The following is a 115343-nucleotide window of genomic DNA, read 5'->3' as shown; positions in this document are numbered from 1 at the left end:
CGCCATCGGGCAGCCATCGCTTGGCTCGATCTCGCTGCAGACATGCTGCCGCACCGCCGCAAGGCAGCTGTGAGCCCATAATGACCGATGCTGCATCTTGCACAAAGAGCAGCGAAGCACCGAATACAGACATTGGTCCCGGAAAAGCCGACCCTAAGCTGTAGCTGACCGATGCTTGATTTCGCCGCGGCGTGGCTTACCAGACAGATTTTGGCTGCGATGCAGAAAGCACTCCGCAACCAGTTCGTCGAGCGACAGGTGCTTATACAATCTCACCCGTGTCCAACCGAGCCAGCCAATCCGTCGCGTCATCAACTATTTTTTTTCGTTGGCCTACGTCGCGCTTGTCCCAACTCCGATAAATAACGGCCATCCTCGGATTGTTTAGAAATCGGTCCCGATGGCGTTCGATGAAGTGCCAGTAGAGAAGATTGAAAGGGCAAGCCCGCGCGCCCGTCTTGGTCCTAACGTCATACTGGCAGCCCGTACAATAGTCGGACATCTTGGAAATGTAGTTGCCCGATGAAACATACGGCTTGGATGCGACCAACCCGTCGTCTGCGTACTGGCTCATCCCAATAGTGTTGGGCGCTTCGACCCATTCGAACGCATCGACATATACGGAAAGATACCATTCGTGCACCTCCCCGGGATCAAGGCCGGCAAGCAGGGCAAAATTGCCAATAACCATCAGTCTTTGGATGTGGTGCGCGTAGCCGTGTTCCCGGGTCTGCCCCACAACCTCGTCAACACAGTGCATGTGTGTTTCGCTCCCCCAGAAGAAAGCAGGAAGCGGACGACTGTGGTCGAGCATATTTCGGGACGTGTAGTCCGGGCCTTCGAAAAAGTAGATGCCCCGCACATATTCGCGCCATCCAATTATCTGCCTGATGAATCCTTCGGCCGCATTCAGAGGTGCCTTACCTGCACGCCAGGCCGCCTCGGCCCGCAGGCAAACTTCCATTGGAAGCAAAAGACCAAGGTTGAGATATGGCGAGATGACCGCATGCCAAAGCCACGGGTCGCCCATGACCATGGCGTCCTGATAGTCACCAAATGACGGAAGAGTATGGGATATGAAGTGGTCCAGAACCTCAAGTGCCTGTTCCCGATCCGTCGCGAACTCGAAGGGGTGCAATTGCCCGAAATTCCCTGCGAAACGATCCTTGACGAGGTCAAGCACCTCGGCAACAACAGCGTCGGGTGGAAAACCAGGCGGTTTAGGAGGGCGGGCGTCTTCTGGTGCAGGCTTGCGGTTCTGGTTGTCATAGTTCCATTTGCCACCGGCTGGTGCGTTTCCGTCCATCAGCAATCCTGTCTTGCGGCGGACATCCCGATAGAACCACTCCATTCGAAGGTGCTTGCGGCCTTTTGCCCAGTCGGCGAAATCCTTGGGCGAAGTGACAAAGCGGTCATCGGGTAGCTGGCGCATGACGAGTGGCAGATCGTTCAGCGCGGCGATCAGCCGCCATTCTCCGGGCGTCGTGGCGATAACTTCCTCGACAGCAAACTCCGAAGCACGGCGGACAAGCTCTCCGGGAATTGAGCCTGTGTTGGCCTCATCGTCGAGCCTGCTATAGGCGACTGTCCAGCCGTCTTCTCTCAGGGCCATCGCAAATCTGCGCATCGCGGCCAGAACCAGCGCGATTTTCTTGGGATGATGCGGGACGTACGTGGCCTCGGTCATGACTTCGGCCATGATAACCACGTCACGTTCTTTATCAGCCATTCGCAGCGAAGAGATGTCAGTGCTGAGTTGATCACCAAGCACCAGGATGAGACGCGGCTTCACCATGGGACGGGTTTCCCCGCCCAATCGAAAAAGCCACCGTTGTCGGCTGGAGTCAGCTGATCAAGAACCGCAACAAGGTTTGCGGCCGCCTCGTTTGGCGTCACTTTTGCATGCCCAGAGTAAGCCTTGGAGAAGGGCGTCTCTACGGTGCCCGGATGCAAAGACACTACAATGGCCTGTTTGCGCTTTCTCGAGATCTCGATAGCCGCCGTGCGCACGATCTGATTGGCTGCAGCCTTGGACGCGCGGTAGCTGTACCACCCCCCAAGGTGGTTATCACCGATCGTCCCGACACGGGCAGTGAGAACTCCCACCACGCATTGTGCGTCTTGCGGCAAAAGCCGAGGCAGGTGTTTCAAAACCAACGCAGGGCCAATGGCATTCACCGCCAAGACGCGCGCTAAGTTTTCTGCGTCAATCTCTGCAAGCGACTTCTCGGGGCGTGCGCCCTCTGGGGCCAGAATTCCGCTGGCAATCAAGACCGTGTCGAAAGGTCCTCGCAACACGCTCATGGCCCTCTCGACGCTGGTGGGATCAGTTAGATCCAATCCGTCGCCTGCGCGCGACAGCCGCGTCACCTCGGAACCATATGTTGCGAGAGCCGCGGAAAGCGCCGTGCCAATCCCACCAGAGGCCCCTATGACAAGTGCGCGGCGCGTCATCCCGACCTCACCTTGCGCGACCTGCGACAGCGCTCGGAACAATACCGTACGTCGCTCCATGATCGTGGCCATTTCCCAATCCACGAAAACGGCCGACAACTCACCGGACAGGTTTTGAATGGCAACTCGCTTGCCCGCACGGACCTATACCCCTTATGGCTGAACCCCGAGTGACTTACGGGTTCGCTTAATTTCAATTGTTACGACCCAAACCCCGATCAAGATCAAAAACAAGCTCGAACAAGAGTGTTTTTGAACCATCTGCGGGCGGCCTTCGTATTTAAGACAATCAAGAAAGCGCGTAGAGATGACCGAACCAAAACCCATCATCATCTGGTTTCGAAAGGACTTCAGGCTTGCCGATCACAAGGCGCTTTGTGAAGCCAGCAGAAGCGGGCGCCCGATCATTCCAGTGGTTGTTCTGGATGAGGTTACAGAAACTTTCGGAGCGGCCCCCAAATGGCGCCTGGCCCAAGCGATTGAGCACTTTAACGATCGGCTAAAGGCGGTTGGATCAAGGCTGATCTTGCGTCGCGGAACCTTCGCAGACGAACTGCTTGCCCTGGCACAGGAAACCGGTGCGGGGGACATCTGGTGGACGCGGGCCTATGATCCTGACGCGATTATGCGTGACACCAAGGTCAAATCAAGCCTGAAAGAAGCGGGGATTGGAGCCGAAAGCTGGCCCGGCCACCTTTTGTTCGAACCCTGGGCCGTGACGACCAAGCAGGGCGGATTCTTCAAGGTCTACAGCCCGATGTGGCGTGCCGTAAAAGACCTGGATGTCGCGCCGCCCGACCCCGCGCCACTACGCCTTATGGCGCCCCAGAAGTGGCCGGACTCTGATCGACTTTCGGGCTGGGCGCTCGACAAGAGTATGGATCGGGGGGCAAAGGTCTTGGCCCGACATGCAAACGTTGGCGAATCCGCAGCCCATGCACGCCTTGCCAACTTCCTGAGCGGGTCAATCGGTGCCTACAAGGAGCGTCGCGACTACCCGGCGCAAAACGCAACCTCCCGCCTGTCTGAAAATTTGGCCTGGGGTGAGATCGGCCCGCGTACGGTCTGGCATGCTGGACTGCATGCGCATCTGGAAGGTCAAAGAGGGGCAGAGCATTTCCTGAAAGAACTGGTATGGCGCGAATTTTCATATCATCTGGCCTTTCACACCCCCGAGATCACTCACAAGAACTGGAGATCGGAATGGGACGCCTTCCCCTGGTCGGACCATGAGGACGAAGAAGTTCTGCGATGGAAACAGGGGCGGACGGGTGTTCCCCTCGTCGATGCAGCCATGCGGGAGATGTACGTCACCGGCCACATGCACAATCGCGGCCGCATGATTGTTGGATCCTATCTCACCAAACACATGCTCAAGCATTGGCGTATTGGACAGAAGTGGTTCGAAGAATGCCTGATTGACTGGGACCCCGCGGCGAATGCGATGGGATGGCAATGGGTTGCGGGGAGCGGCCCGGATGCCGCGCCCTATTTCCGCATTTTCAACCCGGAAACACAGGCCCAGAAATTCGACGCCGAGCAGACGTACATTCAAAGATTTGTCGCCGAACGCGCGCCGGACCCCGGTCCAGAGGCTTTGGCGTTTTTCGACGCCTGCCCGCGTGCGTGGGGGCTGTCGCCGGATGATCCTTACCCGACCCCGATCGTTGGACTTGCCGAAGGGCGGCAGCGGGCTCTTGCAGCTTATGAAGCCCGTTGATCCTAGCAACAGGCCACGCGTTCAATTCAGTTTCTCGATGATGAAATGAGAGCAAAATGCAGAAAACAAAAGAACACGTCGTTGTGAGGCCTATAACAGCTCAGGGCAGCACGGGAGATGCTGTGCCCAGCATCTACTATGATGGCTCCTGCCCTCTTTGCACCGCCGAGATCAATCACTATGCGTCCAGGATTGGCAGGAGCAAACTGCAACTGGTCGATGTTTCGATGGAAGGTGCCGACCTGAAGTCCGACCTTGGGGTCGAAGACGCCATGAGCCGGTTTCATGTTCGCAAACCGGACGGGGAACTTGTTTCCGGGGCAAAAGCCTTTGTTGAAGTCTGGCGGTTGGCGCCGGGTTGGACATGGGCTGCCCGATTGGCAAGTATCCCAGGTGTGCTGCCCATAATGGAGGTGTCGTATAGGGGTTTTCTTGTGGTCCGCCCGGCAATCTCGGCGCTTGCCACGGTCCTTGGCGTTCAAGCCGCAAATCCACAACCGACACGATGCAGGAAAACAGGCGATTTGGACGTTTAAAAAGACGCCAACAACCAGGTTGGCGCACCCATTCCGGTTTGAAACCGCATTAAGAGGACTGCCTTTATGTTGAAACTAGAAGCAAACTGGGAGTTTGTCGCTGATACCGTCATGGGCGGTGTTTCAAACGGGCAAATTGCCACGCAGGTTGTGGATGGACGCAGCGCGACACGACTGACTGGCATGGTTTCACTGGAAAACAACGGCGGCTTCATTCAGATGGCAACGGACCTGAAGCAGGACGGTTCAGCTCTGGTTGCAAGCAACTGGGACGGCATCGAGATTGATATCTGCGGTAACGACGAGATTTACGATCTTCGCATTCGAACAGATGACTTGGACCGGCCATGGCACTCGTTTCGCGCACCATTCCGTGCGACAGCACAATGGACAATTGTGCAATTCCCTTTTGCGGTCTTTGAACCTCATAGGACAGACCAAGGTTTTGACCCCGCTAAATTGCGCCGAATTGGCATCGTTGCCGTGGGCCGCGTTTTTCAAGCCGACATCGCAGTTTCGGGTGTCAGGTTGTTTTAGCCGACGATCGGCCTTGGTCTTCGGCATATCCTTTTTCGACGTCTCGCTCGTGTGAACACCATCGCTTGGGAGGTCGCAGCAGCCGCGCCGCCTTGCATTCATCTCGTCCGTTTCGGGGCCGCTTGGATCAAGAAACGCGACACCCTTTTCGACGTTGGGCTGACAATCTGACCATTGCCCGCAATTCAGCGTTCATTTCTTCTCAAACATGATGATCGCTTCGCCGATGCGAACGCCAAATCGGGAAACATAGGCCCGGTTCAAAACCCGGCCGTCTGTCAACAACCACATCCAATCATCGAAATCGACCCGCATCGTTCCTTTTCGAACCGGCAGGTCGATGCGATAGGTCCAGTTGAACGTGTCACCGTTTTCTCGGCCTGTAGCGATCGCCAAGACACCGGGGGCTGTGCCTTTCCAGGTGTCCTCGCCGGTTTTTTCAAGCGTCCAGATGCGCTGCTCGGTGTCCCCATCGTCATAGGTGAAATCTTCGACCAACTGCAGGGGACGACCGTCCCAGGCACCCAAGATTTGGACGTCAAACCGTCGTTGGACATTGCCGAACACTGAGCTTCCCCCAATGAAGTGGTCCGCCCCTATGATTAGGAAAGCGGAGGACCTGAGATGGCCATTAAGAGACCCAAGCCTGAAGAGATTGTCGTGAAGCTGCGGCAGGTTGAAGTTCTGATGGGGCAAGGCATGCCCCGGATAGATGCGATCAGACAGATCGGTGTGACTGAACAAACCTATTATCGCTGGAAGAAGAAGTACGGCGGAATGGGCACAGAACAACTCAAGCAACTGAAGCGGCTCCAAAAGGAGAATGAACGCCTGCGCCGGGCAGTATCGGATCTGACACTGGACAAATTGATCCTGTCGGAGGCCGCAAAGGGAAATTTCTGAGCCCCTCGCGCCGCCGCGCCTGCATCGACCTTGTGCGTAGCCAGATGAACGTTTCCGAACGTCGCGTTTGTCGCGTCTTGGGTCAACACCGATCCACGCAACGGCGATTACCACAGGGGCGTGCCGATGAAGACCGCCTGGTCGCAGACATGATCGAGCTGACACGCCAGTACGGCCGATATGGCTACCGTCGGATTGCGGCCTTGCTAAGAGATGCAGGTTGGCAAGTGAACGATAAGCGTGTCGAACGCCTATGGCGGCGAGAGGGGCTTAAAGTGCCAATGAAACAACCAAAGAAGGGGAGGCTCTGGCTCAACGGCGGATCCTGTGTCCGCCTGCGCCCCGAGTATCGAAACCACGTCTGGTCGTATGACTTCGTGCATCACCGGACAGACGACGGCAGGGCTTTCAGGACGCTCAACATTCTGGACGAATACAGCCGGGAATGCCTCGCGATCCGGGTGAAGCGAAAGCTGAACTCGACCGAGGTCATTGACGCTCTGACGGACCTGTTCATTCTGCGCGGTGTTCCTGCCTACATCAGGTCGGACAATGGCCCAGAGTTCATCGCCGAGGCCGTCAGGGGCTGGATCAAAGCCGTCGGGGCGAAGACCGCATATATCGAACCCGGATCGCCCTGGGAGAACGGATACTGCGAAAGCTTCAACGGGCGAATGCGGGACGAATTGCTCAACGGTGAAATCTTCTACTCGTTACGAGAAGCCCAAATCATCATCGAAAGCTGGAGGAAACACTACAACACCAAACGACCCCACAGTGCCCTGGGCTACCGCCCACCTGCGCCAGAGGCCATCGTCCCGATGGACCAAAGGCCAACTATGCACTAACTTTCAAATTGGACCACTTCGGTGGGGCTGTTCATGAGCTCAATGAGGATGTAGAATTACATGCCGTTCTGCAAAGCTGAGATGAAATTGACCAAGAATACCAAGGCTCGTTTTGGGGGGATCCTTGGGGCTGATCGAGGTCTTCACAGTTAGGTGTGGTGTTTTATGTGGTATGCTTTCAGAACTTCCTTTTTTTCACCTTTATTGGTAGCGATTTACGCGATTTCGCTGGCGGACTTCGTCTCCGCCATTACATCTAGGTTGTTGATTATTTGGTGGCCAAAGTGCGCCTCGCACTTTGTTGCGTGATGCGTACTTATTCACTTCTCTCACGTGTTTCGTAAACCCAGGTTCAAATTGGTCGGATAAGCAGCGTTTCAGCAGGTTTCGTGGGCATGGGCCCCTGCACGCTTGGTCACCTCTTCATTGCACCCTGTGTCCGGAAGAATTTTGGGTGGACTTCAACGCCCGGTGCGAGCCCCCCCCGCAGCCACGCGCCAAACCATCGGCCATCCTGGTAGCCGGCCGCCCCCCTTCAAATCCCTGAAAATGCAAGGTTACGCAATTTATGCGCGCGATGTTGTTTTGGTATAAGGTGGTTTCAGGCGGCACGTTTGCAGCATTAATAAACGCCATAGACGCGACTTTGCCGTGAACACTCCGACCACGGGAAACGACTGTACTTTCTCTTTGACCACAACAAAGCACGACCAATTTTTTGAGGGTAGAGATTATGAAACACATTTTTGGAAGACTCCCATTTTTAGCTTTCGCAAGCGCGCTGATTTTGGCCAGTTGTGACAGCGGTGACGTGATGAGCTGGGAGCCTGAAACGGCCTCAGAAAAGCAACTCAGAGAAAGCCGTGAAGCGTTGCAACGCACTGTTGGTGAGGGCGCGCTGCTTGGCGCCGCCGCCGGTTTTGCCATCGGGACAGCAATTGACGGCTCAGAAGGCGGTTTTCGCGGCGCTCAAATCGGGCTGCTGGCAGGCGTAACAGCGGGAACATATGTGAAGTCAAAGCAGCAAAAATTCTCCCAACAAGAGCGTCTTCTTACAGAAGTCATTTCGGACCTGCAGCGCACCAATGCCAGAATGGAAGACAGTCTTCGGGCGATGCGGGCTGCCCTGAAAGAAAAGCAAAGCCGCCCTCAGCCTGACGCAACACGAGACGCCCGTGTGTCCAGCGAAGCGGCAGCAACATTGAAAGTGGGGGAAAACTACAATGATCTCTTTTCCGAAACCCGCTCCATATTGACTTCACAAGGCTATCAGACGGCCTCCATGGACCGCGACATGGCCACTTTAAGCAAGCGAATTTCAGAGATGCGCTCGGTGGCCGAAGCCCTGGCGGTAGATCTCTAGTCAACGTCTCAGTTAGAGAGCTGCGCCAATTCGAGGCTCAGGGATTTTGCTTCCGCGATTGTGCGCTGCAAGTCGGAAAGTTTGGCATCCGAGTTTTGCGCTGGCGACGCATAAGAAATCACGCGATTGACCTTGGTTGACATCTGCCTACTCACACCCTGCGTTGTAGCCAATTGGGTCTTGAGTTTGGATTGCTGATACGACAGATCAGCCTCCGCAGCATTGATCTGTCGTGAGAGATCTGCGTTGCGCGCCTGCTCAGCCGTAGCCTGAGCTTCAAGGCTATCAACACGCGCCTGGTAGGAACCAGAGGTTATACCCGCAACGCCAGACACAAAACCGCCATCAGCTGGGTCATCGGATGTGACACAAGCAGACAAAAGGCACACAGGGAGGGTGGTCAAGAATGCGGAGGACAGACGAATTTTAAGCATCGGTTCACTCTTTCTGTTTGGGGAGAAAATCGGTGAGCCAGGACATGCTGCCCACCTCGGAGATCCTTGAACTATGCACATGTTTCAAAAACTGGCCGGTGTCGGCCATCGCCCTTTGATTAACGTTGAGCGCGCCGCGGGTGCCCCCGCTCAGGTTAAGCAGCGCAAGCGTCGCGTCTTCGGGCACAAACAGGACGGACTGATCCAAAAGACTGCGGTAATAATCACGGCTGCCATCCAACCGCCCCAACACAGTGTCACGCGCATCTTTGATGGCGGCCACATCCCGGCGCGCCTGTGTCAATTCGGCCAGATAGTCATCATTGCCTGCTGCGATGGTCTCAAAGTCGCTTAATGCATCTTCGGCGATGATCAAAGTGCGTTCCACACCATTCAGGGCAACAAGGTCCGTGCGCATCCGTTGTGCTGTGGTTGAAGCCAGCATCATCGACAACCGTGTCGCATCATCAATCATTGTCTCAAAACTTACATCACCTGTCGCACTCGCCGTCGATTGATACCTCTCAAATGCGGCGCCTAGCTCTGCTTTTCCTAGGGTCTCTTTGGACATTTTGGTCGGTACAAATCCAAGCATTTTTAAAGCTGCAACGGCCGTATCGGGATTGTCACCCACAATTTCCAACGATGTTTGAGAGGCGGGCTTTGCCGCCGAGCCATCTCCATAAGACAGTATCGATTGGGCAATATCGGCATAGGTGCCATTTGGATACGCCGCTAGATATCCTTGGACAGCTTCAAAACTCCCGTCACGCACCACCACTTGCCAGCGCTGCATGTCTGCAACAACCGGGTCATTGAGACCGGAGGCTGCGCCAGCTTTAGACAAGGCAAGCTCACTTAATAGAGCCTCTTCAACCCAAGGCACTTGCTTGCCCGCCGTCTTCATCACGACCTGTTGTCTGACCCGTCCGATCAAAAGGCGCACATCCAGATTTGGTGTGTCAATGTGATCCAACAGGGCTGACGTAAACACGCTGTTCCGGCCTGAACCGTCAAACGCCACGTTGCCCGGATCCGTGGAATACACAAACATGAGCCCTGCCCCACCCGAAGTGCGCGCCAAACCTGTCTGTTCAATCTCCGCAATGTCAAACGGCGCATCACGGCACGCATCTACAAAGATCAATCCGGTTTTGGGGCGTGCACGCTCCAAAGCCTTGCGAATTTCGGTGAGCGTGACGGAGCTGCTCAAAAGGGTCCGCGTGTTGGCCACTGAAAACTCGCGTCCGATGAGGTAGTTTTCGCCGGTATACTGAACTCCATGGCCGGCGAAAAAGAACATCGCGACTTCGGCACCTTTGGCGTCTGCACTAAACTGGGCCAACTTGGTGAGCATCTGCGATCGGGTTCCGTCGCGTAAAACGGAAACCTGAAACCCCAAGGCGGACAGCGCGGTTTCCAAATCTATCACATCGTTGATTGGATTGGCGAGGGACAGCGCCGGGGTGTCAAAATTCCCATTGCCAATCAACAGAGCAACCCTGTCTGCAGCCAAAGCTGCAAAGGTCAAAACTGGCCAAATTATTGCCGCCATCAGAAACGCGGCGACGGTGCGCTTTCCGAATTTGTTACGGCTCCGTGGGCGTGACGTCCTCGTGGCGTACAACCGCATCATCCTCCCCTCACGCTAACCGTGTCAGCACCATTCTGGTGGTCAAATTTGTGCGCTGACACGCAAGTTAAAATTGGTATCCAAAATTGACATTGACCTTCTTGTATCCGTGGTTGCCAATCGAGTAGGTAATCCCAAGTCGTGCGGCATCCCAGGTCAACCCGTTCTGTGACCGTTCCGTGCCAAGCGAAATGGCAAAATCAGTATAGTTATCAATATAGACATCATCACCGAAAATCTGGGTGTTGACGATAGACGCTTCCCAAGTGGTTGGTTGATCAAACAGTCGCCACGTTGTGCGCCCTGACGCCGACAGGCCGTTTCGAGCAACCGTGTTCTGCAAATCGTAGTCTGGGCTTTTCTCACCGCTGCCGGGGCTGCCGGTCGTCGAAATATAGCTGAGCATGTTGCCGAGATTAAAGTCCAACCCCAATGCGTTGAACCGGAACGACGACGTCAGTGACCCGGAATACATATAGGCGAATGCCCCAAAATCATCTGATCCCACACCGCCGACTCGCAAGCTTGGGGTCAATGACCAATTGTCCAAAACGGGAATACGCAACCCGCCGCCAAGGGACGCCGAATAAGATTGTGATCCGCCAATGTCGACATAGGTCAATGGCATTTCCAAAACCACGGCCCAGCGTGGATCCGCCAAGGGTTTGACATAAGAAATCGGCAACTCAATAACCGTGCCGTCAGCCCCATCAACCGAAAACCGCCCTAAGCGTGCCGCCAATCCAGGTATGCCGCCAGCGGACTCTTCAACCGTGTTGTCATCGTTCACTTTGACGCTGCCACTGCCGCCAAACCCCGACCCAAGCCCAAAGTCACTGGAAATCATATTTGCTTGCAAAGAAGTCGGATTACCGGCGACAGGGTCCGTTGCGGTGGTTTGAACCAAGAGTTCGCCAATCCGTGTTAGAATACCGTCTTGGTTGCTGACCAAGTAGTCATCCAGTGCATCCTCACTCAACTCGCGGGTCTGTTCGGAAAAGGTCTGACTGATATCCAGATCTGGAATGGAGAACCGCAAAGTTGACCCGGAATCAGGATAAACTAGGGAGTAGTCGACCCCGCGAAAATCTCCTAACACCGTGGCTGTCGACGTCGTTGTATAATTGGGATTCAATCCGGCGATGCCTGCAGAGGTGGTGGTTTGATCCACAAAATCCAAGGCGTTTGTGAAAGCTGTTTCTGTTGTGGTTCCGTTGCTCGTCACCGTTACATTAAACAATGGCTCTGCGGTTCCAAGCCCGGGTTGGGACACCACAGCAATCACTGTCGTCGCCATAAAAGCGACCTTCGAATGGGTAAAAAACTCGCTGAAGTTCAAAATAACCTCCCACAAAAAAACGCATTAAACTATCACAACGCCTGAAAATTTTCACCTCCCGGTAAGCTGTCAGGCCAGCAACTCACTTTTGATCGTACCAAGCACATCATGTTTCAGGGTCGCGCATCAATGATCCGATAGGCCACGCCCAAGATGTCCTCCGAACGTTGCGCCATCACGTCCCCAAGAGCCTCAGCCACCGAAGCCACGCTCTCCTCTGTCGGGCGCCTGATATCAAACAGCGGCGCTGTTGAAAGGATAGCAATGACTTCGGATTTCCCGTAGTCGCCTTCGGTCACTTTGATTGCCAATTTTTTCGGATCTTGCGCGAGAATGGAAACGGGCCAAAGCACCCGAATGCGACGAATGCCAGCGACCACGTCTCCCAAGGCATCAACTTGGTTTTCGGTGTCATATACATTTGGCAAGACGTGAAAAACCTTGCCCGTGTTGTCGACGACCATCACCCAGAGGGATGCATTGGCAATGCTTTCTGGCATTTGAATGTCGACGACGGGGTTGTCACCGGTTGAAAAGATGCCGGTTAGGGAATCTTCGCCAGTGTCCCCTTGCCCAAGCCGAACAGAAACGGTTTGGGCCGCAACCTGCGGGAGGACTGCACGAATGGCGCAAAGGTCATCATTTAGGACGCGGGTTTCCACCTTGAGCTGCCGGTCGCCGATCAATGGTTCAAGGCGAGTCTGGATGGCCAAAGCGTCCTCGACATTGGCGACATCACCCACAATGGTGACATCGTCAAAGAGCGCAAAAGTAGCGTCCTTGTCCCGCGTCAAGGAGAGCGCGCCACAGGTCGCCACACCTGCCAATTCTGGAGTCAGGGTTTGCGCAGCCAACGTAACCGGACCGGCCACGAGATCAGTTTCGACAGACATGTTGTTGGATTGCGCCTGTGTTGCAAAAGCGTCGGCAACTTCAGCCCGCACGCTGCTGCTGGAAGCCACGCCAGTCACCTGTGCGGACATGTCTGTTACGGAGATTTGCCACGCCTCAAGCCCGGATGCGGCCTTCACCAGTTCCGACACCCCCAAGGCCCAACTTGGAGAGGGCATGCCTTGGGCCAGTATCACACCACCTTCCGCCGGAGACATGCCTGTCACATCGCGGAACGCTCCTCGCAAAAGGTCCGCAGTAGCCTCATCTGGAGCATGCGTCTTGATCACCGCATTACCATTTGGATCATTTGCGGCCAGGAATTCATAAGGGCTCGCAAGTGGTAGCTTTGGCGCAAAGACGTCAAAGTTCCAGAGCAGAGCAGCCGCCAGTCCCACCCCAAAGGTTGTTGCCACGAAAATCAGTTTCCAACGCGATTTTCTACTGTTTTTAAGGTCTTCCGCCTGTTGGTTAGGGCGCAACTTTCCGTCCAGCCATGTGATAGCTTCTGTGGCATTTGCCGGGCGCTTTTCCATGTCTGGATTGGTTGTCCAGTCAATCAGCTCTTTCAGGGGATCAGGCACACCATCCGTGTCCAGCGGTTTGGCTTTTTGACGGACTATTTCTGCCGGCATCGTGCTGAAGTCCGGCACTAAGCCGCGCCACGCGGCAAGAAGCGTTGCCCCCAGACCATAAATATCTGTTTGAAATCCAACGCGCCCTTCGAGCTGTTCAGGCGCCGCATATTCATATTTTCCGGCAAATCCGTTGCCGACAATCGTGCGCGCGCCCGTCGCCGTATCCTTGGCAATTCCAAAGTCGATAATGGTGGCTTGTTCAGGTGATTCATTGGCCAGAATGATGTTGTCAGGTGACAAGTCGCGATGGATGATGCCCTCGGCATGGGTTGCGTCCAATCCCTGCAAGACACGGTGCGCGACAATCAGCAAATCACGCGCCGCCACACGTTTCTCTGTCATGATGCTGTTGAGAGACGGGCCTTCAATATAGTCCATAACCAGAAAAACATGGCCGTCATCAGACTTAGAAACCTCGATGTATCGTACCACGGCATCATGTCGAATCGACCGCATCTGGTCTTCGCGTTTCATCAATTCTACATAATCGTCATTGCCGGAAAACTGCGCGTTTAGCGCCTTTATCGCCACCTCTCGGTTGTTGATCTGATTACACGCCAGGTACGCCTCTCCGGTTCCGCCACGCCCAAGAACACCCTTAATTTCATAGGTGTTGTTCAGTATCTGGCCAACTTTAAAAATATCCGTGGGCAGCGGCGTCTTCATGGAAAGCTCCTATCAAGGGCGCAGTATTTCAAAGGTGTCGATTCAAATGCGAAACGGGGCTAATATGCTCAGTATACCTGAATTTTATTTTTTCATCGCTGTTCGTCGTCATCCTTTTTTTTCGGAGGACTTTGATATGTCCCCACGTGGATCGCAGGATTCCATCAAACGCAAAGAGCTTGTAGGCAAGCTCAATCCAACTTGCCTGAAAGCCTTTTCAGAAGCCGCTCAAGCCGCCAAACGCCGTGGCAATCCCTATGTAGAGCTTGTGCATTTTGTCACCGGACTGGCCGACGTCGAAGGGTCAGATTTCGCATTACTGCTGGAAGCGGCAGAGGTAGATCGCCACACATTTGACGGCGACGTACTGCGCGCCACGGATGCGCTTCGCCACGGAGCCGGGTCTGTTGAAGAGTTCTCCGACCACATCTTCCGCGCCATTCAGGAAGCCTGGCAATTTGGCTCGCTCGAGTTTGGCGACGACACTGTGCGCTCCGCTTATGTCCTTCTCGGAGCCCTGCAGGTTCCGGTTTTGGAAGGCCTGCTGTTCAAGATCAGCCTTGAGTTTGACAAACTTGATGCAAGCGCAATGGCTGCGCAACTTGGCGACCTATTGATTGACTCAATTGAGGCCCCTGCCACCCTGGCTGACAGTCAGGCACCAGCGGGTAAGAAAGCACCGGGTGGCAAATCCGCTCTGGCGCAATTTGCCACCAATCTGACCGCCCTCGCACGTGACGGCAAAATGGATCCCGTGGTGGGCCGCGACCCAGAAATTCGTCAAATTGTCGACATCCTGATGCGCCGCAAGCAAAACAACCCGATCCTGACCGGGGAAGCGGGCGTCGGCAAAACCGCTGTGGTTGAGGGGTTTGCCCAGCGCCTTGCACGTGGCGACGTGCCACCCCAGTTGCGCAATGTCGATCTTCAGATGCTTGACATTGGCCTGATGCAAGCAGGCGCTTCGGTCAAAGGCGAGTTCGAAAAACGCCTGAAGGCGGTGATTGACGAAGTGCAGGGTTCCGACACGCCCATCATACTTTTCATCGACGAAGCTCACACTCTCATTGGCGCGGGCGGCGCTGCGGGCACTGGCGATGCGGCCAACCTGCTCAAACCCGCCTTGGCACGCGGCGAGCTGCGCACCATCGCCGCCACCACCTGGGCGGAGTACAAACAACACATCGAACCAGATCCGGCCCTGACCCGCCGCTTTCAAGTGGTGAAAGTGGAAGAGCCCGACGAGGACAAGGCGGTTTTGATGTGTCGCGGCATCGCTGGCGTTCTGGAGAAACACCACCAAGTCGAACTGCTGGATGAAGCCATCGAAGCGGCTGTAAAAATGTCTCACCGTTATATCCCGTCCCGGCAATTGCCAGATAAGGCGATCTCGCTCTTGGATACAGCCTGCGCGCGGGTCGCGGTCAGCCAACACGCCACGCCCGCGGAGGTGGAAGACATTCAACGCCGCCTCGCAGCTTTGGAGATCGAAGAAGGCATCATTGAGCGCGAAGAAGCGATTGGCATCGACGTGGGTGAGCGCAAGGCAGATGTAGAAGCATCACTGGAAGCGGCCGAGGGGGAACTTGACGCAGCCACAGTCCGTTGGGACGCGGAGAAGGACATGGTGGCCGAAATCCTGGATCTGCGCGCGCAATTGCGGGGGGCCGGCGCAGCGGTGGATGACACCGGCGAAGTCGGTGATGCGGATCCCGCCGAGCTGGACCCTGAGGCATCAACTGAAGATGCCGCTTCAGAGGACGAACAAGGGACCGTGGAACCGCCACGACCTTTTGACCGCGAAGAAACCTTGGCCACTCTGCGCACGCGCATGACAGCCCTGACAGATGCACAGGGAGAAACCCCTCTTATTCTGCCAGCCGTCGACAAACAGGCTGTGGCAAGTGTGGTTCAGGATTGGACCGGCATTCCTATGGGCCGGATGATGGCCAGCCAGACAGAACGCGCGCTATCTTTGGCGGAAGATCTCGCCAAGCGCGTGGTGGGTCAGGATCATGCGATGGAGATGATTGCCAACCGGATTCAGACCTCCGCTGCGGGCCTTAAGCCGCCCGAGAAACCCGTTGGGGTGTTTATGCTGTGCGGACCTTCAGGGGTCGGGAAGACCGAAACGGCATTGGCGCTGGCCGAACTGATGTATGGCGGCGAAGACAACATCATCTCCATCAACATGTCAGAGTTCCAAGAAGCCCATACGGTTTCTACCCTGAAAGGTGCCCCGCCCGGCTATGTTGGCTACGGCAAAGGCGGCATCCTGACCGAAGCGGTGCGCCGCCGCCCCTATTCCGTGGTGCTGTTGGATGAAGTCGAAAAAGCGCATTCGGATGTGCATGAAATCTTCTTTCAGGTCTTTGACAAAGGCATGATGGATGACAGTGAAGGGCGTCGTATTGATTTCAAGAACACCCTGATCCTGCTGACCTCCAATGTTGGCTCAGACGAGATCATGGCCATGACGGAAAGCGGCACGCAACCTGCCGACATGGACGAACTTAATCAGTCTTTGCGCGCACCGCTGCTCAAGGTCTTTCCCGCCGCCTTATTGGGGCGGGTTGTCACCATTCCCTACTACCCACTGTCGGACTCGATGATCGAGGCTATCGCTGGTTTCAAACTCAAGTCCATCGCCAAACGGCTGGGCGAAGGATATGGGGCGGACCTTGTGATCGGCGAAGGAGCCATGGATGTGATCAAAGCCCGTGCCACCGAAATCGAAAGTGGCGGACGCATGATCGACGCCATCCTGACCAACACGCTGATGCCTGAACTGAGCCGCCGCATCCTCAACCACAATCTCGAGGGTAAGGACCTGAGCAGAGTCACGGTCACCGGCGGAGAAGACGGTTTTTCTTATCACTTTGAGTGACCTCAGGAGCGGACAGGGATGAAGGTCTACAACCGCCACGGCTATTTACACCAGCACACCATGGGTATGGATGTGGCCGGGCGGGAGTATTTCTCACTGGTGATCAAAGGCACCTGGGCGTTTCCAGACACACCCGGTGCCGCCATGCGCCTGCTGCCCGAGTTAGACCAAACCCCGCTGGTGATGGCGGATCAACACACCGGAGAGCCGGGCTATTCCGCAACCCTGTGGGAAACCGATTTTGCGTTTCGTAAGCCAGCCTGTGATGTGGTCGTTCAGGGCGCCGCCTATGCCCCAAACGGACAGAAGGCAGAACGGGTTCAGGTGGGCATCCGCGTTGGGGAGTGGCACAAAACGCTGATGGTGGTGGGCCATCGCGAATGGCGGGTGGTCGGCCCGGCGGTTATGGCCACCGATCCCTATCCATTTAGCCGCTTGCCATTTTCCTATGATATGGCCTTTGGAGGCACCGATCAGCTCGATCCCGAAGTGAAGAGCCCGCATTCTTACGCCGCCAACCCTGTAGGACGCGGCTTTGCCACCCCCCGCAATCAGGACCGTCTGAGCGGCGCTCCACTGCCCCTGACGGAAGAGCCTGGCGTTGAAGTCACCTCACCTTATGAAGACTACCGGCCTATGGCGCTTGGGCCCATTTCCCGCGCTCGCGCCGATCGGTTGAAATGGGCGGGCACCTACGATCAGAAGTGGCAAGACGAGGTTTTTCCTTTTCTGCCGCGTGATTTTGACGAACGGTACTATCAGCAAGTTGGCGAAGATCAGCAGATCACGCCCCCCGCCACTGGCACGTCGATCACCACCCTCAATCTCACGCCTCAGGGTCGTGAGCAGTTCCAACTGCCGCAAACCGACCTCCCAGTGCGCCTGTTTCGGGAGTGGGAAGAGGCCTATTCAGGTGTGGTGCGTCCAGACACGCTGCTGTTTGACACCGAGGCGCGCCGTATGTCGATGGTTTGGCGTGTAGACGTGCCGATGAAACGCATCATCACCGAGATCACCGAGGCTTGGATTGGCACCCCAGCCAAAGGTCTTGAACGGGCCAAACGACAGGGCAAGGCGTATCACCCACGTGGGCGCCGCTTCCGCTTGCCGGGCGACACGCCTGCCCCTGCGGTGCCAGATGCGGAGGCCCCGTCATGAGTGCGCTCAAAGGACTTGGCCTTAATATCCTCTCGGCAGGCATGGTTACTGCTGTTGGCTTAAGCCGCGCAGCGTCCGCGGCCGCTTTACGCGGTGCAATTGACGGCTTTGCGGAAACCCAATTTGTCGTGCCCGGCGGCGACTGGTTATTGGGTGCCCCCGTGCCGCTGCCCAAAAACTGGATTGGAGAAAAACGTCTTGCCCACTTAGCCGCTGGCGCAGTGGTCGACGCGCTGGAGGAGCATGCTGCTGTCAAAGCCGACCTGGAGGTGATCTTTTGCCTGGCGGAAACCGATCGCCCCGGCCGTCCAGTGCGTGCCCCCGAAAGTTTTGCCCAAAAGGTTTTAAAATACGCGGGCTTATCATCGCAAACCAAATGCCAAGTGATCACTCACGGGCGACCTTCCGGCTTTGTGGCACTGGAACAGGCGCGACGGCTGCTGCGGGACGGCGAAAACACTCATGTCCTGATTGTCGGTGCAGATACTCTCCTGACGGGGCCAACGGTGGCGCATTACCTGCGCAAAAACCGCCTGTTGACGGCAGAAAATGCCAACGGCTTTGTCCCCGGTGAAGCTGCCGCCGCCATTCTCTGTGCCCCTGGAAACGCTGCGCATTTTGCCTTAACCGGGCTTGGCCTCACCCGGGAGAAGGCCTTTCTCTACAACGGATTGGACGAAGATGGCCTTGATCTGCCATTGCGTGCGGAGGGCATGACACAAGCCTATCGCGATGCATTGGAGATGTCCGCGCTCCAGGACTTTGGCCGTATAGATTTCCGCCTGTCTGACATCTCCGGCGAACATTATTTTTTCAAGCAAAGCGCACTCGCAATGCAGCGCACCATGCGCCTACACCGCGACCCGCAACCGATCTGGAGCCCGGCAGATTGCTTGGGCAACATTGGCGCCGCTTTTGTCCCTTTAATGGTGGCATGGGGGCTTGAAGCTTTTGAAAAAGGCTATGCTGACGGTCACCGTATCATGGTCGAAGGCTCGGGGGATGATGGCGCCTGTGGCACCGCAATCTTTCAAACACCGGACCGTAAGGACAGTCGTCAAAGGGATGCCGCATGACCGTTTTTGCCAACAGTTTAGAAGTCAGCTGTAAGGCACAGGCCAACAAGGTCATCGCCGCCACCCCTGACGTTTGCATGACCCCACCGGAAAACCCGGCCACCCCACCCGGCGTGCCCGTGCCGTATCCGAATTTTGGATCAGACGGAGACACCGACAAAGGCACTGGATCGGTCAAAATTGGCGGCAAAACCGTCAATCAAAAAAACTCCTCGTACTTCAGCAAGACCACCGGGGATGAGGCCGGTTGCGCCGCCAAAAAGGGCGTGATCAGCTCCAAAAACACCGGCAAAGCCTACTCTCAAGCCTATTCGATGAATGTAAAAGCGGAGGGCAAAAACGTCACTCGGTTTTCCGATATTCAAACCGACAACCATGGCTCGCCGCCCAACACGCCGCCATGGCCTAAGATTGGCAAACCCCATGTGCCGGGTGCGCCAGATCCTTGCGAAAGCGATAAAATTAAAATGGGCGAGGCCTGCGAAGGCGAGACGGACAAGGCCTCTGTTTGCGAAAAAGGCGGACTCGAAGACACTCCGGGAAAAATTGAAACCGGCGCAGGAAGCGACGCTTTGTTTACAGGCGAATACAGTGATGGAGGTACAAGGCACACCGGCTCCGGCTATGATGAAGGTACATTTCGAGACCGAGCCGGCTGGATGGAACGATGGGACAAAGCCCAAGCCAATGAGTGTCTTGCGGCTATGCGCTGCAAACTGGAACCCTACAACCACGGCAATTGCTGCTGCCCCGGCCAAACCGGCCACCATCTGGTAGATGCCGCAAGTTTCAATCAAACCGGACGTGGCGAGTCCGAGGATGGTGTCCAAGTTGCTGGATTGTCAAAACGCTACAACCCCAACAAAGCGCCGTGTATTTGCGCAGAGGGGCCCTCTGCCACCAAAGGCAGCCATGGTGCCTTGCATACCGAAACCAAGTCGTTCCTGATCAAGAAAACTGGAGCCGCCGGTTCGCCAACCCTCAAAAAAGTCCCGTTTGAAGGCGGTGTGGAGACAAAACATCGGTCTGTGGAGTATGGTGAGTTTCGCGATCAAGCCGTGCAATCGGTCGATGCTGTGTTTCCAAAATCCAAGTGCTCGCCCGCCTGTATCAAGGCGCAATTGGACGCCTACCACAAAGAGGAATTGGGGGTCACAGACGAGACACCTCTGCGCGCCGAGCTTTCGGGCAAAGCCCCAGAACAACTTAATGTGGCCAAGAAATACACCGAAACCAGACACGCGGCGATGACCGCAACAGCATAAAGGACGCGCCATGTATCCCCTGCTCGCAGACATGTCGGTCACGACTTCGAGCGTCGCGGATGACCAAGTTGCAGCTGTCACTGTTCAAGTCGATGAGCTAGCACGCAACCCCGAGGCTGCGCATGGCGCGGTCTATGCACTGGAAGAAAGTACAAGCACAGAATGGGGTTTTTATGAGCAAAACATCGTCAGCCTCGCTTTCTTGACACCCCCTCACAAAACCCTTCTGGCCTTTGGGGAATGGGGCGACGCATGGCTGTTCGATGGCGGACCGGGCGGGACGCACGAGACATTCACCGTGCCTCGAGGCCCCATGCGAGGGGTGCGCGCGGTCGGATCGCAGGGCGATGCTTTTGCCTGCGGTGCAGACACGCAGGTTTTCCATCGAAGTCCAACTGGCGAATGGCGCGACATCAGCCCCAGTGCAGACCTGCGCGAGGACAACCCGCAAGGCCATCTCGAAGCAATTGATGGCTATGGTTCTGATGAGCTTTACGCAGCAGGCCGTGCGGGGGTGATTTGGTGGTTTGATGGTGTCGACTGGACTGCGGTTCAATGCCCAACCAACCTCTCGTTTTACGCGATACACTGCGGGAGAGATGGGAAGGTCTATGCCGCCGGACAGGCTGGTATTCTGGCGATTGGTCGCTATGGTGCGTTTGAGCTTTTCACGCCCCCCGACCCTCTCAATGATATTTGGGGCGTCGCCACATGGCAGGGAACCGTTTATCTGGCGGGCTTTCGCGCACTTCTCACCTGGGATGGAGAGGCTTTCGACACCGTTGCGGACGCAATGGATCTCGCCAAAACCTTTTATGATCTGCACGTTTCGGACAGGGCTCTGTGGTCTTTCGGCATGAAGGACGCTTTGCGGTTTGACGGCAAAGACTGGACACGCGTTGACACCGTAACCGTGCGCTAGATTGTTACCAACTTAGCCGTCAAAAACTCCCGTACAGCCACCAAGTCCAGCTCGTGCACACGCATGTTGGCGGCTTCCGGCTGCAACATGCGTATCAGAAACAATTCCCCCGTTTCAGGAAACTCGTCATACCTCTCCTGCGCGATCCTTACCCCATGTTTTCCTGCGACGCGCATCGCATCCAGATGCGCCTCAAGCCGCTCGACCAATCGATCCAGCCGCTCTTCATCCATATCGGGGTTTTCATCCGGGTTCAGCAAATGCCAGTCATAGGTCACCCACAGGTGCGCCGCCTCTTCGGCATGTTGGCGCACAATGTCTTTTAGGATCGGAACTGCCATCAGTTGAGGTTCACCGAGGCACCCCGAATACGGTTTGACCCCGAAGCCTGACTCACCAGATGTTTGCCGCGAATTGTGATATGGCCATCCGCCTCCATCACAATTGCCGATTTCCCGACACGCAGCTCGATACGCTGCTCCGACGTCACCTTGAGCGTCTGACCATCGCTGATCACCTGCATCTCGGGAGCATCCGGCGTCTTTATTGGCTCCACAATGCGCCCCACGATCAAGGGCCGATCTCGTGCGCCGTCTTCAAAGAGCAGGGCGACCTCGCCGCCGGCATCATTGGGAGACAGTTGGCACAGGCTGCGCGCTGTTAGAGCCGCATCTGCCGGGTTTCCTGGAAACACCACCAGTGGTTTCCCATCCTCAAAGCCAAGCAACAACCCAATCACCACGCCATCCACATGCGTGTCTGCTTGCTCTTGTTGGGCCTTTGTCTGTGGGGGCTTCACGTCCAAAACGCGCAACTCCTTTCGCTGTCCATTCCGCGCCTAAATCTGTAGGATCGGACCTCACTCAAAACACTTCTCAAAATCAGCGTGATGGTAGCACAGTGACCAAGTTTGAGTCGATGCCCAGCACTCAACCGCCTCTGGCAAGGCCTTGTGGCGTTGTGCCTAGACTGTGGGATTTTACAAGAATCGTCCCACTGGATAGGCTTGTCTCGATTTCAGCCAAAGGAGCGATCCATTGCGAAAGACTCTTTTTCAAACACTCTCTTTGTTGCTTTCTCTCACACTAACCACGCCATCTCAGGCTCAGGCTCAGGCTCAGGCTCAGGCTCAGGCTCAGGAACCAACCACCGGGCAGCTTTCCGTGGAACTCAACAAATTGGAAGCTGGCGAAACCACCTGTCAGGCGTTTTTTCTGTTTCGTAACGAGGCAGGTGTGAGCTTTGAAGCATTAGAGCTGTCCTTTGCCATTCTGGACACCAATGGGATCATCAACCAATTGTTGACCGTTGACGCAGCACCGATTCCGGTGGCACGCACCACACTCAAGTTGTTCGAATTTCCTGATATTTCCTGCCCCCAAATTGGTGAACTGCTGCTGCATGACATTCCTGAATGCACGCCACAGAATGCCGAGCCGCGCGACTGCTATCCTTTGGTCACCCTTTCAAGCCGGGCCGCGGTGCCGCTGATCAAATGACCGCCATGTCTGATCTGGGCACCGCCTTGCCCGTGCTCCTGCTCCTAGGTTTGCTATCCGTGTTGTCGGTGGCAATTTTTCTGGCACGCCTGTTAAATTTGGGGCTGCGCACCAAGGGGAGCGATGCGCGGGCCAGCTGGCTGAACGTGCTGGAAGCAGGCACAATAAAATCCCCGCCAAAAGGCCAAAGCGCGGCGGACCACATCACCGAAACGGCGGCGAGCCGTCTGCAGCTTGGACAAAGCGGGCCTCATGTCGCCGATGCGCTGCACCCTTTGGCGCAGCGCGAAGTGACACGCCTTTTTACCGGCATTCGCCTGTTGGAACTGATTGGGATGGTTGCGCCCTTGCTTGGCCTTTTGGGCACCGTGCTTGGTATGATCCAGTCTTTTCGTTCTCTGGAGCTTGCCGAAGGCGCGGCAAACGCATCCATTCTCGCAGGCGGGATTTGGCAAGCGCTTTTGACCACAGCAGCGGGGCTGGTTGTCGCCATTCCTGCGCTTGCCGAGGCCGCTTGGCTCACGGCACGGGCCGAAGCAGAAACGCAGGAAATCGAGACCGTTTTGGCCGGGGTTCGCCTCGCGTCTAATCCCAAACCTGATCCAACGTCCTCTCCAAAGCCATCAAAATGACTCTCAGTCGCCCACAGACAGCGCGCGGACGCATCTCTCTGGTACCGTTGATTGACGTGCTGTTTATTCTGCTGGTCTATTTTATGGTGACCTCAGTTTACTTGGATCTCGACATGATCCCGGTGGCCCGCAAGACTGATTTTCCAGCCACAAGCCCGCAGGCGGGTGTCACAAATGAAGGCAGGCGCGTTCTTCTCCGGATCACCAGCGATGGTAACATGAACCTGCGTGGCCTGCGGCTTGACGACGCGAACCAGGCCAGCGCACTGTCCGCCTTGGCCTCAGAAGTGCCCCCGCCACAGGTCCTGATCTTGCCCTCAGGTGCCGCCCCGCTTTTTGCCTTGACCAATGCTCTGGATGCCTTGGCATTGGCAGGCTTAACCGATACCCGCGTTGTCCGGATTGAGAGCCGCCCATGACTCGCCTTTTGTCATGCCCATCCACCCGCCAACCCAGCCTGAGCCGCCCCCAGCACCGCACGCCATCCGAACCCATCATCGCTTTGATCGATGTTGTGTTTTTTCTGCTGGTATTCTTCATGCTGGTGGCGCGGCTGGATGCCTCTGCGCCCTTTGAGGTTGTCCCGCCCAATGCCGTGTCCGGACGTGACATGCCCGGTGGCGGGGTCACAATCTCCATTGCCCGCGATGGGCAAGTCGCGGTCAATGGCACCGCCTATGACGCCGAGGCATGGTTAGTGGTGACAAAACAAGCCGCCCAGCGCGATCAGGCAACACTCCTGCGCGTGAATGCCCACCGGGCAACGCCTCTGAGATTTGTTTTGCCGATCACCGAGGCGCTGGACGCGGCGGCTATTGGTGAGGTGGTTCTGGTGGTGACACCATGAGCTTGCGGATGGTCCTTGCCACTTTTGGTTCGCTTGTGCTGCACGGAGCGGCCGCCTCTTTGGGTGCGGCGCTTGTGGTGCCCACACCAGTCCCACAGCAAACCCTACCCGACAGCATGTTGAGCCTCACCTCCCTGACGGTGACACGGTCAGACGCCCGCCCAACAACACCTGACACCCAACACCTTCAGGCGGACGGATTATCCGCAGTTGTAGCTCCGGCACTCTCTTCCCGCGATGCTGTTCAGGCTTCACACGTCACCGCAAGGGCGTCGCTTACTTCACCCATCCTCAAAAGCGCGGCAACTCCCACGGCACGGCTCATGGAAACCAAAATCAATCCCGCCACACAAGACCCACTGGTCACCGTGCACGCCCGCATACCTGCGTTGTCGACTGACGCAGATCCCGCAAAGGCGGAGCCTCTCATCAGCCCACCAATTGTCGCAACCTCGCAGGCCGTCCCCAGCCAAATTGCGGCAGACCTGCAAGAACTCAAACTAAACACCGCAAAGCCTGCCTCGGTAACGATCCATTCTACAGCGCCTGCCAGCCCGCAATATTTAGCGCAAAGGCCTGCTGCGCCGCGTGTTAGCGCTGCCTTTGATTGGAATGGTGCGCCCTCTTTTGATGCCGCCAGCCTGGACACTGTCTCAGCCTTTCTGCGACCGGGTTCTTCCGCCGGTCAAAACATGCGCGACACACTTGCAGCAGCCCTCAAGGCGCCAAAATGTGCACGGGTGCAAAGCGCCTTTGATCCGGAATCCGGCACACTAGCGTTACGAGGGCACCTCCGCGACGAAGCACAACGCGCGCCGCTCTTGGCTTCCGTGTCAGAGCAACTTGGAGACAGTCTGCCGCTCAATGATCAATTGCTGATCTTGCCTGCGCCGCAGTGCACTATTTTGGCATTGCTTGACCAACTAGATTTGCCACAATCCGAAGAGCAATTCACCGATCAGATGTTGGTGGGGGACACTGCGCAGGTGCAAACCTATGACTTTGTTGCGGGGCAGCGTCTTATCATCGACCTTGAGGCACCGGATTACCCCGCCTTTGTTTACCTCGACTATTTTGACTCCAACGGGAACGTGATCCACTTGGTACCAAGCGCGCAACGTCCGCTCCAAGCTTACGACCCGGCCGCGTTGTTTTCGATCGGGCGTCCAGATCCTGACACCGGCGCGACACCCGCGTTAGTTTTGGAGATAGCGCCGCCATTTGGCCAGGATATTGCCGTCGCCTATGCCGCCAGCCATCCGCTTTACGTCGGGCTACGTCCGTTTATTGAACCGGCGGCCGCGTATTTGACATTTCTTCAGGATCGAATTTCACAGGTTCGCACCACCCATGCCGACTTTCGAGGCGAATGGGCCTACCTCTTTGTGGTTACACGTCAAAAGCGAAACTGACCCTGACACTGAACGCTTTGAAACGTCTTGAAAACTGCCGCGCTCAGCCAAACTTGCTCGAATCATAATCTTCTGTGATGCTGAATGGGTTTTTAAGACGATAAAAATTTTATATTTTGGAGAATGAGGCATGGATATTTCCAGCCTCCTCGGACCTCTAGAGGGGGACTCTCCGTCCGGTATTGAACTCAGAAATGAGAGTGAATTTCACTCTCTTGAGCGAATGGTGCAGCCCGCCGGACGTGAACATCGCCTGAACGACGACGGAACAATCAATCCAAAAACACCGGATGTTGATTGGACGGTTGTAGCAACGGACGCATCGGCGCTCGCCAAAAAGGGGCGGGACTTGCGCCTGCTCGTGATTTTTGTGCGGGCGTTGTACGCGCAGGATGGATTTGCTGGTCTGGTTTCCGGGCTTGGACTGCTCAGCGACACTTTGGATCAGCATTGGGCCACGCTCCATCCGGCGTTACGCGCGCGAGATGATCCAACGATGGCTTCCCTGCCCCGTGCCAATGCTTTGCGTCAACTTGAAAACGACAACAACGGGCTGTTGGGCGATTTGAAGTTTGATGTGGTGCTCAACCCACGTGGCATCGGAGCCATCATGGGTGATGATTTGGCCAAAGCATCGTTGAGCAACTACGACATGCTCAGTCGCGCGGCGGCTGGCCTCAACCAAAGCGAGAAAGACGCGCTGTCCGCCAGTCATGAGACCTTGGTCAATCGGGTCAATGCTGCCTGCCGACAATTTGCTGATCAGGACGCGGAGACCGCCGCAAAATTGGTGGCTGACATTGCCACCTGTGAAACCGCCACTGCCGCACTTGTCGCAACATTTGCCAATACCTCTGGTGTTCCAGATGGCACAGGTCTGAATCTTTCGGAACTTGCCGAGTATTTGGCACAGATCAAAACCACCCTAGAAAGCGCGATTGCCGTCATTGGCGACGGTTCAGCACAAGCCGAAGACGGCACATCCGCTGGCACGCCAGAACAGCTCAATGGGAGTGCCTCAATGGTACAATCAACAGCCGCCTCAGGCACCGAAGGGGGGGCGGTCAATTCCCGCGAAGACGTTGAAACCGCACTGGACCAGATTGTTGCATTTTATGAACGCACTGAACCGTCCAGCCCCATCCCCCATCTTGCCCGGCGCATGCGCCGAATGGTGGCGATGGATTTCCTGGAACTCATAGAAGAAATCGCCCCGTCGGGCCTCAAGGAATTTCGAAATATCGCGGGGGTCGAAGATCAACGCGCAAAATAGTATTACAAAGGAGGGCTTTTGAAGAATGAATACCAGTAAACAGAAGGTCATAGAGCGCAACCGGGCCCCGCGTGTCCAAATCGCCTATGATGTGGAACATTACGGCAGCCCAACCACCATTGAACTGCCGTTTGTTATGGGCGTTATGGCTGATCTGGCGGGGGCAAGCGAGACGTCCGAAGCGCAAAAGTCTGTCAACGACCGCGCCTTTGTGGAAACCGACGCCGGCCGGTTCGGCAAGTTCATGGAGGCGCTCTCACCTCGGGTCAAAACTCGGGTGCCGAACACGCTTCCCGTGGCCGAGGGCGAAGAGAAAGACGAAGAACTTTTTGTCGACCTCACCTTCAAGAATATGGGCGATTTTGCGCCTGACAAAGTTGCCGAACAGGTGCCCGCGCTTGCCGAGCTGCTCAAGATGCGCGGTCAGCTCGAAGAGCTGCTGAGCTACATGGACGGTAAAGTGGATGCGGAAAAACGCATCGCCCAACTTCTCAACAACGAGCCGCTGCTCCAGCAAGCTGCCGAAGCGGCAGTAGACGCTGAAAAAGGGGAGGGCTAAGTTATGGCTGACGAAGAACTCAAAGCAGGCGGTGGCGCCGCCGAAGCCGAAGCGCTTGATCTCGGTGAATTCAGCGACCTGCTCGAAAAGGATTTCCGCGTCAAAGACAAAGACGGCGAAAAGCTCAAAGAATTGGTGTCAAACCTCGCGGTTGCTGCACAGGAGCGGTCCGGCACCACAGCCATCTCCGGCAATGCGGTCAAATCGATCAAGTCTCTAATTGGAGGCATTGACCAGCTTCTTTCCGAGCAGATGAATGAGATTTTGCACGCTCCGGACGTTTCCAAAATGGAGGGTTCCTGGCGCGGTCTGCATTATCTGGTGAACAACACCGAGACGGATCAAAAGCTCAAAATCCGCGTGCTCAACATCAAAAAGGACGATCTGGCGGACCATCTGGAAGACTATGAAGGTCAGATGTGGGACCAGTCCCCGATTTTCAAAAAAATCTACTCAGACGAGTATTCGATGCTGGGGGGGGAGCCTTTTGGGGCCATCGTGGGCGACTACGAATTTAGCCACAAACCCAAGGATGTGGGCCTGCTGCGCAATATCTCAGGTATTGCTGCCTCCGCACATGCGCCCTTTATTGCGGCTGTGGCTCCACAGCTCTTTCGCATGGAAAGCTGGCAGGAATTGCCCAATCCGCAGGATCTTGAACAGATCGTGTCCAGTCCCGAGTACGCCAGTTGGCAGTCACTGCGCGAAAGCGAAGATGCGCGATATATCGGTCTAGCCATGCCCCGCGTTTTGGGACGGCTGCCTTATGGGGCGGAAACTGTGCCGGTCAAAGGCTTTGACTTCGAAGAAGTCATCGACGGCAAACACGACCACTACACCTGGATGAATGCGGCTTATGCCATGGGTGTGAACATCAACCGCAGCCACAAAATCTCCGGTTGGGGTACCCAGATCCGCGGCGTGGAATCCGGCGGTACAGTGATGAACCTGCCGGTGCACACTTTCCCGACGGATGATGGCTCTGTCGCGATGAAATGCCCAACCGAGATCGCGATTGACGACCGTCGCGAAGCGGAACTGGCCAAGTTGGGCATGATGCCGATCCTGCACCGCAAAAACACCGATGTGGCCGCCTTTATCGGGGCGCATAGCCTGCAGGATGACGAAGCGCGCGCCGGGCGCCTGGTGGACCCGGATGCGCAGGCCAACGAACGGCTCTCAGCCAATCTGCCCTACCTCTTCCCGGTCAGCCGCTTTGCCCATTACCTCAAGGCGATTGCCCGCGACAAAGTGGGCACGTTCAAGGAACGTGGCGATATGCAGATATGGCTCAGCGAGTGGATCAACCGCTATGTGCTGGCCAACCCGGCAATGGCGGATGATGCGGCCAAGGCCAAGCGTCCCTTGGCAGCGGCGGAAGTCGAAGTGGACAGCGTTGAGGGACGTCCAGGCTATTACAACGCCCGCTTCTTCCTACGCCCGCACTATCAACTCGAAGGCATCAACGCGTCTCTGCGCCTCGTATCGGAGTTGCCTTCTGTCAAATCCTGATTTTCGTAACCAGTAAATTGGAGAAATCAAAATGGCACTAACAGGTTACCTGAGTATCGAAGAGATTCCCGGCGAAAGCCAAAGGGTCGATCACGAAGACCAAATTGATGTTCATGACATTGCGTGGAACATCGAACAGGGCTCTGCGGCACAAGTTGGCAAAGGCCGGGCGCGTGCTCGCGCACAGGTCGACGCGCTTCTGATGAAAAAGTATCTGGACGCGTCTTCACCCTATCTGGCTTTGGCCTGTATGCAGGGCAAGTCCTTTGCCAAATGGGAACTTTTCCTTCGCAAAGATTCCGGTGACGCCCACATCGACTATCTGCACATCACCATGGAACATGTCACCATCTCCAAATTCGAGATGGTTGGTATCGGCGAAGATGAAGGTGGTCAGCTGGTCGAAGAGGTGCTGGGAGCCGTGTTTGAGAATGTGACCGTCAAATACACCGTGCAGGAAGAAGATCACTCTGCCGGGGATGAACACGAAATCACCTACGACATCGCAGCCGGGGTCTAGCTCTGACTCAGGACGTACGCAATGGTCGCTGATCACGACAGCCCTCCTGCAGCTCTGCAGGAGGCGGTGCAGCCCTCGCTGTGGGACAGGCTTATCGATGATTTGCCGGGCCTTTTGGCAGAAACCCAGGGGCTGCGCAAAGAGTTGTCTCGCGTGCTCAAGGGCGACGACGCGGCTGTTGATGCCCTGATCGCGGGAGAAGCTCGCGCCATTGCCGCACATCCAGATCTGGATGATGACAGCCGCGCTCTCGCGCACCGGTTATTGTCACGGCAGGCGGCGCTCAGACGGTTGCAGGACGGTGGTGTGGTGGTGACCCCCGAGGTGCTGCGTGAAGCCGTGCGGCGCGACATTGAAATGCTCTTTAATATTGAACGGTTGGAGGCCGATTATTTGTTCACCGAGAAAGAGGCACGTAATTACGACAGCCCATCGCATGTTCTGGAGGACTTTCCCGAGGTGCGCCGCTCCGTCGTGAATTATGGCGTACCGTCTTTCTCTGGCAAGCTTGGGAGTGATTTTGACACCGACCTTTTAGCCCGCGAGCTGCGCGAGGTGCTCACGGTTTTTGAACCCCGCTTGCGGCCTGACAGCCTGCGCGTGAAGGTCAAGGTGGGCGGCAAATCCGGTATGCGCATCGAGATTGACGGGTTGCTGATGATGTCGCCCGCACCTGAACGACTGCGCCTATCCACGGCCATTGATCTGGACAGCGGCCAGGCCACAACCGAACTGGAGGGCAACTGATGGATCAGGCCTTTCTGGAGTACTACGAAGAAGAATTGGGCCATATCCGGTCTCTGGCCAAGGAGTTTGCCACTTTGCACCCCAATGTGGCCGGCAATCTTTCCATCGATTCAGTGCCTTGCCCTGATCCCTATGTAGAACGCCTGCTCGAAGGTGTGGCGTATCTCTCGGCGCGCACTCGGCTTAAGGTGGATGGGGAAAGTTCGCGCTATGTGCGCAATCTTCTCGATGCGCTCTATCCCGATCTTGCCGGCCCGGCACCCGCAATGACGGTGGCGACAATCGAGCCCGGCCCTCAAGTGGATCGCATGGTCGATGGGCATGTGATGGCACGCGGCACGCGCTTCATCGCCTCGTTGCGCGAAGGATTGCAGACCCGCGCCACCTATACCAGCAGCCAAGCGGTGCATTTATGGCCCATCAAGATCGCTGACGCCGAGTTTTTGCAAGACCGTGGTGCGCTCGCGCAGGCAGGCGTTTCCGAGACTTTACTGCGCAATCATGAGGCAGGTATTCGAATCAACTTGGAACGCCGCGGTGCCGGAAGCCTCGCTGAACTCTCGCTGGATCAGCTGGACATCTACTATGGTGCCAGCGGCCGCGGTGGTGCATTGTTTGACGCATTCTTCGGCTTTGGCGGCCCCGTGTTGGCCCGACCCTCTGAAGCGAAAACCGCCCCCTTTATTGAGACGGCCAGCCCGCAAATGATCGGCATATCCGACGGTGAAGCGTTGCTGCCACGGGTCCGGTCTTCTTTCGAAGGCTACCGCCTGTTGCGGGAATACTTCCTGATGCCCGAGCGGTTCTATGCTGCGCGCCTGACGAACCTGGCTTCCGCCGTTCGCAAGACGTCAAAACGCAAGCTGGAGCTGATTGTTCTGCTGCGCCGATCCGATCCCTCACTGGCCGAGATCAAGGCTGGCGATTTCCACCTGTTTGCCACCCCCTTGGTCAACCTGTTTGAACATGAGTGCAATCTGGTGGATCTGAAAACCCACCGTTCCAGCCACATCGTACACGCCGACCGCACCCGCGCGTGGGACTATGAAATTTACCGATTGATGCGTGTAGAGGACGGCGAGGTCCAAGGTCCGCAAGCCCAAATCACCCCGTTGTTTTCCGTCGAACAACAAGCTGACAGCGGACATGTCTATGCCGCAGAGCGTCGCCCCCGTCGCCCCAACACCGACGAGCTCCGGCGCGGTCAGACACGCTCAAGTTACACCGGGGATGACCTCTATGTTTCCGTGGCTATACCGGCGCACCGAAAAGGCGTAAAACCGGTCCGCCGCGTGGATATTCGGGCGTTATGTACCAATCGCGACTTGCCTATTTTGGATGACACCCCCCGTCTGAGCGTCGAAACCGGCGATCCTGTGACCGGGGTTACACTGTTGCGCCCAATGCGGCGCCCCCGCCCCTCTCTGCGTGCATCCCTTCCCTCGGGTGTGGGCGGAGAGGAGCGCATGGATGATCTGACATGGCGATGGATTTCGCAACTCTCGCTGAACCACATCTCGCTCGCGGTGGATGAGGAAAATGCCGAACCCCTGCGCGCGCTCATTCAACTGTACGCAGGTCGCGGCGATCCCAAGCTGGCGCGCCACGGACAATCAATCACCCGGGTCACTTCAGAGCGGCTGATTGAACGCATCGCTCGCCCCGGCCCGATTTGTTTTGGCCACGGCACCGACATCACGCTGGAGGTCGATGACGGCGTGCTCTCCGGCGGATCCAGCCTGTTACTGTCGGCCTTGCTGGCCCAACTGTTTGCGCGCCACACCGGCATCAATTCCTTTGTGCGCACCCGCACGCGACTTTCCCAAAATCAGACGGAGGTGACATGGCCGATGACGCCAGGCAAACGCGCGCTGATTTAGACGTGCAGGCCAATAGAATAGGCCGCATGGACTTCTTCGAATTGTTACGGCAGCTCGAAACTGAAGCGGCACGTTTTGGGCGCGCCGGCGACGCCTCCAAAGAGCCCGCACGGCTAGGACAGTTGCCACGCATGAGCTTTGCCGCCAGCGACGTCGATGCGTTCGCTCCGGGATCGGAAACAGCGCCCCCCCGGATCGACACCAATGTGATTGGATTGATTGGCCCCGAGGGCCCGATGCCCCTGCACCTGACCCGGTGGATCATGGCCCGCATGTCCAATCGCTGGTTTGCTGGCGAAGGCGAAGGTGCCTCCGCGGACAAAGCCTTTCTTGATTTTATCAATATGCTGCAGCATCGGGTGATCGCGCTGTATTGGCGGGCTTGGGCGGATGCACGCGCCGACATCCATGTGGCCTTTGGTGATGGCGGTCGGGTCACCGCCCTGATGCGCTCACTTGCGGGACAAGGATTGCCCGGCACCGTCAGCCTCGATCATCATCTTGAAGGCGCAAAATTGCGGCATGCCACTTCGCTTGCACTGCAGGCCCGCAGCCCGGAGCGGCTCACTGCCTTTCTTGAAACGGTGGTCGGCGTGCCCGTTTCACTTGAGGAATTCACTGGCCGCTGGGTCGACATTCCAAAACATTTGCAATCGCGACTGGGACAGGCTCATGCTGGTCTCGGTACCGCTGCGGTCATGGGCGCCCGTTTCTTTGATCGGGCGGATCAGGCGGAAATCCGTCTAGGGCCACTCACGCAAGCGCAGTTCAAGCAGTTTCTTGAAAGTTCTGTGACTTGGGAACGTCTGCATCATGCGGTCCTGTTTGCTGCTGGGCGCGAAACCGTCTTTTCGCTGCGGCTTGTTTTGGCCGCAGGCGAAGTGCCGGCCGCTCAATTGGGGAACAGCCAACTTGGCCGCACCAGCTGGCTCGCGCCGGAGTCCACAAAGGGCGCCGAAGACCTCGCTTTCAGTGACCTCGCAGACCGCCCTGCCCCTGCCAACAGCGCATCAAGGAGATTGGCCGGATGATACTCAGGTTTGTTCTTGAAAACGCACCACACCCACAGCTGGTCTCCGAAAAAGAATTTGCTGGCGGTCGCCTCGTTATTGGCCGGGGCGCAGATGCCGATTGGCAAATTGATGACCCCGACCAATTTGTCTCGCGCAGCCATGCCATCATCACCGAGGAAAGCGGACGCATAATGGTCACCGACGCCTCCTCTGGCGGACTTTATGTCGACAATGCTGCCAATCCAGTGGGCGCTGGAAACTCCGTGCCCATTGACGCGGGCATGCGTCTGCGTTTGGGCGATTTTGTGCTGCGGCTCGAAGAGGTGACGGTGCGAAAAGCACAAGGAGAAACACCGCGTGGCCGCTCCGGGGCCGGCGTGTTTTCCTTTGAGTTCGGCTCTGAAGAAATCACCCCCGCGCCGAAGAAACGCCCGGACAGCCTGCCTGATCCCTTTGGCCTGCGAGAGGACAACCGCGACGAAGGTCAAGAACGAGAAGAGGCCCGCCCACCCAGACCTTTGGATCAAGACGACCCATTTGATCTCGATTTGCGCGGAGCCCTTCACGCGACATCGTCGACCCCAAGTGAAGACCCAAGCCACAACGAAGGATTTGGCAGCTACTTCAGCGACGCCCCCGTCGCCAAACCCGTCCCCTCCGCTGACACCGATTTCTGGCAGCCTGACGTTGCCTCCGACACAGGCCGCAACCGAACCCGTGGCGAGCCCCACAAAGGCACCGAGAGCCAACCTCCTCAGGCTGCCGCCCCACCGCTGTCAAGCGACCCTTTTGGTCTCAGCGGTGAAGCGGCGGCACAAAGCATACCACCGGTGCAGGAGCCAGAGCCTGTTCGGACCGTCACGCAGCCCTCCAGCCAAGAGTTGGAACAGTCACAATCTGCTTTGCCTGAAACCAGCCACCATCAGCCCACCGCAGCAAAAATACCTTCTGCTTCCACCGCAAATGACGCCGCACTGCGCGCCGCATTTTTTCGTGGCATGGGATTGGATCCTGCACATATGCCACCCGCGGACACCGAGGAGGAAATGGAACGCATCGGTCGTTGTCTACGTTTGTTGGTCGAGGGTGTCATGGCCCTCCTGCGCACCCGTGCAGAGGAGAAAAACCGCGTACGCGTGGCCCAAACCATCATCGCCAGCGCAAATGTGAACCCCCTCAAGTTCCTCGCCACAACAGAAGACGGATTGGCTGCTCTTCTTCAGCCACGCGGCGAAGGCTACCTTGCACCAGAAGACGCGGTGAACTGGGCGTTCCGCGATTTGAACGACCATCAGGTACGCACGTGGACAGCCCTGCAAACCGCGCTGCGCCGTATGATCGACAGTTTTGATCCGGACGAGATCGAGCGCGAGATGCAGGACGCTGGCCTGATGGAAAAACTGCTCGCCGGCGGCTCAAGTGCCAAGATGTGGCAGCTGTACGTGGAGCGCTATAGCGAAATTGCCCGCGCCGCAGAAGAGCGTTTCCTCGGCGAAGTTGGCGCGGATTTTAGAGACGCATATGAAAACCAAGGGAGATCGTGACATGAATTTTTCAAGACGCAGCTTTCTGGCCACCGGCACCGCCGGACTTGTTCTAACAGCCTGCATGGGCGGTGGCGCCGCCACCCTCACCGTTGCGGCTCAGGGCCAAGCGGGCATGAACCCCGGCCCCGATGGCAGCGACCGCCCGGTCACCATTTCGATCCTACAAATGTCAAGCTCCGGTAATTTTGACAGCGCAGATGCCTTTGCTCTGCAAAACCCGTCTGCCGCACTTGGCTCTGAACTGCTCAGGACCGATCAGATCACTCTCGCACCGGGCGGCTCGGGTGAGAAGGTAATCGCGATCCAGCCAGGCACAGCTGTGATTGGCGTGACCGGCGGCTTTCGGGACCCGACAGGTAAAACCGTGCGCACCAAAATCAACGCTCCGACAGGCAATCAAGGCGTTTTGATCAATGTCGGCCCCGGCGGCATCTCTTTGACTTCAGTGTAAAGGACACGTGAATGACTGACAGAAATAGGGTTGTCTGGTCCGAAGGCCTGTTCCTGCGCACCCAGCACTTTCAGCAACAAGATCGCCATACCGAGTGGTTGGTGCGGCGCGCGGTAGACGCCGCCCCCCTGCAATCCTCCGGTTTTGTGGCTTTACAATTGGATCCGGTGGCGGCCGAGGCCGGACAAATCGCCCTACTGCAAGCCGACGGCATTCTGCCAGATGGCACCTTTTTGTCAGCTCCCCACCACACCAGCCAGATCGCGCCAGTGCGCGTCAGTGCCGATACTGTTTCTGGCCTGGTGCACCTCGCACTGCCTGCCGAAGCGGCGGGCGCAAATGATATGGATCCGGCCCATGCAGAGCCCTCCGGTATGCGCTGGCGCGGCACTATGATTACGGCCCGAGACGCCGTGCGAAATGGCGCGGAACCGTCCGACATAGAAGTCGCTCGCACAGCGCCGCGCCTGATCCTTCCGGGAGAAGAAACCACCGGCTACACCACGTTGCCAATTGCCCGCATCGACGGTCTCACCGCCGAAGGAGCCGTAGCATTTGACCCGTTTTTTCTTGCCCCCGCTATTCGCATTGAGGCCGTAGACTGGTATTCTCAATTGCTCAAAGAGCTCGTCACTGGCTTGGATCGTGTGAGCGAAGCCCATGGCTCAATGGTGCTGGGCGGCTCTGGCGCCTCGATGGAAAACCTTCTCATTCTCGAAGCAGCCAATCGAGCCCGGCAGCGCCTTGCGCACTTGGCCGAGCAGAACAATGTCCACCCATCTCAGCTCTTCCTTGAGCTTTCAGGCATTGCCGGACAACTGGCCACTTATGCGGCCTCATCCCGCCGCCTTGGCGAGATCCCTCCCTATCAACACCTTGATCCACAGCCGGCTTTTACCGATCTGGCCGAAACCCTGCGGTCCTTTGTGTTGAGCCTTCAGCATGTGGAACCCAAAGCGCGGCCACTTAAAGTCAGCCGCCACTCCGACAACATCTGGACCGTGCGCATCGACAATCCAGCCTTGCTGAAGAAAAACCGCATTGTGCTGCGTATTGGCGGCGAAATTTCAGATGCGCTTTTGCGCAAAATCTTTGTAGATCAGGCCACGGTTGGTGCGGCGGATGACTTTGACAAACTGTGGACCTCAAAACTGACCGGTATCCCACTTAAGCCACTCAACAGCCAGCCGCGCGAAATCCCCTATGACGGCGAACGCCTCTGTCTTGAGCTTGACCGCACTTCAGAACACTTCGCAGCTCTGGCAGAAGCGCCTGGGTTTGTATTGGGGGTTGCTGGTCAGCTGGAGAAAGAACCTGAAATTGATTGTTACGCGGTGAACCGGTGATCTTATGAATGGTGATGATCCCTTTGGACTGGAAAACGACGCTGGCCGCACAAGGGTGCGACCCGTTCGGCGCAGCCCGCACCCCACCCCGGCGGCACAATCACAGTCGCGTGCAACCGGACCTGGCCTTGAGGCTCGGTTGCGCGACAGCCGCGCCAACGACAACCCTTTTGTCAAAGCCTACGCCCCGCTTCTGGGACTCGCGCCAGAACTGGAACGTGCCACCGCACCAGAAGCCCCGGACATGCTGCGCGGCCGCCTGCAAGACAATCTGACCTATGCGCGCGACAACGCAGTTTCTGCAGGCGTGCCGCTGACCCGGGCGGATCAGGGCGCTTGGTTTGTCGCCGCTCTACTGGACGATGTGGCGCTCAACACGCCCTGGGGAGTGAGCTCGGGTTGGCCACAAAACCCCTTGGTTGCAGCGCTTTATGGCAACGTCGATGCGGGAGAGCGGTTCTTTGACCTCGCCGAAGACCTGATACGATATCCGGAACGAGACCCCGAGTTGCTGGAGCTCGTGTTTCTCTGCCTTTCACTGGGGTTTCGCGGCAAGCATCGAGTCTCTGGCAGTGGCGACGCTGCATTATCCCAAATGCGCAGCCAATTGGCCCGCCTTCTGCGCGATCGCGAAGCAGAAGACGCCCTCCTTGCCCCACACTGGCAAGGGGTTGAGGCCGCTGACGAACCAAAACGATTTGTGGTGCCGCTTTGGTCCATCGCTCTGGTTGGAATTGCGGTGATAACCCTGATTTATGTTGGCCTTGGCATGCGTCTGTCCGCGAAAGGCGAACAGCTCTATACCTTGGCCTCAGTTCTGCCCCCGCCTGACCGCGCCGACATATTCCGACCGATCATCGAAACTGTCGAGGAACCGGTGCTGCCGGTTGCAGCAAACCCCGTGCTTCTTGAGCTGCTGCCACTCTTTGCTGAAGCCGCCCCTAAAGACACTGCACGCGCTTTGACCGGTCGCGAGGATATCGCTGTCGCAGTTATGGTTGTGCAGGCTACCAGCCCTGAAGTTTTCCGTTCCTCCAAGGCTGTTCTGAACCAGGAATACAACGAGCTTGTCACTACAATGGCCGCCGTCATCATCGAGTATCAGGAGGTTATTGGTCAGGTCCGCGTGGTTGGGCACACGGACAGTGTGCCTGTGCAGCGCAGCAACCCCTTCCAATCCAATCAAGGTCTAAGTGAGGCCCGCGCCAAAACGATTGCCGACATGCTGATCGCTGCTGGTGTGCCAGCGGAGCTGATCTCGTCCGAAGGCAAAGCAGCCGCCGACCCGATTGCGGACAACGCCACCAAAGAAGGCCGCGCCCGCAACCGGCGCGTCGAAATTATCTTGCAAAAGAAAGTCTGACAGCATGGGGTTTCTGAAAAAAATCTTGGGCATCCTGTTCTCCCGCACCCTCTGGACGCTCATTGGTATCACTCTGCTCTGTGTGCTGATCTGGTTCTACGGCCCATTGATCAGCTTTGGAGAAAGTGCTCCTCTGGCCTCTGACACCACACGCCTGATTGTAATTGGGCTGATTATCATCCTGTGGCTGGTCTCAATGCTGATCCGCCAATTGCGTGCCGCCCGCGCCAACCGCGCCTTTGTCGCCGAACTTGCCACCCCGGCTCCCGAAGCTGTCTCTGCACCAGGAGAAGAAAACATCGCGGAAGTGCAGGAAAAGTTTCAGGGTATTCTGGACCAACTCAAACGCTCCAAGCTTGGCGGTCGCAAATTCCTGCGCGACATGCCGTGGTACCTGATCATCGGCCCGCCTGGCACTGGTAAAACCACCGCGCTGCGTCAATCCGGCCTGCATTTCCCGATAGATCTTTCTGATGATCTCAAAGGCATTGGCGGCACCCGCAACTGCGACTGGTTTTTCACCGAAGACGCCGTGCTGATTGACACCGCCGGCCGCTATGTGCAGCAACAATCTGATCCGGATGCGGACGCCGCGGAATGGAAAGGCTTTTTGAACCTGCTCCAAAAGCACCGCGGCCGTCGGGCGCTCAATGGTGTCATTCTGACCTTGTCAGTGCTGGAGCTTTTTGGCGACGACGCCTCAATCCGGGAACACGGACGTGAAATCCGCAAGCGCCTGTCTGAGCTGCGCGAAGAGTTGGGCATGAACCTGCCTGTCTATCTGATGATCACGAAGACCGATCTGGTGCAGGGATTTGAAAGCTACTTCGGCGATCTTAACTCGCGGGAGCGCGAGCAGGTCTGGGGCGCGACGCTGGGCACCACGGAGCGGGTCGACACACTGACCGTGGAACGCGAGGCCACGGTATTGCAGGAAGCGCTAGAGGAACGTCTGCTGTCACGCATGTCCGACGATCTGGCATTGTCGGAGCGCGCCGAAGTTTTCCGTTTTCCCAGCCAGATGGAACAGGTTTCCAATCCACTCAAAGTTCTGATCGAGGCCGTGTTTGGCGAAAGCCGTTATGAAGACAGTCCTTGGCTGCGTGGGTTCTACTTCACCTCTGCCACCCAAGAAGGCTCCCCCATCGATCAGATGCTCGCGGGTATTGCTGGCTCTTTGGGTATGACACCGCCGCCACCTGAACGTCGCGCCCATGGAGAGAAACGCTCCTTCTTCCTGCGCAATATGCTGACCGATCTAATCTTCCCCGAGGCAGGCTTGGGTCAGTTTGATCCCCGTGCCGAGGAACGTCGCCGCTGGATCTGGCGCGGCACTTTGGCCGGCACTGCCCTCATAACGGTTTTGCTGGGGACGCTTTTTTTGTTTTCCTTCCTACGCTACCAAAGCGGGCTCAGAGATCAGGAACGCCAGTTGACCTCATTGTCGGCCCGCCTCTCCAACGTGGCCGCACGGCAGGCACCGACCGATCCACTGGACTTAAACCTCGCGCTTGAGGCCGCCAATGAGACCGCGCTGGCCACCACCAAAGTGGCCACAAGCCCTCTAACCGCCCTTGGGCCCACGGCGGAACCCGAACTCGCGCAACTCCAACGTATTTCCTACAGCCATACACTGCGAAACATCCTTGAACCACGTATGGTGGCGATGCTTGAAGCCACGATGTGGCGACACTCCCGTGACCCTGAGTTCCTTTTGGGCGCGCTTAAAAGCTATCAGATGCTCACTGGGCGCGCGCCTTACGATGTCGATTTTCTGGGTGTCTGGTGGCAAACCGTTTTGCCGGACTATGCCCCGATTGATCCCTTTCCCACGGATGAATCCGTGGATCATCAGCTCGCTGCGCTGGAACGTATGGCCGTCGAAGAAACCAAAATCGAAGCTGATCCTGCGTTGATTGCCACAGCGCTGGAGTCCATCTGCACCATTCCCTTGGCCGTGCGAGCCTATCGCGCACTGCGGGCGGAGCCCGCTCTGGCAGGCTTACCTGACTGGATTCCAGCCGAACAGACAGGCCCCAAAGGCACGCAAGTCTTTTCCCGTTTGTCGGAGAAAACACTGCGCGTCGGCCTACCCGGAGCGTTTACTTACAAGGGTTTTCACGAAGGTGTGCTACCGCTTCTTCCCGAAGTTGCCGCGCAGGCTTTACTTGATCGTGCGGTCTTCGCCGGCGGGTGCGCGGAAAGTGCCGAAGCCAACACCAACACGCTAGAGAAGGATATCCTCAAGCTTTACTATGACGACTACGTTGCGCAGTGGGACAGTTTTTTACGTGACGTACGCTTGACCCCAATCAGCGACCTCAATCAGGCGCGCGCCAATCTCAAAGATCTCTCCTCCGTCGATTCCTCGCTGAAACGCCTGTTGCTCTCTGTCGTGACTGAGACCCACCTGGCTTACATTGCACCCGAGGGCGACGGTGGCGAAGCTGCCAAAAAGGCGGGCCTCAGAGCCGCCTCCAAACTGGGTAAAATTGGCAAACTGGTGAAATCAAGCAGCAAGATCGCCCGCAAGTCTGGCGTGGGCAGCAACAGCGGAGGTCCTGAAGAACTGCCACCTGGAACACCGGTTTCCGATCACTTCGCCCCCATTCGAGGCACCGTGCAAGAGGTGGATGGCGTGCCACCATCACTGGACGACGCTGTAGTCGCCCTCTCCGCGCTTTCGAATGAACTACAAACTGTTGCTGCCAGTCCCGATCCGCAATCTGCTCTGCTGGCCCGTGGAGGGCTACCGCAACTGACCGGTGCAATTGCCAATGAAGCCGCTGCCCTGCCGGACCCGATTGATCAGTGGATCGCGGGGATCGCGGGGGATGCCATCAGCGTCACGCGGGACGCCGTCTTGGCGCAGTTAAATGCCCGTTGGCGGGCCGACGTGTTGCCGTTTTGCCAATCTGCTACGGCGGGCCGGTATCCGTTTGATCAATCCAGCGCAATTGACGTGAACACACTCGACTTCTCGCGCCTGTTTGGTCCCGGTGGTTTGATTGACAGCTTCACCAACGACAACCTTGGTGCCTACATCGACACAGCGGTGCGCCCGTGGCAATGGCGCGCCGATTTTGGTCTGGATGCCGAGTTGCTAAAACCGTTTGAAAATGCCCGTTCAATGCGCGATGCGCTTTTCCCCGGTGGTGCAGGCCCAGTGGTGGCCTTTGCATTGGAACCCAAAGACCTGAGCGGCAATGCCTCACGGGTAACCCTGAATGTGGATGGACAGGTTCTGAGTTACTTCAATGCCGCTACCCGCCCTATGCCGATGACCTGGCCGGGGCCGGATGGCACCAATATGATCACGCTGACGTTTGCGCCGGTGGATGGGTCTTCCGAGTTGATCACATCAGAGACTGGAAGCTGGGCGCTGCTGCGCTTGTTGCGCAAAGGCCGCCTGTCCAAAACCGCCCTCCCCGAAATCTTTGGACTGTCACTGGGCGTTAGTGGCTTCTCAGCACGCTATGATCTGCGGGCCAACTCTGTGGAGAACCCGTTTGATCTGCAACTTTTCTCCGGGTTTATCTGCCCACGTGGCTTTTGAATGGTGTCTGATCACGCGCCTGCTTACCAGGAAACCACCGGTTTTTTTGGCAAAGTGCCGGGAGCGGGAGATTTTGTCGCACGCGGCCTATCGCCAGGTGTACGCGGCGTGCTGGATCGCTTCTTGACCACCAAACTTGGCCAAGCAGCGCATCAGCCCGAGCGCTGGCCCAAAGGCGGTATTCGCGCGGCGATCACAGGACCATCCGGGCCGCTTCTATTGTGTGTTGTCCCGTCTCTGGATGCGCACAAACGCGCCTTTCCTGTGGCTGCCTGCGTGGCGCTTAACAAGGCAGACCAAACCGCTGCCGACGCTTGGGCTGAGGCCGTGATTGATCCGCTTTGGCATGAAGACCAGGTAGAAGCTCTCTATGAAGCTTTGCGAACGGCGCCAAAGCCCGCCTCCTCCGAAACACCCATTTCGGTCCCCACTCTCTGGCAGGACCAAACTGCGCCTCAAGACCCGGACCAAGCGATCAGAGAATTGTTCTGACCCTTCCGAGTTAGCGTATCAGTTCAGGTCGATCTTGCTGCCTTTGAGCGTAATGTTTCCGCTCGCTTTGCCAACAATCTTGCCACTGCCTTTTAGGCTGATGTCCTTGCCCTCCAACACGATTGTGCCGTCTTTCTTGAGCTGGAACTTGGCCTTGCCACAGGTCAGCGTGATCTCATCGCCTGCCTTGATTGAGATTTTCTTGCCAACCTCGATATTCAGGTTTTCCCCAACGGTGGCAGATTTGTCCTTACCCACCGCCTCCACCATATTTTCACCAACCTTAACATCTTGGTCTTTACCAATCTCGCTGGCTTGGGTCTTGCCGATCTTCTCCGTTTGATTGCCGCCGATTTCCCAACTGTCCGTTGATCCCACACTATGGCTCTGCGTCGACCCAACTGAGACCGAGCGTGTCGCGCCGATGGTGTTTGTCTGCGGCCCACCAACAGTGCGCGCCTCAGAGGCCCCCACAGTGTCAGCGCGGGCAACTGCGACAGTCACCGCCTGATTGGCGCCAACGGTTTGAGTGTGATTGGCGCCGATGGTTTCGGTTGAGTTGGACCCCACCAAAATTGTTTCGTTGGACCCAACTGTCAAGCTGCGATCCACGCCCACGGTTTCCGTGTCATTGTTGCCAATTCTGACCGTGCGATCGACACCAACCTTAGTGGTTTTGTTGTTGCCTACGGTCTCGTCGCGGTCATTCACAACATCCTGTTTGGCGTCGTGCCCCACGGTCTCGGCAAAATCATTGTCGACATTGCGGGTCTCGTTGTTCTTGATCCATTCGTTGTGGTCTTTTTGCGCTTGAAAATAGACCTCTTCATCACCCGCTTTGTCTTCAAAGCGCAATTCATTCCAGCCACCGCCGCCCAGCGAGGTATTGGACTTCCAGCCGGACTGCGTCGCATTGCCCGGCAGACCATAAGGCGGCATCTGCTCAGCGTTATAAACCCGCCCCGTAATGATTGGCCTGTCAGGGTTGCCATCCAGAAAATCCACAATGACTTCCTGGCCTATGCGCGGGATTTGAATGAAGCCCCAGCCAGATCCAGCCCATGCGGAGCTAACGCGGATGAAACACGTCGAATTCTCGTCGTGCTTGCCTTCTCGGTCCCAGTAAAACTGCACCTTCACCCGCGAGTATTCATCGGTGTAGATTTCTTCGCCCGCAGGACCAACCACGATCGCAGTCTGCGGCCCTTTCATTACTGGCCTTTGCGTAATCCGCTCTGGCCGGAACTCATTGTCGGATGGCACCAGCACATACCGTGCCTCAAAACCGCGATCCTGATCCATCTCTCCGCCCGCAATATATTGACCGTCCCAAATTTGATATTTGGCCTCAAGAATAAAAAACGGGATGTTCTCTGCCTCGCGTGCATGGTCAAAAAGCTTAAAGCGATGGCCAGAACAAGGCATACTGGCGGTCGAATGCGCAAAGGCCTGATGGCGCCGCGCCTGATCTTCAGCACGTCGTACTTTGGATAAATTGACACCGCCGCCTGCATCTTCGTAGGTGCCGGGATAGTCGTAGCGCTCATAGTCGGCCTGCGCGTGTTTGGGTGGCACAGTATCTGCCGACAACAAATCCGTCGAAGGCGTCTCGAAATTATAATCGTTCAGCGCATGTTTGGCAGTGACCACCATGTCTTCGCGCATCAGGGCGCTGATCACGCCGATACCTTCGGTGCCTGCCATCACGTTGGGTTCGAAGCGTAGCTCCGGTGCCTCAGGGCAATCCACGACCATGCTGTCTGCATCTGCAAAGATTAGCTTATGCGCGCCTTCTTCGAATTCAAAGAAATAGCAGATGCCTTCAAATTCCATCATCCGCTGCAGAAAATCCAGATCGCTCTCGCCAAACTGCACGCAGTATTCCCGCGTCTCGTAGCTGCCCGACAGTCGCAACTCGTAATCGCCAAAACCGTATTCACCAAGGATCTGCTCGATGATCTCCACAGCGGTTTTTTCCTGAAAAATACGGTTGTCCGAGGTTTTTGACAGCATCCACAGAAACGGCCTCAAGATCAGACGATAGGCAAACAAGGCATCGTCATCGTTTCCCTCAAATCGGAACTGATCGATGAGACCATGAAAATAGCGCCGCATGTCCGGGTCATCTTCGTTGGTGGTCACGTCTACCGTGACCGGCAACCCCAAAAGATCGTCCGACGCGATGTTGGGGTCGGTGCTAAAGGCCAAAACGTCAAACTGAAAACAGCGGCTGACACGATCCCGCCCGGTCATTTGGCCAAAGATCAAGGCCGGCTGCCCCTCAATCTCGGGCAACGGAGTGGTCAATCGAGCAATGCGGTCGATCGCCATCAGGCGCCTCCCCTCGTCAATTTGGTCACTAAAAGATCTTGATTCAAAATTCGTATACGCCCGATCATAAGCCAATATCGGCCTAATCCGAAATGGTTTCCTCTCAGCTCTGCGACATGCCTCACAAGGCCGGGGCGCAAGGAAACTCTAGAACCGCGCGCCGTGCCGATACCGGATTGATTTTATTTCGGAACGCGAGGCTCAAAAAAACGCGGCCTGACTCAGTGCGCAAATCCAGCAAAGCCCGCTGCCCCTCGTCTCGCAGACGCAGGCGAACACCGTCCACAAGGCGCAGCAGCCCCCACGGGCCGGGCTGCTGCAAACGCGCGGCATCTGCGCTGTCGCGAAAGCTCACTTCTACGCCGAACTCAGGTTGCGGCCCCGGCCACACCAACGTGACAGGCTCCCCCTGTGCCCGCACCGGCCGCGCCTCTCCGCCAATGGCAACCAGCGTTTGCCCCAATTCGGCCAGCGCACTGAGCGTGATCTCCTGGCGCAGCGCACCGCTTTCGTCAAACAGAGCCTCGGAAATCACCGCCGCGCGCTCCAGATAGGCCGCACTTTCTGGTGTGACCCCGGCAAATCGCGCCTCAGGTTTCCAACGCCATGGGCTCTGGTTGGTCTCGAGATACGGTCCCGCTACCCCGGCCAGAAATCCGGCCATCACACCTTGGGGGCCAAACATGGCAACCACGTCCGCCTGTTCCGCATCCGCGCCCGTGCCAAATGGATAGCGGCCCTTAATTGCCCGCTGACACAGCGGAAACACGTTGCGTTGCCAAGATCGAGTCAGCGCGTTGCCGCCCTCATCAGATGCATCCAGCATGCCTGATTGCACCAAGACATCTTCAGTCAGCTGCGCAACAATGGCAGGCGCCGCGTTGAGAGCTGCAATCGACCGCGCCCGATCCTGTACCGACATCAGACGCTGATTACCTTGTCTTTGGCTGCTGTCAGCCGCACCCAGCGCCACATTTAGTGAAGAAAACAGCCGCGCCATTTCAACCATGCGCCCTTGATCCAGATACTGAATGGTTGGACCAAAGGTGCGCGCCAGCGCCAATTGTTGCTCATGGCTGCGCCTCCGGTCGCCGCCACCTGCCTCAGCAAACACAGCGCGCAATACCTGACTGAGCGGGTTGTTGGCCTGACTAAGCGCGCCAGATACAATGATGGCGGTGTTGCGATCCGAAAACGGCCGCACCCGCAATTCGGCAAGCCAACTTTGCCAAACTGCTATGGTTTCCTTCTGCAACCGATTGGCCAGCAAATCGGGTGTTTGGTTGTTCTGCGTGAGCGCTTGACCGGTGACTTTTAGCCCAATGGCCCGTGCTTTCTGCACCGCCACGCCAATTCCGAAGTTGCGCGCGTGCTGCCACCCCTCGGCTGTGAAAATCCCGGAGATCGGATCGGAGACCGACTGCCCCGTGCGCCGCACCATAACGTTTGTCAGTTGCGGCACCGCACGTTCCGGATGCCAAGCAGGGAGCGCGGCGGTCTGCGGGGCCCGTTTAAGCTCCAACCACGCACGGTCTGGTTCTGCTACTTCGGCTGCAAACTCCCGAGCCTGATCCATCAGGACCGCATCTTTCGGCGCCAGTCCTTCAACGGGACCAGCCAAAGGTGCGATGTGCCGCGCCAACCCATCCAGCCCCAATTTGCTGCCGTGATCTCGCAACCACCCCGCCAACCACGGGGTTTGCCACTCATCATCGCCAGACAATATGACCCAAGCCCGCAGCGCATCATAAAGCGCCAAACCGTCACCTTCGGTGGCCACAACCGTTTCAATGGCTTCGGCAATTGCTGACGGCACTTGTCGGGTCACCACTGCCGTATACTCTTTTTGAGCATAGGTCTCACTGTCCAACACAGGTAGGCGCAACTTGCGCCTGAGAGGCGCGCGCTCAGCGGCCTTTTGCATTCGCTCCAACGCCGCCCGCATCTGGTCCAATCGTGTGACCAGCTCGCGTCCCGCCTGCGCTCGATCCAAGCCTAACTGAAGAACCTCATCGTCAAATCCGGCCCGCAAGTCCCTGTGAAATCGATATTCAATAAACGCTGAGTACCCTATCAATGCCACAGTCAGAAGCGCAGCAAATCCGGTAATTTTCCAGCCCCATCCGCCGGAAGCAGCCACTTTATGACCATGTCTGCGTTCCTGAGACAATGCGACCATCTGCTCCAAGAAGCCTGCCAATTCAACATAGTCCCCGCCTTGACGCGTGGCGGTATCTGCAAAGTCTCGGATCCGCGCCACTGTCATGTCGCGCCCCTCAAACAGTTGCCGATGCGCCAGAACTGACCACGCTCCCAGATCAATGTCAGGGGTTTCGCGCACGCGCCCGTCCATCAAAACTGCCAGCGCGTAGCGCGCCGGCTTGATTGCTGCGACCGGCACCCGCACTTGCGTCAACCGGTCCTCAAACCCGCCCAACTCTCTTTCAGCGTCAGTGACGAGGTCCCCTACCGGTTGCCGTGCACGACGCCCTACAGTGTCTATCCAGTCCAGAACTGGTCTGGCCGCGTGGTGAAACGCGCTCACAGTGTTGGCATTTTCCGGCCCAGCTTGCGCCATGGCTCAAAGTTTCCCCTCTGCCTGCCACAGCCGCAAGGTCTCCACGCCCACTTCAAAATGCATCGAGTCCTCACGGTTATAGGCCGCGCCCCAATACCAGCCTTCTTCATTGAAAAGCTCGGCGAGCAGGATCAAACCAAACTGCGTGCCTCCATCGCCAAACCCGTCCAGCCGACCTTCAAGTTTCAGGTCAATCGCCGTACCCCAACTGTGGTTTGAGACCGACCGCTTCGAGCCGCGCACCAGCCGCGCGCACAGGGCACCAGCCGTGCCCAAAGCCTCGTGCACCTCTGGTTCGGAAGTTGCCAACTTGGACATGATGCGCTCAAGAGACTCCAATGCAGGACGGATCATGGTCACTTTTATGGGTCCCACTTGTCGGGTCTCCATCAACGCCCGTAGTTTCTCCTGTGTCACCGGCGCGCAGTCTTGCGAATAACTGGAACGGGGATGGCCCAAAATTTCCAACATGATGCGGTTGCGTGGCTGGCTGATGCCTTGGTTGAACGCCATTTTGTCCAGGACCCCGACCTCGGTCATCCGTTCAATACTGGGACCAAAATTCTCATCCCCGCCCCCCGTTATGTCACCTGCAGACACTTCGAGCGGCATCGGTGCCACCCCGCCCCCTCGCGCAATTACCAATGCTTGCTCCTCTGCGAGCCGTCTTTGCTCTTCCTGCAAGTCCGTGATTTGCTTTTTCAGACCGTCAATCGCACGTTCCATCGCTGCGATATCAGCCTCGCTGCGTGACATGCGCATCTCCGCGGAGCCGTCCGCGGTTTCCAGCACTGCCCCCACCACGGCAAAAGCAATGGCCGCCACCAGCAGGCCAATGGCAATAATGATTGGGCCTATCAACGTGCCCTCACGCATCGCTTACGCCCTCTCCGCGAAAACAGAGACCACAGACACATTGTCCGCGGCCCCCGCTTCCAGGGAGGCCGTCAGAAGCGTAGTGCACAACATCTTCGGAGAGCCCGCTCGCGCCATATGGTCGGTAATTTCCTGATCACTCAGACACCCTGTCAGTCCATCCGAGCACAGCATCACTCGGTCACCCGGCACCAGAGGCACTGCAATGGTGTCTACCTGCAACTCCGCCACATGCCCCACGGCGCGGGTCACAACATGCCGTTCCGGATGGTTGTGCGTCTCTTCCGGTCCAATCAGGGCACGGTCCACCATATCCTGCACCACCGTGTGATCATGGGTCAAAAGACGCAACGCCCTCCCCCGCAACAGATAAGCCCGGCAATCACCAACCCAAGCGATAGTGGCTATGGCATTCTGAATCATCAGCGCCACAGCCGTTGCTCCCATACTGCCACGCGTGTGTGCTTCGTGATGAATCCGAGCATTTGCTGCCCGCAAGGCCCCCTGCAAGGCAGGTCCGGCCAAGGCGTCATCACTTACCTCCGACAATGCATCTATTACCATGTCGGAAGCCACATCGCCAAAACTGTAGCCCCCCATACCATCGGCAACGGCCCAAAGAACGCCGGTCGGGTCAGTCAAAATCGAGTCTTCGTTGCGCTCTCGGACCACCCCCACATGAGTCAACCCCGCACCAATAAACACCGGTTGGGCGGGCATCATTTGGGGGATAACAGTTGTGGCTTTACTCACATAACTCTCCCACTGGCGGTCAACGCCAAACCCCGGCTACGCGATTGCGCTGCTTTCAAACCACATCACGGCTCTGCGCCGGAGCGAGGGGCATAGTCAAAAATTGGCACTTCAAAAAAGGCTGAATTGAAAACAACGCCAGTATAGCCTAGCATAAATCATCCACAAAATCTTTTTCCAATGAGGCTCAGATGCCGAATTTTAGAACAAAACCCTTTGCTGTGATCCTTTCCATCGTCGCCTTGTCGTCCCCCCTGTCGGCGCAAGAGGACCTCAGCATCGATGAGCTGATGTCGCTTTTTGAGCGCCAGCGCGAAGTCTTCCAAGAGGCTGAAACCAACGGTATGGGCGCCACGCGCGGCCTGAAACTTGTCACTGTGGATGAGAGCGCGGCCAACACAACCGAGGCCGTCAATGTGTCCACTGAAACAGGTTCAGAAACCAGCTCCCAAGATGGCACACAAACCGGTGCTCAGGTGGTACAAGCCGCAAGCGACCCCAAAGCGCCGCTGGTATTTGGTCAGCTGGATCCAGAGCTTCAGGTCAACTTGCAAATCAAATTTGGCTTTGACTCAGCTGCGCTCTCCAGTGACGAGGCGCCCAAGCTTGAAAAGATGTGTCAGGTGCTTCAGCGCAGCAGTATCAATCTGGTACGGATCGTCGGACACACCGACACCTCCGGAACAGAGGAGTACAATGAACGCCTTTCGATCCTGCGCGCAAAAGAAGTGGCCCGTCACCTCGTGGACAACTGTGGCATCGACCCCGCGCGGCTCGAAACGCAAGGCATGGGCGAACGTTTCCCGTTCAACGCGGATGACACCCGCGCCGATGAAAACCGCCGCGTGGAGTTCCAGGCTCTCAGCTAGGCTGACACACCCGGGTCCCCCCGCCGATCAAAACAGATCCGGGCGTGTTGGACTTTTTGCCCAATAAATTCTTGCGACTGTCTCCAATTCGGACAGTCGGCTATTGGCTGGGGATTGCAGATTGGCCTCAGCGGCCATAGTTGCCAAAACACGCCGCGTTGCTGGACCAATCGCCCCATCTACGGCTACGTCCGCACCCATGTCCCGCAAAAGCAATTGCGTGGCCTTGGCCAAGTCTTGTGCTGAGTGCCCTTGCAACCCTTCCAGCGCCGCCGCGGCTGCTTTCTCGTTGGACAGGTGGCGTGCCTTTGCCAAACGGATCAAGGCAGCAGGCACATCCGCCGGCGCGCCTTCGCCTTTCAAAACCATGCGCGCCGCGTTCACACCGCCCCAGCCGTCGCCACGCGACAGGCCTTCATCGTACCACACAAGAGCATCTGCATTCCCTTGCCCAGGCACATCTCCGCGGCGGATCATGCGCGCCAAAGTAGACGGACCAAACGGATGCCCGCCATCACTGGCCTTCAGGTACCACCGATACGCCGCATCCAAATTTTTGTCGCCATTCAACCCATTGGCTTCGACATAGCCAAGATTGTAGTAGCCATAGATATCCTGACGCGCGGCGCTGGCTTGTAAATAGCGCAACCCCCGTTCCGGCAGGAAATGATCTGTATCTTTTTTCAGAAAGTAGATGCCCAACTCATTCATCGAATAGGTGTGGCCAAGCTCTGCCGCCCGGTCCATCAATTCAAATCCCATCTCACGCTCTATCGAATCTTGACCGTTGCGCAGGAAATGTAACCCCTTGGAGTGCATCGCAAACGGATCGCCCGCCTCAATACCTTTCTCGTACAGCGCCAAGGCACCTGCGGCGTTTTGGGGAATGCCGGTGGCTTGGTGATCGATCCTCTTGGATATCAAAAATCGCCCTGTACCATTCAAAGCCCGAATATGTCCCTGTGTGACGGCGGTTTGAAAACTCAGAAAACTCTTGTGCAGTTGCCCCGCTGCTTGCTGCGCCCGCCCCAGTTGGTATGAAAACCGGCCTTCATCAGGATCGGCTTCCACTGCCGCCTGACAAACCTCCAGCGCGTAGTCCACCTCTATCTCGTTTGGCAGCCGGTAAAACCCAACACTCCCCGGATCCAACGCATCACCTGCCGCCAGATCACAAGCATTGACCTCCATTTCCAACAGAACGGTGATCGGCACTTCAGCACCATTGGTCTGCACTGTCACCGAAAATTGATCTCGCAAAGACGCAGACCGCTCAGTGGCGCGCCGCTCGCTCAGCACCGGCCGATACATCAAACCGTCCGCGCGCACCGAGACCAAGCCGTCATTGGGCACAGTTGTAATAGAGATCGACGGCAGCGCAGATTGTCCCAACGCAACTGCCAGCGCTGGTCCCAAATCAATCTGCCGATCGTAGGACACCGGCAACGTCACCTCAGACGGAAAATCCTGCGCTGCGACCTGACGTGTGCTGCCGCCGCTGTCAGGAACCGGTACAACCACCTCCGAAGACATGACAACCGGTGCTTCAATTGTGCGCCCAAAATGAAAAGGCTGAACCAACGTTGAGCTTTCCCACGGGACTTGTTTGCCGTCGGTTGCGTTATAAACCGCCTTTCTAACCTGCGCGAAGACCGACAGGATATCACGCTCCGGCTCAGCACTCACCGCATTTACGATGGCCGCTGTATAGGGGCTATTTTCATTCCCATTGCCGTCAAATGCCACCATCCCTGGGGCTGTAGAAAAGGCAACCAGCGAGTTAAGCGGTGTTTGGAAAACGTCAAATCCGGATTTTGTCTCAAACAGACTGGCGTCCAAGTTTCCGGCCAAAACCTTGTCTGGAAACGGATTGTCGCGACACGCATCAATGATGGCCACATGCACTTTTCCCCGGGCCGAGAGCACTTCGATCACCCGATCCAGCGTGACAGACTCCACCGGCAAATCGTAAACCGATTCAAAAGCCACATCTGTCGGCAGCAAGTAATTGCGACGACCAATCTGAATGCCATGGCCCGCGTAGAAAAAAACAATCTCCGCCCCTTCCGTGACATTCAAAATCGAGGCACGCAGTAAGTCCTCGAACCCTTGCCGGTCGAGGTTGTAGCCGTCAAACACCGTGAACCCCAAGTCACGCAACATCGCTGAAAACCGCTCCGCGTCGCGCTTGGCGTTGGCCAGATCGTCGATACCGGCATAATCCTGGTTGCCGATCACCACTGCCAGCCGGGCTGGTTCGCTTTGCGCCACACCCCCTGTGGCAACAGCGGACAAATACGTGGCCAAGGCAAGCAGCGCCATTCTCTGTCTAATGGCCGGAATGCCTCCCATTGGCATTAGCCGGTCCACCCGCCGGGGCTGTCGGAGCCTCCGTCGTCGCCGGAGCTGCCTCCCCCGTCGTCGTCGTCGTCGCTGGAACCACCAGAGCTGCTCCCTCCGCTGACGCCGGAGCCTGAACTGCTGGAATTGCCCGAACCCGAGCTCGAATTCCCTGAAGAAGAACTGGGTGAACTGCCACTGGAAGAACTCGAGTTGCTCGAGGAATCAGACACTTCGCTGTGTGGGACCCGCACGCTTTCCACGTCTTCGTCTGGCGGCAAAATTTCGGTGCATCCCGCCAAAACAAGCACCGCTGCTGATGTTGATAGTAGAAAAACTCTCATCAAAAGTACCTCACCTACAAATTCAACCGAGCCTGTCAGAGCCACCAAATCAAAATGCGCCTCATGACCCTAAATACAGCGGGTACAAGGCAAACCCTGCAGACCTGTGAAGTAGACCACAGAAACCGGATTCTGTCTATTTTTCTTACGAAATAGGCCTTTTCCCCACTCAATCTCAACGACAATTGACGGGGCATTCTTAAGCCATTTTCGCCTACGAGGCGAATACCGCCAAAGGGGAAGCCACTGCGGAGGTCCGTCGTTTTGTGGGGCATGCCTGACGTTGTGGATGCGTTGCACTGACGGCTTGAAACAATAGGGCAACTGTCTGCAAGTTCGGCGCATCAGTGGCGCAAAACAACTTGTAGCCCTGGTATCAAATGCTCCGAGCCACCCAAAGGAGGAGAAGGCTCTTAGGTGGTCCGGAAGAATACATCAAAGAACGCAGATGCCTAAAGGCCAAGACCCGTGCGATTTGAAGTCGTTGAACACGGCTCATCCATATACTGAGCGGAACTTCCCCTAAATTCGTCGGCGCGATCATCGTGGGCATTTCAGCAGTCCACTTCAACAAGCACGTGATTGTTCCAGACGACCGTTGTTGGGCTGTTTTTTGTATGAGAAGGCTTCTTATTTGCCAGGTGCCAAAACACGCAACCGTCGTTGCCGAACTGAACTCAAATGCACTACATACCCCTTTTCCATGGAAAATTTGAAAAGGCGAATTCTTGGCATTCTCTGCCATCAAGAACCAGTTCCGCAATTTCGCGACATTCATCCCAATCTGGGTGTGAAAATACCTTGGTGCGCCTTCCGAACTCGTAAAACTACGTTTGCTCCTGTTCACCCTTGGCTTAGCCGCTGCCGAGACAACTTACTGGCCTCCCGCATGTGACGCGCAAACAGAGTGACATCGATTTCTGTCGCGATAAAAGTTGCTCCTAGGTGCCGGCAGTCCGATTGCAGCGATGCGTCCAATGTCAAAATTCCAGCGGCCTTCCCCGCAGCAACGATGCGGCGGATCGCATCCAACACTGTATTTTGAACCTCCGCTTGCCCGGGCTGCCCGATAAACCCCATATCCGCTGCCAAATCCGATGGTCCGACAAACACGCCGTCAATGCCGTCAACTGCGAGAATATCATCCAAAGCCGCCATACCTTTGCGGTTCTCCACCTGCGCCAACAAGCAAATCTCTTCTCGAGCGGTCGTCAAATAGTCACCGATTGCGGCAAAGTCAGAAGCCCGCGCCAAGGCCGACCCAACTCCGCGCACGCCATGGGGTGGATATGTAACTGCATCGACCAAGTCTTGCGCCTGCGCACCACTTTCCACCATGGGGATCAACAGCGTTTGCGCGCCCGCATCCAAAAGCTGCTTAATGATCCAGGGTTCGCCAATCGGCGGCCGCACCACGGCATGGCTGTCTCGTCCAGCGATAACCTGTAGCTGCGCCGTGATCGATCGCAAATCGTTGGGCGCATGCTCGCCATCAATCAACAGCCAGTCAAACCCCGATCCGGCGCTGATTTCCGCAATATAGGGATCGGCAAGCCCAAGCCAACAGCCCAGTTGCAACTCCCCTTTGGCGATGGCGGCTTTAAAAGGATTGTACGGTGCAGGCATGGAGTGTCCTTTAGGCGAAGGTGATGTCGACCGCCCCGAAGGCGCCGAAGTCTGCGTGGATTTCCGTGCCTGAGGGGCATTCGACCGGACGAATAAAGCTGCCGGACAGGATGATTTGGCCAGGTTCGATGATCTGCCCGTATTGCGCCATCCGACGTGCAAGCCAAACAACGCTCTCCACTGGGTCATTCAGCACGCCAGCACCAAGGCCCGTTTCCTCAACGTCGCCACTGCGGGACGTGATCGCGCCAACCCAGCGCAGATCAAAGGCGTCAACCGCGTGCCGCTGCGGACCCAACACCACACCGGCATTGGCCGCGTTGTCGCTGATTGTATCAAGCACTGAGCGCGTTTGGCCGGTCTCGGGGTCAGCCCTCAGGATGCGCGTGTCGAGGATCTCGATAGAGGGGGACACATAATCGGTCGCAGCAATCACTTCTTCGCGTGTGACATCCGCGCCACCGATACCAGCTTTCATCACAAAGGCAATTTCAGCTTCAATACGCGGTTGAATGAACCGCCCCTTTGGCACGGTTGCGCCGTGGGCAAACACCATATCGTCAAACAGGATGCCACTATCGGGAATGTCGATGTTGAGCGCATATTGCATGGCTTTGGACGTCAGGCCGATCTTCCAACCAACCACCGCCTGCCCTGCAGCCAGTTTCGCATGGTAAATCGCATTTTGGATGGCATAGGCATCGTCCATATCCATGTCAGGATGGCGTTTGCTCAACAGATCAATCTGTTGCCCTGTCTTCTCTGCCCGCAATAGATCCTCGGCAGCCGCCTTGTGGCATTCCGGCGTCATTGGGCTTCATCCTCGATGGTGTTTCGCAGGGTGCCGATGCCATTCACTTCGATCTCCACCACATCTCCAGGCTTCAGGAACTGCGGCGGATCAAGCCGCGCGCCTGATCCCGTTGGTGTGCCCGTGACAATGATGTCGCCAGGTTCAAGCGTCATGAAGGTCGAGATGTATTCAATTTCACGCCGGATCGGGTGCATCATGCGGGCCAAGACATCATCCTGGCGTACCTCCCCGTTCACGCGGGTGATGATACGGGCATCGTCCAACTGGGCGGCGTCGGTAAAGGGCACAAGCCACGGGCCGATGGCGCCAGACTTATCCCAATTTTTGCCTTGCGTGACGTTGAATTTTGCATGCCGGACCCAATCGCGAATGGTGCCTTCGTTGCAAAGCGTCAACGCTGCGATATGATCATAGGCATCGGCCTGTGCGATCCGGCGGCCGCCTTTGCCGATCACAATCGCCACTTCACCTTCGTAGTCCAATTGAGGGCTTTCCGGGGGGCGGATCAAAGGTTGATTGTGACCGGTGAAACCCGAAGCAAACCGCGGGAACAAAGACATGTATTTTGGCTGTTCTGAGCCATCTTTGTATTCGGCATTTCGATCAGGGAAATTGACCCCGACACAAAGGATTCGGCGCGCATTGGGCAGCACCATTTCATACGCAAAGTCCGTATGTGTAACAGCCTTACCTTCGGCTGCGGCTGCAAGCTCAGCCAAACCATCATTCTGAACCACATCCAAAAGCGTTGGCCACTGCGGAAAATCCCCGTTCAGGGCAATCATGCCTGTGTTGGTCACCGCTCCGTAAAAAGCGTTTCCATCGGCACAATACGTTGCGAACTTCATTTGATTTGCCCCCAAACATCTTGGATGACCGCACAAACAGCCATCACATCTTCTCGTGTTGTGTCGAACTGGCCAACCTGAACCCGAATGATCTTGCGGCCTTCAAAGGCCCCTTGAGTCAGATAGATGCGCCCATCGGCGTTAAGCGCGTCAACGAGGCGCTGCTGGGCCGCGTCATCACCCGGGCAGCGAAAGGAAAACAGGCTGAGGATCGGATCTGTAGCAATCTCAAACCCGTCCATCGCGCTGATCTTGCTACAAAGCTCTTCGGCCCAAGCGACATGGTTGCGAATGCGCTCTTGCAAACCTTCCAGTCCATAAGACCGGATCAGGAACCAGAGCTTCAACGCCCGAAAGCGTCGACCAAGCGGGATGGTCCATTCAGAATAGTTGGTCAGGGCGTCCCCGGTGGTTTTCAGATACTCCGGTTCAATTTTGAGCGTATCCAGTTGCGGCCCCGCATCCCGAAGAAATTGAACCGAGCAATCAAATTGAGCCCCCAGCCACTTGTGGGGATTAAAAACAATACTGTCAAAACCATCCACATCCTGCCAGAAATCGTCGCGAAATTCCGGGCAGATCATGGCAGACCCGGCCCAAGCGGCATCGAGATGGGTATAGAGATCATATTTCCGCGCTATTTTCAGAACTGGCCCCAAAGTATCAGACGCCCCGACGCCGGTTCCACCGGTAATAGCGATCACTCCGGCGGGTGTGTGACCTGCTGCAATATCGGCTTCAATTGCCGCCTCAAGCGCGCCGGTATCGATGCCATATCGCGCGCCACTACCGGAGATTTTGACGAGGTTTTCCTGTCCGATGCCCGACACCCAACAGGCGCGATCAATCGAGGAATGCACCTGATCGGAACAATAGATGCGCAAACTGCCTTTGCCATTCACCCCGTCCCGGTTGCCGCTAAACCCAGTGGCGCGCTCGCGCATGGTCAAGACCGCCGACAGCGTCGCAGATGATGCGCTGTCCTGAATGACGCCGGTATAGGGCTGCGGCAGCCCCAAGGCCTGACGCAACCAATCAATCATGACACCTTCAACCTCCGTGGCGGCAGGCGATGTCTGCCACAACATACATTGTGCTGCCATGGTGTTGACCAGCTGCTCAGCCAGCATGGACGGCGGCGCGGCATTTGCGGGAAAGTAAGCAAAAAAGCGTGGATGCTGCCAGTGGGTCATGCCCGGCATCACAATGTCTTCGAAATCCCTAAGGATGACCGACATGTCTTCCCCTTTGGTGGGGGGCTCATCGGCGAGCTGTGCTGAGATTTCACCCGGTTTGGTTTGCGCCCGCACCGGTCTGTCGCGCAAGGTTTTGTGATATTGCGCGCCCCAATCGGCGATGTGTTTGCTCCAATTTGCAAAGTCGTCCCAGTTCATGCGCCACTCCCTGGCGTTGGTGTTGGTTTTAGTACTTCGGATCGCTGCGCTATCTGTGTCGCTCTCACGCAATGCGATGATACAGCGGTCATGGCGCAATTATCGGGCTGGCATTCAAGTCGGACTCTTTGGTGTCGACGCCGACAAACGTTGTGCCATGTTTGAACCAACTTTCTGGTGCTGCCGCCCCCCAAAGGGTTTGGCGCTGCGGGTCTTTGAGGTCCCATTTGATTGGTTCAAGATCAGGGTCAACGGTCTGATAATCAGAGCAATAGATCTCAATTCGGTGACCGTCGGGATCCAATACATACAGGAAAAACGCATTCGAAATCCCGTGGCGTCCGGGACCACGTTCGATGTTGTCAACATAGCCGGTGGTCGACATCAGATCGAGCAGATCAATGATATTGAGCGGCGTCGGCACCCAAAATGCCACATGATGCATGCGGGGGCCGGTCCCGTTGGTGAAAGCCATGTCATGCACCCCACCTTTGCGGTGTAGCCAGGCCGCCCAAAGCCGTTTGCTGTCTTCGTCCTCGGTGTATTCCGTCACCCGGAACCCGAAGTCGGAATAAAACGCGGCGGAGGCATCCACGTCATGGCTGAAGCAGTTGAAGTGATCGATGCGCAAAGGTTTGACACCCCGGTAGAGCGCATACTTCTGATGGATCGGTTCAAGCCGGTCCATCTTGTGATAAAACTCCAGCGGAATGCCCATGTTGTCTGAGGTCAACAACGTCCTGCCTTGATACGGGCGCTCACTCCAAGAGGTTGGGCGTCCTTTGGCTTTGAAGTAGATCTCAGCGCGGTCCAGGTCGGCTTCGTCAAACGTCTTAAACCCCATCACCTCAACTGTACCGGGCTGATCCGATTTCTGCAGGATCACACAATGGTGACCGCGCTCTTCCATGGCGCGCAGATAGATGTGGCTTTCGCTCTCATCTGACACCTGTAGTCCTAGAATTTCGGTATAGAACTTTTTTGATGCATTCAGATCTTTGACGTTCAAACAGAGATGGCTCAGCCGGATTGTGTTAAAGTCCGGATAGAGGTTTGGGGCTGGAACGGGCATCGAGGCCTCCTATTGGACTGGAAAGATGACGTTGGTCTGGCCTGTGCCTGAGCTCGGGAAATACTCGGTTACAACTTCGCATTTCGCCTCGTATTGGTCCCAGCCCAGCGCACCATAGAGCATCGCCGTGTCGTGCATCGAGCCTTCGCCACAGCAGTACTCAGCGTATTCTGGCAGCATCTTGAGGAAAGTCGCGTGATCCCCCCGCTGCCACATATCCAGCACGTGCAAGTCCATTTGCCGATTGAATTCGGAGCTGATCGTAAAGGTGCCGTTGTTGGCGGCATAATCTTTGTTTGGCCAGATTTTGTGCGACAGTGAGCCAGACGCGACCAAGAGAACCTTGCTGTCAGATGCCTCAACCGCCGCGCGGATTGCCTCACCCACAACGCGGCTTTCATCGTGGCCATGTACCGTGCACCAGGCGGCCACCGACACAACCTTCATATCATGTGCACGCGACATAAACCGCATCGGCACTAGCGTACCATATTCCAATTCAAGCGAGTCGAGGTGGTGCGCCAAAGTATGGGCGCCACGATCAGACGCCTCTTTGGCAATTGCGTCCCCCAGTTCCGGATTACCCGCATAGTTATAAGGCATGTCCTGAATAAATTGCGGAAATTCGTTTGAGGTAAACAGGCCCTCAAACCGGCTGTTGGCGTTGATATGAAAGCCCGCATTGATCACCCAATGGGTGTCGCAAATGACAATTGTGTCGGCCCCAAGCTCTTTCGCGCGTCGGGCAATTTCAAAATGCCCGTCGATGGCCGGTTGGCGAGCCCCTTTGACCGGGCCCTCCTGTTCGCTCATTAGCATGGTCGGCACATGTGTGCACTTTGCAGCCAGAACAATCTCTCCCATCACAACGCTCCCAGCTTGGTGATTTTGTGTTGGCCAGTGGCAAAACCGATGTGCTTTTGCTCCATGTAGAAGTCAAACGACCAGTCACCGCCGTCCCGGCCGATGCCGCTGGCCTTGACCCCTCCAAAAGGCGTCGGCAAGTGGCGCACGTTTTCCGAATTCACCCAGATCATGCCCGCTTCGAGTTTGTCGGTGAACCTAAGCGCGCGGGTCAGGTCGTTGGTCCAAACGTATCCGGTCAGGCCATATGGAATGTCGTTGGCGATCTGCAAAGCCTCTTCTTCCGTCGAGAACGGGATTGACGTCAGTACCGGTCCAAAGATTTCCTCCTGTGCAATGCGCATTTGGTTGTTGGCCTGCGTGAAAAGCGTCGGACGTACAAAATAGCCTTCGTCCCCTACGGTGACACCACCGGCAGCAACTGTCGCGCCGTCTTCTTTGGCGATGTCAAAATAACTCGTGACTTTGTTGAAATGCTCTTCGGTCACCAACGGGCCGATTTCTGTGGCGGGATCAAGCGGGTGCCCTACCTTGATGTTGTTGACCCGTTTGATCAGCTTGGCCTCAAACGCATCGCGGATGGTGTCCTGCACCAGCAAGCGCGAGGATGACGTACAACGCTCACCGTTGATCGAATAAATCATAAAGATCGCTGCATCCAAGGCCCGATCCAGATCGGCGTCATCAAACACGATCACAGGATTTTTCCCACCAAGTTCTAGGTGATTACGCTTAAGCGTGTCCGCCCCCTGTTTGGTAATCAAGCTGCCCGTGCGGCTTTCACCGACAAATGCAATCGCCTTAATCTTAGGATTTTCGCACAGAGCCTTGCCCGCCTCTTCGCCAAACCCGTTCACCGTGTTCAAGACACCCGGCGGCAAACCTGCCTCTTCGGCGATTTCCACAAGCAGGCGCGCGGTCAGCGGCGAGGCCTCAGCGGGCTTATGCACAACAGTGCAACCCGCCGCCAAAGCTGGTGCAATCTTCCATGTTGAGAGCATGAAAGGCGTATTCCACGGAGTAATCACCCCCACCGGGCCAATTGGCACACGCGTGGTGATGTTCATCAAAGTTGGTGATTTTAAGTGCTGGCCATCACGCGCCTGCACAACCTGATCAGCAAAATACCTGAAGTTTTCTGCCCCGCGCAACGCCGCCTTGGACATAAATTTATACGCTTGTCCGGTGTCCCAGCACTCACAGAGCGCAATTTCCACCGCACGCGCCTCGATGCCTTCAGCGATGCGGATCAGAATTTTCTTGCGTGCCAAAGCTGGCATATCGCGCCAAGCGGCAAAAGCAGCGTGAGCCGCATCAGCAGCGGCATCAATGTCAACACCTGTCCCATGCGCGACGTCACAAATCAGGGTTTTGTCAACGGGTGACGTATTCTGAAACGTCCCTGCACTTCCCTTCACATCCTGACCCGCAATCCGGTTCTGAATACCTTCGGTACGAAAGCGTGACAGAAACCCGTCCAGCTTTGCAATATTGTCGTCGAGTATGCTCATGCTGAGGTCTCCAGATGGTCACGGACATTTCCGAATTTTGGTGAAAGATCGGCGTCGATGTCTCGCATCTCGGCTGAAAGTGCGATGGACTGGGTGGCCATGGCTGGCGCAACAAACTCTTTGAGCGCCGCAAAAATGCGCTCAACCGCAGCTTTTTTTACGTCTTCAGGCCGACCAGCCCGGAGCCGAATACTCAAGTCTAGAAACCCGTGTTTGGGGCTTCCGTCTGCCATTGCACAATAATCTACGCGCGTCGCTCGGACACGAATACCTGCTAGTGGGAAGGTCTCGATTTGCGCCGCCGTTGCGCGGATCACCTCACACAAAGCCGCCATATCCACGACCTCTTCGAGGTTGGCAGAATAGTCGATCTGAAAGTGTGGCATCCGCCCTCCCTTGGGTATTTAATTGTCATCGCAACTATTGCCTTGATAATTAATTTTGAGTTCGGTTGTCAACCGGCATATTGTGGTGCAAGTCACAGATATCGACACTTGTGAGGCTCAGACCATGAAACCGCTCCCGTCAACCGCGCGCTCTCTGCCCATCGCTCTTATTCGTGCCCGCGAAGGTGTCATGCTCCCGATACGGGAGATGCTTTCTGAAACCGGGATCACCGAACAACAGTGGCGCATCTTGCGCGTTCTTTCGGAGTATGGCCGCACCGACAGCAAAACGGTTGCAGACCGATCCAGCCTTCTGTTTTCCAGCCTGACTCGCATCGCGGCCACGTTAAGAGAGAAAGAGTTGGTCACCCAAATCCGCGACGAAGAAGACCGCCGCCGTCAGTTCCTTGAGATCACACCTGCTGGCCAGCAAATCATTGACAATCACGCGTCTCAATCCACCCAGATTGTTGCGGGTTTCAAAGACACGCTTGGCGAGGAAAACTACGAGACCCTGCTGGACCTCCTCGCCATGCTTGATCCTGGCGCCAAACCTAAATCCTGATCGTTCCGTCGGCGCACCAGCCATCAATCACCTCAAGCGCCTTGTCTGCAAATGCGCTGTCATTGATGTGGCATGCAAGGCGGTGTGTTTGAACGTTTGGTGGCAACGTAGTTTCAAGCTCATTCAGGAATGCTGCAAGCCCGTCGGGATTGTGCAGGTCCGCGCCTTCCCTGTCCCATTCTCCCAACCCATGTTCCGGTAAAAGCAGTGTGACTGGCCCTTTGGCCGTTTTCAACTGTTCCGAATGCGCACGCGCGACTGCTTTGGTTTCCTCCGCTTGCAGGACAATTGAGGTCAACAGACGGTTGTGTTCGTGGGCCATGTGACTATCCCACTTTTCCGCCAATGGCTGCCACCCCACCACATCCACCAGATCATAACAGCCCGGAGCCACAATCTGAGGGGTGCCGTTTTGGCCAGCGCCGGTCAGTCGATCCGCCCCAGCGGATAGGCTGGAGCCATTCACATGGTTGCCCAACTCCTGCGTGCAGAAATCAAACACACAGGCAAACGCGCCTTGTGCAGCAAGACATTCAAAGGCGCGACCTCCCATTCCGGTTGCGTGAAATACCGCCACTTCAAATCCCCGCGCTTCCAACGCCGGTATCAGAGGAATAACGTATTTCAGCGCCGATGTTCCCAGCGACGTCATCCCAATCAAAGGCTTATCCGGATCCGGCCGCTGCACGGCCCGCGCAGCTCCCAGCACAGCGCCTGCCGCCTGAGACAGCGAGGCTTTGCAGATTGAGTTCAATCCATAGAGTCCCCCCGCCCACAGGATCATCTGGGTGTCAGCAGCCAATCGTTCTGAAGGAATGAGTGGTGAAAACGCCACCGTAGACACGATGTACTTTGGCACGCCCAACGGCAGCGCCGCAGCCACATCAAGAGCAAGGTCCGTTCCCATTGTACCGCCAAGCACAATCATGCCGTCAAACTCGCCTTGCGCAAACAAACGCGTTGTCAACAGGCTCGCACCCTTCGCCATGATCTGCATGGCGTGGTTCTCATCTCCACTGTCGATGGCCTTCTGAATGGAGCTGCCGCCCTCTTCGGCAACGTCATGCTTTGAGTAATTGGTAGGTTTGGACGGGTCCCCTAAAACGGAAACATCCATTGTGACCACGTGGCCACCCTGTTGTTGAATCACGCCCGATAGAAAACTCAATTCGTCGTCTTTGGTGTCAAATGTACCGATAACCAGAATTGTTTTGATGGTCATAAGAGGCCCCTAAAGCTTGATCCAGGCGGTTTTCAGGTTCACGTATTTATCGATGGCGTGCAGCGACTTGTCAGACCCGTTGCCAGATTGGCCAACGCCCCCCAACGGCACCGTTCCGTCTGCCCCGCCGTAGGTGTTGATATGCATCACGCCTGTGCGCACGGACTTCACCATGCGGTGCGCTCGGCCCAGATTTGCTGTCCACGCGGCACCGGCAAGGCCGTAGACTGTGGAATTGGCCAACGCGACGGCTTCCTTTTCCGTTGCAAACGGTGTGACACCCAGAACCGGCCCAAACACCTCTTTCTGCGCCAATGTCGCCTTTTGCGTGACGCCGGTGACAATGGTCGGCGCCATATAATACCCGCCCGTGTCCTGCAAAATCCGCGCACCTCCGGTGACAATCTGCCCGCCTTCGGAAACCGCCGTTTCAACAAATCCAAGGTTCGCTTGTAGCTGCGTTTCCGAATTCACCGCGCCAATCTGCGTCTCCACCTTCAGCGGATCACCGACACGCATCGCATCCGCCGCTTTTGTGACAGCTGCCACAAACTCATCATGGATTGGCGCCTCAACCAAAAGGCGTGAGCCGGCCACACAGACCTGACCGGAGTTGCGGAAAATCCCCGCGGCGGTAACCTTCGCCGCCTCATCCAGATTGGGCGCATCAGCAAACACAATGTTCGGGGATTTCCCGCCAAGTTCCAGATAAACACGCTTCATGTTCGACCGCGCGGCATACTCCATCAACCGACGCCCTGTCGCGCCGGACCCTGTGAAGACCAGCACATCCACGTCCATCGAGAGACCAAGCGTTTCGCCAACAACACGCCCTTCGCCGGTCACGACATTCAGAACCCCCGGCGGTAACCCGGCTTCAAGGGCCAGCTCCGCCATCCGCAACAGCGAAAGTGACGCGGTTTCCGATGGCTTCAGCACAACCGAATTGCCCATGGCCAGTGCAGGTCCAAGCTTCCATGCCCCAATCATCAAAGGGAAATTCCACGGAATGATGGCCCCAACCACACCCACCGGCTCTTTGTGGATCATGCCCAAAATATCGCCGGGCGTCGGTGCGATCTCTCCGTAAATCTTGTCCAGCGCTTCGGCATAATACCGGATGGTGGCAGCAGCTGATCCCGGTTCTGCTTTGAGCGCCATACCAATTTCCGTGCCATTGTCGCGCACACCTAAAACGGTCAACTCAAGGGCGTTGGCCTCAATCAAGTCTGCCCATTTGAGAAGCACCTTTTTGCGTGCCGCCGGTGCCTGCCCTGCCCAGCGCCTGTCTTCAAACGCCGCACGCGCCGAGGCAATTGCGGCATTCATATCTTCCGCGGTCCCAGCTGCCACCGTTGTCAGAACCTGTCCATCAATCGGAGACACAACGTTCATAGTGTCGCCATCAGAGGCCGGCACAGCCTTGCCGTCAATCAGGTGGTGAAAGGCCGCGACCGGCTTTCCGCGCAGTGTATCGATCTGTGTCTGGTCCATTGTCCGGCTACCTCATCTGACTGTCGTGCATGTCGTGGTCTGTTTCGGGCTGGTGGGCCCGCCATTCCTTGATCAGCGTGCGCATGTGCAGCAGCAGGACCAGCACAATCATCCCGAAAATGATCGCTGCAATCGGTCGGTCGATCATATCCAGTGGCGTTTTCAAGCGCGGCATGGCCGAACGCAGTTTGACTTCCATAATGCCGCCCAGAACCATACCAAGGATGATTGGCACAATCGGTAGGTTCAATCGCTTGAGGATCAATCCCAACACGCCGAATCCCGCCGCGATCATGCAGTCCGACAGCGAATTACGCAGCGAATACACGCCCACAAACGACAGCAGCAGGATCATCACCCCAAGGAAACGGGTTGGCACGCGGATGATTTTGGTCAGCAGGTTTGTCGAGAACACCAGAAAGATCATAACAATCACGTTCAGCGCGATCAGCGCAAAATAGAGGCCATAGACCAAATCGATGTTGTTCTGAAACAGCTGCGGTCCGGGGATCACGTTGTGCACGTAAAACACCGACAACATCATCGCCGTCAGCGCCTCTCCCGGAATGCCCAGCGCAAGCAACGGGATCATCGCCGCTGCGGGCACCGCGTTGTTTGCCGCTTCCGATGCAATCAAACCTTCGGGTGATCCCTTGCCAAAGCTATCTGGATTCTTCGAGGTCTTCTGGGCATAGGTATAAGACATGAACTGCGCCGTGAACTCACCGGTTCCCGGGATCATGCCAAGAATGACTCCAAAGCTCGAAGCGACCGTGGCGACACGCTTGTGCTTCAGAAGTTCTTTGAAGCCAACTCCCAGGCGCCCTTTGACAGGTTTGGCATCCGGGCTGCTATCGGGTTCAAGAAGCAGGAGGAACGCTTGGCTGAGGGCAAAGAGCCCCAGAACCACAACAACCAAATTCACCCCTGAGGACAGGAAAGACAGCCCGAAAGTATAGCGCTGCGAATAGGTCACCGCATCCAAACCAACGGTCTGCAAAAATATCCCGAACATCGCCAACATGCCAGCGGCAAATATCTGCCCACGGTGGGCGAGGATCACAAGAATGACCCCCAATAAAGCTGCGAGAAAAATCTCGCGTGAGCCAAACATCGGCGCAATCTTCGCCAATACAGGGGACAAAAGGATCAGACACAGAATTCCAAAAATGCCGCCCCAGAACGATGCGGAATAGGCAAGAGATACAGCCCGATGCGCCTCGCCACGTTCCGTCATGGGAAAACCGTCATATGACGTCAAAGCATTGACTGCGGTTCCGGGAGTGTTGATCAAAACGGCGGGAATGGCGCCGCCATACATCGACGAGCCATAAATGCCCAACAGCATGGTGAGCCCGACAATTGGATCGAGCGAGAAAGTTGCTGGCAGCAGGATCGCAATCGCCACCGCAGGACCCACCCCCGGAATTGCACCAATGATCACACCGCCCACGGAGCCGACCAGCAGTGCGAGCATCACGTCCCAACGTGCAAGCATCTCCAATCCGGCAAGAAGGTTTTCCATTACGCTCTCCGATTAGAAATAAGTCAGCATGATCTGGCGCAGTCCTTCAGGAAGGCTGTCGTAGATCAGGCCGGATGGTAAATTCACTCTCAAAAGCGGTTTGAAGAGCAAGACGACCGAAATGGCGGAGCCAATGGCTGCAAGAATGGCCCAAGGGCGGCGATATCCAGCCCGCACTGTCAGAGCGACTGCAAATATCATGGTCGCAGGCAAATAACCGGCATACGGAACCACAGAAGCATAAGCGATAAACCACACCGCATACTCAAATGATGCGGCCCATAGGCCGACCTCATGCCAACGCCCGTGCAAACGTTCTGACAGGGCAGATCCCAACAAATGCAGAGCTGCAAAAACCGTCATGCCGCCAAGAGAAACTGCGGGCCAAAAGCGTGGCTGGGCAAACAGTTTGCCGCCACTGCGCCATGCGGTTTGGTCCGCCAATTGCGACAACAGAAGGACCGAGACAATGAGTGCAAGCCAGGCGAACACGATGTCACCCGGTCTGCGATAGCGCTTAAAGAGCGCTTGTAGCGTTTTAATGCGCGACATTGGGTTTCCGTAAGTGAAAGGAAAAAATGGCCGGGCAGTCATCCCGGCCATGATGAAGCGGCTTATTCGGACAGCATGCTTTCGATGCGCCCCATAGTGTCGATGTCTTTCTGGATCTGATCAACCACCTCTGCTGCAGGCTGCCAGTACACTTGCGCACCCGTTTCCGCCGCCAGCTTTTGAGCCCGGTCAGACATCATGGTCTTTTCAGCAACCGCGATAATTTTGTCCCGCGCCTCTTGTGGCGTGTCCTTGTGAACGAACAGTCCATTCCAAAGCGCAACATCCAGATCGGGTGCCAATTCTGCGACCGTCGGTGTGTCAGATGTCAGGTTGATACGTTCAGATCCAATGGAAGCCAGCACACTCACATCATCAAGACAGGGTAGGATCAACTGAAGCGTGGTGTTGATCACATCAACATCACCGGATGCGAGCGTATTACAATCAAGCGCATCAAAGGCCGCGTCCGAGGCGTAAGAAAAACCCATCTCCTTTGCCAGACCCATCGTCACCTGGGTGGGCACCAAAGGGGCGCCAAAGTGGCCAAGAACAACATCATTGGCTTTCGCGTGCTCCGCCAATTCACCCATCGTCTTGTAAGGCGCGTTGCCCCCTGTGGCGATCACAAACGGATAGGTCAGGAAATTCCCGAGCGGGACAAAAGGATCGGGGTTCAGATCCGGTATGCCAATCTGTGGCCCCACCACTGGGATCGCAATAAGGAAGGATCCAACGGTGTAGCCATCCGCCGGTGCATTTGCCACTTCAATTGCGCCAGGAAACGGCCCTCCACCGCCGCCAGGCTTATTCACAACAGCGGTTGGTACACCATAGGCCTCAGAGAAATCCTCTGCGATCATTCGGGTCAGCACATCCTCCAGATCACCTGGCGGCCAAGGAACGACAAACTCAACCGGCTTCTCAGGGTATTCAGCCTGAGCGCTTCCAGTGACTGCGGCCAATGCCAGCGCCACGGCGGTCATGGACTTTGCAAATTTCAACATCTTCCTCTCCCTGTCTGGTTCATATATTGAACCGCTGTTTCGTAAAAAAGGTTGCCTTAACAATTATAATCCGTCAATCTATTTTTGAGACCGCCAAGAAAGTGCCTTTCAAAATGTCCTCCATCACAAAAGCTCTGACGCTTCTTTCTTACTTTTCGACAGACCGTCCTGAAATCGGCTTGTCGCAGCTTTGCCGCATAGCTGGGCGGGACAAGGCAACCACATATCGACAACTTCAAGCACTTGAATCTGTTGGGTTTATCGAACAAAATCCGGCGACGAAGCAGTATCGACTCGGACCTGCATTGATGCAATTGGCCCAAGTGCGAGAGGCAACGGTCCCACGCAAAGACGGCGCAAAAACGGTTCTTCGCACCCTGGCTGACAGAACTGGGGAAACCGCCCATGTCACCGTTCTGTCAGGCACGACTCTTTATGGATTGTGCGAATGCGAATCCCCGCACCACGGGACGCGCGCGGTGATAGACATCAACACCTTCCCCCTTCACGCCACGGCCTCAGGTCTGTGCGCTCTGGCGTTTGGCCCATCAAATTTGCACGCCATCGCACTCGGGAGTCTAGAGGAGTTTACAGCAAACACTCCAACGACGGAGGCTAAGCTCACGCAGCTCATCGAGGTGGTTCGTGAAACAGGGATCAGTCACTCCGATCAATGCTATGAAATCGAAATTCAGGGCATTGCAGCGCCGATCTTTGATCACACGGGACATCTGGCAGGCGCCGTGGCCGTGGCCTGTGTCGCTTCGCGCTTCACCCCAGAACTGGCACACACCATCAAAACCGAATTGCTCATTGCCGCCCGAGACATCACGCACAATTGGGGGGGGACGATCCCGCGCCCCATTGAGCAGTCCTGGGCCAAAACCCTCACAAAAATGACCAAACAGGAAACCGCTTCATGAAAGACTCAAACTTCCTGAAAGAACACAATGGCCGCCTGATGTGGCACCCGATGACATCCCCGCAAGACAGCATCGACCGGCCGCCCAAAATCATCACCGAAGCAGACGGCGTTTCGATCGTGGATGTTGACGGGCATCGTGTTGTTGATGGTGTCGGCGGCCTGTGGAACGTAAACCTTGGATACTCCTGCCAGCCGGTCAAAGACGCCATTGCACAGCAGCTCGACACACTGCCCTACTACTCGACCTTTCGCGGAACCTCCAACGACGCTGCCATCGAACTGTCCTACGGGCTGAAAGAATTCTTTGCTCCGGACGGATTGTCCCGCGCCTTCTTCACCTCAGGTGGGTCAGACAGCGTCGAAACCTCGCTGCGCCTTGCGCGCCAGTACCACAAACTGCGTGGCGATCACGGGCGCACCAAATTTTTAAGCCTCAAGAAAGGTTATCACGGCACCCATATCGGTGGCGCCTCTGTCAACGGAAATGCCAATTTCCGAAACGCCTACGAGCCCCTTTTGCCAGGGTGCTTCCACATCCCAGCGCCATACACCTATCGCAATCCCTTCAATGAAACGGACCCGGAAAAACTTGCACAAATGTGCCTGCAATCCCTGGAAGACGAGATCGCGTTTCAGGGTGCAAACACAATCGCCGCCATGATCATGGAGCCCATTCTGGGCGCCGGTGGCGTGATCCCGCCACATCCGTCTTTCGCTCCAGCTGTTCAGAACATCTGCAACCGCAACGGCATCCTCTTGATTACGGACGAAGTCATCACCGCTTATGGGCGCACAGGCGCATGGTCCGGTGCGCGTCTCTGGGGCATCCAGCCTGACATGATGGCTACCGCCAAGGCCATCACAAACGGCTATTTTCCCTTTGGGGCCGTGATGCTTGGCGACCGCATGGTTGAGGTTTTTGAGGGCAACCCTGCCGCCAAAATCGGGCATGGCTATACCTATTCCGGCCACCCGGTCGGAGCTGCTGCCGCACTGGCCTGTTTGGCAGAAACCAAACGCCTAAACGTGGTCAAAAACGCGGCCTCGCGTGGCACGCAGCTGTTTGAAGGCTGCAAAGCGCTGATGAAAAAGTATGACATCATTGGCGACGTGCGCGGTGGATACGGCCTGATGACTGCCATCGAAATGGTCAGCGACCGCACAACCAAGAAACCGATTGACGGCGCAACGGCCGCCAAAGTGCAGGACACGGCTTACCAATCAGGCGCAATGGTGCGCGTCTCCGGACCCAACCTGATCTTGTCGCCGCCGCTGGTGCTGTCGCAAAACGACGCCGCCACAATCCTCTCCGCGCTCGACGCCGGTTTCGCCGCAACCTGATAGGCCCCAAAATGACACCCAATTACGTTGCCCTTCTGGGCACAAAGGGCGGGCCTTCGGTTCGCACCGGATCCTCTATGCCCACGTCCAATCTGGTTGTGCTTGATGGCCAACAGGTTGTGCTGGATTGCGCCTTGGGCGTGACCCGCGGCTTGGTGGATCAGGGCATAAACCTCAAAACTCTGTCGACCATTTTGATCAGTCACTTGCATTCAGATCACTATCTTGAACTTGGCCCCCTTATTCACACAGCATGGTGCTCTGGGCTCACCACGCCTGTTGATGTCTATGGGCCGTCCGGCCTGCAAGACTACTGGGACGGGTTCGTCGCTTCCATGAAGGTCGACATTGATCTGCGGATCGATGATGATGGCCGCGATGATCTGCGTGAGTTTGTACGCATCCACACTATCAACGCGGGGACAGTGTTTGCCCGCAACGGCCTTACCATCACGGCAATCAGAACCGAACACCCCCCGCTAATCGACAGCTTTGCCTTCTCGTTCAAAACCAATGACACCCATGTCGTCTTTTCCGGTGACACCGCCCCGCTCAAACGCCTCGAAGAGTTTGCACGCGGCGCAGATCTGCTGATCCATGAAGCGATGCTGGAGTCCGCTTTGCCATCCCTTTTGGAGCGCATTGGGAATGGCTCTGAGAAGCTGATGCAGCACTGGTTGCGGTCTCATACATTTGCACACGATGCAGCCATTACTGCGGCGAACGCTGACGTCAAACGCTTGGCTCTGTCTCACTTGATCCCGTCAGACGACCCCAAGTATGGGCCGTCTGACTGGCAAGCGGCATGCGCGCCCCACTACGACGGAAAACTCATTATCGGCCACGATGGTATTAGGATCAACTTATAGGGTCTGGAATTTCCTAACAGGACGGGCCCAAATGGCCCGTCCGTAGATGGTTGTTTTCTACATTGCCGCCACAAGCCATAGCGACAGCCACGGAACTGTTATCAACAATGTCAGTCGGACAATGTCGGCGTACCAGAACGGCAGGACGCCCTTAAAAATCGTTCCCAAGGACACATCTTTGAGGACAGATTTGAGGACAAAAACATTCATGCCAACGGGTGGCGTGATCAAGCTAATTTCGGTGACCACGACAACCACAATTGCGAACCAGATCAATGCCATTTCAGGGTCTTGAAGCAGCGCATTGGCAAACGGCAATTCATACATCAGTGGGTAGAACACCGGGACCGTGAGCAACACCATCGACAAGCTCTCTAGCACGCACCCCAAGATCATATAGATGATCATAATCACAAGAATGACTGCCCAGACCGGCATTTCCAGATCCAGAACCAACATCGCCAGTGCATCCGGCAATCCGGCAAAGTTCACAAAATTGGAAAATAGCTCGGCCCCGATCACCACAGCAAAAATCATGGCGGTTGCGCGCACACTGTCAAACGTCGCGGTCAGGAAGTCGCGCCAGGTCATGGTGCGCAGCCCAATCGCAATTAAGACGGAGGCGCCTGCCCCCATACCTGCGGCTTCGGTTGGGGTGAAGAACCCGCCGTAAATGCCAATCATGATAAACAGGAACAGGCCCAGTACGCAGAATACACCAACAACATCGGCGCGGGTCATGGGCTCACGTTCCGTCACGACGTCAGGCGCAAGATCAGGCTTGATCCACACCGCAACTTTGACGGCCACCAGATAGAGGATCACGCCCAAGACACCAGGGACCACGCCAGCAATGAAAAGCTTGGCTATGTTGGTTTCAGTCAGAAGCCCATAGATGATCAAGATCACCGAAGGCGGGATCAGAATGCCAAGCGTACCGCCTGCCGCAATCGACCCAGTGGCAAGGCGGTCGTCGTAGCCAAATTTGCGCATCGAGGGCATGGCGACTTTGGACATCGTGGCGGCGGTTGCAAGCGAAGAGCCGCACACTGCGGAAAACCCACCACATGAGAAGACTGATGCCATCGCTAATCCACCACGGGTGCGCCCAAATAGGCGATCCGCGGCGGCAAATAAACCGTGGGCCACCCCAGATCCTGCCAAAACATTGCCCATAAAGATGAACAATGGAATGACCGAGAGGCTGTATGACAAGGCAGAGTCAAAGGCGATTTGGCCGGTCATCGCCCACGCTGGTTGCCACCCCCGCATGAGTGCAAAGCCAATCCCGCCAACAGCTGCCATAGCAAAAGCAATGGGCACGCGTACAAGGATCAGTCCAAGCAGGACCGCAAAGCCAATGAGAGATTCAATCATTGTTGTCCCTTACGTCTTGATCAAAGTCGCGGGGCGGCTCAATGCCACGCGTAAAGGCAATAAAGGCGCTCACCAAACAGGAGAAAGCGGCCAGATAGCCAAAAGGTGCCAGCGGAATGTTGAGCGCATTTGTGACTGCGCCATCCTGCGCTGCTGAAAAAGCATGTGCGGCCAACCGCCAGGCAAAGGTTGCCAATAGTGCAGCGGAGAAAAGACCCGCAAACGCAGAAAGATAGCGCTGAGTTGGACCACGCAGGACCACATTTATGAGGTCAACCTCGATATGTTCTTTGCGTTCGGTGGTCAAAGGCAGCGCCGCGAAAACAAGCGCTGCCAGTAGGAGTTCAGTGATTTCAAAGGCGCCGCTGAGCGGAGACGAGAAGAAGTACCGCCCCACCACATCAACGCAGGTCACCAAGATCAAACTAAACAGAATGAGAGCGGCCCCGACACCTAGAGTGTTCTGGAGAAGCTGGCCAATGTCCAAACCGTCCTCGTCGCTTTTGAACCTCTGTCGGAACCGCTCCATCTTTTAGTACTCCACGCCGGTCTGAGCGCGCAGGTCTTTCAGAGCCGCTGCCCCGTCAAACCCATCTTCGGAGATCGCCTGAACCCATGTGTTTTCATGCACAGCCGCTTTGGATTTGATGGTTTCCAGCAGGGTCGCAGGAGCGTCGGTGATTTCGATGCCTGCCTCATTGATCGCAACCAGCGCGGCTTCGTCTGCCGCATTCCAAGCTGCACCCACACGCTCTGCAAAAGTTGCGCCCGAGATTGCCTCGATGGCGGTGCGGTCTGCTTCGGAAATGCCGTCCCACGCGCCTTCGTTCATCACAAGGAACCATGTGGTGTTATAGAGACCACCTGGCACCCGCATGGTGTATTTCAGGTCGTCCGTCAGTTTGAAGGCGGTCAGCGCTTCGTAGGTGAAGGTCACACCATCAATCACGCCACGAGACAGTTTTTCAAAGACTTCGCCAGACGACATAAACAGCGTTTCCGCGCCCAGATCTGACATCAGATCTGCGATATACCCGCCGGGAACCCGTATTTTCAGCCCCTCAAGGTCGGAAGCAGCGGCCACAGGGCGGACGTTGTTGTGCAAAACACCGGGGCCGTGCACAAACAGACCCAACAGTTTTACGTCTTCATGCTCTGCTTGAGCATCGAGCGCGCCGGAGTAGACGTTCCAAAATGCGGTGGAACCGGAAACGGCGTCATCTCCAAGGAAGGAAAACTGACCAATGCGGGAGCGTTCAAAGCGGTCGTCTTTGGTGAAAGAGTGCAGACCGTATGTGATATCGGCAATCCCGTCAGCAGCCATGTCGTAGTGGGCCGGAGGTGCGCCAAGTGGCTTGGACAGAACGCGCACTTTCACACGGCCTTCGGTGACGTCAGACACCTCTTGCGCCCAAGGTTTGATCGCGTTGACAACAATTGGGTGGCGTGGTGGCAGCCAGCTGGATAGGGCCAGCGTATCAGCAAACGCAGCAGATGAAGTCAGCAGGCTGGCGCCAACAACGGCACCGGCAATCACTTTGCCAAGTGTGGTGGATGTGAGTCTCATAGTGTTTCCTCCCTTTGAGATTTCTGTTGGGCGTGCAGAGGCCCTGTGGCGGGGTGATCAACCTTGCAGCTGTTCCCACATTTCGAGGTCGCGTTTGTCGGTCCAGATCCGGGGCGTGTCGATGCCACGCGCCTCGTCGTAAGCGCGGCTCACATTGAACGGCAGACAATGTTCGTAGATGGCGTAGTCTTTGAACTTCGGATCACAGGCGTCGCGCACCGCATCCCAAGCTTCTTTCAGAGATCCGCCACGCGCGGCCACTTTGGCGGCAGGCTGATAGGTGCTTTGTACAAAGTCACGTGTGCTGGTGATGGCGCGCTCAACGGCGTCTTTGCCAATCAAGGCGCCGCCGCGGCCCGGTGCAATGGCATCCACGTCATAGGCTGCAATGTTGTCCAGCGTTTGGCCCCAGTCGCCAAAGTGACCATCGCCGCAATAACAGGCAGAGTGGTCTTCGACGATGTCACCGGTGAACATGACATTCTGATCTGGCACGTGAATAACCGCATCACCAGCGGTATGAGCGCGGCCGATGTGTTTGATGTCGACGCGACGGTTGCCAAGGTACACGGTCATGCTGTCGCTGAACGTGGTGGTGGGCCATGTCAGGCCGGGGATGCTTTCGTGGCCTTCAAACAGGCGTGGGAAGCGTTGAAACTCGCTGTCCCAATCTTCTTGGCCACGCTCAACAACCATGGAGCGGGCCACATCAGACATGATGATTTGGGATGCGCCAAAGGCTGAGGCCCCCAGAACACGAACCGCGTGATAATGGGTTAAAACCACATGCGAAATTGGCTTGTCGGTGACAGAGCGCACACATTCGATGACCTTATTTGCCAAACGCGGCGTGGCTTGGGCCTCGACAATCATGACGCTGTCATCGCCGATGATCACCCCGGAGTTGGGATCACCTTCGGCGGTGAAGGCGTAGAGGCCCTCACCAATTTCATCAAACGTGATGGTCTTTTCGGTCATATCGCCTTGGGATGCGAACGCTTTTGCCATTTCTAAATCTCCTGCACCCGCAACCGGTCTGGCGGGGGTATTGCTGTGTCAGTTGCGTGTGAATGGGTCGTCGAGTGCAGGCAGAATTTCACCCGCGCAATCGCCAAATCCGATGGTGAAGCCGTCTCCCTTGGCATTGGCTCGAAGGGTCATTGTGTCGCCGTCCTCAATAAAGGTACGGGTCTCGCCGCTGACCAATGTGAACGGTTTGCGCCCGGCCCAGCTCAACTCCATAAGTGAGCCAAATTCACTTTTTTTCGGACCGGAAATTGTACCTGAACCAAGGAGGTCGCCAGCGTTCATGCCGCAGCCGCCAACTGCGTGGTGTGTCAGTTGTTGGGCTGCGGAATAGTACAGGCGGCTGTAGTTGGTAGTGGCCACAACGCTGGCCTGATCCGTGGATTTTGGCTGCATCAGCACCTGAAGTTCGATGTCATAGAGGCCTGGCTTGCTTTCGCTCAAGTATGGCAAAAGCTCTTCGGTGCGTGGTGGCACCTCGGTACGGAAAGGTTCCAATGCGTCTTTGGTCACGATCCAAGGGCTGATCGAGGTGCCAAAAGCTTTGCCTTGAAACGGGCCAAGCGGCTGATACTCCCAGCCTTGAATGTCACGTGCGGACCAATCGTTCAGCAGAACATAGCCAAAGATCATGTCGTCCGCTTGTTCGGTTGTGATTGGCGCGCCCATTTCACAGGCGGTGCCAACGATTGCGCCCATTTCCAACTCGATATCAAGCCGTTTGCATGGGCCAAAGGATGGCATGGTTGCGTCTGGCGCCTTGGTCTGGCCAAGCGGGCGGCGAATGGGGGTGCCTGACACCACAACAGAGGAGGCCCGCCCGTTGTAGCCGATAGGAATGTGCAGCCAGTTCGGGGGCAGTTCCGGCCCACCGCGCAGAATGGACCCCATGTTCTCCGCATGTTGGCGACCGGCATAAAAATCGGTGTATTCGTCTACCTGAAAAGGCATGTGCAACGTTGCACCAGCGGCGGTGACCAGACAGGCCTCAGCTGAGGCCTGGTCGGCTGCGCCTGCAGCTAGGATTTCAGTCAGTCGTGCACGAAGGGCGGCCCATGTTTGTGGTCCCGCTTCCATAACTCCGTTCCAGAAGGGCATATCAAACAAAGCGTTTTCGCCCACGGCCAAAAGGCCCGCTGCCTCAGCCGCCTGACAATCCAGGATCATATCGCCAATGGCGACACCACAACGCGGTTCCCGGTCTCCGATGGAGAACACACCGTAGGGCAAATTGTTCAGGGGAAACGGATGATCAGCCGCATTGGCGGTCTCCACCCAGGATTTCAGAAGAGGCATTTACGACTCCGTATCGTGGAAAAGGGGCAAGGTGCTGGCGGACTGTTGTGCGGTGGCACTAGGGGCACGCGCTTAACGCCAGCAGACCGAAGGACAGACGGGAGGCAGGATTTCTGTTTGGTATTTGTCATCAAATCCTCCCGGTGAAGCGACTCTCAGGAATTGGAGTTGCACTTGGAGGCACTATTTGTTTCATATGCAACGAAGTCAACAATTTTTATTGCATATGCAACGAACATACCTCTTCTATGGAGAGGGAACAGAGGATTGAACATGCCAAAGACGCTGCCAGACTTCGATTTAGAGCATTATTTGCCCTATCGTTTCACGGTGTTGGCTGCGCGGTTGAGTGCGGAGCTCGCAAAAAGCTACAAGAACGATTTTGGGATCTCGATGCCAGAGTGGCGGGTTTTGTTGAATGTCGGATACAGTGAAAACCCCTCGATTCGAGACATTGAAAGACGTGTCAGTCTCGAAAAATCCAAGGTGAGCCGCGCGGCTGCAAAGCTTGAGGCGAAGGGATTTATCACTAAACAAACCGACAACAGTGACCGGCGCTTGCTCAAGTTGGCGTTGACCAAACAGGGCGCCGAGTTGCTCAGCGCATTGATCCCGATTGCCCGATCATTTCAGGCACAGTTGGACGAAATTCTCGGGGCTCATGAAGGCGAGTTGCAACACGCCTTAGATTTATTGACGGAAAAATTAGATGATTAAGCTTTATGACTATTGGCGCTCCTCCGCCAGCTATCGTGTGCGCATCGTGCTAGGCTTAGCGGATATGCAATGGGACACGCAGCCGGTCAATTTGCTAGACGCTGAGCAGCGTTCAGAGGCCCATCTCGCCCGAAACCCTCAAGGGCTGGTGCCAGTTTTGGAAGTGGATGGGCACAGCCTAACGCAGTCGCTCGCACAGATTGAGTATCTTGATGAAACTCGGAACCTAGGCCTTTTGCCGACAACCGCGATCGGGCGTGCCGAAGTTCGGGCACTCTCCTACGCAATTGCGATGGAAACCCATCCGGTGTGCAATCTCAATGTGGCGAGATGGGCGGTGGAGCAATCCGGCAAGGCAATTACAATGGAAGGCTGGATGCAGCATTTCATCACGCAAGGCTTAGATGCCTTTGAGCAGATTGTGACCGGCGGAGCCTATTCCTATGGTGACAACATCACGTTGGCTGATGTGTGCCTGCGACCACAGATATACAATGCTGAACGTTGGGGCGTGGATCTTAAAGCCTACCCCAAAATTTCTCGCATCCATGCGGCGCTTGATACCATTCCGGCATTCCAGCGTGCCCATCCTGATGAAACACCGCAAGATTAAGGCCAGATCGCCCTAGCCTGCGTTGGTCATGTCACTCTTGGCGTGGTGATCTACGGCTTGTTCCAGGGCTTTCAATCCTTGTTTGAGAGCGTTCAAATCCTCGTCTTTCATGTTTTGAAGAATCGATTCGGAACGGCTCTCGACTTGTGGAAACACATCGCCAAATAGGCTGTGCCCTGCCTCCGAACAGGTGTACAGTCGCAATCGGCGGTCATTTTTGTCCACCGATCGGCTGATCAAACCCTTGTCTTGAAGGCGTGTCGCCGCTCGGCTGACTTGTACTTTGTCCAGTGTGGTACGCTGGGTCAGCTCAAGCGACGTCAGCTGCCCTGCATCCGCGAGCAAAAGCAGTAAACGCCATTCCTCACGGGATAATCCGTAGGTTCGCCCGTAAACTTCTACCAGTTTTCGAGAGAACAATTCCGCCGTCGACGCGAGCAAATACGGGAAATAGGTCTCGAGGTTCATAAGTCGTTTCCTTTCGCATCCAGAATATATTGTTGCATGTGCAACAAATTGATCTGGATCAAGCCATGTTTTTGTGCATGATGATAATCATTGCAAATGCAACGATTCTGGAGGAGATCGAAATGAACGTACAAAACTTGAAACTGGACCAGATCCATCACGTCGCCTACCGCTGCAAAGATGCCAAGGAGACTGTAGAGTTTTATACCAAAATGCTGAACATGGAATTTGTATTGGCTATCGCCGAAGACAAGGTTCCATCGACGCATGAGCCCGATCCTTACATGCACCTCTTTCTGGATGCCGGAAATGGCAACGTGCTTGCGTTTTTTGAATTGCCAACCAAGCCAGAGATGGGCCGTGATCCAAACACGCCAATCTGGGTGCAGCATATTGCCTTCAAGGTCAAAGATCGTGCCACGCTTCTGGGCTTCAAAGAGCACTTGGAAGCGCAAGGTGTGGATGTCCTTGGTGTCACGGATCACTCGATCTTTCATTCGATCTATTTCTTTGACCCAAGCGGTCACCGTGTTGAGCTGGCTTGCCCGGATCCAAAAGAAGCTGAAATGCTTGAGCGCCTGGATGCTGTCAAATGGGACATGCTCGAAGAATGGTCACGCACCAAAAAAGCCCCTCAGCACGCCGATTGGCTGCACGCCAAAGAGCTGGGGAAAGAGTGATGCTGAACACTTACGACTTTCCGGAATTTGACTACGTTCAATCTGATGAACAAGTTTCTGGCACGGCCGCGCGCCACAGCGTTGTCATTGTTGGTGCAGGCCCCATGGGCCTCACTGCGGCGCTTGATTTTGCGGCACGCGGGCTAAAAGTTGTTGTGCTTGACGACAACAACACTGTGTCTGTTGGCTCGCGCGCAGTGTGCTATGCCAAGCGTCCGCTAGAAATCTGGGACCGCCTTGGCGTTGCTCAGAAGATGCTGGACAAGGGCATCGAATGGAAGTTGGGCCGTGTGTTCTTCCGCGATCAGGAGGTCTACCAGTTTGACCTCCTGCCTGAGGACGGCCACAAAATCCCGGCATTCATCAATTTGCAGCAGTATTATCTCGAAGAATACATGGTCGAAGCGTGCAATCAGCACCCATCCATTGATCTGCGCTGGAAACACAAAGTGGTTTCCCTTAATCAGCATGATGACCATGTCGAGTTGGCGGTGGAAACACCGGACGGCATCTTCCAGATGGAGGCTGAATGGCTACTTGCCTGTGATGGAGCCAACTCTGACACCCGGCGTATGGTTGGCGCCGATTTCACAGGGCACTTCTTTCAGGATCGGTTCCTGATTGCTGACATCGTGATGAAGGCAGACTTCCCTACCGAGCGTTGGTTCTGGTTTGATCCAGATTTCCATCGCGGCCAGTCCGCCTTGCTGCACAAGCAATCCGACGATGTTTGGCGGCTGGATTTCCAACTAGGCTGGGACTGTGACCCCGAAGTTGAAAAGCGACCCGAAAACATCATTCCACGGGTCAAAGCGATGATCGGTGAGGACGTGGATTTTGAGCTTGAGTGGGCCTCTGTCTACCAGTTCGCCTGTCGGCGTATTGATGATTTCCGTTTTGGTCGCGTTTTATTTGCGGGTGACGCCGCACACCAAGTGTCCCCTTTTGGAGCTCGTGGCGCAAACACGGGTGTTCAGGATATCGACAACCTGTCTTGGAAACTGGCGGCAGTGATCCGCGGTGAAGCCCCTGTTGCATTGCTTGACACCTACAACACCGAGCGTGCCTTTGCTGCTGATGACAACTTGATGAATTCGACCCGATCCACTGACTTCATCACCCCAAAGAACAGCGCTTCAAAGCGGTTCCGCAATGCCGTGCTTGATTTGGCAAAGAAAGCCAAATTTGCCCAACCTCTGGTCAACTCTGGTCGCTTGTCGACGCCGACGCCATATGTCGACAGCCCGTTGAACACCGATGATGCGGGTGACTGGGCTGGTCAGATGCGACCCGGCACATGTGCGGCTGATGCGCCTATTTCCAAAGGTGGCAAGCCTGGATGGTTGCTCGAGGAACTCTCTGATGGATTCTCATTGCTTGCGCTTGGTGTTGATGTCGTCCCTGTCGACGCTGGTGTCTTCACTCCGAAGCTCTTGAGCCTTGGGAAGGATTTTGAAGACGATGAAGGGCTGATTTCGCAGCGGTACGATGCAAGCGAGGGTGCGCTGTATCTGATCCGACCTGACCAGCATATCGCGGCCCGCTGGCGCAGTTTCGATGCTGGTGCCGTAAAAGCTGCAATTTCAAAAGCAACCGGAGGTCCAAACAAATGAGTTTGATACTAACCCCCAATATCGAGTCCCCCGACGACTTCTACGAAGTCCTCACAGAGGCACAACGGGAGATGACCGACGAGCAAGCAAATGACATGAATGCGCGTTTGGTATTGATCCTTGCAAACCAGATCGGTTCTTTGAGCCGCCTGAAGGAAGCTGTCGCCCTGTCACAGTAGCAGGCGATGTTCTTTTTGACACTGGGGCACAGTGTTGTGCTGCGCCCCAGATGGTTTTGCCCTTAGATAACCAAACTCACTACAGTGCAGAGAGTGCTGTTTGAGCGCGGTGTCCTGTTCAGGTTCTTCCGGACAAATGACCGACGAAACTAAGAGAGTGTCTAACTCCTCTGATTAGGGTGATTTGGCGGTGTCATTCGCATGCAATGGCGCCGTGCCCGTGCCACACACGGGCCTCGACAAACCGTCCGTATTTCTTGCCGCTGAATTGACAGGTTGTGACCGGCTCCTCGCCGTATCCGGTGTTTGGGGGTATTGATCCACGCGTCTAGCGCCGTGTATCCAAGCGACCTGCCAAGACTGAATTTGCCGGATCAGTTGATAGCTGTGCGTAGGCCATCGAAGCCTGCAAATCCTGCTGAGCATGAGAGTTGGCAGGTAAATTGGAACGCTGTAGCGGATCTTTCGTGAAGAAGGATTTACCGTCCGCAACCAGAACTAACGCAAAATAGAGGTTTCTCAGGAGAGACGGTCACAAGCCCCAAACGTAAGAGATGAAGGCTGTGACCGGATACCGAGATCGACAGCGCATGTTGTCCGCGCCTCACTATCGTTACACTAGGCGTGCTAGATTTGCCCTGTCATAAGATCGTCCCAGAACGCAGAAATCCGCCTTGCGGCGGCTTATTTTGTACTGATTGCGGGAGCTCGAAACCACCGCAGTCGAACAGCCCTCAAATACGATGCGTGATCCACATTCTTTTTGTAATGGTGAGCGAAAGTCAGACTTTGCAAAACTCGCAATCTACTCCTTCCCACTTTTTGGTACAGATCGTAGCGAATTCACAATTCCCGGACTAGTGAACGCCTCGCACCGCAATTTCGGCCATTTCCAGGATCGCCTCACGGGTGTTGGCAACAGCGATAAAGCGGGCGTTATGGCAGAATTTGGCGCCTTGGACACCGCTCGCCTCTTCAAGCTCCCTGTCTGTTAGGCCTGCCCAAGCGGCAGGCAGATCCGCGCGTTGCTCGAAAGTGTCATTTGACAGCTTGATGCCATTGAGTGTCCAGTCATCACCGCGCGGGTGGATCACAAACAACATATGTTCAGCTTCTGCTTGGTCGAGGGTCGAGCGGTAAGGCATACCCGTTGGCAGTTCAAGAATAGGGGATGTGCCTGCATTGGCGATTGCCTTGATCACGATATCTCGTGACCTGATTTTGGCTGCGAGATTGCGAATTTGGGCTTCGACAAAACTCCGGGCAATGGGCAAAGCCTCGAAGAATGCGTCATCGTCTGCGGTTGGCGATACGTCGTCAAATACAGGCTTCAAGCTTCCCAACAATGCTGGCAAGGTCATGATCGACAAAGGCCCAGCAACAGACGGTTCCATTGCGCCATTGTCCAAGAGGTCAATTGCTAGCACAAATTTGGCGTCAAACTCTGCATGGATGGCCTCAACGTCACCTTTAGGGACGTTCATGGCTTCCAGATACGCGCGCCCGTAGTGTGCCCATATCAGACCAAAAGAACTGAACGGTTGGCCATCGCCACGCAGTGGCCCGGGACGTTGGTGGTGATCGAAAATCTGCGCCTCCCCATCGTAGGCGCCGCCAACATCAAAAATGATTTTGTGGGCTGCGGGAGTGATCGAATTCCGATCCCGACTGCGGCGCAGCTCCGCTTGAGGAAACAGTTGTGTAAGCACCACTGAAGACAGCAACTCGTCGGCATGGAAACCGCCAGAATGAGTGACTAGGTGGGTGATCGTCATGGCAGCATTCCAAAAGGTTGGTCAAAAGGAAAAGGCGACCTGCTTGGCCGCCTTTCGAAAGATGTCAAAGGGTGTTTGTCAAACCAATGCACCCAGATCAAGGAGTAAGTTGTGAGAGGGAGGCCCCTTGGTGCGTTCAGAAAGTGGCTTTCTTGCACTATTCAGGTTTATGACTCCCCCCTACTCCAGGCAAGCTCAGCCAATCGGCTGAGTTATGTTTATTCTCAGAGCGGCATGGCAATTCAGGAACAATCCTTGTTGTGCCATCAGTCCGAGCGGTAATGTGGCTTTGTGTTTCTGCGACTGCAGTTCGAGTTCTCGCACCTCCACAGGGGACGCCCCAAGTACCGCCCGCCCACAGCGTCTTCCCGGCTTCTAGGAACCTCTCTTGACCATTTGGAGTAAACACCCCGGAAAATCCCTCCCAATGACATTCCTTGCGCGTACCACCAAAGGTAGCATACTTTGCAAAGTCAGGGCTTTTGGCTGAACTAAACGGACCATAGCTGCCCCTTGTCTCTTTCGGGAACAAAGGCAGCTATGGGGTTCAAAATCTTGAAAACAAAACTCTATTCGGTCCCTAAAATGACTCCGGCAAAAGGGCGGTCGGCAAATTTTGATAGCACACAGGCCTCAAAAACCGCCTGATGGACAAGGTGCCAACTGACGTCGCCCCAAAGTTAGTGGAAGCAGGATAGGGCCCTCCATGAACCATTGTTTCACTGACTTCAACACCTGTTGGAAATCCGTTCACCAAAATACGACCGGCTTTACGTTCAAGAATGGGTAAAATCGACTGAGCGGTTTTTGTATCGCCTTGATCCATGTGCAGTGTACAAGTCAGCTGTCCCTGAAGTGCTCGAGCAACGGAGTGCATTTGGCCAATATCGTCGGCGATAACAATCAATCCAAGCGGACCAAAAACTTCTTCTCCCAGCTCATCGTTGGCCAGCCACTGCGCCGCAGTCGTCTGATACAGCTGTGGTGTGGCATTTCGCTGATTACACATGCTGGACAGAACTTCCTGAACCCCTTCGCTCGCGGCAATACGGCTCTGTCCATTACGAAACGCTAACGCGATGCCATCCGTCAGCATCGTTTGTTCGCCAACTTGTGCCAACCCTTTAGCTGCTGCATCGATAAAAGCCTTGGCTTGATCCTTGAGCACGACAGCAATGCCCGGGTTGGTACAAAATTGCCCCGCGCCCATAGTCAAAGATGCCGTCCAACCAGCGCCGATCTGTGCGCCTCGTGTTTTTGCGGATTCGGGTAAGATGAACATCGGGTTCACAGAACCCAGTTCACCAAAAAACGGGATCGGTTCGGGGCGTTGTGCGCAGAGATCAAACAAAGCTCGTCCACCAGCGAGCGAGCCAGTGAACCCAACAGCTTTGATCAAAGGATGCTGGACAAGAGCTTGCCCTACGTCGCGTTTGCCCCCTTGCACCAACGAAAACACACCGGGGTGCATGTCGCAGGTAGCAACCGCCGCTTGGATGGCCGCAGCGATAATTTCACCCGTTCCCGGATGTGCTGAATGCCCCTTGACCACCACAGGGCAACCTGCGGCCAGTGCGGCGGCCGTGTCACCACCCGCAGTCGAGAACGCCAACGGAAAGTTAGATGCACCAAACACCGCAACAGGTCCAATTGGACGCTGGATCATTTTCAGGTCAGGCCGCGGTTGAGGGGCCCGGTCGGGCAGAGCCTCATCATGGCGACGGTCCAGATAGTGACCATCCAAAATATGCGATGCAAACAAACGCAGTTGACCGGTTGTGCGACCCCGCTCACCCTGTAGTCGGGCTTCGGGAAGACCGGTTTCCTGAGTGCCAATTTCGGTAATCGCATCGGCGCGCGCTTCAATCTCATCGGCAATCGCGTTCAGAAAGGCTGCGCGTTCCGCCCGGCTAGAATATCCAAAGGACCAGAACGCCTCTTCGGCAGCCTCTACAGCCGCGTTGACATGCTCTGGCGTGCCGACCGAAAACCCATGAGACGGGCCATGCGCGGGTTCTGAACTAAATTTTGTTTCGCCCGCGACCCATTGGCCAGCGATCAGATGATTTCCATGTGGTGTAAAAGTCATGTTCTTACTTATCCCAGTGAGTGACCATAGTGCAGGCAATGTCAAAAGCAGCACGAGTGGCGCCAACGTCGGCGCGCCCTTGCCCGGCGATATCAAAGGCCGTTCCATGCGCAGGGGTTGCAACTGGCACAGGCAGGCCGCCCTGCACGGTGACGCCGCGATCAAATCCAAGTAATTTCAGGGCGATCTGGCCTTGATCATGATACATCGTGACAACCGCGTCGATTTCTTTAGCAACCGCTTTTAGGAAGACTGTGTCCGATGGCCAGGGACCGTCCACTGCCATTTGACCCTCGGCCAACTTGCGCACAGTGGGCTCCAGAATATCGATTTCTTCTGTACCAAAATTACCACCGTCACCCGCATGCGGATTGATTGCAGCAACGGAAATACGTGGGCGTTCAATGCCAGAACGGCGCAGCACGTTGTCGATCAGATGCACCGCCTCGGTAACCCGCTCTTCGGAAATTGTGTCCGCAACATCACGCAAAGCAATGTGACTGGTCACCCGGCTGGTCCACATGCCGTCCAACGTGTTCAGCTCGGAAATGTAATTTGTCACCCCCAGCTTTTCAGCCATGTAGTGCAGCTCGTCATCATGGCCCAAACCCGCCAAATGCATCGCGGCTTTGTTAAAAGGGCCAAAAACGATGGCATCAATGACACCGGACTGAACGAACTCCAGCGCCTGATCCAGTGTTTGCAGAACCGATGCGCCACCGGCCTCCGTCACCGTTGCAACATTGATCTGCTCTGGTTCAATAGTCTCCATCGCGTGAAAGGCGACGCCTTGTCTGACGCTCCAGTCACCTGCGGTGACGTCAACAGGTGTCATGGCAAAGTCTTGCCCCGCCACAAGCTGACCCGTTTCGAACACATGGGCATCACCGATCAGCAGGATGTCTGCTGCTTCGGTCACGCCATCCTGGTTCAACAGGCGGGCAATCAGTTCGGGGCCGATGCCGCTGGGGTCACCGGGGATAATGCCAATCTTCGGTTTCATGTTTAGTCCTCGGTCTGCGCCGCATCACGGGCTTCGTGAATGCGGGTGATATTTGAAATGGTGCTTTTGAGGTGGTCGCGCAGGGCGCGGCGGGTTGCCTTAGCATCCCGGGCAATCAGTGCCGCCGTGATATCAGAGTGCTGCGACAAGGTGTTGTCCCGCCGGTCCACCTGTTGGGAAGACAGAAACCGTGCCCGCCACAATCGCGCATTGTACTGGCGATGGGTTTCAATCAACGGTTCGTTGCGACTTGCCTCGACAATGGAGGAGTGAAACCGCATGTCGAGCTGGAAGAATTGCAGCGCCGTCAACTCGGAAGAGCCTTCGGCCATGTCGTGACCTAGTTTCTGGATCTCGGCGATCTCGGCATCCGTGGCCTCAACACAGGCAGTTTCACCCGCCAAAGCCTCAAGCGCACCAAGAACTGAGATATATTGCGTCAGTTCCTGCAACGATGGATCGGCCACACGAGGGCGACGGGTGGCGGAGTATTCCACTAGGCCTTCGATCTCAAGTAACCGCAACGCCTCGCGTAGTGGCGTGCGAGAAATGCCCAGCGCCTCAGCCAGTTCCCGTTCAGGGATTGAAGTGCTCGGTTCAAGTTTGCCCAACAGGATAAACTCGCGCAGGTTATCTGCCGCTTCCTCGGCCAGGGTGCGGCGGGGGCGGACTGCCCCTTCCTCTTTGAGTGTTGAAATCCAACCGCCCTGTGTCATCCTATTTACCCCAATTCAATACAACCGGATCCAGTGGCCGTAGCAGATCCATCAACCCAGATCGAGTGTCTGGATGCAAAGGTTCGATCGGATGGCGGCAGAATTCTGATTTAATTACACCACCTTCGACCATCGCGGCCTTGGCCGCGCGGAACCCGCACTGCCGGTTTTCGTGATTGATGGCAGGCAAGACTCGGCCATAGGCCGCAGTGGCCCCAGCCCTGTCACCCGCCAGATGCATGTCAATCACCGGCTTGATCTGATCCGGGATCATGGCGCTGGTCATGCCGCCAGTTGCGCCGGCGTCCAGATCTGCCAACAAGGTTATAGCTTCCTCGCCATCAAATGGGCCTTCGATAGCGTCTCCGCCTGCCTCAATCAGCGCACGCAGTTTGGCAGCGGCCCCGACACATTCGATCTTGAACAGTTTTACCATCTCAATCTCGGCGGCCATTTTCACGAGTAAAGGAACTGGCAAGTCAACACCCGAAAGCGGCGCGTCCTGCACCATGATCGGCAGGCCAATGTCGCCAACAGCCTTGAACTGTTCATAGGTCTGGGTGGGTGTGCCCTTCATCAAAGCCCCGTGATACGGTGCCATCATCATCACCATCGAGGCCCCCAGATCTTTGACAAACTGGGTCCGCTCGACCGCGATTTCGGTCGCAAAGTGGCTGACGGTCACAATCACCGGTACCCGGCCTGCAACGTGTTCCAGGCACAAGCGAGTTAGTGTTTCCCGCTCGGCATCTGAAATCAGAAACTGTTCCGAAAAATTTGCCAATATACAGATACCATCTGCACCCTGATCAATCATACAATCCAGAACACGGGTCATACTCTCAAGATCTAATGTGCCATCCGGGTTGAACGGTGTTGGCGCGACAGGCCAGATACCTTTGTAGGGGCGGCTCATTCTGTCACCTCAAAATCTGCGAGGTACTTGTCAGAGATAGAAATCCCCAGACCGGGCTTGTTGTCGTCCAAATCCAGATAACCATCCACTGCGTCCGGATCGCCTTCGAAGATGTAATAGAACAGCTCATTTCCGACCTCGACGTCATGCACCGGGAAATATTCAGAAATCGGGCAGTTCACGTTGGCCATCGTCAGGTGGTAATTGTGCATCTGGCCTGCGTGCGGGATCACCGGCACCTGATAGGCTTCGGCCAGGGCGTTGATCTTTTGCGCGGCAGTGATGCCGCCCACGCGGTTGGTGTCATACTGAATGACCGACACCGCTTTGAGATCCAGCAACTGGCGGAACCCCATCAGCGAGAACTCGTGCTCCCCCCCAGAAATCGGGATCGGCCCTTTGTTCAACTCGGCATAGCCATGGATATCGTCGGCAATCACCGGCTCTTCCAGCCAACGCGGCTCAAACTTCTCGAGCTTGGGCAGCATGCGTTTTGTGTAGTCCAGATTCCAACCCATATAGCACTCCAGCATCAGGTCAGTGTCGTAGCCGATTACTTCGCGCACCGCTTCGACCCGCTTCAAGTTCTCGCGCATACCCTTCATGCCGTCTTTGGGACCGTAGCCAAAGCGGGTCTTGAAGCCCTGATAGCCGTGTTTCATCGCCTCTTCAGCCTCGGCCTGCATCGCCTCGACATTGTCAGCGTATAGCTTGGAGTAATAAACTGGGATCTTTTCCTTTGTGCGGCCGCCCAGCAGTTTGAACACTGGCTTGTTGGTGAGCTTGCCCATCAGATCCCAAATCGCGATATCCACGGCCGAGATTGCGGTCATACCGACACCTTTGCGGCCCCACGCATGGGTGCGGCGATACATTTTTTCCCACAGATAGGCATAGTCAAACGGATCTTCGCCAATCACCATCGGGGCGTAGTGCTCGTCGATGGCAAGCTTGACCAGGCTCGGCGCCAGAGCGGCGTTGCCGATGCCGATCATGCCACATTCGGTTTCCACCTCGCAGGTCAGCCACTGGTGAAAGCGAAAGCTCCCCATGGCATCGCCACGATCATATAGGGCATCTGACGCGTTAGTGCAGAAGTTGCCTTGAGGCGGAACTGTCTTGCCCTTCCAGTTCCAGACGCGGGTACGGACTGATTTTATTTTTGTCATATTATTCTCCAGTCGACTCGACAGGTGAGCGTTGTTTGAACATCAGGCCCCAGACCAGCGGGCCAAACAGGGCCAGCGCGGTCAGGACAAAGAAGAAGAGAGCCAGGGGACGGGTGAACATCAGCCACCATTGTTCGTCGAGCATCACCATGGATTGGCCCAGACGGGTTTCCAGCATGCCGCCTAGGATTAGGCCGATGGCCATGGGCACAACCGAGAACCCATAGCGGCGCATGAAGAAGCCAAGGATACCCGAGCCAACGGCGATCAGCACATCGATCATCGACTGTTCCAGAGCATAGGCCCCGACAATCGAGAAAATGAACACGATTGGCCAAAGGATCTGAATCGGGATCAAGGTGACGCGGGCAAACAGCTTGGCGCCAAACAGACCGATAAAGAAGAAAAGCACGTTGACCAGCATCATCGACCAGAAGATCGCAAAGGCAAAGTCAGCTTGTTCGGTGAACATGGTTGGGCCGGGACGCAAACCGTGCACCATCAGGCCCGCCAGGATCACAGCCGCAGTTGGGCTGCCGGGAATCCCCAGTGCCAAGGTTGGTACCATGGCCCCACCGGTGGCCGAATTATTTGCCGCTTCGGACCCGGCGATGCCTTCCAGAGAGCCTTTGCCAAATTCCTCAGGTGTTTTTGACCAGCGCTTTGCTTCGTTATAGCCAATCATCGAGGCCACGGTTGCGCCTTCAGCAGGCAAAATGCCAATGAATGTGCCGATACCGGATGAGCGCAGGATGGTTCGCCAGACCTTCTTATAATCCGCGCGGCTGGGCAGTTTGATCGCCTTCATGATCACCTGCTTGCGCTCTACGTGCAGGTTGTCAGCCTGGATCAGCAGTTCCGAAATACCAAAGACACCGATCATCACCGGTACAAAGGGAATACCTTCGCTCAGCTCGTTCATGCCAAAGGTAAAACGCTCGATAGAGGTCAGAAGATCGACACCAACGGTTGCCACCAGCACGCCAAAGGCACCAGACAGGATGTTCTTGATTGGAGAACCATCACCAATGGTGGCCAGCATCGACAGGCCAAACACAGTGAGCGCAAAGTACTCAGGCGGCGCAAAATTATAGGCCGCGCGAGCCATCAGTGGTGCGGCAGCCATCAGGCAAACAACCGAGACAATGCCGCCAATGGTCGACGAAACCGCCGCCATACCCAAGGCCTTGCCAGCTTCGCCCCGTTGCGCCAGCGGATAGCCATCAAGGCAGGTGGTCGCACTGGCCGAAGTTCCGGGTGTGTTGATCAGAATGGCGGTAATAGCGCCCGCAAATGTTGCGGCGCAATAGATGGTTGTGAGGATCGCGATGGCCGGGATCGGCTCCATCGTGATGGTAAAGGGAAGAAGAAGCGCGACGCCGGTCGTCGCATTCAGGCCCGGCAGGGCCCCGACCAACACGCCACCAAGCGTTGCGGCCACAATGAGGAACAGCAGATTGATGTCTGCCAGTGCCATAAGTCCGGAAAGAGCTGCGTCCATGATTAGTTACTCATACCAGAGGTTTGTCAGGAGACCGCGTGGGAAGCGGACTTCGAAGATGCCATCGAACATGAAGAACACGGCGACTGGGGCGATAATGCCGACAAGAATCAGTGCCCAGGCACGGCGTTCGCCCCACAGAGCAGTCAACGACACAGCAAACAGCCCAAGGCCCAGAAACAGGTCAATCTCGGCGATCAGCAGAAAGCCGATCAACAACCCGATGGTCATCTGCACCATTTTAGTGAGCGGTTCGGGCGCTTTGCTGTCATCGCGAAAGATCAGGTAGACCGACAACATAATGATCAGGCCGATCACCAGCTGAGGAAAATCCTCAGGCTGCATGCCGCGTTTCAGGATGGGCGGTACGCGTTCAAACTGGGTGCTGAGCCAATAAGCCCAGGCGCAAAACACGATGATGCCCGCTGGCACGGCATATCGAGAAATATTGGCGCGTCGTTTTGATGATTTGTCCATAGCAGGCTGCACAGGATTGCCTTCTTGAAGATGGGTGTGGCCGCCCATTTTGACCGCCACACCGCAGGGGGTCAGATTATTCGATGAAGCCCAGCTCTTTCAGAGCGGATTCCATATCAGTCACCATAGTTGTGATCTGGTTGCCCCACTCTTCGGAGCCAACAACCGAGGTCGCGTCGAGGCCAACGGAATCTAGGAAGCCCTGATAGACACCATGCTGCATTGACTCCATCAGCGCGGCTTCAATCTGCTCGGCCACTGCGTCAGGCGTGTCCTTGTGGACTACAAAACCACGCACGGTCGAGAAGCTGACGTCGATACCCATTTCCTTGGCAGTAGATACGTCTGGCAGGCCTGACATGCGCTCGTCAGCAAGAACAACGATTGGGCAAACGTCACCCGCATCGATTTGCGATCCGGCTTCGGCCAAGTTCAGAACCGCTGCGTCAACTGCGCCTGCAACCAGTTGGGTAGCAAGCTCACCGCCGCCGTCGAACGGAACGATTTTTGGTGTCTGCATGCCGCCTTTTTTGGTGAACATAAATGCCGATACGTCGTCAATGTTGCCCAGATGTGTTGTGCCGTAAGAGATTGGAGCCTCTTTCTGAGCCGCAACAAAGGCTTCGGCACCTTCATAGGCGCCACAACGGACCATAAGGATCTGTGGATCATCTGTGCCACGCGCAATTGGACGAATATCGGCCAGAGTCATGTCGGTCTTGCCTTTGGCGACAGTGGCCGCGTGACCAATGGTAAATGTCAGGATCGAGTGACCGTCGGCTGGCAGGGTCAAATAATGATCCATCGCCACGGCACCGCCGCCCCCCTTTTTATTGACCACAACCATGTCAGCCTTCAACACGCGACGCGCTCGCAGCATCATCATCCGAGTTGTGACGTCGGTACCTCCGCCGTTGCCGGCATGGGTTACAACTTCGATCGTCTTGGCTGGGAATTCTTCGGCACTGGCAGCAGCACCACCAATCGCCATCGTAGCCGCTACAGCAGCGGTTAGAAACTTATTCATTGATTTCCTCCTCAGGGCTTCAAATCGACCATTCCTCCACAGCCGATTCGTATCTGATAAGGAGGTCCTAACAGGTATTTGGAATTTGGTATACCAAAAATCACCGCACTGATTGACCCGCCCCCACTGAACTAGCCCGGCTCAATAGTTGGCAAACAGAAGAATGAAGGTGGGAAACAAGCGACAAAAGCCGGAAGAGAGTGTCACGGAGTTGCGACAGGTTGAGGTGCTGTGCAGCCAAGGAATGCCGCGGGTAGATATAATCCGTCAGGGGCTGATTACCGAGCAGACGTTTTATCGATGGCGCAAGCAATATGGCGTTATGGGAACCAACCAACTGAAGGAACTCAAACGCCTTCAGAAAGAGAAAGACCTGCTGCGCCGCGCCGTCTCGGGCCTGACTTTGAGCAACTTATCCTGTCGGAAGCCGCATGGGGAAACTATTGAGCCCTACGCGTCGTCGCTGCATTGAACATGAGCGAAACCAGTTCCTCATCTCAGAGCGACGCGCATGCCTTGCCTTAGGGCAGCACCGATCCACTCAAAGGCGGGGGCCGGTTGGACGTTCTGACGACGCGCGCCTAGTGGCCGACATGATCGAGCTGACACGTCGGTACGGACGATAAGGCTATTGTCGGGCGGCTGCCCTGCTAAGAGACGCTGGATGGTTGATCAACGACAAGAGTGGCGAACGACTGTGGCGAGCCTAAAGTCGTGAATCGCAATGTGCTGATTGCGGGGGCACCATCGAACATGGAGCGTCAAAGGGGCTCCCAGCTTCCGGTGATTGTCTTGATGCAACAGTCCCTTCATTTGCTTTAACTGTTGACGGTTGCACTTAGGCGAAGCTTAACTGAGTTACATTTTTGGACCCCTTTGTCTGTGACCCAGAATTTGATTGATAACGTGGTGTAGAGACCGCGACCGAATTGCGCACCCGAGCGGGTGCATTAGTCGTTCCAATCACCCGCCTCATGACGGAAAGCCAAAGCGCATTTGTCTCAGCATCTGCCGAGCTCAATCCGGAGTTTTTGGACTTTCAGAGTGAAGCCTGGGTTTCCGTTGACAGTTACCTCGACAGTTTTGACCGCTTGCAGTTTGTTGCGGAAGAACCGGGGCTGGCCTTGCGAGCAGGCCTTACCCAAGATCTTAAAGAATTGGGCCTGTTTGGTTGGTGCCTAGTGGTTTCAGAAACACTCTGGGATGCACTTCGCCAAGCCCAGGAAGCCTTGTCATATATGCAGAACTCTGGCGATATTTCACTGACCATCCGTCGAGAAAGATGTCGCATTGAATATTGCAACGGATACGGAGCCAGCGCCGAAGCGGACCTCGATACGCAGTTAGCCGTCGGACTGTTTATCAATTTGATCCGACAGACTGTGGGGTACCAAGATAGCAACCTAACCGTTCGATACCCCCGATTTAGGGTCGGCCATAAGTACCTTCTCCATGACGCCAAAGTTGTGAGTTCGGCGTCGAGAGGAATTATCGAGTTTGATGCACACCTCTTGCGGCGACCTTTGGCACAAAGCAACGCAGGTCTGTCCGCAACTCTTAACGACACACTTCCAAGGTTTGAAGGTCAGACGCCGGACAACTTCTTACTGATCCAGGAACTCCAGGTGTCTGCCCTCTCTGAGATGCAGGCTCCAATCACTCTATTGGATATGGCGTCGCTTTTGGGAGTACCTGCAAGATCTCTCCAATGGGACCTCAAGCGCCTGGGACAAAGCTTTGCGGGAATTCGGACTTCAGCGCGACATAAAGCGGCAAAACAGAATTTGACGGCGGGAAGGTCAGTAGGGGAAACTGCCCTCCTATTAGGCTACTCGCATCAGCAGACATTTTCTAATGCATTTGCAAGATGGGAAGGTGTCACGACATCTGAATTTCTGTCACGTGCGCGGCGCTAAACATATCTAACCGACCAATATCCCTTACAAAACCACCCAATTGGGGGATGAAGCTACCCGCGCCAGCTTCAGCGTAAAACTATTCTTACAAGGTATGTTCGCACGTTGCGTGTTTTCCTACATCGGTGAGGATTTTGACACTTAGAATTAGCCTATTGATTGCGGGGCGATTTTGATCCGATTCCCAAATACCGGTGTACCGCCTCACTCCTGTTATTGATTTTTCAAGGAGAGTTTTATGAGACATTGGCAATGTTTTGCTGTCTTGGGTCTGATTTTGACACAGCTGATCCCGGCAACGGTTCAAGCGCAATCTGAGGCGGGCTGGGACCGCTCAGTTTTGCCGGTTCCAATGACCAAATTCAAAGGTCACCAAGGGCTGCGCACATCGGAATCTGAATTGGATTTCCCAAACCAGGTCACTGCGCCAGACGGCGCTCCAAATATATTGTTGATCATGCCGGATGACGTGAGATTTGGTGCTACGATCCCATTTGGCGCCCCGGTACCAACTGAAGCCTATGAACGACTTGCTGAAGAAGGCTTGTTGTTTACGCAAATGCACACCACCGCGCTGTGTTCGCCCACGCGATCCGCGTTGATTACCGGTCGAAACCATCATTCCAACGCCACCGGCGTGATCATGGAGCTTGGCACCGGGTTCCCTGGCTACAATTCTCTGATGCCCAAGGAAAACGGCAGCATTGCCGAAATTCTGAAGGGTAACGGTTTCAATACAGCATGGTACGGCAAAAACCACAATGTTCCGGATTGGCAATCGAGCCAGGCCGGCCCCTTTGATTTGTGGCCCACTGGTCTTGGCTTTGAACAGTTCTTTGGTTTCATTGGCGGAGATACCAGTCAATTCACACCGGCGATCTTTGACGGCACTAAACCGATCGAACCGCCAAATACGGAAGATTATCACCTTGACGAGGATATGGCTGATCGCGCCATCAACTACATCCGCGAACAAAACGCGCTAGCCCCTGACAAACCGTTCTTCGTCTACTATGCGCCGGGCACCTCCCATGCGCCGCATCACGCGCCCAAGGAATGGATCGACAGGTTCAAGGGACAGTTCGATATGGGCTGGGACGTGATCCGCGAACAAACCCACGCCAACATGCTGGAAAAAGGTATCATTCCGCCGGGTACCAAACTGACGCCGCGTCCTGCAGATATTCGTGCTTGGGACTCTTTGAATGAACAGCAGAAAGAACTCTATGCCCGCATGATGGAAGTCTATGCAGCCTCGCTGGCGCATATGGATCATCAGATCAACCGGATCCTCGATGCCGTTGAAGAAACGGGTGAGATGGACAACACGCTGGTGATCTACCTGATGGGTGACAACGGCGCGAGTGCCGAAGGTAGCCCTGATGGACTGTTGAACGAAATGACCATGTTCAACGCCATCGAGGTACCGTTTGAAGACACCTATAACCGTATGGACGAGTTGGGTGGCCCGAACACCTTTGGACATTTTCCAGTTGGATGGGCCCATGCGATGGACACACCGTTCCAGTGGACAAAGCAGATCGCCAGCCACTTTGGCGGAACGCGTAACAGCATGATCATTTCTTGGCCTGAAAAAATTAAAGCCAAGGGTGAGGTACGCACACAGTTCCATCACGTGATCGACATCATGCCGACCATTCTGGAGGCAACCAGCCTTCCTGCACCGCAATCGATCAATGGTGTTCCCCAGTCACAGATTCAGGGAACAAGCATGATGTATGCGTTCAACGATGCTGACGCACCGTCAACCCGTCGTACGCAATACTTCGAGATGTTTGGCAACCGCGCCATCTATAGCGATGGCTGGGTTGCCGCAACCACACCGTTCGACGTGCCTTGGGCTAGTTTGAACAGACCCAGCGATGTCATCAACGACTGGAATTGGGAATTGTACAATGTCGCCGAAGATTTCTCGCAGGCGAACGATCTGGCCGCAACCCATCCAGAGAAGCTGAACGAACTGCAGCTTTTGTTCTATGGTGAGGCTCGTAAATACGACGCGTTTCCGATCGACAGCGCAAGGAAACCCCGTCTTGACGTGGCTTTGCGTCCGAGTTTGACACTCGGACGAGATACGTTCACCTACTACGACAACATGACCCGTATTCCCGAAGGTACCGCACCCGATTTCAAAAACAAGTCGCACTCTATAACGGTGGACGTTGAAATTGGTGAGGGCAACAATGATGGTATGCTAGTGACACAGGGGGGGCGCTTTGGTGGTTGGGCACTGTATGTGCTCGATGGCAAACCGATCTATACCTACAACGTCGCCAACCTTGAACGTTACAATATCCAAGGCGCAGTTCTGACGCCTGGCAAACACGTCGTTCGGTATGAGTTCGAATACGATGGTGGTGGTGCCGGCAAAGGCGGCACTGGCAAGCTTTTTGTTGATGACCAAATGGTCGCCGAAGGCCGCGTGGATCGAACATTGGGCTATCGTATCTCGCTGGATGAAACCTTCGACGTTGGATCGGATGCGGGTGAGCCAGTGAGTGAAAGCTATCACGTGCCTTTCGACTTCCCTGGTGAAAATGAAAAGGTCGAAGTCACCCTAGATTTGGGCAAGTGACGATTGATTATCCCCGCGCGAAAGCATTCCTTCGGGCGGGGAATTTTGCCAATCCTTTATTGGGATTTTTCGGGAGAGTGTTAATGAAAAACCGTAATTTATTTAACATCATATCGGTTGGGGTAGGACTGTTGATGACAGCCACAAGCGCCGAAGAACTTCGCCTTACGGACATTCAGAGCGAAGAAGAATTCGAAGCGGGGATGCCTGTAACCGGTACCGTTGAAACCTATTTCGGAGATTTCAATGTAGACCACAGTTTTCCAACAGCTGAGACCGCTGATCGCATTTACGAATTGATCGACCACCAGCGTGCCGCGCAACTTTATCTGTGGGGATTACCAATTGTCGCTCAGGAAAGGATGACACAGAACTATTTTAACAATTTTGACTTTGATTATGGTGATTTCGTTCGGATTGAATCCTTTAACGAGCGGCGCGGGTACCTGACCGCCAACGAGACGACCAATTACGCTTTGGGTTTGTTCAATACGAGTGGCGCTGCAACGATTTTGGATGTCCCCCCAGGTGTGGTGGTCGGCATGATTGTCGACATGTGGCAGGAATCTCCAACCGACATTGGCATCTTTGGTCCGTTTAGCGGCAACGGAGGCAGGCATGTGATTGTTGGGCCAAACACACCTCAGCATATGCGCCCTGACATGACGAAACTTGGCGATGATTATCAAATTCATGAGGTTGATACTGACCGTGGTGTCGTACTTGCACGGGTTGCAGGTGCGGATGTGGAAAAAGTTCAGGAAACTTGGAACCAAATCCAAATGTATCGATTTGGATCTGAACCATCGACCACGGTTCATCCCGGAGAAGACAAGTTTCTTCCCACAATGCAACCGCGTGGCCTGGCCTACTGGAGGGTTCTACATGCAGCCATCAACAACGAGCATCTTGCTGAGCGTGACCGCTTCTTTATGTATTGGCTTCGTTCACTTGGAATTGAACGCGGCAAACCCTTTGAGCCAAACGAAAAACAGACCAAAGCATTGTTAGACGGCGCAAAAGTTGGCGAGTTGATGGCCCGCTCCTTTGTCTTCAGCGAACGCCTGAACGGTGTGCTGCGGGAGTTTGACTGGCGGTATGTGCTTGGCGGTGAATGGGGCGATGGTATTAAGTACGACCAAAGCACTCAGAACTTCGACATCATTGATCCGCGGTCGCGCTACACTTACGAGGCGCAACTGACGTCTCCGTCGATGACGGTTCCGCGCGTTGGCAAAGCACAAGGGTATGTCGCAAAATTTGAAGACTCCGATGGTGCACGCCTAAAAGGAGAAGAGCGGTACGTGATGCTGTTCGATCGAGAGCCAAAGACCGATATGTTCTGGTCTTTAACGATCTATGATCCGGACACACGTGTATTGCTGGACAATCGTGGCCTTAAGGACGGTGATGACGTAACTGTTGACAGCCTCCAGCATCAACCAAAGAAAAACAGCGATGGCTCTTTTGCGATCATGCTTGGGCCAGATGAAGCCCCGGATGGATGGCAGAGTAACTATGTCCGCACACTCCCTGGACGTGGCTGGTTCCCATATATTCGCGCCTATGGTGCCCATCGGGAGTTCTACGATGGCTCTTTCCAGTTGCCGAATATCCATCACGTAGAAAACTTTGACGAATTCGTGAAATAGCCTAGTGTTTTGGTGCGCACACTTGACCACCGCGCACCAAAAAACCCTTTGAGTAATTACATTCCTGGGAGCAAAGCATTGAGTGGATTAGACATTTTTGCATGGGTGGTACTCGTTGTCCTTGTGATTACAGCCATTGCGGTCTTTCTGACCCTGGCGATGTTGCCAGGGAAGATCGCGAAACAACGACAGCACCCTTATGATGAAGCCATCAATGTAGCAGGGTGGCTGGGGGCGATATTGGGCGGCGTGTTTTGGCCGCTCGCGCTGATCTGGGCCTTTGCGCACAAGCCTGACGAGACAGATGATTCCGATTTTGCGACATCGGCGGGAAGTTAAAGACAAATGATTGTATTTTTGACGCTGGCCTATGTGGCCGTTTTGTTTGTTCTGATCAAAATTAAGGTGCTCCCCAACACAAAGGCCACTTGGCTTTCAACGGTGGTGTGGGTCGTCGTTCTGTTCATTTTCCTTTTCATTCCAATGCAGTGGGGCGCGCCGTCCGGGCCGATCCGCGTTTTGACGCGAGTGGTACAAGTGCTGCCCAATGTGAATGGCGAGGTGGTAAGCGTTCCCGTGCAGCCCAATGCTCCGTTGAAGAAAGGCGACGTGCTTTTTGAGCTTGATCCGGAACCTTTTGAGATTGCGGTTGGCTTGGCGAAAGCTTCTTTGGCGCGTGTAAAAGCTCAGGCCATTCAAGATCAAGCAAACCTAGACGCTGCCAACGCCCAACTGGCACAAGCTGAGGCTGGTCGGGTTTTGGCAAAGCGCTTGTTTGATGATGACGCCGAACTGGTGAAAAGCGGAACCATATCGGAGCAGCGATTGGACCAAAGGCAAGCTGAACTCGACGCGGCTATCGGTGCGGTGGATCAAGCGCAAGCGGCTGTATCTCGCTCGCTTACCGAGCTTTCAGCCGTAACCGAGGATGGGACTGCTGCCAAAGTGGCTGAAGCGGAAGCCCATTTGCGACAAGCTGAATGGAATTTACGCCAAACCAAAGTGACCGCGCCGTCGGATGGTTTTGTCACCAATGTGGCGCTCGCCGTTGGGCAACGTGTGACCAGTCTGCCGTTGGCGCCGTCCATGGCATTTGTTGATACCAACGATAAAGCCTTTGTGGCAGAGGTTCATCAGATCTACCGGCGTCATATTGAGAATGGTCAACCTGTAGAAATTGCATTCAAGACCCATCCCGGTGTTCTGGCGACTGGGACGGTTGAGAAGCTGTTCGAAATTTCCTCGCAGGGACAAGCAATTGTTTCCGGAAATGTTCTGACCGCCGGTCAGACAAGCTCTGACCCGTTTCTTATTCGGATAAAGCTCGACGATCCAGAAATTGAAAGCGCATTGCCACCGGGAGCTGCCGGAACGTTCGCAATATACACAAATAGCGTACAGTCTACTCATGTCATTCGAAAGGTGATGATCCGGATGACTTCCATTTTGAACTACATAAAAGTCGGGCTGTGACATCACTGACGTGCGTTCTGTATGTGCGGAAATGTCCATTCGTTCGAGGGAGGAAAAGCTAAGCCCTTTCATATGGTTTGACACATTTTTTGCGGCATCGTTTTAGGGACCGAGAACGCAACCCCAACTGTAGAATTAGATATGCAGAATGGGCGCGCTCCCTAGGACAACCACATCAATTTAAGAAGGAAATATGAAATGGAAAAATTCATTGCCATTGTATTTGACACCGAAGAAGAGGCTTTCAAAGGCGCCGACGCTATGCGGGATCTGCATAGGAATGGTGAGTTGGCTGTCTATGCAGCGGGAGTCATTGCCAAAGACATCGATGGAAATGTCGAAGTAAAGAGCGGAGCTGACGAAGGGCCTATCGGGACTGCCTTTGGTATGTTGCTTGGTGCGATGGTTGGTGTGTTGGCTGGACCAGCCGCAGTGGCCTCCGGCGCGGCTGTGGCAGGGACTGCGGCAGCTGCGCAAGTCGCAGCAGGCGGCATGGCACTGGGCACCATGACTGGCGGTCTATTTGGTGCTTACCGCGATCTCTGGGTTGCGGGTGTGGACGCTACAATACTGGAAGTATATTGCCGTCGAATTATTGCCCGGAAAGTCCTGTGTTGTGGCTTCGGTTGATGAAGTGTGGACCGCTCCTTTGGACAGCACGATGAAGGACGTTGGTGGTGTTGTTTTTCGGAAACTGCGCGTGGACGCCATTGATGAGCAAGTCGTAGCCGAGATGGAAGCATTTGACCGGGAAATGGACGCGCTTGAAGAAGAATTTCAGCAGACCAATGATGAGGCAAAAGCGGCGATCCAGACCAAGATATCCGCGCTGGAATCTACCATGGCAGAAAAGCGGGGCAAGATAGAAAGTCGCTTGGAAACGATGGACAAGGAGTTCGATGCTCGCCTTGATGCGATTGACGAACAAATAGAAAACGCGGCTGAAACCTCCAAAGAAAAGTTTGAAAACCGCCGTACCGAAATTGAAGCGGACCGACAAGAAAGACGCGAAAAATTGGCGAATTCCTTGCGGAAGATTGCTCAAAAAATTGAAACGTGACCTTGCTACGCTTGCGCGGAGCGGACCAAAAAACGGGGAAAGGTTACCCAATGAGCGACTTTCGAACGGTAATCCCCCCCTAGGGAGCCAATCTCGCGCATTTGATGAGCGGAGCCTGAATTGACCTACCTTGAAGAAATTCGTAACGGCTGGTGTCATGGATCGACACCTCAGATCAGTTTGCTCTCGTGCGCACAATTGCTGTGTCTGACGTCAGCGCTGATGGGTCCAAATAGGGCAATTTGATAATAGAGTGTTCCTGGCGCATCGTATCCACCAAGGATCGGAAGATGAGAAAGACAGCCAAAAGCCCGGGAGAGAAGGTCGTCAAAGATATCAAACGGGCGACCCGCAAACAGTATTCCTCTGAAAAGAAGATCAGGATCGTCTTGGACGGCTTGCGTGGGGATGACAGCATTGCTGAGCAGTGTCGCCGCGAAGGCATATCGCAGGGCATTCATTACAAATGCTCCAAGGATTTCATGGTAGCTGGGAATGGTCTTGCCACGCAAAACTTCCGGTCTCTCAGCTCATTTTAGGCAGCCTGTCTCTCGAAAGCCAAGGGACTATTCCCATCAAAGGATGAATGCCAATCAAAACACGGCAGTCATCCACGAGCGCACGACCTCAGCTCTTTTTAAAGTATGGCCGAGACCACTGCATTTGCGCCTCCGTCAGCTAGATAAATTGCTCATCACATTCCCTACAACTCGGGCACGTAAAACGTCACAATGCGATAAGCTCAATCCGGTAGGTGCCGCTAAAAAAATGCCCCTGAAGCTGGAAACCTTGGCCCGCTCCTCACCAAAAGCAGATCTAGATCCAGGCTTTTGAAACCCACTACAGAGCCACCGCATGGTATTTCACACAATAATGTGACTTCTTCGCCAACAAATAGCGCCCTAAGTTTCGACTCAAAATTCTTCCGAGGGACATTTGTAATGCTGACCCGCCGACACTTCCTGATCACGTCTGCCGCATTGTTTTCGGCACCTCTTGCAAAACCTGCAGGAGCTGCGCCAGTTTCTGATCGCTCGAAATGGACCAGTTGGGATCGCCAAGTAACCCCAGCGAACTATGACCCGGCCACCTCCAACCCTTGGGATCTGCACGCCAGATTTCTGCCACAAACAGTTCAAGCAAACGATGGCCTGACAGCTGGGGATATCCATGTCGACGCCGTGGCCCGCTATTTATACCACATCCAAAGCGACGGAACCGCGATGCGGTACGGCGTGGCCATTGCCAAAGGCAATCTTTATGAACCCGGCACCTATGCCATCCGCCGTAAGACCAAGTGGCCAACCTGGACGCCAACAGCCCAAATGATCAAACGCGAGCCGAGCGTGTATAAACAACACGAAAACGGCATGAACGGCGGGCCATCTAACCCATTGGGCTCCCGCGCCTTCTATCTATATGTCGGGAACCGCGACACATATCTGAGAATTCACGGCTCGCCTTCGCCTAGGTCCATCGGGGGGCGGGCAAGCTCGGGATGTGTGCGGATGGTCATGCCTCACATCAACGATCTGTACGAGCACGTTGCAACCGGATCGACGGCCCATCTGCACCCGCCTGAAGACGCGATCACATCACGCGCATAAGCGCAAAGGGTGAAACGCCTATTCCGGAGGCCGAGAGCACAGCGGGTTCCCTGCGTGAGCCCGCAGAGGCAAGTAGGTTGTTTCAACAGGCCCCACGTGACGATATTCATAACACCCGTCATCGGGGTTGATCCGGACCGTGCTGAGATCTTGATGCGGCGCGGCCAGCGCAACCAGATTGTCGGAGAGATTTGTAAGATGGCCTTCCGAATTGGATCCACCACCCAAATCCGTACAGCCTGCAAGCAGGATGGCCGTACAAGCCACTCCCCAAACACCTTTTATCATTCTTCGCTCCCAAAATGCTCTGTTATGTGTGGCCCTAGGTAACCTGAGGCACCATACAAAATGTCGTGACGGTACTTTCAATCCCCCTTCTACACGATCCTTGTTCAGGCAGCGAACCGTAAACTAGATCATGTCGTTTACTGTGCTGTGTCGAATGCCAAGGCCGGATAGGGCACTTAATCACCGGCCTTCAGTGCCAGCTCAACTCTTGCTACGGCCTAAACTTGCCAACCAATTCGAAAGCGGCTTGCCCCATCTCCAAATCCCTGGCGACGGACACCGGTATGGGCCTTTAATACTGGCCCACCATTGGTGAAGCAAAGTCAGCAGGCGAAATGCCCTCACATAGCGAGCTCGTTTACTGGCTATGCTTGCGCTGCGGCGTATTGTTTCTTGGTCTTTTGAGGGTGAGTGATCCGATAGGGTGTGTTTCAGATTTCGATGACTGAGCAATGATAAATGTCCCTGTCGAGGAGCGGGGCGTCATCTTTGCATCGCCGAACTCGGGGCCATTGGGAACCACCCGATTTTGCTTTTTTCTGGACCGAATGCCAGATCAGAGCTAAAAAAGGGTATTAATATACTTCTTTGGTAATTGTTTTATGGGTCGCGTGACTGAAGGTGGTCCTCCTCAAAGGATATTTCAGTGAAATGCGGGAATTGTGGGACTAGCTGTGCGCTGAGCGACGTTTTTTGCTCTCAGTGTGGAACGAAACTGATTAGGGCGTGCTCTGATTGTGGTGCATCCCCTCACCCTAACGCGAAATTTTGCTCGAACTGCGGTACCGAACTTGGCGGCATTCCCGCGGCGGTGGCCGTGCCGACACCCTTGGGAACACCTAGTGACACCGGTAAGTGGGATGCCGCATCAGATGTGTACAGCTCTGCCGTGGGCACGTCTTTTGCCGAAACGCAAAACGAGATATCGCTTGTTCACGAAGCAGAACGCCGGCAGATTTCGATCCTTTTTTGCGACCTTGTGGAATCAACCCGGCTTGCGGAGAAGCTTGATCCCGAAGACATGCGCAGCCTCCTAGCGTCTTATCGAATGGCATGTGGTAAAATCGTTGCAACGTGCAGCGGCACTGTTTACCAACATCTGGGCGACGGAATTATAGTGCTTTTTGGCCATCCCGTTGCCCATGAAGATGCCACCGAAAACGCAGTTCGGGCAGGCCTTCAAATCGCCGACCTGTTTAGCGGTCCCCAATCCCCGCTTGCGATTTTTGACGACAACGTGAATGTGCGCATCGGCATCAACACAGGCCGCGTTGTTATTGGCCGCGACGGTGCCGGCGCAGCCGGTGAAGAGATGTCTGTGATCGGAGAGGTGCCTAATCTCGCTGCCCGCCTTCAAGAGACCGCTGAGCCGGGACAGGTCGTCATTTCCCAATTCACGGAAATCCTTTTGAAAAGCCGGTTCGTTTTGAACGATTTGGGCCAAAAAATGCTGAAAGGTTTTTCAAAACCAATCACGTGTTTTCAGGTCGTTCAGGTGGCCGAAACAGGACACAAACCATCCCGCGGCAGCGGCGAGTGCTCTGCCCCCCTAATCGGTCGAGACGGAGAGCTAATGTTGTTACAACAACATTGGCACAACGCGCTTCAAGCGGACGGTCAGGTCATGATGCTCAGCGGCGAGGCCGGTGTTGGGAAGTCACGGTTGCTGGAGGAATTTAACGCATCCATCGATGAAACCGATATGCATCTTGTGAGGTTTTTCAGTTCGTCTTTTCACATCCATTCGATGCTCAGACCGATTGTCGGGGAATTGCGAAACAGATTTAAACTAAATGCCTTCCCCAGCAACGAAGAGAAGTACGAGGCGCTCAGACGCCAACTTTCGATCAATCAGTTGCAGCATCTGCCAATTCTGGCCCTGTTGTTCAACATTCAACCGGACAATCCTAATAGCCTGCAGGACGTTTCCCCCGAAGAACTAAAGCAGAGGACATTTAAAGCCCTGCTGGACTATTACTCAGAGCTTGAGAATGAAAAACCGTTGCTGATGCAGTTCGAAGATGTGCATTGGTGCGATCCAACAACTCTTGATATGATCACTCTGTTTATGGAGCACCTTGGGCGCAAGAAGTGGTTTCTAATTCTCGCATTCCGTCCAGATTACACGCCGCCCATCCGCAGTCACTCCGGAATTGCTTCTCTGACGCTCAATCGTTTTAGCAACTCCGATATCCGCCGAATGGTCAGGACGCGGGCTGGTGGTTTGCAGCTACCAGGCGAATTGACAGAGCAAATCATAGATCGTGCAGATGGCATTCCGCTTTATGCCGAAGAACTCACAAGAATGGTTCTGGACGCGGGATGGTTGGCAAAAGTTGACGGAAAACTCGAAATCATCAGCGACAACATAGAGCTGGCAGTACCGAACTCATTGCAAGACTCTTTGATGGCACGTTTGGACCGTTTCCCCTCGGCAAAAGAAGTCGCTCAAATTGCCGCCACCATAGGAAGAAGGTTTTCCCTCGAATTGTTGACGATTGTTTCACGCCACCGGGACCAACAGCTGGAACAAGTTCTGGACCAGCTGCTCGATGCAGAATTGATCTATGGACGCGGCGCACCACCTTACAAGACCTTCGAGTACAAACATGCTCTGGTCCAGGATGCCGCCTACCGCTCCCTCTTGCGGAGTGATCGTCAAGCAATTCATCTCAGGATCGCACAAGCGCTGGAAAAGAAATTCTCGGCTGCCAGGGGGTATGAGCCGGAATTGCTAGGGCATCATTTTGGCCTTGGTGGCGACCACCAGAAATCCTACTCCTATCATTTGATCGCTGGCGATCAAGCGCTGGCTTCTTCTGCCAGTCTGGAAGCGATAAATCATCTTGAGAACGCACTAGAGAACTTGAAGAAGACACCTCAGAGCGAGGCCCGTGACGCGTGTGAATTTGACATTTTGGTCAGGCTCGCCGTGCCTCAGGCGACGGCTTTGGGCTATGCCCACGAAAAGGTGAGCCAATCGTATCAAAGAGCCCTCGAACTGGCCAATGAGCGGGAAGATACGTCCGGCGTCTTTCCGGTGATCTACGGATTGGTTCGTTTCCATTTGCTAAGTGCGCGCTACACGGAAACTCTTGGTCTCGCGACAAAACTCTCGGAAATGGCGACCAAGGCGCATAGTGATGTCATGCTAGCCGCCACCAACCGCTCAATCGCTTCAGCTCAATTTTATCAAGGGCAGCCGAAAGACGCTCTCAAACAATTGTCGCATGTTATCGACGCCAAACTGGACGAAAATCAAAGGGCGGAAGCTTTGTCCTACGATGTGGTTGATTTTAAAGTTGCCGCCATTGCTTATGCTAGCATGTCCGCTTGGCAGATCGGTGACATAAAAAACGCCATCCGCCTTTCTAACGAAGCAATTGCCGAAGCAGAGAAGATAAAACACCCATTTTCTCAAGCCTTGGCCTTGGCCTTTGCAAGCTGGACCTATGGCTTTGCAGGCGAAGTGGAAACGGCTCGACGGTTTGGAGAAGAAACTTTTTCTATTGCGCGGCAGTACACGTTCCAGTTCTGGATCGGCTGGGCTGAAGTCATCATTGCATGGTCAAAAGCAAAACAAACCGGGGATTATCAGGCCGGCATTGAGGAGATCACCAGCGGTATTGAGAACTGGATGGAAACAAGATCCCGACTTGGGTTGACTTACTTTTTGCACCTGAAGGCCGAATTGCAATTTGATGGCGGTGACTACGATGGCGCATTGAAAACCATTGAAGAGGCAGAGGCTTTTGCGAAGGAGTCAGGAGAGAATTTTTGGGCCCCAGATCTTGCGCGTCTCAACGGGGAAATCCTTCTTGCCCAATCTTCTGATAATTCAAACCTAGCCGATGAAATGTTTGAAAAGGCCTTGGAGATCGCTGATCGGTTCCACTCTAAGTCTCTAAAAGTAAAGGCATTAACCAGCCAACTTAAGATGCAGATTTCGACAGGATCCAAGCCAATTGCCGCGCAGAAACTGCGCACCCAGCTAAAAATGATTGAAGGAGGTGAAAAAACCTATACCGTAAAACAGGCGATGGAGGCCTTGAGCCACGTCGACAAAAACTAATCTATTTCAGCGAATACCTAATATTACCAAAAGGTGCACAGTAAACGACCACAGGCACAGTCGCCCCGATATTTGATGAGCACCTTCCTTTTTAGCTCAAGAGGTATGGCATGACTACGAAATCCGGTGTTACACAAAAAATACCTTACCCCGAAAACTCGTCATTTTGGTATGGGTCGTTTTCTGCAGTTTGGGTGTATCATGCAGTGCCAATTGCACTTCTCAACCATATTTTGGCAGCAGAGTCCCCTTCCCTAAAGGCATTTGAGTTTTCCGATCTCTCCAACGATGGTGAACCCATGGGATTGGTGAACATCAATTTCATGACCTACAGTTCCGATTCCGGCGTTAATGATCCACAAGCCTATGCGGACATTCTCAAGCCAATCCATTTTAACGACCCACCGCCGGCAAGCCTGGGCATTGAACCTACCCATGAATGCGAACTGAATATTGTTTCCTATTCAAACGCACGCGAGAACATGGTGCCACAGGGGTTGACAAGTTCCGAATTTATCCTCGGACGCGACCACACGAAAACGCTTGGCAATTACCGGCTTTGGGTACCATGTGACGATCGCATTGCGGTTTATTGGGGCATGCATAATTTTGGTGAGAACAAGGTGATGACTCACCCATTCGTTTACACCAACCCAGCATTGAACAATCCCGGCGCCACAAGTTGGGACTTCACCATCCCCGCGCCCATTGAGCAAAGCGATGCCAAAAGCCTTTTTGGACTAAAGGTGGCTGATCTGGATCACATGTCCGGCGTGGTTCCAGGGGATCAATCGGAGATCATCGATCTGAGCCTGATCCCGCACAAGGCGACCAATCCTTCGTCACAAAGACTGGTTGCGTCGAGGCGAAATATCTTTGGGCAGTTCAAATGCCTAGTATTGTCAGCCGATGTCCCAATTCCAGATTTCACGATTGAGATCGGCTCTGCAGACCACCCAATGGTTGCGGCCCTCATGACTATGTTTGGCGGGTCAGGCACGTACACGCCTGTTGGATTGATGACGTACAGGTCTCCTCCCGTCATTTCAGAGAGCTCGCTCTACTATGTCGATCTCTAGGGTGGCCCGATCCGGCGCAACCATTGGGTTTTGCGCGGCAGTGACACTCGGTTTATCTGGACGTGATGGATTGGCACAAACCAATGACGTGTCGCTTGCTCCAGACATGCCTGCAGATGTGATAGCCGGCAATCCCATTGGCAATTATGAAGACTACAACATTTACTCTTGGCTGAGCTTTGTTGCCCTGAACTGGCCGGTTGGCGAAAATGGTCAACCGGATGTCAATTCCATCATTGGTCAAAATGGTGACAATTCAACCGTCTGGGAAACGTGGATGGAAGACTACCAGATATTGGTTGAAGATGGTGAAGTGCCCCCTACTTGGCAGGCTCCTCGCGCTGTCCCGCCAGTATGTGGGAACACAAAAGCTCAATCCGGTCCTTCGCGTACCATCCGTCACGTTTCTTCAAAAACCGGGGCGGTGGTCTCCCTAACCAATCAGGCGGATGCGGGTCCACTGATTGATCAAAACGGCAATTATGTTCGCTATGAAATTTTGTTCAATGAGATCATGTACAATTACATTGTTCAAAACAAACTCTACACTCTTGCGGGCCTCTCAGATATCTCAGAAATCAACTTCCCTGCGGGCGCGTCGCCGTTCGGAAACGAGGGGGCGACGGAGGTCAAAGCATCCTGGAAAATTCTGGGAAAAGGGGATGATCCGAGCCGCTTCCATGTGGCGACCTCTTATGTTTACGATCAAGCCGAAAACACTTGCGCATCAGAGATGTTAGGCTTGGTTGGTTTTCACATCGCCACCAAGACAAACTCGGCACCTCAATGGATTTGGTCCACGTTTGAACATATCGACAATGCGCCCGATAAAGGAAACCTCAACACCAACAAGCATTATTCCTTTTACTCTTCAGGCTGTTTGGACAACGGCAGCACATGCAAAGCAAATCAATTGCCCGAAATGCCATGGAACCCAACCCAGTCCGGTCAAACACCAGTTCAGGTGGTGAGGGAAGCGCAAATTAACGGTACAACCACGCGGATAAACGCACATTTTCAAGGGGCGTTGAAAGCTGTTAATCCGCACTCGGTGTGGGGAAATTACATACTGGTCGGCACGCAATATCCGCAGAAGCCGAGTGATCCGACCGACCCTCAGGGTAGGCCGTTTCCCCCGTATCTCGCGAACACCACAATGGAAACGTTCTTGCAGGGAGAGGTGCCAACATCCTCGTCAAGCTGCATCGGATGCCACAGCGGCGCGACAGCCAGCAACTCCGGAAAACCAACAGATTTCACGTTTATTCTCTCCCGCGTAACAGCCAAAGATTGAGGACAAAATGAACGCTCACGTTCCAGATACCTTTTTAACTTTGTCCAGCGCCCTAACGGGATTTACCGAAGAAACCCTGATATTCGCGCAACAGACAGCCGATTTCTACGCTGTGTTTGAAGGCGCGTATGGAGCTGACACATTGGCCCAATTGATGCAGAGCTTTCAGTCGGCCGTTGGAGAAGGAAATTCACCGCAACAAGCTGCAGCTCACATCCTTGATGAGACGCAAGACAAGACCCTCGCAGAGGCCGCCAGAGCGCTAATCGTATTTTGGTATCTTGGGCAAATTAAATCGACTGCTGACCCGACCGTACTTCATATCCCTTCTGCGAACTTCTTTAAACAGGGATTGACTTGGCGCGCTATACAGGCCCACCCGCCTGCAGCCAGCACCCAACAGTTTGGTTATTGGACGACCCCTCCCGCTGCCCTGTCGGATTTTCTGTGATGACGGCTGATCCAGATTTTGATGTGGTCATCGTAGGAGCCGGTTTCTCCGGGGCTATTATGGCCAAGATACTGGGCTCAGCAGGCAAACGCGTCTTGTTGCTCGATTCCGGGCCACACGACACACCGGATCGGGTGACCTTCCAAAACGCCTATCTCTCGTCAGATGCAAAACTACCCAATGCTCCTTACCCACCATATGAGCGTGACCCTTCCAGACAGGCTGCGCCCCGTGCCATGACAGCAATGACGCTAACTTGGCCAAGCCTGTCGGATATGAGAAATCTGAAGACGGTGCTTCCTTCCTTCAATCGCCAGAGCTACCTGACCTACACCGACTCCTCCGAGATCCCGTTTCTGTCCACCTATGAGCGCATCGTCGGCGGCACCTCCTGGCATTGGCTGGGCACGGCTCTACGATTTGACGCAAGCGATTTCGAAATGAAATCTCGCTACAATGTCATGGTTGATTGGCCGCTGAAATTGACCGACCTTTTTGATGATTATGCCCAGGCCGAAAAGGAAATTGGCGTGTCGGCCAATGTCGAAGATCAGCGCGCAATGGAAAAGTATCTCGGCGTTCAATTTCCACCAGGATATGAATACCCGATGGGCAGAATTCCGATGTCCGTTTCAGACAAGGTCATCAATGAAGAGATGAAAGGCCTTACGTTTGATGGCCATGACCTTGAAATGACGTGCACGCCGCAAGGGCGTAACTCCGCGTTCAGAAATGGGCGCCCCGCATGTCGGGGCAATTCAAGTTGTGTTCCGATTTGCCCGATCCACGCGAAATACGATTCCATGGAAACGCTGCAAGACGCAATGGCAACAGGTAACGTAGAACTTGTTACTCAAGCCGTGGTGACGGATCTTGAACCTGGCCCCAACGGCATCATCAGGTCCTTGAATTATCTGGTTTATGAGGAGGCCAACGGTCACATCTCCAAGCAGACCAAGAGCGTCACTGCCAAGGTTTTTGTTTTGGCTGCCCATGCCATTGAAACTGTCAAAATTCTGCAAATGTCGAACAACCGAAAAGGCATTGCCAACAAGTCGGATCAAGTAGGCCGAAACCTGATGGATCATCTATGTTACCTTGGGTGGGGACTAAGCAACACGCAGGGGTTTCCGTATCGGGGACCGCGCAGTGGTTCCGGAATTGAAACCCTACGCGACGGACCATTTCGTGCACGTCGATCCGCGTGGCGAGTGGACGTTGGCAACGTCGGATGGGAGTGGGCAGACGATGATCCTGCGACATCTCTCAAAGATTTTGTCAACGGCACCAACAATTCACGGCTCAACCCAGCCAAAGAGCAGCTGTTTGGCGCGGAACTGGTCGAACGGTTGAACCATTTCAACACCCGCATGATGCGACTGTGCTATCTGGTCGAACAGGAGCCCATGCAAGAAAACCGCATCACCCTTTCTGACACGCACACAGATGGTTTGGGGCTGCCACGACCGCTCGTGAATTACCGTGTCACGGATAGCGAACTTACGCTAAGGGGCATCGCGGCAGCAGAGGAGACAACCGATCTTATCTTTGACAAGGTTGGGAAAAACTATTCGAGGTTCATTGATGGCACCGGATATCCAGCGATCAAGTTCAATCTGGACGGCCAGGATCACAAAGCCAATTTGTATGGCGCCGGACATATTGTTGGCACTTACCGAATGGGAACGGACGACACCAACTCCGTGGTAGACAACAACCAAAGGTGCTGGGAGCACAGGAACCTTTTTTTGTTGGGCAGTGGAAGCTTTCCGACCATTGCAACCGGCAACCCGACGCTGACACTGGTTGCCCTCACGTTCAGAACCTCAAGATCTATTCTCGCCGATTTGGACTAACCCTTACCGTCCATCGCCAAATGTGAAAACGAGAGAGTAATTCCCCATTCTTAATGGGCTAGCCGTAGAAATCAGGCGACTGCTTTCAGTTTCAATGCCAGCGCCATGCCACCGGTGCCCATGCTGGGTCACTCATCCGCTCAAAGTTCAGGATGTTTCGCCTTGGGTTAAATTACCCAGGTGGAACGAAATCTGTCTTTCGTCGCAGACGGCCAGATCTATTCCAAAACCTGCACACTCAGCTACGAGTTCATCAAGCTGAGCTCTTTGCACCCCTTGAGGCAAATTCAAAACTTCCAAAACTCTTTTGAACACGAAAGCGTGCTGCAACTCAGGTTCAGGGAATTTCTCCTCTCGCGCGGTCACCACCTCAGCATTCATGTTGCGGTTATTCTGCGCGGCTTTCACCTTGATCCGTTCGCGCATGCCGTCTGGCAGGCGAACTATGAACTTGTCCAAATCCTGCGGTTTTCTTTCGATCATGATGGCATAGAGCCATAAACATGTATGTCTCACCCAACCAAATTGGCTTCATCTATCTGAAGGAGCGAGTTTGTGATTGGCGAACCGGATGTCGTTGGCGAAACCGAAAATAACTCGCGAGCAACACAAAGGAAATATTTCGTTCAGGACAGTCTTCAAACATCAACATGCGAGACCAGGGCCGAAGCCTGGCTGACCGGCATGCAAGCGGAGACCGCGTCTCTGGCGGCGCTTACCAATGGGCTGTCCATCATTCTGGAAACTCACACCGCGGCGGCCCATGCGCTCGAAAAGATGGTGGGAGCAATCGTTCGCAAGCTCGAGGCGTTCGAATAGATATCCAACTGAGTTCCAAAACGTATGTTGACCCACGAAGGATCGTTTAAGCGCGACGGTCTGTGTCCAATAGCTCTCTTACAGCTCACCCAACATCCTTTGACATATCCATCTTGGGGTGTTGCCCGTTCATCAGCGGCGCGCTGACGCCCCGACCGACAGCCGGGCGGTCCAAGGTTTATCCATCAGCTTTCAATTTTTGAGACTATTTTGGCGCCACTCATTCTATGGGGTCAGGAGCCCAGCCCAGACCTCAATTGTGAGACCGTCATGTCCGAAATCATCACGCCCTCCGGGCGTTCGCTGCTTGAACTCAAGCGTGAAACTAAAGCCATCATCAGAGTTACAGAGCAAAAGCACCGCAAGTGTCTGGACCATATCGCCCAACGCGAGCTCAAGAGCTACGCGCCCTGGCCAGAAGAGGCCAACTGGACTGATCTGCTTCGAGAATCCTGGACCTTGGACCTTGGACCTTGGACCTTGGACCCCGACAAGTCCGAGTTGGCATCTTACTCAAGCGAACGGGGATCCTTTGAGGTGCACCCAGTTTACTGGACACCTGCCTCGTTCATTTTCCTTTATCTATTTCATGGTCAACCGGCGACAGCATGCCGTTGTTCGTGTGCTTTCGGTTCGGGTTTTAAAACATCTCGATGTAGTCGAACACGTCCTGCGTTGCTGCGTCGCGTGTGAGGTAGGTCTGCCGCCCGATCCGTCCGCGTTTCAATAGTTGGAAGAAGCTTTCTGCGACCGCGTTGTCATGCCGATACCCACGGCGGCTCATGCTGGCATCCTAGTTTTGCTTACTCAGAAACGATTGCCACTCTTTGCCAGTGAATTGGGTACCTTGGTCAGAATGAATCATGACCCTTTGCTTTGGTTTGCGCCCCCAAACAGCACTCTACAACGCCTGCAAAGCCAAGTCAGTCGTCATCCGAGATTGCATCGCACCCATTGACCAGTCTTGAGCACAGACCGATCACGACTGCCAAATATGACCACCCTTCGTGCGTCGTTATATAGGTGATATCGGTCACCCAAACCGTGTCAGGTGCCGAAACCTCAAATTGCCGGCTCAGCGTGTTGTCAGCAACACGCAATAGCGACCTAGAGTCTCAGGACGGCTATGCCATCACGCTGCTTGGCGATCTTGGGGGTCTTTTGTCGTTGGGCGTGCCCCAAAACGAACAAAGCCGCCCTGAGGCGGCTTGTTGTTCGAGAGTACTGGTTGCGGGAGTAGGATTTGAACCTACGACCTTCAGGTTATGAGAGAGCTTATGCCGCCTTCCACCAGCTACGCCGCAATACGACCACCTACTCTATCTTATTGAATCCATGCGTTTTTCATTTACGCAATCTACGCCACCCTTCTACGCGTTGCCCCAGAGTTTGCGCCCAACTGCTTCCACAATGCTTCCACGGCGCGACAGAAAACCAGGGAACAAGGCATGGCAAAACTGACCAAACGAATTGTTGAAAGCTTCGAGACGAAGGCCAAAAGCTACTTTGAATGGGACAGCGAGATCAAAGGCTTTGGGGTGCGGATTATGCCCTCCGGCACTAAGACCTACCAGATTCAGTACCGCAAAGGCGGGCGCACCCGACGCGCCTCTCTTGGGCGGCATGGCAACATCACCGCCGAACAAGCCCGCAGCCGTGCCAAAGAGATTATGGGCGAAGTATCCAAAGGCGAGAACCCGGTTGAGGACATCGCGCAGCACCGCCGAGCACCGACCGTCGCGGCTCTCTGCGAACGGTTCTTTGAAGATCACGCCAAGGAGCGTTGCAAGCCATCCACCCAGGGAGAGTACCGCCGCGCTATCGACCTCTTTATCGGTCCGGCAATTGGCAGTTTTAAAACTGTAGACGTGGAGCGCAAAGATATCGCGGAGCTACATCACAAGTTCAAACACAAACCGTATCAAGCCAACCGCACACTGGGCGTGTTGTCGAAGATGTTCAATTTGGCCGAAGTCTGGGGACTGCGCCCGGATGGGTCCAATCCCTGCCGCCATGTCCCAAAATACCGCGAACAGAGGCGAGAACGCTTCTTAAGCCAAAGCGAACTGCAAAAACTTGGAAGTGTCCTGACACGTGCGGAACAAGGCTGCAGTGAAACCCGGTATGTGGTTGCGGCGTTTCGGTTGTTAATCTTGACGGGCTGCCGGTTAAGCGAAATCCAAAAGCTAGAGTGGAGTTTTATCACGGATCGCGGCATGGAGTTACCGGACAGCAAGACTGGCGCACGCCTGATCCCCCTGCCCCAAGCGGCACGAGCTATTTTGAGTGCGTTGCCACGTGTTTCAGACAACCCCTATGTCATTGCAGGTAAGTCACCCAAGGGCTTTGCAACCGATCTGCAAAAACCATGGCGGCGCATTCGAAAACATGCGGGGCTGGAAGATGTGCGCATTCACGATTTGCGACACACCTACGCGTCAAATGCTGTCTCTTCTGGGATGCCTATTCAGATGGTGGGGCGCTTACTCGGACACACACAACTGCAGACAACTATGCGGTATGCCCATCTTGCAGATGATCCAGTGCGTAAGGCCGCTGAAGAAAATGCCGAGATGCTTAGCAAGGCACTAGAAGTACCGAAAAGTCATGGCAACGGATGTCATGCAATTTCATGAAGAATCGGATTCTGGCGGTGATTTCAATAAAGGAACCTCTTAATCGTGTGGCTTGTTGCCTAAAATGCACCGTCGCCTGTCATTAGAAAGCATGATTTGTCACGGTTTTTCAATGTTCTAGCAGACTGAAAAATGAGCATAATTGGGAGCATCTTATCGAAAAGGAAGTGATAAATGCATTCACAAACACTCTCACAGACAACAAGCCCTAATCAGTCCGCGAGCGACTATCTCGATGGTTTCATCGATGAAACACAGGCCGCTGACTTCCTATGCCAAAGTGTGCGGACAATCCAGAAATGGCGTGTAACAGGTTATGGTCCACAGTTTTACAAATCAGGCCGCTCGGTACGATATCGGCGCCGTGACTTGCTGGCCTGGGGTGAGGCGCGCTGCCGTGCCAACACCAGCCAGAACTTCTGGGCTTAAATTCACTACTTGGAGTTTTGCCCGCGCCAGAGCTGGCAGCACTGCGCGGGATTTTGGGGCCGGACGGCTCTCGGGATGCAGGCAAAACGGTCCTGTATCCCTTCCACACCAACACACAGAAAGACACTTTCATGCCAAACCAGCCTGCACATAAATTCAAACTTGGCCTGATAACGGCCACTATTTGGGACAACAATGGTTTTTACTCCACCGACTTAACCCGCGCCTATAAGGGTGATACAGGCGAGTGGCGCAACACAACCAGCTTTCACCACTCCGACCTGCTTAATCTCGCCAAATGCGCGGAGCGCGCCGAGATTTGGATTGGCCGCCAAATCAACAAATGATTGAAGCGCCGGGTCTTGCCCGGCCCCAAAACCAAAGCTGCCCCGCCGGAGGCACAAAGAAGGCCAAATGGCCCCCGGTTCTTTACTAAACATCTCAAAACAGATCAGCGGTTAGTTGGGTCGCAACAAAGGGGGGTCTTGTAACACCCCCCTCCACGGATACGAAAGCGAAGGACGGCGTAAATGGACGGGGTGATCCTGCATTCTGGGTTTGATGGGTTGAAGTTCACACTGACAACCGACATTTCACCCAGCTTTCGCGAAGAACTGGCCTCAGCCAAGGCGTATGCCAAAGAAACCATGGGCGAATGTCTTTTGGAGTTTGGCAACATCACCTTGAGCGTCACCAACAAGGGGGCGCGCGGCTTTACCGCCCACACGGGTGACTTTGGCGCGGTCTGGCTGTTTCAAGACCTAGAGGACCGCATCCCCAACAATCCCGGCATCACGGTGGACTTCCGCGCCTTTGGGCTTGCCACAGGCGGCTTAGAGGGCGCTGAGCGGCATTTCCGCGAATGTATGGCGGCGTTTGGCATTCCCTACGTAGAAACGCAGCTCCGCGTCGCTCGGGCTGATTTCGCGGTGGATGTGCTTGCCCCTTGGTTTGAACCTGACCGCGAGGCTTTGGTTGTGCCACCCGGCACCAAAGTCACGGAATACACAGGCGTTGCAGAAACCGCGACAATTGCCAGCGGGTCGCGCGTGGTTGGTCTAAGCGCTGGGGCAATCGCCAACCGCCAGCTTGCGATTTACGACAAACGCACCGAAGTCATGCAAACCAACAAAATGGGTTGGCTGACGATCTGGAACGCGGCTCTTGCCGTCCAAGGTAGACCGTCAATGGATTTGTCAGACCGAGCAACAAGCCAAGTCTGGCGCTTTGAGCTGCGCCTTGGCTCCAAACAGTTGCGCAACCGCTTTGAGATGCGTTCTTGGCAGGATGTGCATGACATCATCGGAGACGCGCTCACAGACGCCCTTAGACGCATGCGCTACTGCATTCCCACAACCGACAGCAACCGCGCCCGTTGGCCCGCTCTGGGACTCTGGCGGCAGATTGAGGATGTGGTTAGCAGTGATCTTACGAGGAACCGCGCAGGCGTTCTGCCGTGTGATGTGATCCAAGCCAATCGCACGGCAAAAACGCGGGAACTAGATGCACAATTGACAGGTCTCTTTGTGACCCGCGCGGCGATCTCCGACGTGAGCGCCGACGCGTTCTCCGATTTTATGGAAAACCACGTCGATGCCCTAATCCGCCAAACGCAGGAACACCCTGTTTCGATTGAGGATCGGCTGGCAAAGGCTGGGGCGAAGTATCAACTGCGGTAGCTAGGGCGGAGAGCGGAAATTTGCTTCAGTGGGTTACAATGGCCGCAATGCGCAGTTAGTGAACTTTGCAAAGTCCTGTGTGCGAAGCCGACTATGAGCCGCAACCGGCCGATTCTGTGGAAAAACATCGTGTTGCTGGCGCAGAAAATGAGGGACTGAACGTCGCGCGAGCGCCTTTCTTTTCAGGCTTCGCTCGTTTGCT

At 55.3% G+C, this 115343-nt stretch carries 101 protein-coding genes and 5 pseudogenes; 59 read left to right on the top strand and 47 right to left on the bottom strand.

The features are described 5' to 3' along the window. Nucleotides 1-262: 262 nt before the first annotated feature. Genes QOL67_RS20125 through QOL67_RS20115 form a run of 3 tightly spaced genes read right to left on the bottom strand, consistent with a single transcriptional unit; the run spans nt 263 to nt 2558 of the window. Complete coding sequence (locus tag QOL67_RS20125) at nt 263-1795, bottom strand: cryptochrome/photolyase family protein (RefSeq protein ID WP_283427785.1); 1533 nt, start codon at nt 1793-1795, stop codon at nt 263-265. Beyond that, a complete protein-coding gene (locus tag QOL67_RS20120) occupies nt 1789-2454 on the bottom strand; it encodes an SDR family NAD(P)-dependent oxidoreductase (protein ID WP_283427784.1) in 666 nt (221 codons plus the stop codon). Before QOL67_RS20120 ends, QOL67_RS20125 begins: the two co-directional genes overlap by 7 nt. Next, nucleotides 2451-2558, bottom strand: coding sequence for a DUF2256 domain-containing protein (locus tag QOL67_RS20115; protein ID WP_346770618.1), 108 nt, complete (start codon nt 2556-2558; stop codon nt 2451-2453). The genes QOL67_RS20120 and QOL67_RS20115 overlap by 4 nt, the downstream gene beginning before the upstream one ends. Nucleotides 2559-2761: 203 nt before the next feature. Between QOL67_RS20115 and QOL67_RS20110 the strand changes: the two genes are divergently transcribed. The 3 genes from QOL67_RS20110 to QOL67_RS20100 all read left to right on the top strand — a co-directional run bounded on the left by QOL67_RS20110 (nt 2762) and on the right by QOL67_RS20100 (nt 5247). Then, on the top strand, nt 2762-4174 hold the full coding sequence (locus tag QOL67_RS20110; protein ID WP_283427782.1) for a cryptochrome/photolyase family protein: 1413 nt from the start codon (nt 2762-2764) through the stop codon (nt 4172-4174). Between the two features lie 56 nt (nt 4175-4230). Beyond that, on the top strand, nt 4231-4710 hold the full coding sequence (locus tag QOL67_RS20105) for a thiol-disulfide oxidoreductase DCC family protein (RefSeq protein WP_283427781.1): 480 nt from the start codon (nt 4231-4233) through the stop codon (nt 4708-4710). A gap of 66 nt (nt 4711-4776) precedes the next feature. Beyond that, on the top strand, nt 4777-5247 hold the full coding sequence (locus QOL67_RS20100) for a CIA30 family protein (RefSeq protein WP_283427780.1): 471 nt from the start codon (nt 4777-4779) through the stop codon (nt 5245-5247). A gap of 192 nt (nt 5248-5439) precedes the next feature. Here QOL67_RS20100 and QOL67_RS20095 read toward each other — a convergent pair. After that, nucleotides 5440-5814: pseudogene (locus QOL67_RS20095) on the bottom strand (DUF3833 family protein); the annotation flags it as partial. A 57-nt stretch (nt 5815-5871) separates the two neighbouring features. Here QOL67_RS20095 and QOL67_RS20090 point away from each other — a divergent pair. Continuing rightward, a protein-coding gene (locus QOL67_RS20090) for an IS3 family transposase (RefSeq protein WP_283427779.1) occupies nt 5872-6998 on the top strand; the annotation gives its coding sequence in 2 pieces (ribosomal slippage) (nt 5872-6136 and nt 6136-6998; 1128 coding nt in all). A 733-nt stretch (nt 6999-7731) separates the two neighbouring features. Further along, nucleotides 7732-8361 carry a hypothetical protein gene (locus QOL67_RS20085; protein WP_283427778.1) on the top strand — a complete coding sequence of 210 codons (630 nt, stop codon included), beginning with the start codon at nt 7732-7734 and terminating at the stop codon, nt 8359-8361. Nucleotides 8362-8369: 8 nt separating this feature from the next. Here QOL67_RS20085 and QOL67_RS20080 read toward each other — a convergent pair whose 3' ends face one another. From QOL67_RS20080 to QOL67_RS20065, 4 genes are all read right to left on the bottom strand, one after another. Beyond that, nucleotides 8370-8795 (bottom strand): hypothetical protein, encoded by a 426-nt coding sequence (locus QOL67_RS20080; RefSeq protein WP_283427777.1) that lies wholly within the window; start codon nt 8793-8795, stop codon nt 8370-8372. A gap of 4 nt (nt 8796-8799) precedes the next feature. Then, a complete protein-coding gene (locus QOL67_RS20075) occupies nt 8800-10350 on the bottom strand; it encodes a caspase family protein (protein WP_283427776.1) in 1551 nt (516 codons plus the stop codon). Between the two features lie 145 nt (nt 10351-10495). Then, nucleotides 10496-11725 carry a hypothetical protein gene (locus tag QOL67_RS20070; protein ID WP_283427775.1) on the bottom strand — a complete coding sequence of 410 codons (1230 nt, stop codon included), beginning with the start codon at nt 11723-11725 and terminating at the stop codon, nt 10496-10498. Nucleotides 11726-11880: 155 nt separating this feature from the next. Continuing rightward, nucleotides 11881-13962, bottom strand: a complete 2082-nt coding sequence (locus QOL67_RS20065) for a serine/threonine protein kinase (protein ID WP_283427774.1) — start codon at nt 13960-13962, stop codon at nt 11881-11883. Between the two features lie 136 nt (nt 13963-14098). Between QOL67_RS20065 and tssH the strand changes: the two genes are divergently transcribed. From tssH to QOL67_RS20040, 5 genes are read left to right on the top strand one after another with little or no spacing between them, the layout of a single operon-like run. Then, a complete protein-coding gene (gene tssH, locus QOL67_RS20060) occupies nt 14099-16849 on the top strand; it encodes a type VI secretion system ATPase TssH (RefSeq protein ID WP_283427773.1) in 2751 nt (916 codons plus the stop codon). 18 nt (nt 16850-16867) lie between these two features. Then, nucleotides 16868-18007, top strand: a complete 1140-nt coding sequence (locus tag QOL67_RS20055; RefSeq protein ID WP_283427772.1) for a DUF2169 family type VI secretion system accessory protein — start codon at nt 16868-16870, stop codon at nt 18005-18007. Then, nucleotides 18004-19083, top strand: coding sequence for a beta-ketoacyl synthase N-terminal-like domain-containing protein (locus QOL67_RS20050; RefSeq protein ID WP_283427771.1), 1080 nt, complete (start codon nt 18004-18006; stop codon nt 19081-19083). Before QOL67_RS20055 ends, QOL67_RS20050 begins: the two co-directional genes overlap by 4 nt. Further along, complete coding sequence (locus QOL67_RS20045; RefSeq protein ID WP_283427770.1) at nt 19080-20348, top strand: PAAR-like domain-containing protein; 1269 nt, start codon at nt 19080-19082, stop codon at nt 20346-20348. Before QOL67_RS20050 ends, QOL67_RS20045 begins: the two co-directional genes overlap by 4 nt. Before the next feature lie 10 nt (nt 20349-20358). Next, nucleotides 20359-21270 (top strand): hypothetical protein, encoded by a 912-nt coding sequence (locus QOL67_RS20040; protein ID WP_283427769.1) that lies wholly within the window; start codon nt 20359-20361, stop codon nt 21268-21270. Here the strand turns inward: QOL67_RS20040 and QOL67_RS20035 are convergent. Both QOL67_RS20035 and QOL67_RS20030 read right to left on the bottom strand, forming a co-directional pair. Next, nucleotides 21267-21611 (bottom strand): hypothetical protein, encoded by a 345-nt coding sequence (locus QOL67_RS20035; protein WP_283427768.1) that lies wholly within the window; start codon nt 21609-21611, stop codon nt 21267-21269. The two genes, QOL67_RS20040 and QOL67_RS20035, sit on opposite strands and share 4 nt — an antisense overlap. After that, on the bottom strand, nt 21611-22069 hold the full coding sequence (locus tag QOL67_RS20030) for a DUF6484 domain-containing protein (RefSeq protein ID WP_283427792.1): 459 nt from the start codon (nt 22067-22069) through the stop codon (nt 21611-21613). The genes QOL67_RS20035 and QOL67_RS20030 overlap by 1 nt, the downstream gene beginning before the upstream one ends. Before the next feature lie 238 nt (nt 22070-22307). On the opposite strand from QOL67_RS20030, the gene QOL67_RS20025 reads away from it, so the two are divergent. The 18 genes from QOL67_RS20025 to tagF all read left to right on the top strand — a co-directional run bounded on the left by QOL67_RS20025 (nt 22308) and on the right by tagF (nt 41919). Beyond that, nucleotides 22308-22769 carry a hypothetical protein gene (locus tag QOL67_RS20025; protein ID WP_283427767.1) on the top strand — a complete coding sequence of 154 codons (462 nt, stop codon included), beginning with the start codon at nt 22308-22310 and terminating at the stop codon, nt 22767-22769. Between the two features lie 5 nt (nt 22770-22774). Further along, entirely contained in the window at nt 22775-23401 is a 627-nt protein-coding gene (locus QOL67_RS20020; protein WP_283427766.1) for a MotA/TolQ/ExbB proton channel family protein, read from the top strand. Then, a complete protein-coding gene (locus QOL67_RS20015; RefSeq protein WP_283427765.1) occupies nt 23398-23820 on the top strand; it encodes an ExbD/TolR family protein in 423 nt (140 codons plus the stop codon). Before QOL67_RS20020 ends, QOL67_RS20015 begins: the two co-directional genes overlap by 4 nt. Then, nucleotides 23817-24248, top strand: a complete 432-nt coding sequence (locus QOL67_RS20010; protein WP_283427764.1) for an ExbD/TolR family protein — start codon at nt 23817-23819, stop codon at nt 24246-24248. The genes QOL67_RS20015 and QOL67_RS20010 overlap by 4 nt, the downstream gene beginning before the upstream one ends. Before the next feature lie 8 nt (nt 24249-24256). After that, nucleotides 24257-25660: a hypothetical protein gene (locus tag QOL67_RS20005; protein WP_283427763.1), complete on the top strand. Its 1404-nt coding sequence runs from the start codon at nt 24257-24259 to the stop codon at nt 25658-25660. A gap of 130 nt (nt 25661-25790) precedes the next feature. Continuing rightward, entirely contained in the window at nt 25791-26933 is a 1143-nt protein-coding gene (tssA, locus tag QOL67_RS20000; protein ID WP_283427762.1) for a type VI secretion system protein TssA, read from the top strand. A gap of 25 nt (nt 26934-26958) precedes the next feature. Further along, nucleotides 26959-27492, top strand: a complete 534-nt coding sequence (tssB, locus tag QOL67_RS19995; RefSeq protein WP_283427761.1) for a type VI secretion system contractile sheath small subunit — start codon at nt 26959-26961, stop codon at nt 27490-27492. A 3-nt stretch (nt 27493-27495) separates the two neighbouring features. Beyond that, complete coding sequence (tssC, locus tag QOL67_RS19990; protein WP_283427760.1) at nt 27496-29004, top strand: type VI secretion system contractile sheath large subunit; 1509 nt, start codon at nt 27496-27498, stop codon at nt 29002-29004. A gap of 31 nt (nt 29005-29035) precedes the next feature. Next, a complete protein-coding gene (locus tag QOL67_RS19985; protein ID WP_283427759.1) occupies nt 29036-29524 on the top strand; it encodes an Hcp family type VI secretion system effector in 489 nt (162 codons plus the stop codon). A 21-nt stretch (nt 29525-29545) separates the two neighbouring features. Beyond that, on the top strand, nt 29546-30271 hold the full coding sequence (locus QOL67_RS19980) for a type VI secretion system baseplate subunit TssE (RefSeq protein ID WP_283427758.1): 726 nt from the start codon (nt 29546-29548) through the stop codon (nt 30269-30271). Then, nucleotides 30271-32151, top strand: coding sequence for a type VI secretion system baseplate subunit TssF (tssF, locus tag QOL67_RS19975; protein ID WP_283427757.1), 1881 nt, complete (start codon nt 30271-30273; stop codon nt 32149-32151). Before QOL67_RS19980 ends, tssF begins: the two co-directional genes overlap by 1 nt. Next, nucleotides 32115-33182, top strand: coding sequence for a type VI secretion system baseplate subunit TssG (gene tssG, locus QOL67_RS19970; protein ID WP_283427756.1), 1068 nt, complete (start codon nt 32115-32117; stop codon nt 33180-33182). The genes tssF and tssG overlap by 37 nt, the downstream gene beginning before the upstream one ends. After that, nucleotides 33179-34708, top strand: a complete 1530-nt coding sequence (tagH, locus tag QOL67_RS19965; RefSeq protein WP_283427755.1) for a type VI secretion system-associated FHA domain protein TagH — start codon at nt 33179-33181, stop codon at nt 34706-34708. Before tssG ends, tagH begins: the two co-directional genes overlap by 4 nt. Nucleotide 34709: 1 nt before the next feature. Then, entirely contained in the window at nt 34710-35162 is a 453-nt protein-coding gene (tssJ, locus tag QOL67_RS19960; protein ID WP_283427754.1) for a type VI secretion system lipoprotein TssJ, read from the top strand. Between the two features lie 11 nt (nt 35163-35173). Then, nucleotides 35174-36508, top strand: coding sequence for a type VI secretion system baseplate subunit TssK (gene tssK / locus QOL67_RS19955; RefSeq protein ID WP_283427753.1), 1335 nt, complete (start codon nt 35174-35176; stop codon nt 36506-36508). 4 nt (nt 36509-36512) lie between these two features. Further along, a complete protein-coding gene (gene icmH / locus QOL67_RS19950) occupies nt 36513-37871 on the top strand; it encodes a type IVB secretion system protein IcmH/DotU (RefSeq protein ID WP_283427752.1) in 1359 nt (452 codons plus the stop codon). Nucleotides 37872-37875: 4 nt separating this feature from the next. Beyond that, nucleotides 37876-41427, top strand: a complete 3552-nt coding sequence (gene tssM, locus QOL67_RS19945) for a type VI secretion system membrane subunit TssM (RefSeq protein ID WP_283427751.1) — start codon at nt 37876-37878, stop codon at nt 41425-41427. Beyond that, nucleotides 41428-41919, top strand: a complete 492-nt coding sequence (gene tagF / locus QOL67_RS19940; protein WP_283427750.1) for a type VI secretion system-associated protein TagF — start codon at nt 41428-41430, stop codon at nt 41917-41919. An 18-nt stretch (nt 41920-41937) separates the two neighbouring features. Here the strand turns inward: tagF and QOL67_RS19935 are convergent, their stop codons facing one another. The 4 genes from QOL67_RS19935 to QOL67_RS19920 all read right to left on the bottom strand — a co-directional run bounded on the left by QOL67_RS19935 (nt 41938) and on the right by QOL67_RS19920 (nt 48457). Beyond that, nucleotides 41938-44250 (bottom strand): type VI secretion system Vgr family protein, encoded by a 2313-nt coding sequence (locus QOL67_RS19935; protein ID WP_283427749.1) that lies wholly within the window; start codon nt 44248-44250, stop codon nt 41938-41940. A 121-nt stretch (nt 44251-44371) separates the two neighbouring features. Next, complete coding sequence (locus QOL67_RS19930; protein ID WP_283427748.1) at nt 44372-46828, bottom strand: ImcF-related family protein; 2457 nt, start codon at nt 46826-46828, stop codon at nt 44372-44374. Between the two features lie 3 nt (nt 46829-46831). Next, nucleotides 46832-47704 carry a M15 family metallopeptidase gene (locus tag QOL67_RS19925; RefSeq protein WP_283427747.1) on the bottom strand — a complete coding sequence of 291 codons (873 nt, stop codon included), beginning with the start codon at nt 47702-47704 and terminating at the stop codon, nt 46832-46834. Nucleotides 47705-47707: 3 nt separating this feature from the next. Further along, on the bottom strand, nt 47708-48457 hold the full coding sequence (locus QOL67_RS19920; protein ID WP_283427746.1) for a PP2C family protein-serine/threonine phosphatase: 750 nt from the start codon (nt 48455-48457) through the stop codon (nt 47708-47710). A 191-nt stretch (nt 48458-48648) separates the two neighbouring features. Here QOL67_RS19920 and QOL67_RS19915 point away from each other — a divergent pair, with 191 nt between their 5' ends. Then, nucleotides 48649-49326, top strand: coding sequence for an OmpA family protein (locus tag QOL67_RS19915; protein WP_283427745.1), 678 nt, complete (start codon nt 48649-48651; stop codon nt 49324-49326). Between the two features lie 27 nt (nt 49327-49353). Here QOL67_RS19915 and QOL67_RS19910 read toward each other — a convergent pair whose 3' ends face one another. The 10 genes from QOL67_RS19910 to QOL67_RS19865 form a co-directional block, all read right to left on the bottom strand. Beyond that, on the bottom strand, nt 49354-51648 hold the full coding sequence (locus QOL67_RS19910; protein ID WP_283427744.1) for a caspase family protein: 2295 nt from the start codon (nt 51646-51648) through the stop codon (nt 49354-49356). Between the two features lie 35 nt (nt 51649-51683). Beyond that, complete coding sequence (locus QOL67_RS19905; RefSeq protein WP_283427743.1) at nt 51684-52010, bottom strand: hypothetical protein; 327 nt, start codon at nt 52008-52010, stop codon at nt 51684-51686. Between the two features lie 843 nt (nt 52011-52853). Then, nucleotides 52854-53636, bottom strand: coding sequence for an aldolase/citrate lyase family protein (locus QOL67_RS19900; protein WP_283427742.1), 783 nt, complete (start codon nt 53634-53636; stop codon nt 52854-52856). Between the two features lie 10 nt (nt 53637-53646). Next, nucleotides 53647-54447 (bottom strand): 2-oxo-hept-4-ene-1,7-dioate hydratase, encoded by an 801-nt coding sequence (gene hpaH, locus QOL67_RS19895; protein ID WP_283427741.1) that lies wholly within the window; start codon nt 54445-54447, stop codon nt 53647-53649. Continuing rightward, entirely contained in the window at nt 54444-55298 is an 855-nt protein-coding gene (locus QOL67_RS19890; RefSeq protein WP_283427740.1) for a fumarylacetoacetate hydrolase family protein, read from the bottom strand. Before QOL67_RS19890 ends, hpaH begins: the two co-directional genes overlap by 4 nt. Then, a complete protein-coding gene (locus QOL67_RS19885; RefSeq protein WP_283427739.1) occupies nt 55295-56692 on the bottom strand; it encodes a pyridoxal phosphate-dependent decarboxylase family protein in 1398 nt (465 codons plus the stop codon). The genes QOL67_RS19890 and QOL67_RS19885 overlap by 4 nt, the downstream gene beginning before the upstream one ends. Nucleotides 56693-56780: 88 nt before the next feature. Next, nucleotides 56781-57764, bottom strand: coding sequence for a 3,4-dihydroxyphenylacetate 2,3-dioxygenase (gene hpaD / locus QOL67_RS19880; protein ID WP_283427738.1), 984 nt, complete (start codon nt 57762-57764; stop codon nt 56781-56783). 9 nt (nt 57765-57773) lie between these two features. Next, entirely contained in the window at nt 57774-58628 is an 855-nt protein-coding gene (gene hpaD, locus QOL67_RS19875) for a 3,4-dihydroxyphenylacetate 2,3-dioxygenase (protein WP_283427737.1), read from the bottom strand. Further along, nucleotides 58628-60139 carry a 5-carboxymethyl-2-hydroxymuconate semialdehyde dehydrogenase gene (gene hpaE, locus QOL67_RS19870; protein WP_283427736.1) on the bottom strand — a complete coding sequence of 504 codons (1512 nt, stop codon included), beginning with the start codon at nt 60137-60139 and terminating at the stop codon, nt 58628-58630. The genes hpaD (QOL67_RS19875) and hpaE overlap by 1 nt, the downstream gene beginning before the upstream one ends. Further along, nucleotides 60136-60525 (bottom strand): 5-carboxymethyl-2-hydroxymuconate isomerase, encoded by a 390-nt coding sequence (locus QOL67_RS19865; protein WP_283427735.1) that lies wholly within the window; start codon nt 60523-60525, stop codon nt 60136-60138. Before QOL67_RS19865 ends, hpaE begins: the two co-directional genes overlap by 4 nt. A 124-nt stretch (nt 60526-60649) precedes the next feature. Between QOL67_RS19865 and QOL67_RS19860 the strand changes: the two genes are divergently transcribed. Then, nucleotides 60650-61090 (top strand): MarR family transcriptional regulator, encoded by a 441-nt coding sequence (locus QOL67_RS19860; protein WP_283427734.1) that lies wholly within the window; start codon nt 60650-60652, stop codon nt 61088-61090. Here QOL67_RS19860 and QOL67_RS19855 read toward each other — a convergent pair. From QOL67_RS19855 to QOL67_RS19835, 5 genes are all read right to left on the bottom strand, one after another. Next, on the bottom strand, nt 61080-62312 hold the full coding sequence (locus QOL67_RS19855) for a Tm-1-like ATP-binding domain-containing protein (RefSeq protein ID WP_283427733.1): 1233 nt from the start codon (nt 62310-62312) through the stop codon (nt 61080-61082). The two genes, QOL67_RS19860 and QOL67_RS19855, sit on opposite strands and share 11 nt — an antisense overlap. Nucleotides 62313-62321: 9 nt before the next feature. Further along, nucleotides 62322-63806 carry an aldehyde dehydrogenase gene (locus tag QOL67_RS19850; protein WP_283427732.1) on the bottom strand — a complete coding sequence of 495 codons (1485 nt, stop codon included), beginning with the start codon at nt 63804-63806 and terminating at the stop codon, nt 62322-62324. A gap of 7 nt (nt 63807-63813) precedes the next feature. Continuing rightward, entirely contained in the window at nt 63814-65331 is a 1518-nt protein-coding gene (locus tag QOL67_RS19845; RefSeq protein WP_283427731.1) for a tripartite tricarboxylate transporter permease, read from the bottom strand. Between the two features lie 12 nt (nt 65332-65343). After that, a complete protein-coding gene (locus tag QOL67_RS19840; protein ID WP_283427730.1) occupies nt 65344-65883 on the bottom strand; it encodes a tripartite tricarboxylate transporter TctB family protein in 540 nt (179 codons plus the stop codon). A gap of 62 nt (nt 65884-65945) precedes the next feature. Continuing rightward, complete coding sequence (locus QOL67_RS19835; RefSeq protein ID WP_283427729.1) at nt 65946-66890, bottom strand: tripartite tricarboxylate transporter substrate binding protein; 945 nt, start codon at nt 66888-66890, stop codon at nt 65946-65948. Here QOL67_RS19835 and QOL67_RS19830 point away from each other — a divergent pair. Genes QOL67_RS19830 through QOL67_RS19820 form a run of 3 tightly spaced genes read left to right on the top strand, consistent with a single transcriptional unit; the run spans nt 66875 to nt 70025 of the window. Next, on the top strand, nt 66875-67813 hold the full coding sequence (locus QOL67_RS19830) for an IclR family transcriptional regulator (protein ID WP_283427728.1): 939 nt from the start codon (nt 66875-66877) through the stop codon (nt 67811-67813). The genes QOL67_RS19835 and QOL67_RS19830 overlap by 16 nt on opposite strands. Further along, the gene (locus QOL67_RS19825; protein WP_283427727.1) at nt 67810-69156 is read left to right on the top strand and encodes an aminotransferase class III-fold pyridoxal phosphate-dependent enzyme; all 1347 of its coding nucleotides are present in this window, start codon (nt 67810-67812) and stop codon (nt 69154-69156) included. Before QOL67_RS19830 ends, QOL67_RS19825 begins: the two co-directional genes overlap by 4 nt. An 11-nt stretch (nt 69157-69167) precedes the next feature. Further along, complete coding sequence (locus QOL67_RS19820; RefSeq protein ID WP_283427726.1) at nt 69168-70025, top strand: MBL fold metallo-hydrolase; 858 nt, start codon at nt 69168-69170, stop codon at nt 70023-70025. 57 nt (nt 70026-70082) lie between these two features. On the opposite strand, the gene QOL67_RS19815 is transcribed toward QOL67_RS19820, so the two are convergent. Genes QOL67_RS19815 through fahA form a run of 5 tightly spaced genes read right to left on the bottom strand, consistent with a single transcriptional unit; the run spans nt 70083 to nt 75291 of the window. Then, nucleotides 70083-71402 (bottom strand): TRAP transporter large permease, encoded by a 1320-nt coding sequence (locus QOL67_RS19815; RefSeq protein ID WP_283427725.1) that lies wholly within the window; start codon nt 71400-71402, stop codon nt 70083-70085. Next, nucleotides 71395-71931, bottom strand: coding sequence for a TRAP transporter small permease (locus QOL67_RS19810; protein ID WP_283427724.1), 537 nt, complete (start codon nt 71929-71931; stop codon nt 71395-71397). The genes QOL67_RS19815 and QOL67_RS19810 overlap by 8 nt, the downstream gene beginning before the upstream one ends. Nucleotides 71932-71934: 3 nt before the next feature. Beyond that, entirely contained in the window at nt 71935-72969 is a 1035-nt protein-coding gene (locus QOL67_RS19805) for a TRAP transporter substrate-binding protein (protein WP_283427723.1), read from the bottom strand. Between the two features lie 57 nt (nt 72970-73026). After that, on the bottom strand, nt 73027-73977 hold the full coding sequence (locus tag QOL67_RS19800; RefSeq protein ID WP_283427722.1) for an MBL fold metallo-hydrolase: 951 nt from the start codon (nt 73975-73977) through the stop codon (nt 73027-73029). Nucleotides 73978-74025: 48 nt separating this feature from the next. Then, entirely contained in the window at nt 74026-75291 is a 1266-nt protein-coding gene (fahA, locus tag QOL67_RS19795) for a fumarylacetoacetase (protein ID WP_283427721.1), read from the bottom strand. A gap of 273 nt (nt 75292-75564) precedes the next feature. Here fahA and QOL67_RS19790 point away from each other — a divergent pair, with 273 nt between their 5' ends. Next, nucleotides 75565-76008 (top strand): MarR family winged helix-turn-helix transcriptional regulator, encoded by a 444-nt coding sequence (locus QOL67_RS19790; protein ID WP_283427720.1) that lies wholly within the window; start codon nt 75565-75567, stop codon nt 76006-76008. Continuing rightward, nucleotides 76001-76621, top strand: coding sequence for a maleylacetoacetate isomerase (gene maiA, locus QOL67_RS19785; RefSeq protein WP_283427719.1), 621 nt, complete (start codon nt 76001-76003; stop codon nt 76619-76621). Before QOL67_RS19790 ends, maiA begins: the two co-directional genes overlap by 8 nt. A 12-nt stretch (nt 76622-76633) precedes the next feature. Here the strand turns inward: maiA and QOL67_RS19780 are convergent, their stop codons facing one another. Beyond that, nucleotides 76634-77089 (bottom strand): MarR family winged helix-turn-helix transcriptional regulator, encoded by a 456-nt coding sequence (locus QOL67_RS19780; protein WP_283427718.1) that lies wholly within the window; start codon nt 77087-77089, stop codon nt 76634-76636. Nucleotides 77090-77226: 137 nt separating this feature from the next. Between QOL67_RS19780 and QOL67_RS19775 the strand changes: the two genes are divergently transcribed. Genes QOL67_RS19775 through QOL67_RS19765 form a run of 3 tightly spaced genes read left to right on the top strand, consistent with a single transcriptional unit; the run spans nt 77227 to nt 79561 of the window. Continuing rightward, nucleotides 77227-77769: a VOC family protein gene (locus QOL67_RS19775; protein ID WP_283427791.1), complete on the top strand. Its 543-nt coding sequence runs from the start codon at nt 77227-77229 to the stop codon at nt 77767-77769. Further along, entirely contained in the window at nt 77769-79382 is a 1614-nt protein-coding gene (locus QOL67_RS19770; RefSeq protein ID WP_283427717.1) for an FAD-dependent oxidoreductase, read from the top strand. The genes QOL67_RS19775 and QOL67_RS19770 overlap by 1 nt, the downstream gene beginning before the upstream one ends. Beyond that, the gene (locus QOL67_RS19765; protein ID WP_283427716.1) at nt 79379-79561 is read left to right on the top strand and encodes a DUF2783 domain-containing protein; all 183 of its coding nucleotides are present in this window, start codon (nt 79379-79381) and stop codon (nt 79559-79561) included. Before QOL67_RS19770 ends, QOL67_RS19765 begins: the two co-directional genes overlap by 4 nt. A gap of 857 nt (nt 79562-80418) precedes the next feature. On the opposite strand, the gene QOL67_RS19760 is transcribed toward QOL67_RS19765, so the two are convergent. The 9 genes from QOL67_RS19760 to QOL67_RS19720 form a co-directional block, all read right to left on the bottom strand. Next, on the bottom strand, nt 80419-81336 hold the full coding sequence (locus QOL67_RS19760; protein WP_283427715.1) for an MYG1 family protein: 918 nt from the start codon (nt 81334-81336) through the stop codon (nt 80419-80421). Between the two features lie 580 nt (nt 81337-81916). Continuing rightward, a complete protein-coding gene (locus tag QOL67_RS19755; protein ID WP_283427714.1) occupies nt 81917-83425 on the bottom strand; it encodes an aldehyde dehydrogenase (NADP(+)) in 1509 nt (502 codons plus the stop codon). Nucleotides 83426-83429: 4 nt separating this feature from the next. After that, nucleotides 83430-84428, bottom strand: a complete 999-nt coding sequence (locus QOL67_RS19750) for a 4-hydroxythreonine-4-phosphate dehydrogenase PdxA (RefSeq protein ID WP_283427713.1) — start codon at nt 84426-84428, stop codon at nt 83430-83432. Nucleotides 84429-84430: 2 nt separating this feature from the next. After that, nucleotides 84431-85144 carry a GntR family transcriptional regulator gene (locus QOL67_RS19745; protein ID WP_283427712.1) on the bottom strand — a complete coding sequence of 238 codons (714 nt, stop codon included), beginning with the start codon at nt 85142-85144 and terminating at the stop codon, nt 84431-84433. 1 nt (nt 85145) lies between these two features. Further along, nucleotides 85146-86060, bottom strand: coding sequence for a dihydrodipicolinate synthase family protein (locus tag QOL67_RS19740; protein ID WP_283427711.1), 915 nt, complete (start codon nt 86058-86060; stop codon nt 85146-85148). Then, on the bottom strand, nt 86057-87229 hold the full coding sequence (locus tag QOL67_RS19735) for an L-rhamnonate dehydratase (protein WP_283427710.1): 1173 nt from the start codon (nt 87227-87229) through the stop codon (nt 86057-86059). The genes QOL67_RS19740 and QOL67_RS19735 overlap by 4 nt, the downstream gene beginning before the upstream one ends. Before the next feature lies 1 nt (nt 87230). Continuing rightward, nucleotides 87231-88730 (bottom strand): tripartite tricarboxylate transporter permease, encoded by a 1500-nt coding sequence (locus tag QOL67_RS19730; RefSeq protein WP_283427709.1) that lies wholly within the window; start codon nt 88728-88730, stop codon nt 87231-87233. A gap of 6 nt (nt 88731-88736) precedes the next feature. Then, nucleotides 88737-89255 (bottom strand): tripartite tricarboxylate transporter TctB family protein, encoded by a 519-nt coding sequence (locus QOL67_RS19725; RefSeq protein ID WP_283427708.1) that lies wholly within the window; start codon nt 89253-89255, stop codon nt 88737-88739. A 28-nt stretch (nt 89256-89283) separates the two neighbouring features. Then, a complete protein-coding gene (locus tag QOL67_RS19720) occupies nt 89284-90234 on the bottom strand; it encodes a Bug family tripartite tricarboxylate transporter substrate binding protein (RefSeq protein ID WP_283427707.1) in 951 nt (316 codons plus the stop codon). Nucleotides 90235-90403: 169 nt separating this feature from the next. On the opposite strand from QOL67_RS19720, the pseudogene QOL67_RS19715 reads away from it, so the two are divergent. The 10 genes and pseudogenes from QOL67_RS19715 to QOL67_RS19670 all read left to right on the top strand — a co-directional run. Further along, nucleotides 90404-90938, top strand: a pseudogene (locus tag QOL67_RS19715) (transposase); the annotation flags it as partial. A 270-nt stretch (nt 90939-91208) separates the two neighbouring features. Then, on the top strand, nt 91209-92150 hold the full coding sequence (locus QOL67_RS19710) for an AraC family transcriptional regulator (protein WP_283427706.1): 942 nt from the start codon (nt 91209-91211) through the stop codon (nt 92148-92150). Nucleotides 92151-92388: 238 nt separating this feature from the next. Further along, entirely contained in the window at nt 92389-94746 is a 2358-nt protein-coding gene (locus QOL67_RS19705) for an arylsulfatase (protein ID WP_283427705.1), read from the top strand. An 83-nt stretch (nt 94747-94829) separates the two neighbouring features. Next, the gene (locus QOL67_RS19700; RefSeq protein WP_283427704.1) at nt 94830-96398 is read left to right on the top strand and encodes a DUF1214 domain-containing protein; all 1569 of its coding nucleotides are present in this window, start codon (nt 94830-94832) and stop codon (nt 96396-96398) included. A 78-nt stretch (nt 96399-96476) separates the two neighbouring features. Further along, nucleotides 96477-96737: a DUF3302 domain-containing protein gene (locus QOL67_RS19695; protein ID WP_283427703.1), complete on the top strand. Its 261-nt coding sequence runs from the start codon at nt 96477-96479 to the stop codon at nt 96735-96737. A 6-nt stretch (nt 96738-96743) separates the two neighbouring features. Further along, nucleotides 96744-97871 carry an HlyD family secretion protein gene (locus QOL67_RS19690; RefSeq protein ID WP_283427702.1) on the top strand — a complete coding sequence of 376 codons (1128 nt, stop codon included), beginning with the start codon at nt 96744-96746 and terminating at the stop codon, nt 97869-97871. A gap of 198 nt (nt 97872-98069) precedes the next feature. Further along, a complete protein-coding gene (locus QOL67_RS19685) occupies nt 98070-98501 on the top strand; it encodes a hypothetical protein (RefSeq protein ID WP_283427701.1) in 432 nt (143 codons plus the stop codon). Nucleotides 98502-98532: 31 nt separating this feature from the next. After that, a complete protein-coding gene (locus QOL67_RS19680; RefSeq protein ID WP_283427700.1) occupies nt 98533-98931 on the top strand; it encodes a hypothetical protein in 399 nt (132 codons plus the stop codon). 290 nt (nt 98932-99221) lie between these two features. After that, nucleotides 99222-99425 (top strand): annotated as a pseudogene (locus QOL67_RS19675) (transposase); the annotation flags it as partial. Between the two features lie 447 nt (nt 99426-99872). Then, complete coding sequence (locus QOL67_RS19670; protein WP_283427699.1) at nt 99873-100538, top strand: L,D-transpeptidase; 666 nt, start codon at nt 99873-99875, stop codon at nt 100536-100538. A gap of 18 nt (nt 100539-100556) precedes the next feature. Here QOL67_RS19670 and QOL67_RS19665 read toward each other — a convergent pair whose 3' ends face one another. After that, nucleotides 100557-100826 (bottom strand): hypothetical protein, encoded by a 270-nt coding sequence (locus QOL67_RS19665; RefSeq protein ID WP_283427698.1) that lies wholly within the window; start codon nt 100824-100826, stop codon nt 100557-100559. A gap of 646 nt (nt 100827-101472) precedes the next feature. On the opposite strand from QOL67_RS19665, the pseudogene QOL67_RS22110 reads away from it, so the two are divergent. The 6 genes and pseudogenes from QOL67_RS22110 to QOL67_RS19640 all read left to right on the top strand — a co-directional run. Continuing rightward, nucleotides 101473-101598, top strand: a pseudogene (locus QOL67_RS22110) (double zinc ribbon domain-containing protein); the annotation flags it as partial. 45 nt (nt 101599-101643) lie between these two features. Next, nucleotides 101644-104898 carry an ATP-binding protein gene (locus tag QOL67_RS19660; protein ID WP_283427697.1) on the top strand — a complete coding sequence of 1085 codons (3255 nt, stop codon included), beginning with the start codon at nt 101644-101646 and terminating at the stop codon, nt 104896-104898. A 110-nt stretch (nt 104899-105008) separates the two neighbouring features. Beyond that, nucleotides 105009-105977 carry a hypothetical protein gene (locus QOL67_RS19655; protein ID WP_283427696.1) on the top strand — a complete coding sequence of 323 codons (969 nt, stop codon included), beginning with the start codon at nt 105009-105011 and terminating at the stop codon, nt 105975-105977. Between the two features lie 70 nt (nt 105978-106047). Then, a complete protein-coding gene (locus QOL67_RS19650) occupies nt 106048-107271 on the top strand; it encodes a hypothetical protein (RefSeq protein ID WP_283427695.1) in 1224 nt (407 codons plus the stop codon). 7 nt (nt 107272-107278) lie between these two features. Next, nucleotides 107279-107722, top strand: coding sequence for a hypothetical protein (locus QOL67_RS19645; protein ID WP_283427694.1), 444 nt, complete (start codon nt 107279-107281; stop codon nt 107720-107722). Next, nucleotides 107722-109578 (top strand): GMC family oxidoreductase, encoded by a 1857-nt coding sequence (locus QOL67_RS19640; RefSeq protein WP_283427693.1) that lies wholly within the window; start codon nt 107722-107724, stop codon nt 109576-109578. Before QOL67_RS19645 ends, QOL67_RS19640 begins: the two co-directional genes overlap by 1 nt. 147 nt (nt 109579-109725) lie before the next feature. Here QOL67_RS19640 and QOL67_RS19635 read toward each other — a convergent pair whose 3' ends face one another. Then, nucleotides 109726-110061: an Arc family DNA-binding protein gene (locus tag QOL67_RS19635; RefSeq protein WP_283427692.1), complete on the bottom strand. Its 336-nt coding sequence runs from the start codon at nt 110059-110061 to the stop codon at nt 109726-109728. Nucleotides 110062-110133: 72 nt separating this feature from the next. Between QOL67_RS19635 and QOL67_RS19630 the strand changes: the two genes are divergently transcribed. Continuing rightward, nucleotides 110134-110397, top strand: coding sequence for a hypothetical protein (locus tag QOL67_RS19630; protein WP_283427691.1), 264 nt, complete (start codon nt 110134-110136; stop codon nt 110395-110397). A gap of 643 nt (nt 110398-111040) precedes the next feature. On the opposite strand, the pseudogene QOL67_RS19625 reads toward QOL67_RS19630, so the two are convergent. Next, a pseudogene (locus QOL67_RS19625) lies at nt 111041-111491 on the bottom strand (IS3 family transposase); the annotation flags it as partial. A 354-nt stretch (nt 111492-111845) separates the two neighbouring features. On the opposite strand from QOL67_RS19625, the gene QOL67_RS19620 reads away from it, so the two are divergent. The 4 genes from QOL67_RS19620 (at nt 111846) to QOL67_RS19605 (ending at nt 115141) form a co-directional block, all read left to right on the top strand. Then, complete coding sequence (locus QOL67_RS19620; RefSeq protein WP_283427690.1) at nt 111846-113033, top strand: site-specific integrase; 1188 nt, start codon at nt 111846-111848, stop codon at nt 113031-113033. Nucleotides 113034-113207: 174 nt separating this feature from the next. After that, on the top strand, nt 113208-113462 hold the full coding sequence (locus QOL67_RS19615) for a helix-turn-helix transcriptional regulator (RefSeq protein ID WP_283427689.1): 255 nt from the start codon (nt 113208-113210) through the stop codon (nt 113460-113462). A 17-nt stretch (nt 113463-113479) separates the two neighbouring features. Then, nucleotides 113480-113809 carry a hypothetical protein gene (locus QOL67_RS19610; RefSeq protein WP_283427688.1) on the top strand — a complete coding sequence of 110 codons (330 nt, stop codon included), beginning with the start codon at nt 113480-113482 and terminating at the stop codon, nt 113807-113809. A 183-nt stretch (nt 113810-113992) separates the two neighbouring features. Further along, nucleotides 113993-115141, top strand: coding sequence for a hypothetical protein (locus QOL67_RS19605; protein ID WP_283427687.1), 1149 nt, complete (start codon nt 113993-113995; stop codon nt 115139-115141). Nucleotides 115142-115343 lie beyond the last annotated feature (202 nt).

Source organism: Shimia sagamensis (assembly GCF_900182745.1).
GTDB classification, from domain to species: Bacteria; Pseudomonadota; Alphaproteobacteria; order Rhodobacterales; family Rhodobacteraceae; genus Shimia; species Shimia sagamensis.
This window is presented reverse-complemented; position numbering and strand designations above follow the sequence as displayed.

Bases quoted from the DNA above. Each gene is read 5' to 3' on its own strand.
- QOL67_RS20125 (WP_283427785.1), bottom strand. From the start codon at position 1,795: ATGGTGAAGCCGCGTCTCATCCTGGTGCTTGGTGATCAACTCAGCACT.
- QOL67_RS20120 (WP_283427784.1), bottom strand. From the start codon at position 2,454: ATGACGCGCCGCGCACTTGTCATAGGGGCCTCTGGTGGGATTGGCACG.
- QOL67_RS20110 (WP_283427782.1), top strand. From the start codon at position 2,762: ATGACCGAACCAAAACCCATCATCATCTGGTTTCGAAAGGACTTCAGG.
- QOL67_RS20105 (WP_283427781.1), top strand. From the start codon at position 4,231: ATGCAGAAAACAAAAGAACACGTCGTTGTGAGGCCTATAACAGCTCAG.
- QOL67_RS20100 (WP_283427780.1), top strand. From the start codon at position 4,777: ATGTTGAAACTAGAAGCAAACTGGGAGTTTGTCGCTGATACCGTCATG.
- QOL67_RS20085 (WP_283427778.1), top strand. From the start codon at position 7,732: ATGAAACACATTTTTGGAAGACTCCCATTTTTAGCTTTCGCAAGCGCG.
- QOL67_RS20080 (WP_283427777.1), bottom strand. From the start codon at position 8,795: ATGCTTAAAATTCGTCTGTCCTCCGCATTCTTGACCACCCTCCCTGTG.
- QOL67_RS20075 (WP_283427776.1), bottom strand. From the start codon at position 10,350: ATGGCGGCAATAATTTGGCCAGTTTTGACCTTTGCAGCTTTGGCTGCA.
- QOL67_RS20070 (WP_283427775.1), bottom strand. From the start codon at position 11,725: ATGGCGACGACAGTGATTGCTGTGGTGTCCCAACCCGGGCTTGGAACC.
- QOL67_RS20065 (WP_283427774.1), bottom strand. From the start codon at position 13,962: ATGAAGACGCCGCTGCCCACGGATATTTTTAAAGTTGGCCAGATACTG.
- tssH (WP_283427773.1), top strand. From the start codon at position 14,099: ATGTCCCCACGTGGATCGCAGGATTCCATCAAACGCAAAGAGCTTGTA.
- QOL67_RS20055 (WP_283427772.1), top strand. From the start codon at position 16,868: ATGAAGGTCTACAACCGCCACGGCTATTTACACCAGCACACCATGGGT.
- QOL67_RS20050 (WP_283427771.1), top strand. From the start codon at position 18,004: ATGAGTGCGCTCAAAGGACTTGGCCTTAATATCCTCTCGGCAGGCATG.
- QOL67_RS20045 (WP_283427770.1), top strand. From the start codon at position 19,080: ATGACCGTTTTTGCCAACAGTTTAGAAGTCAGCTGTAAGGCACAGGCC.
- QOL67_RS20040 (WP_283427769.1), top strand. From the start codon at position 20,359: ATGTATCCCCTGCTCGCAGACATGTCGGTCACGACTTCGAGCGTCGCG.
- QOL67_RS20035 (WP_283427768.1), bottom strand. From the start codon at position 21,611: ATGGCAGTTCCGATCCTAAAAGACATTGTGCGCCAACATGCCGAAGAG.
- QOL67_RS20020 (WP_283427766.1), top strand. From the start codon at position 22,775: ATGTCTGATCTGGGCACCGCCTTGCCCGTGCTCCTGCTCCTAGGTTTG.
- QOL67_RS20015 (WP_283427765.1), top strand. From the start codon at position 23,398: ATGACTCTCAGTCGCCCACAGACAGCGCGCGGACGCATCTCTCTGGTA.
- QOL67_RS20010 (WP_283427764.1), top strand. From the start codon at position 23,817: ATGACTCGCCTTTTGTCATGCCCATCCACCCGCCAACCCAGCCTGAGC.
- QOL67_RS20005 (WP_283427763.1), top strand. From the start codon at position 24,257: ATGGTCCTTGCCACTTTTGGTTCGCTTGTGCTGCACGGAGCGGCCGCC.
- tssA (WP_283427762.1), top strand. From the start codon at position 25,791: ATGGATATTTCCAGCCTCCTCGGACCTCTAGAGGGGGACTCTCCGTCC.
- tssB (WP_283427761.1), top strand. From the start codon at position 26,959: ATGAATACCAGTAAACAGAAGGTCATAGAGCGCAACCGGGCCCCGCGT.
- tssC (WP_283427760.1), top strand. From the start codon at position 27,496: ATGGCTGACGAAGAACTCAAAGCAGGCGGTGGCGCCGCCGAAGCCGAA.
- QOL67_RS19985 (WP_283427759.1), top strand. From the start codon at position 29,036: ATGGCACTAACAGGTTACCTGAGTATCGAAGAGATTCCCGGCGAAAGC.
- QOL67_RS19980 (WP_283427758.1), top strand. From the start codon at position 29,546: ATGGTCGCTGATCACGACAGCCCTCCTGCAGCTCTGCAGGAGGCGGTG.
- tssF (WP_283427757.1), top strand. From the start codon at position 30,271: ATGGATCAGGCCTTTCTGGAGTACTACGAAGAAGAATTGGGCCATATC.
- tssG (WP_283427756.1), top strand. From the start codon at position 32,115: ATGGCCGATGACGCCAGGCAAACGCGCGCTGATTTAGACGTGCAGGCC.
- tagH (WP_283427755.1), top strand. From the start codon at position 33,179: ATGATACTCAGGTTTGTTCTTGAAAACGCACCACACCCACAGCTGGTC.
- tssJ (WP_283427754.1), top strand. From the start codon at position 34,710: ATGAATTTTTCAAGACGCAGCTTTCTGGCCACCGGCACCGCCGGACTT.
- tssK (WP_283427753.1), top strand. From the start codon at position 35,174: ATGACTGACAGAAATAGGGTTGTCTGGTCCGAAGGCCTGTTCCTGCGC.
- icmH (WP_283427752.1), top strand. From the start codon at position 36,513: ATGAATGGTGATGATCCCTTTGGACTGGAAAACGACGCTGGCCGCACA.
- tssM (WP_283427751.1), top strand. From the start codon at position 37,876: ATGGGGTTTCTGAAAAAAATCTTGGGCATCCTGTTCTCCCGCACCCTC.
- tagF (WP_283427750.1), top strand. From the start codon at position 41,428: ATGGTGTCTGATCACGCGCCTGCTTACCAGGAAACCACCGGTTTTTTT.
- QOL67_RS19935 (WP_283427749.1), bottom strand. From the start codon at position 44,250: ATGGCGATCGACCGCATTGCTCGATTGACCACTCCGTTGCCCGAGATT.
- QOL67_RS19930 (WP_283427748.1), bottom strand. From the start codon at position 46,828: ATGGCGCAAGCTGGGCCGGAAAATGCCAACACTGTGAGCGCGTTTCAC.
- QOL67_RS19925 (WP_283427747.1), bottom strand. From the start codon at position 47,704: ATGCGTGAGGGCACGTTGATAGGCCCAATCATTATTGCCATTGGCCTG.
- QOL67_RS19915 (WP_283427745.1), top strand. From the start codon at position 48,649: ATGCCGAATTTTAGAACAAAACCCTTTGCTGTGATCCTTTCCATCGTC.
- QOL67_RS19910 (WP_283427744.1), bottom strand. From the start codon at position 51,648: ATGGCGCTGCTTGCCTTGGCCACGTATTTGTCCGCTGTTGCCACAGGG.
- QOL67_RS19905 (WP_283427743.1), bottom strand. From the start codon at position 52,010: ATGAGAGTTTTTCTACTATCAACATCAGCAGCGGTGCTTGTTTTGGCG.
- QOL67_RS19900 (WP_283427742.1), bottom strand. From the start codon at position 53,636: ATGCCTGCACCGTACAATCCTTTTAAAGCCGCCATCGCCAAAGGGGAG.
- hpaH (WP_283427741.1), bottom strand. From the start codon at position 54,447: ATGACGCCGGAATGCCACAAGGCGGCTGCCGAGGATCTATTGCGGGCA.
- QOL67_RS19890 (WP_283427740.1), bottom strand. From the start codon at position 55,298: ATGAAGTTCGCAACGTATTGTGCCGATGGAAACGCTTTTTACGGAGCG.
- QOL67_RS19885 (WP_283427739.1), bottom strand. From the start codon at position 56,692: ATGAACTGGGACGACTTTGCAAATTGGAGCAAACACATCGCCGATTGG.
- hpaD (WP_283427738.1), bottom strand. From the start codon at position 57,764: ATGCCCGTTCCAGCCCCAAACCTCTATCCGGACTTTAACACAATCCGG.
- hpaD (WP_283427737.1), bottom strand. From the start codon at position 58,628: ATGGGAGAGATTGTTCTGGCTGCAAAGTGCACACATGTGCCGACCATG.
- hpaE (WP_283427736.1), bottom strand. From the start codon at position 60,139: ATGAGCATACTCGACGACAATATTGCAAAGCTGGACGGGTTTCTGTCA.
- QOL67_RS19865 (WP_283427735.1), bottom strand. From the start codon at position 60,525: ATGCCACACTTTCAGATCGACTATTCTGCCAACCTCGAAGAGGTCGTG.
- QOL67_RS19860 (WP_283427734.1), top strand. From the start codon at position 60,650: ATGAAACCGCTCCCGTCAACCGCGCGCTCTCTGCCCATCGCTCTTATT.
- QOL67_RS19855 (WP_283427733.1), bottom strand. From the start codon at position 62,312: ATGACCATCAAAACAATTCTGGTTATCGGTACATTTGACACCAAAGAC.
- QOL67_RS19850 (WP_283427732.1), bottom strand. From the start codon at position 63,806: ATGGACCAGACACAGATCGATACACTGCGCGGAAAGCCGGTCGCGGCC.
- QOL67_RS19845 (WP_283427731.1), bottom strand. From the start codon at position 65,331: ATGGAAAACCTTCTTGCCGGATTGGAGATGCTTGCACGTTGGGACGTG.
- QOL67_RS19840 (WP_283427730.1), bottom strand. From the start codon at position 65,883: ATGTCGCGCATTAAAACGCTACAAGCGCTCTTTAAGCGCTATCGCAGA.
- QOL67_RS19835 (WP_283427729.1), bottom strand. From the start codon at position 66,890: ATGTTGAAATTTGCAAAGTCCATGACCGCCGTGGCGCTGGCATTGGCC.
- QOL67_RS19825 (WP_283427727.1), top strand. From the start codon at position 67,810: ATGAAAGACTCAAACTTCCTGAAAGAACACAATGGCCGCCTGATGTGG.
- QOL67_RS19820 (WP_283427726.1), top strand. From the start codon at position 69,168: ATGACACCCAATTACGTTGCCCTTCTGGGCACAAAGGGCGGGCCTTCG.
- QOL67_RS19815 (WP_283427725.1), bottom strand. From the start codon at position 71,402: ATGATTGAATCTCTCATTGGCTTTGCGGTCCTGCTTGGACTGATCCTT.
- QOL67_RS19810 (WP_283427724.1), bottom strand. From the start codon at position 71,931: ATGGAGCGGTTCCGACAGAGGTTCAAAAGCGACGAGGACGGTTTGGAC.
- QOL67_RS19805 (WP_283427723.1), bottom strand. From the start codon at position 72,969: ATGAGACTCACATCCACCACACTTGGCAAAGTGATTGCCGGTGCCGTT.
- QOL67_RS19800 (WP_283427722.1), bottom strand. From the start codon at position 73,977: ATGGCAAAAGCGTTCGCATCCCAAGGCGATATGACCGAAAAGACCATC.
- fahA (WP_283427721.1), bottom strand. From the start codon at position 75,291: ATGCCTCTTCTGAAATCCTGGGTGGAGACCGCCAATGCGGCTGATCAT.
- QOL67_RS19790 (WP_283427720.1), top strand. From the start codon at position 75,565: ATGCCAAAGACGCTGCCAGACTTCGATTTAGAGCATTATTTGCCCTAT.
- maiA (WP_283427719.1), top strand. From the start codon at position 76,001: ATGATTAAGCTTTATGACTATTGGCGCTCCTCCGCCAGCTATCGTGTG.
- QOL67_RS19780 (WP_283427718.1), bottom strand. From the start codon at position 77,089: ATGAACCTCGAGACCTATTTCCCGTATTTGCTCGCGTCGACGGCGGAA.
- QOL67_RS19770 (WP_283427717.1), top strand. From the start codon at position 77,769: ATGCTGAACACTTACGACTTTCCGGAATTTGACTACGTTCAATCTGAT.
- QOL67_RS19765 (WP_283427716.1), top strand. From the start codon at position 79,379: ATGAGTTTGATACTAACCCCCAATATCGAGTCCCCCGACGACTTCTAC.
- QOL67_RS19760 (WP_283427715.1), bottom strand. From the start codon at position 81,336: ATGACGATCACCCACCTAGTCACTCATTCTGGCGGTTTCCATGCCGAC.
- QOL67_RS19755 (WP_283427714.1), bottom strand. From the start codon at position 83,425: ATGACTTTTACACCACATGGAAATCATCTGATCGCTGGCCAATGGGTC.
- QOL67_RS19750 (WP_283427713.1), bottom strand. From the start codon at position 84,428: ATGAAACCGAAGATTGGCATTATCCCCGGTGACCCCAGCGGCATCGGC.
- QOL67_RS19745 (WP_283427712.1), bottom strand. From the start codon at position 85,144: ATGACACAGGGCGGTTGGATTTCAACACTCAAAGAGGAAGGGGCAGTC.
- QOL67_RS19740 (WP_283427711.1), bottom strand. From the start codon at position 86,060: ATGAGCCGCCCCTACAAAGGTATCTGGCCTGTCGCGCCAACACCGTTC.
- QOL67_RS19735 (WP_283427710.1), bottom strand. From the start codon at position 87,229: ATGACAAAAATAAAATCAGTCCGTACCCGCGTCTGGAACTGGAAGGGC.
- QOL67_RS19730 (WP_283427709.1), bottom strand. From the start codon at position 88,730: ATGGACGCAGCTCTTTCCGGACTTATGGCACTGGCAGACATCAATCTG.
- QOL67_RS19725 (WP_283427708.1), bottom strand. From the start codon at position 89,255: ATGGGCGGCCACACCCATCTTCAAGAAGGCAATCCTGTGCAGCCTGCT.
- QOL67_RS19720 (WP_283427707.1), bottom strand. From the start codon at position 90,234: ATGAATAAGTTTCTAACCGCTGCTGTAGCGGCTACGATGGCGATTGGT.
- QOL67_RS19710 (WP_283427706.1), top strand. From the start codon at position 91,209: ATGACGGAAAGCCAAAGCGCATTTGTCTCAGCATCTGCCGAGCTCAAT.
- QOL67_RS19705 (WP_283427705.1), top strand. From the start codon at position 92,389: ATGAGACATTGGCAATGTTTTGCTGTCTTGGGTCTGATTTTGACACAG.
- QOL67_RS19700 (WP_283427704.1), top strand. From the start codon at position 94,830: ATGAAAAACCGTAATTTATTTAACATCATATCGGTTGGGGTAGGACTG.
- QOL67_RS19690 (WP_283427702.1), top strand. From the start codon at position 96,744: ATGATTGTATTTTTGACGCTGGCCTATGTGGCCGTTTTGTTTGTTCTG.
- QOL67_RS19685 (WP_283427701.1), top strand. From the start codon at position 98,070: ATGGAAAAATTCATTGCCATTGTATTTGACACCGAAGAAGAGGCTTTC.
- QOL67_RS19680 (WP_283427700.1), top strand. From the start codon at position 98,533: ATGAAGGACGTTGGTGGTGTTGTTTTTCGGAAACTGCGCGTGGACGCC.
- QOL67_RS19670 (WP_283427699.1), top strand. From the start codon at position 99,873: ATGCTGACCCGCCGACACTTCCTGATCACGTCTGCCGCATTGTTTTCG.
- QOL67_RS19665 (WP_283427698.1), bottom strand. From the start codon at position 100,826: ATGATAAAAGGTGTTTGGGGAGTGGCTTGTACGGCCATCCTGCTTGCA.
- QOL67_RS19655 (WP_283427696.1), top strand. From the start codon at position 105,009: ATGACTACGAAATCCGGTGTTACACAAAAAATACCTTACCCCGAAAAC.
- QOL67_RS19645 (WP_283427694.1), top strand. From the start codon at position 107,279: ATGAACGCTCACGTTCCAGATACCTTTTTAACTTTGTCCAGCGCCCTA.
- QOL67_RS19640 (WP_283427693.1), top strand. From the start codon at position 107,722: ATGACGGCTGATCCAGATTTTGATGTGGTCATCGTAGGAGCCGGTTTC.
- QOL67_RS19635 (WP_283427692.1), bottom strand. From the start codon at position 110,061: ATGATCGAAAGAAAACCGCAGGATTTGGACAAGTTCATAGTTCGCCTG.
- QOL67_RS19620 (WP_283427690.1), top strand. From the start codon at position 111,846: ATGGCAAAACTGACCAAACGAATTGTTGAAAGCTTCGAGACGAAGGCC.
- QOL67_RS19615 (WP_283427689.1), top strand. From the start codon at position 113,208: ATGCATTCACAAACACTCTCACAGACAACAAGCCCTAATCAGTCCGCG.
- QOL67_RS19605 (WP_283427687.1), top strand. From the start codon at position 113,993: ATGGACGGGGTGATCCTGCATTCTGGGTTTGATGGGTTGAAGTTCACA.